This window comes from Paenibacillus xinjiangensis (assembly GCF_059686975.1).
Genome location: NZ_JCAALS010000017.1, coordinates 57,672 through 141,991, shown reverse-complemented (window position 1 = coordinate 141,991; position 84,320 = coordinate 57,672). Strand labels below are relative to the sequence as shown.

At 46.0% G+C, this 84,320-nt stretch carries 76 protein-coding genes (1 of these 76 only partly in view); 35 read left to right on the top strand and 41 right to left on the bottom strand.

Annotated features, from left to right (window positions below):
- Positions 1–141 precede the first annotated feature (141 nt).
- From AC6ESP_RS17940 to AC6ESP_RS17930, 3 genes are all read right to left on the bottom strand, one after another.
- On the bottom strand, positions 142–744 hold the full coding sequence (locus AC6ESP_RS17940; RefSeq protein ID WP_497098097.1) for a class I SAM-dependent methyltransferase: 603 nt from the start codon (positions 742–744) through the stop codon (positions 142–144).
- Positions 745–774: 30 nt separating this feature from the next.
- On the bottom strand, positions 775–1,227 hold the full coding sequence (locus tag AC6ESP_RS17935) for a helix-turn-helix domain-containing protein (protein ID WP_497098106.1): 453 nt from the start codon (positions 1,225–1,227) through the stop codon (positions 775–777).
- A 252-nt stretch (positions 1,228–1,479) separates the two neighbouring features.
- Positions 1,480–1,983, bottom strand: a complete 504-nt coding sequence (locus AC6ESP_RS17930; RefSeq protein ID WP_497098096.1) for a DinB family protein — start codon at positions 1,981–1,983, stop codon at positions 1,480–1,482.
- A gap of 207 nt (positions 1,984–2,190) precedes the next feature.
- Between AC6ESP_RS17930 and AC6ESP_RS17925 the strand changes: the two genes are divergently transcribed.
- The 3 genes from AC6ESP_RS17925 to AC6ESP_RS17915 all read left to right on the top strand — a co-directional run bounded on the left by AC6ESP_RS17925 (position 2,191) and on the right by AC6ESP_RS17915 (position 5,115).
- A complete protein-coding gene (locus tag AC6ESP_RS17925) occupies positions 2,191–3,360 on the top strand; it encodes a hypothetical protein (protein ID WP_497098095.1) in 1,170 nt (389 codons plus the stop codon).
- Positions 3,361–3,374: 14 nt separating this feature from the next.
- Complete coding sequence (locus AC6ESP_RS17920) at positions 3,375–4,325, top strand: peptidoglycan DD-metalloendopeptidase family protein (RefSeq protein WP_497098094.1); 951 nt, start codon at positions 3,375–3,377, stop codon at positions 4,323–4,325.
- A gap of 175 nt (positions 4,326–4,500) precedes the next feature.
- Positions 4,501–5,115 carry a hypothetical protein gene (locus AC6ESP_RS17915; protein WP_497098093.1) on the top strand — a complete coding sequence of 205 codons (615 nt, stop codon included), beginning with the start codon at positions 4,501–4,503 and terminating at the stop codon, positions 5,113–5,115.
- Positions 5,116–5,243: 128 nt separating this feature from the next.
- Here the strand turns inward: AC6ESP_RS17915 and araA are convergent, their stop codons facing one another.
- Genes araA through AC6ESP_RS17900 form a run of 3 tightly spaced genes read right to left on the bottom strand, consistent with a single transcriptional unit; the run spans position 5,244 to position 9,027 of the window.
- Positions 5,244–6,668, bottom strand: coding sequence for an L-arabinose isomerase (gene araA, locus AC6ESP_RS17910; protein ID WP_497098092.1), 1,425 nt, complete (start codon positions 6,666–6,668; stop codon positions 5,244–5,246).
- Positions 6,669–6,712: 44 nt separating this feature from the next.
- The gene (locus AC6ESP_RS17905; RefSeq protein ID WP_114378231.1) at positions 6,713–7,408 is read right to left on the bottom strand and encodes an L-ribulose-5-phosphate 4-epimerase; all 696 of its coding nucleotides are present in this window, start codon (positions 7,406–7,408) and stop codon (positions 6,713–6,715) included.
- Between the two features lie 2 nt (positions 7,409–7,410).
- On the bottom strand, positions 7,411–9,027 hold the full coding sequence (locus AC6ESP_RS17900) for a xylulokinase (RefSeq protein ID WP_497098105.1): 1,617 nt from the start codon (positions 9,025–9,027) through the stop codon (positions 7,411–7,413).
- Positions 9,028–9,447: 420 nt separating this feature from the next.
- Here AC6ESP_RS17900 and AC6ESP_RS17895 point away from each other — a divergent pair, with 420 nt between their 5' ends.
- Positions 9,448–10,539: a GntR family transcriptional regulator gene (locus tag AC6ESP_RS17895; protein ID WP_497098091.1), complete on the top strand. Its 1,092-nt coding sequence runs from the start codon at positions 9,448–9,450 to the stop codon at positions 10,537–10,539.
- 172 nt (positions 10,540–10,711) lie between these two features.
- Here AC6ESP_RS17895 and AC6ESP_RS17890 read toward each other — a convergent pair whose 3' ends face one another.
- Positions 10,712–11,152 carry a GNAT family N-acetyltransferase gene (locus AC6ESP_RS17890; protein WP_497098090.1) on the bottom strand — a complete coding sequence of 147 codons (441 nt, stop codon included), beginning with the start codon at positions 11,150–11,152 and terminating at the stop codon, positions 10,712–10,714.
- A 557-nt stretch (positions 11,153–11,709) separates the two neighbouring features.
- On the opposite strand from AC6ESP_RS17890, the gene AC6ESP_RS17885 reads away from it, so the two are divergent.
- Positions 11,710–12,579, top strand: coding sequence for a helix-turn-helix transcriptional regulator (locus AC6ESP_RS17885; RefSeq protein WP_497098089.1), 870 nt, complete (start codon positions 11,710–11,712; stop codon positions 12,577–12,579).
- A 3-nt stretch (positions 12,580–12,582) separates the two neighbouring features.
- On the opposite strand, the gene AC6ESP_RS17880 is transcribed toward AC6ESP_RS17885, so the two are convergent.
- Entirely contained in the window at positions 12,583–13,257 is a 675-nt protein-coding gene (locus tag AC6ESP_RS17880) for a hypothetical protein (RefSeq protein WP_497098088.1), read from the bottom strand.
- Between the two features lie 349 nt (positions 13,258–13,606).
- On the opposite strand from AC6ESP_RS17880, the gene AC6ESP_RS17875 reads away from it, so the two are divergent.
- From AC6ESP_RS17875 to AC6ESP_RS17820, 12 genes are all read left to right on the top strand, one after another.
- Positions 13,607–14,524, top strand: a complete 918-nt coding sequence (locus AC6ESP_RS17875) for an ATP-binding cassette domain-containing protein (protein ID WP_497098087.1) — start codon at positions 13,607–13,609, stop codon at positions 14,522–14,524.
- Complete coding sequence (locus tag AC6ESP_RS17870) at positions 14,517–15,296, top strand: DUF2705 family protein (RefSeq protein ID WP_497098086.1); 780 nt, start codon at positions 14,517–14,519, stop codon at positions 15,294–15,296. The genes AC6ESP_RS17875 and AC6ESP_RS17870 overlap by 8 nt, the downstream gene beginning before the upstream one ends.
- Positions 15,297–15,387: 91 nt before the next feature.
- Positions 15,388–15,978 carry a response regulator transcription factor gene (locus tag AC6ESP_RS17865; RefSeq protein ID WP_497098104.1) on the top strand — a complete coding sequence of 197 codons (591 nt, stop codon included), beginning with the start codon at positions 15,388–15,390 and terminating at the stop codon, positions 15,976–15,978.
- An 18-nt stretch (positions 15,979–15,996) separates the two neighbouring features.
- Complete coding sequence (locus AC6ESP_RS17860) at positions 15,997–16,920, top strand: sensor histidine kinase (protein ID WP_497098085.1); 924 nt, start codon at positions 15,997–15,999, stop codon at positions 16,918–16,920.
- Between the two features lie 250 nt (positions 16,921–17,170).
- Positions 17,171–18,037 (top strand): LysR family transcriptional regulator, encoded by an 867-nt coding sequence (locus AC6ESP_RS17855; protein WP_497098084.1) that lies wholly within the window; start codon positions 17,171–17,173, stop codon positions 18,035–18,037.
- 149 nt (positions 18,038–18,186) lie between these two features.
- Positions 18,187–18,846: a type 1 glutamine amidotransferase domain-containing protein gene (locus AC6ESP_RS17850; protein ID WP_497098083.1), complete on the top strand. Its 660-nt coding sequence runs from the start codon at positions 18,187–18,189 to the stop codon at positions 18,844–18,846.
- A 352-nt stretch (positions 18,847–19,198) separates the two neighbouring features.
- Complete coding sequence (gene vanR, locus AC6ESP_RS17845; RefSeq protein ID WP_497098082.1) at positions 19,199–19,903, top strand: VanR-ABDEGLN family response regulator transcription factor; 705 nt, start codon at positions 19,199–19,201, stop codon at positions 19,901–19,903.
- On the top strand, positions 19,896–20,960 hold the full coding sequence (locus tag AC6ESP_RS17840) for a sensor histidine kinase (protein ID WP_497098081.1): 1,065 nt from the start codon (positions 19,896–19,898) through the stop codon (positions 20,958–20,960). The genes vanR and AC6ESP_RS17840 overlap by 8 nt, the downstream gene beginning before the upstream one ends.
- Positions 20,961–21,173: 213 nt before the next feature.
- Complete coding sequence (locus AC6ESP_RS17835; protein WP_497098080.1) at positions 21,174–22,250, top strand: D-alanine--D-alanine ligase family protein; 1,077 nt, start codon at positions 21,174–21,176, stop codon at positions 22,248–22,250.
- Positions 22,247–23,437, top strand: a complete 1,191-nt coding sequence (gene alr / locus AC6ESP_RS17830) for an alanine racemase (RefSeq protein ID WP_497098079.1) — start codon at positions 22,247–22,249, stop codon at positions 23,435–23,437. The genes AC6ESP_RS17835 and alr overlap by 4 nt, the downstream gene beginning before the upstream one ends.
- The gene (locus tag AC6ESP_RS17825; RefSeq protein WP_497098078.1) at positions 23,389–24,237 is read left to right on the top strand and encodes a D-alanyl-D-alanine carboxypeptidase family protein; all 849 of its coding nucleotides are present in this window, start codon (positions 23,389–23,391) and stop codon (positions 24,235–24,237) included. The genes alr and AC6ESP_RS17825 overlap by 49 nt, the downstream gene beginning before the upstream one ends.
- Positions 24,230–25,273 (top strand): acyltransferase, encoded by a 1,044-nt coding sequence (locus AC6ESP_RS17820; RefSeq protein WP_497098077.1) that lies wholly within the window; start codon positions 24,230–24,232, stop codon positions 25,271–25,273. The genes AC6ESP_RS17825 and AC6ESP_RS17820 overlap by 8 nt, the downstream gene beginning before the upstream one ends.
- A gap of 367 nt (positions 25,274–25,640) precedes the next feature.
- Here the strand turns inward: AC6ESP_RS17820 and AC6ESP_RS17815 are convergent, their stop codons facing one another.
- Positions 25,641–26,189, bottom strand: coding sequence for a pyridoxamine 5'-phosphate oxidase family protein (locus AC6ESP_RS17815; protein WP_497098076.1), 549 nt, complete (start codon positions 26,187–26,189; stop codon positions 25,641–25,643).
- A gap of 218 nt (positions 26,190–26,407) precedes the next feature.
- Here AC6ESP_RS17815 and pdxR point away from each other — a divergent pair, with 218 nt between their 5' ends.
- Complete coding sequence (gene pdxR, locus AC6ESP_RS17810) at positions 26,408–27,838, top strand: MocR-like pyridoxine biosynthesis transcription factor PdxR (RefSeq protein WP_497098075.1); 1,431 nt, start codon at positions 26,408–26,410, stop codon at positions 27,836–27,838.
- Between the two features lie 76 nt (positions 27,839–27,914).
- On the opposite strand, the gene AC6ESP_RS17805 is transcribed toward pdxR, so the two are convergent.
- Positions 27,915–28,142 (bottom strand): winged helix-turn-helix transcriptional regulator, encoded by a 228-nt coding sequence (locus AC6ESP_RS17805; RefSeq protein WP_497098103.1) that lies wholly within the window; start codon positions 28,140–28,142, stop codon positions 27,915–27,917.
- Between AC6ESP_RS17805 and AC6ESP_RS17800 the strand changes: the two genes are divergently transcribed.
- Positions 28,048–28,389 carry a YybH family protein gene (locus AC6ESP_RS17800; protein ID WP_497098102.1) on the top strand — a complete coding sequence of 114 codons (342 nt, stop codon included), beginning with the start codon at positions 28,048–28,050 and terminating at the stop codon, positions 28,387–28,389. The genes AC6ESP_RS17805 and AC6ESP_RS17800 overlap by 95 nt on opposite strands.
- Before the next feature lie 138 nt (positions 28,390–28,527).
- Here the strand turns inward: AC6ESP_RS17800 and AC6ESP_RS17795 are convergent, their stop codons facing one another.
- The 3 genes from AC6ESP_RS17795 to AC6ESP_RS17785 form a co-directional block, all read right to left on the bottom strand.
- Positions 28,528–28,836 (bottom strand): nitroreductase family protein, encoded by a 309-nt coding sequence (locus AC6ESP_RS17795; protein WP_497098074.1) that lies wholly within the window; start codon positions 28,834–28,836, stop codon positions 28,528–28,530.
- A gap of 61 nt (positions 28,837–28,897) precedes the next feature.
- Positions 28,898–32,950, bottom strand: a complete 4,053-nt coding sequence (locus AC6ESP_RS17790) for a LamG-like jellyroll fold domain-containing protein (RefSeq protein ID WP_497098073.1) — start codon at positions 32,948–32,950, stop codon at positions 28,898–28,900.
- Between the two features lie 23 nt (positions 32,951–32,973).
- A complete protein-coding gene (locus AC6ESP_RS17785) occupies positions 32,974–33,861 on the bottom strand; it encodes an N-acetylmuramoyl-L-alanine amidase (RefSeq protein WP_497098072.1) in 888 nt (295 codons plus the stop codon).
- Positions 33,862–34,049: 188 nt separating this feature from the next.
- Here AC6ESP_RS17785 and AC6ESP_RS17780 point away from each other — a divergent pair, with 188 nt between their 5' ends.
- From AC6ESP_RS17780 to AC6ESP_RS17770, 3 genes are read left to right on the top strand one after another with little or no spacing between them, the layout of a single operon-like run.
- On the top strand, positions 34,050–34,733 hold the full coding sequence (locus AC6ESP_RS17780) for a response regulator transcription factor (protein WP_497098071.1): 684 nt from the start codon (positions 34,050–34,052) through the stop codon (positions 34,731–34,733).
- Positions 34,733–35,107, top strand: coding sequence for a HAMP domain-containing protein (locus AC6ESP_RS17775; protein ID WP_497098070.1), 375 nt, complete (start codon positions 34,733–34,735; stop codon positions 35,105–35,107). Before AC6ESP_RS17780 ends, AC6ESP_RS17775 begins: the two co-directional genes overlap by 1 nt.
- Positions 35,108–35,134: 27 nt before the next feature.
- Positions 35,135–35,854, top strand: a complete 720-nt coding sequence (locus tag AC6ESP_RS17770) for a sensor histidine kinase (protein ID WP_497098069.1) — start codon at positions 35,135–35,137, stop codon at positions 35,852–35,854.
- Between the two features lie 89 nt (positions 35,855–35,943).
- Here AC6ESP_RS17770 and AC6ESP_RS17765 read toward each other — a convergent pair whose 3' ends face one another.
- From AC6ESP_RS17765 to AC6ESP_RS17740, 6 genes are all read right to left on the bottom strand, one after another.
- Positions 35,944–36,192 carry a GyrI-like domain-containing protein gene (locus AC6ESP_RS17765; RefSeq protein WP_497098101.1) on the bottom strand — a complete coding sequence of 83 codons (249 nt, stop codon included), beginning with the start codon at positions 36,190–36,192 and terminating at the stop codon, positions 35,944–35,946.
- A 65-nt stretch (positions 36,193–36,257) separates the two neighbouring features.
- Positions 36,258–36,419 (bottom strand): response regulator transcription factor, encoded by a 162-nt coding sequence (locus AC6ESP_RS17760; RefSeq protein ID WP_497098068.1) that lies wholly within the window; start codon positions 36,417–36,419, stop codon positions 36,258–36,260.
- A 168-nt stretch (positions 36,420–36,587) separates the two neighbouring features.
- Positions 36,588–38,327 carry an ABC-F family ATP-binding cassette domain-containing protein gene (locus AC6ESP_RS17755; protein WP_497098067.1) on the bottom strand — a complete coding sequence of 580 codons (1,740 nt, stop codon included), beginning with the start codon at positions 38,325–38,327 and terminating at the stop codon, positions 36,588–36,590.
- Between the two features lie 362 nt (positions 38,328–38,689).
- Positions 38,690–39,055, bottom strand: a complete 366-nt coding sequence (locus AC6ESP_RS17750; protein ID WP_497098066.1) for a LytR/AlgR family response regulator transcription factor — start codon at positions 39,053–39,055, stop codon at positions 38,690–38,692.
- 75 nt (positions 39,056–39,130) lie between these two features.
- Positions 39,131–40,282: a response regulator gene (locus AC6ESP_RS17745; RefSeq protein WP_497098065.1), complete on the bottom strand. Its 1,152-nt coding sequence runs from the start codon at positions 40,280–40,282 to the stop codon at positions 39,131–39,133.
- Between the two features lie 41 nt (positions 40,283–40,323).
- Positions 40,324–42,084, bottom strand: a complete 1,761-nt coding sequence (locus AC6ESP_RS17740) for a sensor histidine kinase (protein ID WP_497098064.1) — start codon at positions 42,082–42,084, stop codon at positions 40,324–40,326.
- 144 nt (positions 42,085–42,228) lie between these two features.
- On the opposite strand from AC6ESP_RS17740, the gene AC6ESP_RS17735 reads away from it, so the two are divergent.
- Positions 42,229–42,570, top strand: coding sequence for a recombinase family protein (locus AC6ESP_RS17735; RefSeq protein ID WP_497098100.1), 342 nt, complete (start codon positions 42,229–42,231; stop codon positions 42,568–42,570).
- 457 nt (positions 42,571–43,027) lie between these two features.
- Here AC6ESP_RS17735 and AC6ESP_RS17730 read toward each other — a convergent pair whose 3' ends face one another.
- The 7 genes from AC6ESP_RS17730 to AC6ESP_RS17700 all read right to left on the bottom strand — a co-directional run bounded on the left by AC6ESP_RS17730 (position 43,028) and on the right by AC6ESP_RS17700 (position 55,258).
- Positions 43,028–47,569: an SGBP N-terminal domain-containing protein gene (locus AC6ESP_RS17730; protein WP_497098063.1), complete on the bottom strand. Its 4,542-nt coding sequence runs from the start codon at positions 47,567–47,569 to the stop codon at positions 43,028–43,030.
- Positions 47,570–47,895: 326 nt separating this feature from the next.
- Positions 47,896–48,600 (bottom strand): response regulator transcription factor, encoded by a 705-nt coding sequence (locus AC6ESP_RS17725; RefSeq protein WP_497098062.1) that lies wholly within the window; start codon positions 48,598–48,600, stop codon positions 47,896–47,898.
- 76 nt (positions 48,601–48,676) lie between these two features.
- Positions 48,677–48,808, bottom strand: a complete 132-nt coding sequence (locus AC6ESP_RS17720) for a hypothetical protein (RefSeq protein ID WP_497098061.1) — start codon at positions 48,806–48,808, stop codon at positions 48,677–48,679.
- A 276-nt stretch (positions 48,809–49,084) separates the two neighbouring features.
- Positions 49,085–49,216, bottom strand: a complete 132-nt coding sequence (locus AC6ESP_RS17715; protein ID WP_497098060.1) for a hypothetical protein — start codon at positions 49,214–49,216, stop codon at positions 49,085–49,087.
- 91 nt (positions 49,217–49,307) lie between these two features.
- On the bottom strand, positions 49,308–49,559 hold the full coding sequence (locus AC6ESP_RS17710) for a hypothetical protein (RefSeq protein WP_497098059.1): 252 nt from the start codon (positions 49,557–49,559) through the stop codon (positions 49,308–49,310).
- An 8-nt stretch (positions 49,560–49,567) separates the two neighbouring features.
- Complete coding sequence (locus AC6ESP_RS17705; RefSeq protein WP_497098058.1) at positions 49,568–52,255, bottom strand: S-layer homology domain-containing protein; 2,688 nt, start codon at positions 52,253–52,255, stop codon at positions 49,568–49,570.
- An 837-nt stretch (positions 52,256–53,092) separates the two neighbouring features.
- The gene (locus AC6ESP_RS17700) at positions 53,093–55,258 is read right to left on the bottom strand and encodes a sensor histidine kinase (protein ID WP_497098057.1); all 2,166 of its coding nucleotides are present in this window, start codon (positions 55,256–55,258) and stop codon (positions 53,093–53,095) included.
- Positions 55,259–55,561: 303 nt separating this feature from the next.
- Between AC6ESP_RS17700 and AC6ESP_RS17695 the strand changes: the two genes are divergently transcribed.
- From AC6ESP_RS17695 to gnd, 4 genes are all read left to right on the top strand, one after another.
- Positions 55,562–56,293, top strand: a complete 732-nt coding sequence (locus AC6ESP_RS17695) for a GntR family transcriptional regulator (RefSeq protein ID WP_497098056.1) — start codon at positions 55,562–55,564, stop codon at positions 56,291–56,293.
- Positions 56,286–57,824, top strand: coding sequence for a gluconokinase (gene gntK / locus AC6ESP_RS17690; protein ID WP_497098055.1), 1,539 nt, complete (start codon positions 56,286–56,288; stop codon positions 57,822–57,824). Before AC6ESP_RS17695 ends, gntK begins: the two co-directional genes overlap by 8 nt.
- A gap of 27 nt (positions 57,825–57,851) precedes the next feature.
- Complete coding sequence (locus tag AC6ESP_RS17685) at positions 57,852–59,198, top strand: GntP family permease (protein WP_497098054.1); 1,347 nt, start codon at positions 57,852–57,854, stop codon at positions 59,196–59,198.
- Positions 59,199–59,301: 103 nt separating this feature from the next.
- Positions 59,302–60,705, top strand: coding sequence for a decarboxylating NADP(+)-dependent phosphogluconate dehydrogenase (gene gnd, locus AC6ESP_RS17680; RefSeq protein ID WP_497098053.1), 1,404 nt, complete (start codon positions 59,302–59,304; stop codon positions 60,703–60,705).
- A 541-nt stretch (positions 60,706–61,246) separates the two neighbouring features.
- Here the strand turns inward: gnd and rlmH are convergent.
- The 4 genes from rlmH to AC6ESP_RS17660 all read right to left on the bottom strand — a co-directional run bounded on the left by rlmH (position 61,247) and on the right by AC6ESP_RS17660 (position 63,896).
- Complete coding sequence (gene rlmH / locus AC6ESP_RS17675; RefSeq protein ID WP_497098052.1) at positions 61,247–61,726, bottom strand: 23S rRNA (pseudouridine(1915)-N(3))-methyltransferase RlmH; 480 nt, start codon at positions 61,724–61,726, stop codon at positions 61,247–61,249.
- 2 nt (positions 61,727–61,728) lie between these two features.
- Positions 61,729–61,896, bottom strand: a complete 168-nt coding sequence (locus AC6ESP_RS17670) for a CxxH/CxxC protein (RefSeq protein ID WP_497098051.1) — start codon at positions 61,894–61,896, stop codon at positions 61,729–61,731.
- Positions 61,897–62,416: 520 nt separating this feature from the next.
- Positions 62,417–62,542, bottom strand: coding sequence for a hypothetical protein (locus tag AC6ESP_RS17665; RefSeq protein ID WP_497098050.1), 126 nt, complete (start codon positions 62,540–62,542; stop codon positions 62,417–62,419).
- A gap of 4 nt (positions 62,543–62,546) precedes the next feature.
- Positions 62,547–63,896, bottom strand: coding sequence for a S1C family serine protease (locus AC6ESP_RS17660; protein ID WP_497098049.1), 1,350 nt, complete (start codon positions 63,894–63,896; stop codon positions 62,547–62,549).
- A gap of 175 nt (positions 63,897–64,071) precedes the next feature.
- Between AC6ESP_RS17660 and AC6ESP_RS17655 the strand changes: the two genes are divergently transcribed.
- On the top strand, positions 64,072–64,293 hold the full coding sequence (locus AC6ESP_RS17655; protein ID WP_497098048.1) for a hypothetical protein: 222 nt from the start codon (positions 64,072–64,074) through the stop codon (positions 64,291–64,293).
- Here AC6ESP_RS17655 and AC6ESP_RS17650 read toward each other — a convergent pair.
- The 7 genes from AC6ESP_RS17650 to AC6ESP_RS17620 all read right to left on the bottom strand — a co-directional run bounded on the left by AC6ESP_RS17650 (position 64,262) and on the right by AC6ESP_RS17620 (position 72,972).
- On the bottom strand, positions 64,262–65,068 hold the full coding sequence (locus tag AC6ESP_RS17650; RefSeq protein WP_497098047.1) for an MBL fold metallo-hydrolase: 807 nt from the start codon (positions 65,066–65,068) through the stop codon (positions 64,262–64,264). The genes AC6ESP_RS17655 and AC6ESP_RS17650 overlap by 32 nt on opposite strands.
- 213 nt (positions 65,069–65,281) lie before the next feature.
- Positions 65,282–66,040, bottom strand: coding sequence for a two-component system regulatory protein YycI (gene yycI, locus AC6ESP_RS17645; RefSeq protein WP_497098046.1), 759 nt, complete (start codon positions 66,038–66,040; stop codon positions 65,282–65,284).
- Positions 66,041–66,168: 128 nt separating this feature from the next.
- A complete protein-coding gene (locus AC6ESP_RS17640; protein WP_497098045.1) occupies positions 66,169–67,689 on the bottom strand; it encodes a YycH family regulatory protein in 1,521 nt (506 codons plus the stop codon).
- Positions 67,686–69,530: a cell wall metabolism sensor histidine kinase WalK gene (gene walK, locus AC6ESP_RS17635; RefSeq protein WP_497098044.1), complete on the bottom strand. Its 1,845-nt coding sequence runs from the start codon at positions 69,528–69,530 to the stop codon at positions 67,686–67,688. The genes AC6ESP_RS17640 and walK overlap by 4 nt, the downstream gene beginning before the upstream one ends.
- 1 nt (position 69,531) lies before the next feature.
- Positions 69,532–70,284, bottom strand: coding sequence for a response regulator YycF (gene yycF, locus AC6ESP_RS17630; RefSeq protein ID WP_497098043.1), 753 nt, complete (start codon positions 70,282–70,284; stop codon positions 69,532–69,534).
- Between the two features lie 252 nt (positions 70,285–70,536).
- Positions 70,537–72,102, bottom strand: coding sequence for a peptidoglycan DD-metalloendopeptidase family protein (locus AC6ESP_RS17625; protein ID WP_497098042.1), 1,566 nt, complete (start codon positions 72,100–72,102; stop codon positions 70,537–70,539).
- Between the two features lie 141 nt (positions 72,103–72,243).
- Positions 72,244–72,972: a hypothetical protein gene (locus tag AC6ESP_RS17620; RefSeq protein ID WP_497098041.1), complete on the bottom strand. Its 729-nt coding sequence runs from the start codon at positions 72,970–72,972 to the stop codon at positions 72,244–72,246.
- A 117-nt stretch (positions 72,973–73,089) separates the two neighbouring features.
- Here AC6ESP_RS17620 and AC6ESP_RS17615 point away from each other — a divergent pair, with 117 nt between their 5' ends.
- From AC6ESP_RS17615 to AC6ESP_RS17585, 7 genes are read left to right on the top strand one after another with little or no spacing between them, the layout of a single operon-like run.
- Entirely contained in the window at positions 73,090–74,628 is a 1,539-nt protein-coding gene (locus AC6ESP_RS17615) for a spore germination protein (protein WP_497098040.1), read from the top strand.
- Between the two features lie 17 nt (positions 74,629–74,645).
- A complete protein-coding gene (locus AC6ESP_RS17610; protein ID WP_497098039.1) occupies positions 74,646–75,815 on the top strand; it encodes a Ger(x)C family spore germination protein in 1,170 nt (389 codons plus the stop codon).
- An 11-nt stretch (positions 75,816–75,826) separates the two neighbouring features.
- The gene (locus tag AC6ESP_RS17605) at positions 75,827–76,024 is read left to right on the top strand and encodes a hypothetical protein (RefSeq protein WP_497098038.1); all 198 of its coding nucleotides are present in this window, start codon (positions 75,827–75,829) and stop codon (positions 76,022–76,024) included.
- Positions 76,025–76,056: 32 nt separating this feature from the next.
- Positions 76,057–77,187, top strand: coding sequence for a GerAB/ArcD/ProY family transporter (locus tag AC6ESP_RS17600; protein ID WP_497098037.1), 1,131 nt, complete (start codon positions 76,057–76,059; stop codon positions 77,185–77,187).
- Positions 77,184–77,417: a hypothetical protein gene (locus AC6ESP_RS17595; protein ID WP_497098036.1), complete on the top strand. Its 234-nt coding sequence runs from the start codon at positions 77,184–77,186 to the stop codon at positions 77,415–77,417. Before AC6ESP_RS17600 ends, AC6ESP_RS17595 begins: the two co-directional genes overlap by 4 nt.
- Positions 77,418–77,451: 34 nt before the next feature.
- On the top strand, positions 77,452–78,567 hold the full coding sequence (locus AC6ESP_RS17590; protein WP_497098035.1) for a GerAB/ArcD/ProY family transporter: 1,116 nt from the start codon (positions 77,452–77,454) through the stop codon (positions 78,565–78,567).
- Positions 78,568–78,593: 26 nt separating this feature from the next.
- Positions 78,594–79,703, top strand: coding sequence for a GerAB/ArcD/ProY family transporter (locus AC6ESP_RS17585; RefSeq protein WP_497098034.1), 1,110 nt, complete (start codon positions 78,594–78,596; stop codon positions 79,701–79,703).
- Positions 79,704–79,771: 68 nt separating this feature from the next.
- On the opposite strand, the gene AC6ESP_RS17580 is transcribed toward AC6ESP_RS17585, so the two are convergent.
- The 4 genes from AC6ESP_RS17580 to AC6ESP_RS17565 all read right to left on the bottom strand — a co-directional run.
- Positions 79,772–81,055 (bottom strand): adenylosuccinate synthase, encoded by a 1,284-nt coding sequence (locus AC6ESP_RS17580; protein WP_497098033.1) that lies wholly within the window; start codon positions 81,053–81,055, stop codon positions 79,772–79,774.
- A gap of 206 nt (positions 81,056–81,261) precedes the next feature.
- Positions 81,262–82,623: a replicative DNA helicase gene (gene dnaB / locus AC6ESP_RS17575; RefSeq protein ID WP_497098032.1), complete on the bottom strand. Its 1,362-nt coding sequence runs from the start codon at positions 82,621–82,623 to the stop codon at positions 81,262–81,264.
- A gap of 236 nt (positions 82,624–82,859) precedes the next feature.
- Positions 82,860–83,303, bottom strand: coding sequence for a 50S ribosomal protein L9 (rplI, locus tag AC6ESP_RS17570; RefSeq protein ID WP_497098031.1), 444 nt, complete (start codon positions 83,301–83,303; stop codon positions 82,860–82,862).
- Positions 83,300–84,320 carry the 3' portion of a DHH family phosphoesterase gene (locus AC6ESP_RS17565; protein WP_497098030.1) on the bottom strand. Its footprint extends 941 nt past the window's final position, so 1,021 of the gene's 1,962 nt are visible here — the last part of the coding sequence; its start codon lies off the right edge, out of view; it ends in the stop codon at positions 83,300–83,302. Before AC6ESP_RS17565 ends, rplI begins: the two co-directional genes overlap by 4 nt.

Genomic DNA, 84,320 nt, shown 5'->3' with positions numbered 1-84,320 from the left:
TGCTTGTCAAGTTCTTTTAATCTTTTTCACGCAAAAAAAGAGCAGGCTATCTTTCGATAACCTGCTCTTTTACATAGTTATTTGGTTCAGCACCTTAACTTAATGACATTGTCCTTTACGGGTGGCCTTTTAGTAAATGTTTTATTTTTGAGAATCAAGAATAAACATAGATGCATCTTGTCCCATGAATATTTTACTTCCATTGTAAACCGTTTTGGATTGGACATCCCTGTACCCTATTCTAGTCATAATGTCAGCCAGCTCCGCTTGATTAAATCCGTTATGAACGATATCGGATACTACTTTTTCATTTTTATCAAAATCCATGATTAGCAAATGTCCTCCTTCATTTAGAACATCGAATAATCTGGATAAAACTAATTCAGCATCATGAATATGGAGGAGAACCTGAGCCATAAAAATATAATCAGCGTGCAAATCCTGTAGACCTTCCTTTTCAAAATCAAAGCATAATGTATCGACATTCTGAATGTTAGAGTCAGAAATTTTTTGCTGGATTTGATTAATCATGTTCGGTGAGGTATCCATAAAAAGCATAGAATCAAACTCGTTCAGCAAGTTCATTCCGACAAGACCCGTTCCACACCCGAAATCAATAGCTTTCTTACTCTTAGCGTCAACTAAATATTCACGGATGGCATCAGATGATACCTTTGCGATTTGAATTCTTTCAGAGGTGTCATATACATTAGCTATCATTTCAAACTTATCCGTATTTCCCATTATTACCTCTCCTATCTACTTTAAAATCCTTCAGTCTTGTTTGTATTTTTCCTTAAGGATGCCGGATCCGATTCCCGCAACGACCATTAGAATCAACGGCCCAAAATTCCAAAGAAATGTCCCACCAAGCCATGTAACGTCCATTGGGGTAACTTTATTGAGAAGGAGGACGCCTAGCTTGGTCACCAGTAGAAGAACACCTGCTAAAAATAAGACATCAAATAGGAACTTTAATTTCGGATGAGCCAGCTGCTTGCTTTCTTTGATCACCTGCTTCGTTAACTCTTCGTCGCTTCTTAATAGCTCATCGATGGTTACACCAAACAGATCACTTATTTTAATAATAATTTCAATGCTCGGGTAGTTCTGACCATTCTCCCATTTCGACACCGATTGTCGGCTTACATACAGCTTCTCAACCAGCTCTTCCTGTGTCCAGCCCTTTTTGCTTCTCTCCGTTTTTAACTTCTCACCAAAGATCATAACAGCACAGCCTTCCTGCAATATATAAGACAATAGTAGTTCTCCTGCATGCAAATGAAAAGAACGCATTGGTTACATCCCTCCGCAACCCCAGGTTGCGGCCCTTAAACAGCTCCCGTTCAAGAGAGATGCCCGTCCATTATCCATTATGTAGTATCCCCAGAATAAGAATGGCCCCCCACTCAGTCTTATTTGATCGAGCGAGGAGCTAGCTTGTTTTAGATCATCTGCCCATTAAAAACAATCCCTCGTTTATCGCTGATTCTCCTGCAATTTCAACAAATAAAACATGTAATCGGTCGGGACCGCGGTATACCCTTGCTGCCGCAGCATCACAGTCACATTGCCCCGATGATAGGTCCCATGGTTGACCACATGCCGAAGGGTCTCGGAGAAATGCGTATCGAGACGACCGTGTTTGGGATGCACGATCGTCATCGCCTTGTCCGGGTCAGGCGTACGCCGCAGAAGCTCGAGGATCTGTTCGGCGACATCGGCGAACAGCCGCCGCATTTCATCCACTGATTTGCCCTTCGCTTCCTCTGTCCAGCCCGGAATCTTCGAAAAAATATTCTCATTCGGAGCTTCCGAGAGCACGGACATATAGAGCTGATCGAATAAGTAAATGTGCGCTAACGTTTGCGACACGGACGGAAATATGCTCGTCAATTCCGTATGGTACGCATCCTTCGGAAGCTGCTCCAGATGGGCGAAAAGCTGCTCGTTGGCCCAAATATGATATTCGTACAATTTCAATGCTGTATAACACGCAAACTCTTTGCCACGATCCGTTGTTGCGGTTCGGAAGCTTCCTAATATCGAAAACTCCCTTATTCTGTCGATGTACAAGGGAATTTAGCGTAAAATATTTGTTTCAAAATGGTGAAATAAATTATAAAATAGAACTGTAAATAATATACACAAATAGTATATTATCTAAAAAAATAAAGGAGAGGGTATAAATTGAAAAAAAAGGTTATCCTTGTGTCAGGAGCGATATTGGTGCTCGCTGTGGGAGTAGCAGGAGCTGCTTTCGGGGCAAATCCAAGTAAGTTTTCAGGATCTTTAAAGGTATGGGATGGGGTTGTTTATTCAGAACGGGATCAGATTACAAAAAAGGAAATATCAGATTCGATCGATCCCGTTTCAGGTGAATCTACAAAAGAATTCAAAACTAAATCAGGTCAATTTAAAAGTGGTAACTTAGAATTAGATGATAAGAAAAATGAAAAAGCTATCGAGTTTAATCTGGATGGTAAACAGGCAAATTTAAAATTTCAATACGTTACTAAGTCAAACAAAAATATAATAATACCTGATAACGATGAGGGCTATCAATTGAGCCCCATACCAAATAGCGATCAATATCTGATTAGTTATAATGACTCTCTTTATCAAATAGATATAAAGAATTCTAAGATAACAAAAGTCTTATCAGATCAAGTCGAAGGTTTTGAATACACAGCTTTAAAAGAGAAAAGAATCGAAGATCTATCTTTGATTTGGGGTGAAAGACCCTACTTTAGTCCAAATGGTGATTATTTGATTTATTTTAGTAACCGTAATGCAGTCAAGAATGGTTCAGGCAATGGTCAATTATGGGTTAAAGATTCAAAAAACAATACTGAAAAAGCTGTATATGATGGTGGATATGAATTCGTTGGTTGGGGTGAAAATAATCAAGTATTCATTCGAGACAATACAAAGTTAATAGAGATAAACCTTGACGGAAGCTCGAACAAGCTCATCGAGGATAATGTTGCTCTTGAGACACTTGTAGTCTATCCATTTATTGTTGCTCCAGAGATAGGTAATATTAATATTACTGATTTGAAAACAAATAAAACACATTCAATAAGTGATGGGATTGGAAGAGCAGATATGTTGCTAGCTGATCCAACTAGTACTCATATCGCAATAAAGAACTATCCTGATCCCAAATCGTTAGATACAAATATTTTAGTATTGGATGATTTAAATAATAGTACATCATTTAAGAAGATTTCCCCTGAGAATGGATATATTGTTGATCGATTCTCATGGTTAGATTCGGATAATCTTCTTGTTGTAGTTATAAAAAAGGGAACAATCGAGCAAAGTTCTTATGTAGTTAATATCAGTGAACTGGAATAAGGAGGAGACATATTATGAAATCTAAATTATCAAGTGTATTATTAATTATAATAGGTACCCTGCTTTTTCAGTCATCAGCATTTGCTGCATTTGATTTTACTCAATCATTTTCTGAAGTTGACGGAGTAAGTGCTATTGTTAATTCTTATTCTCCCGCACGTGATGCCAGTGGTAATGAAGCGTTTGTTAACGTAAACAGTAAGACAAATCAGCCAAGAACATCAGGTACCAGTCCACATGTTGGAACTGATATTAGCATGGCATCTGGTAGAAATGTATATGCTATCTATAGTGGAAAAGTGGTTTCTAAGCAAACTGTCATTACTGGCCAATTAGGTGATATCATTATTAATTTGGATACAAACAATGACGGTACGCCGGATGGAATTTACATTAGATTCTTACACATTGTTCCTAGTAGTTCTTTGAGTGTTGGTAGCTCAGTATCGAGTTCAACAATAGTTGGTACAATAGACGCTCATAAAGCGTATCCCCCTCATCTTCACTTTGGTAGAACAAATTCATCTGGTACCATTACCTATAAATTGTACAACTTATACAGACATACATCTCTCGCTACTTGGAATGGTGGACAGTCACTAGATTATTTGGCAGGGGACTCAGTTGTAGGGAGTTCAATATATATTACTGGATATACAATGGATGATGGAGCATGGGAAAACTTATCATCAATTAATGTTTACTATAAGATTGGTAGTACCGGTACATGGTCATCAACACCAAAACAAATGACCGTGTATAATTCGAATGGTAGATGGACGTATAATTTTAGTGGTATAGCTACTTCTGGACAAACTGTATATTATTATTTGGCAGGGATAAGGGCTGATATGTCAGCAACATCGGACAACTGGGGTTTATGGCCTCAATATTACAATCATCCTCCAAAAGCACCTGCTAGTTTCACCTCATCTATTAAATATAAAACTTTTGTAATGCCTTAATTTTTTTTTAATAGAAGAATTGTGTGAGTCACCTAGGGATCAAGACTTAAGCTATAATGAAAATAGGCCAGCCAAATGTAATATGGCTAGCCTATTTTTAATTGAGGCTTCAAAGTGTGAATGTTAAAAAGGAAAAAGGAATAAAATAATATATCAGAAGAAAAGGATGTGAATAATGAAGAGTTTTGTTGGAATAATAATTATGGCGATCATACTTTCTCTAATGACTAGTTGTTCTAGTAACGAAGAAAATATTAATTCTGCTGTTACTGAATCTCCTCCAAGTATTTCGACAGAATCACCGGAGACAACTGAGAATAATAACGGTCAGTCTGAAATCGATGAGTTCTCATTAGTGATAAATAACACCACAATTTCACTCCACGACTGGGATAATCAAATTGACTTAGAAAAAATTCTGGGAAAGCCTCTTTCCGAAAATATTGAGGAACTTAAAGGTGACGGATTTACAGGTTCGCTTTTAAAAAAAATAAAGTACGCAGGACTTGAAATGGAATTGTTCTCACCTAAAAATAATGGTAAGAATTTTTGGATTATGACTATTATATCTACGAAAAAAGGATACCTAACTTCAAAAGGGATTGAAGTGGGGAGTTCGGTCAAGGAGTTAAAAGATGAATATCCAGGTATAAATATAGCGAAGGACGGGAGAACAGACCCTGATAACTGCGCCTATGAAATTAGAAGTGAACAAGAATATAACTATTTGAGGATTGAGGTGATAGAAGGAGTAGTAGATCAAATTAAAATATTCCATATAATTCCTTAGTTTCGTAATGTCTTCTTTAGTTTGTACAAAAAAGCGACCATACAATGACAAGGAGTGGTTTGTATATTTGGCACAAGAAGGCGGCCCCGCGATTGCCCGATTCCGCCTTCTTGTGCCTTCATTATAGCTTACTTAATGACGACGTATTCCAAGTTAACCAGCTTAGCATAGGTTACGATCTGGTCTGTCGTCAGGTTCAAGGAAACGACCGTATGGTGGCCGCCGCCATTCTCGATCCAAGCTTTCACGCCATCCTGGAAGTTCGGCTTCACGCTCCATAGGACGCGAGCGACAGGAAGATTAGGAGCCGGAACCGTAGGCTCGAATGCGGAAACCTCGTTGATGAGCAATTTATAATGAGTGCCGAAGTCCGCCATGGATACGACTACGCCTTCGCCGGCTTTGCCATCGAATACCAGACGTGCTGGATCTTCGCGATCGCCGATTCCTAGAGGAGAAACAACAACTTTCGGCTTGCTGCTTGCCAAGGATGGATCTACCTCGAGCATATGGGATTGCAGGATGGCTTCCTGACCGGCTGCCATTTCGTAAGTGTAATCCTCCATAAAGCCCGTGTTTTGATTACGGCTCATTACCTTCAGCAAGCGATCCAGCGCGGCTGTCTTCCAGTCGCCCTCGCCGGCGAAGCCGTAGCCCTGCGCCATCAGACGTTGGACAGCAAGACCAGGAAGCTGTTTCATACCATGCAGATCCTCGAAGTTCGTCGTGAAGGCGTTATAGCCTTTCTCGTCGAAGAAACGTTTAAGGGCGATTTCATAGCTTGCTTGGACTCTGACACTCGCTTCCCAGGCTTCTTTGCTGTTCGTGCCGTAATCGAATTCGTAGAGCTCCGCATACTGGCCCATCAGGTCATCGATTTCCTGCTCCGTAACGGCATTCACGTATTGCACGAGGTCGCCGATGCCGTAGTAGTCCACGGTCCATCCGAATTGAATTTGGGCTTCGACCTTGTCGCCTTCCGTTACGCCAACGTTGCGCATGTTGTCGCCGAAACGGGCCACTTTGATGTTGAAGCTTTCGTTATAAGCAACCGCTACGTCCATCCAATCCGCAATTTGCTGCTGCACTTCCGAACGTTCCCAGTAGCCTACAACGATTTTGTTTTGTTTCTTCAGACGGGCATTGATGAAGCCGTATTCGCGGTCGCCGTGAGCGGCCTGGTTCAGGTTCATGAAGTCCATGTCGATCGTTGCCCAAGGAATGCTCTCATTGAACTGGGTTGCCAAGTGAAGCAGAGGCTTCTGCAGCAATTTCGTACCGCGAATCCACATTTTCGCAGGCGAGAACGTATGCATCCAGGTAATGACACCCGCCACTTCGTCGCGATAGTTGACCTCTTTCATAATGCTTGTAATTTTATCCGCGGTTACTGCCAGGTCCTGCAAGACAAGCGGGTAAGGGAGCACACCGCTATTATTCAAGGCATCAGTCATCGTCTGCGCATGAGCTTTTACCTCAGCGAGCGCTTCTTCCCCATACAGATGCTGCGAACCTACGACGAACCAGAACTGTTTAGCTGCTGTTGTTGTCATCTTAATCATCCTCTTTTCACTATTTTATAATGGCGTAATGGCTATTATTTCTGCCCGTAGTAGGCATCTTTCCCGTGCTTCCGAAGGTAGTGCTTATCCAGAATGCCTTGAGGCAGCTCTTTGGCAAAATGGTTCAATTGCCGTGCGTACAGATTCATCTTGCACACTTCCTCCAGCACGACGCTGTTCACGACAGCCGACTTCACGTCTTTCCCCCAAGTGAAAGGTGCATGTCCTTGGAGCAGGACGGCCGGGATCGCCATGACATCCAATCCGCGCTTCTCGAACGTCTCGATAATCACGTGGCCCGTCTCCGCTTCGTATCCCCGGTCAACTTCTTCTTGGTTCAAGAAGCGTGCGCAAGGCACGGCGCCATAGAAGGTGTCCGCATGCGTCGTTCCCATGACGGGTACATCGAGTCCCGCTTGCGCCCAGATGGTTGCCCATGTCGAGTGGGTATGCACGATGCCGCCGATTTGCGGATAATGTTTGTACAACACAGCGTGAGTCGCAGTATCGGAAGAAGGTCTCATCTCTCCCTCTACCACCTTACCGTCGAGATCCACAACGACCATGTCACTGGGTTTCATCTTCTCATAGCTGACTCCGCTCGGTTTAATGACGAACAGGCCGCTTTCCCGATCGACTGCGCTCGCATTGCCCCAAGTGAATTTCACAAGTCCGTGCTTCGGCAAATCCAGATTCGCTTGATATACCTCTTCTTTCAATTGCTCTAACAACGTTAGTCCCTCCCGTTCTCTAGCAGATGATCTACTGCAGCTTGTTCGATGGCGAGCCCTGCTTGGTATCGTTTGATGAATACTTGGAACCCTGCGACATCCGCACTCTCTGGAGCAATCTCCTGTCCTTCGGCATCTTTGAACACCTTCTGCTCGAGGAAGTCCTCCAGGCTCTGTCCTTGATCCTTGCCCGTCATATAAGAAGCCAGAAGCGCCATGCCCCATGCCCCGCCTTCGCCAGCCGTCGACATAACCGAGATCGGTACGTTCAGCGCAGCGGCTAGAGCTTTTTGCCCAACGACAGGAGTCTTGAAGAGACCGCCGTGAGCCAAGATACTGTCGATGGCCACCTGCTCGTTCTCAGTCAAAATGTCCATGCCGAGCTTCAATGCTCCAAAAGCAGTGAATAAGTGCGTTCGCATGAAATTAGCCAGATTGAAGTTGCTTTCAGGCGAGCGGACAAACAACGGCCGGCCTTTGTCGATTCCCGTAATATTCTCACCCGAGAGATAACCGTAGCTAAGCAAACCGCCGCCATCTGGGTCAGCTTCCAATGCCTTATTCAACAGCACGCTGAATAGTTTGCCGGAATCCACATTGAAGCCCATCGCTTCGGAGAATTCGCGGAACAATCCCATCCAGGCGTTGAGATCACTGGAGCAGTTGTTGGCATGCACCATGCCGACCGGACTGCCGTTCGGCGTTGTGACCATATCAATCTCCGGATAAACCTTAGATAATTCTTTCTCCAATACAATCATTGCAAATACGGATGTGCCCACGGAGATGTTCCCCGTACGCTTCCTGACACTATTCGTCGCAACCATGCCTGTGCCGGCATCGCCTTCCGGTGGACATAGCGGAATGCCGGACTGCAGATCCCCAGCCGGGTCCAGAATGGCCGCTCCCGCCGCCGTTAGCTCGCCAGCTTGCTCGCCGGAGAGATATACTTTAGGAAGAAGATCCTCAAGCTTCCACGGATAGCCTTGGGCTGCGATTAATTCATCGAATTGCTTAACCATCGTTGGATGGTAATTATGTGTTGACTCATCTATAGGGAAGATGCCGGAAGCATCTCCGATCCCAATCACTTTATTGCCGGTCAATAGCCAGTGGATATATCCGGCCAATGTCGTTACATAATCAATGCGAGGCACATGCTCCTCTTGGTTTACTATTGCTTGGTACAAATGGGCGATACTCCAGCGCTCAGGGATATTGAATTGGAGCAAGTCCGTTAGTTCCCTTGCTGCGGCGCCGGTCGTTGCATTGCGCCAAGTCCGAAATGGAACTAGCAGCTCACCCTTACTGTCGAATGCCATATAGCCGTGCATCATAGCGGAGAATCCGATCGAACCGACGGCCTTGAGGGTGACTCCATAATTCTGTTCTACTTCCTGCTTCATTTCACGGTAAGCGGTCTGGAGGCCTGTTATAATATCCTCCTGATTGTATGTCCAATATCCGTCTTTCAACAGATTCTCCCACTCAAAGCTTCCTGATGCGATGGTCTCGAAACGACGGTCGATCAGCACCGCTTTGATCCGCGTAGATCCAAATTCGATACCCAGCGAAGTTTCTCCCTTGATTATCGCTTCTTTCAAGTCTACATGATTCATGATCACATATATCCCCTCTCTGCTGCTTCCGTTCGAATCGGTCACTTGATGAGACAACCGGAAGATTTCGACCGAAAGAAGGCGCTTACTGACAGCCTTAGTATATTTTCTGTACGTACATTTGTCAATATAGTCTAATAGTTATACTAACATAAGTAATGTGCCAATCTTATTACGTCTAATTGTGGTATTTTCCTAAGGATTAGCATGGAACTTGTATTGTTGTAAGCGTAAATGATGGCAATAGATTTGCATTTCAACCAATTCATGCTAGAATGTGTACGTACAACTTTTTCGAACATATAAGAAAGTATAAGTTTACTCTAGACAATGCTTATATTTCACCCGCGAAACGTATGTTGCTCCTCCTAAGGACGGTGCAACCGTTTACGCTTGACAACAGTGAAAGAAGTGGATTGTATGAAGCCAAAGTACCAGCTCATTATTGAAGATATCAAAAGCTATATCCTCTCTGGAACGTACAAAGCAGGCGAGAAAATCCCTTCGGAGCTCGCTATGCAGGAGAGCTACAACGTTAGCAGGCAGACGGTTCGAAAAGCCATTCTGGAATTATCAAACGAGGGGTTCCTGCGAAGCGAGAGGGGTTCCGGTACGTACGTCAGCAGCCAATACCGGTCCAGAACGGGTGCGAAGGCCACGAATAAAACGATCGGTGTCATTACGACTTATATATCCGATTACATCTTTCCCTCCATTATCCGCGGCATTGAAAGCCGATTAAATGAAGATAACTATTCCTTGCTGTTAGCCAGTACAAATAATAATATCTCCCAGGAAAAAAAGGCACTGGAAATGATGCTGTCCTACGGCGTGGATGGACTGATTATAGAGCCTACCAGAAGCAATGTATACAACCCCAATATCGCCTACTACCTGTCTTTTAAGGAGCAGGAGATTCCTTTCACAATGATTAATGCCTATTATGAAGAGTTGGAGGTTCCATTCTTCTGTCTGGATGACGTGCAGTCCAGCTATCTCGCAACCCGGGAGCTAATTGCCAATGGACATACCCAGATCGGCATCATCGCGAAAATGGATGATTTACAAGGGAAGTTTAGAATGAAGGGATTTATCAAGGCTCTTGGGGAAGCCAAATTGCGGTTCCAGCATGAGCATGTGCTTTCTTTTGATACAGAGACGAAGCCGGACCTGTCCGCTAACTTGGAAGTGTATCTGAACGACAATCGGGATGAACTGACAGCGCTTGTGTGCTACAACGACGAGGTAGGCCTAGAAGTCGTACATGTCTGCAGAAAGCTGGGGATTTCCATTCCGGACGAGCTATCCATTATTGGCCAGGATAATTCCTATATTGCCAAGAACGCGAATATCCAGCTAACGACGCTGACGCACCCCCAAGAGCAAATGGGACGCGACGCAGCGGACTGGGTCATTAAGAATCTACAAGGCAAAAAAGACTTGCCCACCAACACCTACTACCAGCCCGTATTAATTGAGGGCGAAACAGTAAAGGCGATTGAAGTGGAGTAGTTAGGGCGAAACTGTTTATTTTTGTTATATATTGTAGTTACTACTGGTATGCTGCCGGACTATCGATCATGAAGGAGTAAGGCTTCGGTCAAATCCCCGACCGTGGCGGTCTATTGACGGCAAGTTTTTTAAGGCCATTCTTTGCTGGATGGCCCTTTGCTATGGCAGTATGTTACGTCAGATGCATAAAAATAGTCTCCATTGCTCCCCAAGGTGCTTCTTTCTCATCTATCTTTACGAAACCATATTTTTCGTACAAATTAACATGGTCGCTGACAAGGTATACTGTATCAAAACCCAGTTCCTTCGCGTATGCCAAGGCAGATAATATCAATTTTTCGCTTATTCGGTTGCCTCTGTACTGCTCTCCCACAAACACGAACCCAATATAAGGTGTATAGGAAATATCAGGTATGCAGTCGGTTTTTGCTAAAGTGCAAAAACCAGCAATGTGATCACCATCAAGTGCTGCAAATACTCTTTCCCAATCTGAAAATTGGCATTCTTTCATTTGTTTCGCTAAAGTGGCTCCTGCTTTCCATGAACAATTCTGCGCATACTCAGCAACGGCTTGCCACAACCTATCGCTATAAATAAGCGATTCTATTTGCATAGATACTCCCCTTCTTATAATCAGCCATCCGCTGGATAGCCCTTGTTTTTTATTTTAACTATTTTCTCTCCGTTAACTCCTCCCTTTCATAACCTAACAGTACAACATTTGATATGAACGAGCATGGTAAAAAATGATTATAATTACACAACTTCCTGTCAGCCTAAAGTCGGCTCAAATTCAATCTCAGACATATCGATTACTGGACTGGCGGAAAGAACAAAAAAAGTGCCCTTCCACCAAAATAGCGGAGGGGCATTTGCTTTTCTGCCAGCAAGAATCCCAATAGGTAACTCAATCGTTCCGTGACCCAAAACACGCAGCAGCCTATTTGCACCGACTTTCCCGCCGAGCAGCGCGGTCCTCCCCAAGTCCATGCCAGCAAAGGCGCCTTGGCAAGCCTCCTATAAGTATTTCCTAGAAAACTTGTCCTTACTTGTGATAAGACTCGCATATCATTGTAAAAGCGAAATTTAAATGCCATTGCACTTAATAGGAACAATCTCTAATGCTATACTGATTACAATGTTTATACTTGATGAAAGGAGATACTAACTATGGAACAACATGAAGTCATTGAAAATGCTCTGCAATACATAGAAAAAAATCTACACCAATCTTTATCCGTGGAATCTGTTGCCAAAGCCTTCAATCTGTCCAAATTTTATTTTCATCGACTTTTCACTGCCATAATGGGATCTTCATTAAACCATTACATCTTATCCAGAAGATTGAACGCATCGCTTCAATTCATCCAATCCGGCGACTTCTCACTAACAGATATCGCCTATCAGCTAAACTTTGGGGCGCCCTCATCATTCACACGAGCTTTCAAACGTCAATTCGGTATCGCTCCAAGCACATTAAGAGCAAAAAATATGAGCATACCTCAAACACCAATACCGTCCGTGGTAAGACGGCCCATTAAAAACATCAATGGCGATATTGTCGCCGATTTCACCATATCAGAGTTCGAGCCCACCAGATTGAGTGGCATCGCTTTGGAAGTCGATCTGGCAACGGATGATTACAAGAAAAAGATCCGATCTCTTTCCCAAATGTTGCTGGACAACATCGATCACAAGGTAACTGGCTCATGTTATGTCATTTTTTCAAATTGTGAAGTAAATTCAACCCGCTTCAAAGTACTATTCGGCATTCCGCATGATATTCAGATCGAAAAACCTTTTTATTTCAATGTTGACATACCCCAGCTTTTTTGTGCCAAATTCAAGTATTACGGTGACCTTCTGGATATAGGAGATGTTCTAATTACGGATTATGCAAGATTCTTGAAAATATCCAAGCAAGAAGCTGAAGACTCACATATCGAGTTTATTCAAGCTTTTGATGATATTCACAATCTTGAATCCGCCTATCACATCTATGCACCCATCAAGAAGCTACCTGTCGATTCAGAAGGCTAATCATTACTTAACAATGCTTCTCTCGCGTTCCGACCATAGTGCATGCCCCAACCAAATGAAAGCTAATCCCATCGGTACGGCCAATATCCGATCGTACGGGTGGGGGATTATTGAACCAGCGACAGTCATTACAGCAGCTGCGGCAAGCAAAATAGCCCCCGGGCGCGACAGGACTCTCGCACGAAATGTCGCGATGCCAAGCAAGAGGCCGCCAAGAATGTACGCCCCCCCCGCTAACGGTGCTAATGCCGGAAATATCCCAAGATCAGCTTCACTTTCAGTCCCGCCGAAAATCCCTGCGAGACCCTCAACAAACCTTGGAGCATCGTTAGTGAGTAATGGCAATACAAAAGCTTCGATGAAGCTAAAGGTCATAGAAATTAACCAGAACAGACCAAACAATAGAAATCCGACCAAACCAAGATATCCAACCTCCTCCACTTGCCTAGCGTAAATCCCTGCAACTCCAATTAAACTAGCAAGGGACATTGTGATGGTTAAGCATGCAACAATTAGCCATATGTCTAAATTGACAGAAGATCGTTCATCCGGGGGGTGAATCAACTGAATGACAATATATAGAATCCCCGCCATAACTGCAAGCAAGCCAGCGCACCGAATGAGACCTGCCGCCGTTATTTTCCATTTACCTTTCGTATTATTGTGCTTGTTGTTCATGTGAATTCCTCCATTCCTAGACCTTATTGGATGATAACCAAGTTCTTATAACAACGTAACAAATTAAAGTCACTTTTACTTTTCAATTCTTGCTGTAATAACTTCCATGATGAAAAAATGAAAGGGCACCCAAGTGGGTGCCCTTCGCAATGAGATATTATGTTTGCTGGGTTTTCTTATCCATTCCCTCCCTAATCATGATCAAGCCTTCTCTGTGATTCGCCTTGGCGCTATGGCACATTAGATCAGTCCCTATCTTTATGCTTTTTTTATACTTTTCTAGTCTGATTATTTATAACGGCCGGTTACCCTATATTCATACACAAACACAATGAAAGGATGATTGGCAATGTCGGAAACGATTCTGAAAGCAACCAGCATTTCAAAAATATACGGCAAACACAAAGCGCACCATAAAGTGTCCATCGAAATTAAACGAGGCATGATTTACGGCTTGATCGGGGAAAATGGTGCCGGTAAATCGACCTTTATGCGAACTGTCATGGGTTTAATTACGATTGACGAAGGCAACATCGAGCTGTTCGGGGAAACAGGCCTGAAGGGCTTACAGCGTGCACGGAGAAAAATGGGACAATCCATTGAAACGCCGGCCCTATATCCGGAGTTGACGGCTCGCGAGAATTTGCGAGTACAAGCGGCGAACGGCGGCGTCGGAGATCGAGAGATTGACGATTTGCTTCGCTTAATGAATCTCGAGCATACTGGCAAGAAGAAAGCGAAGAATTTCTCCTTAGGCATGCGCCAACGCTTGGCGATTGCCTCCGCCCTTATTACAAATCCGGAGTTCTTAATCCTGGACGAACCCACTAACGGCCTTGATCCTTCAGGCATTGTTGAAATGCGTGAGATCATTCAACGATTGGTGATGGAACGCGGAATCACCGTCTTGCTTTCAAGCCATTTGCTTGATGAGCTTTCACAGGTCGCTACGCATTACGGTATTTTGCATGACGGGAAATTGATCAGCGAGTTTTCTCGGGAGAAGTTGGCAAGCGAATCCCGCCAATATATTGAATTAGAAACAACCGAGGTTCAGGCAGCAGTCGTCATCCTCCATGAGTTAGGGATACGGAATTATGAAGTCATCACCAGTACCGAGATTAACATCTACGAGCGCTTAAACGACGTTGCGGCAATCAACCGTTCATTGGTCTTAGCTAACGTGAACGTTCTGCGGATTGGAACATCCAGACAAAAACTCGAAGATTATTTCTTGCAGTTAACAGGAGGAGCCAGTCATGCTTAATCTTCTAACAGCCGAAAAAATTAAGTTACTTCGCAGCAAAAAACTTTGGATTGTCCTGGCCGTTTATTTCTTGCTCCCGATTTTCCAAGCGGCAAATAGTCAAATGGCCGTGCATTATGGAGACGAGCTCGCCCAGCCCATTGATACCGTCATTAATGGAGCGACGGGCATTCTCATGATGGAGAAAAACGGGCTGACTATTTTACTCGTGATTAGCGCTTTTATCAGCTTCTTTATCGGGGAAGAATTTCATAATGGAACGATTCGTAATGCGTTGTCATTAGGCCGCAGCCGAACGCATTATTATTTGTCCAAGCTTGTAGTTGCTGCGCTGCTGTCGCTTGTTGGCGTCATAGTCCTGACCGCGCTCGGGATAATAAGCTTTTCATTGGCGTTTGGCTTTGGCGAATTTGCCGAGATTCCCAATTACTTCAGCTATGCGATTAAAGCGTTTATCACTCTGTACGTTCTTATCTTGGCTAACGTATCGATTTATGTGATGCTGAGTTTTCTAACCAAAAACAGCGGCGTCTCACTGATCTGGAGTTTTCTTTATACCATTGGAACAGGCTTCGGCGCTCCCGTTTTTCTACAAACCGAACATTTTAAACAAGTCACTTACTGGATGTCGGAAGTCTTCCTGTTCTATTCGGACTTCGCGAATCCGACGGATATCGCCAGATATCCCGAGATGCTGTTAGTCAGTTGCATCACCATCGTGTTATCATCTATTATAGGAATCCTTCTGTTTACGCGAACAGACATAAAGTAGGTCGATCGATATGGCAGCGATAATGATCATTGAAGACGATAGTTCCATTCATTCGCTCATGAAGGAAGCATTGGAGTTGTAGGGCTATCAAATTTTAAGCGCATACTCCGGGACCGAAGGGAAGTTGTTATTCGAACAAAATAAGGTTGATCTCGTTCTCTTGGATTTGATGTTGCCGGGGATGGGTGGGGAACAATTCCTTCGGGACATTCGGCCTCACTCCTCTATTCCTGTCATTGTGATCTCGGCCAGAAACGATCAACCTTCGAAATTAGAGCTGTTGACAAACGGAGCCAATGATTACATGACTAAGCCGTTCGATGTGAAGGAGCTGCTCGCGCGAATTCGCATTCAATTGCGTCATGCAACAAACGCTTCGGTCAGCAAGCAGAAAGAAATTCATTACAAGAATATTCGCGTGAATACCGACACGCGCGAAGTGATCGTCAATGACCACCCTGTCCATCTGACTGGACGCGAATACGCAATCTTGCTACTGTTTCTAGACCATCCGCGGAAGGTGTTCAGCCGCGCCAATATTTATGAAAGCGTCTGGAACGATCCTTTTGGGGACGGCGACAAAACCATCAACATGCATATCAGCAATTTACGAAATAAGCTGAACACCGACGAAGAAAACTATATTAAAACGGTATGGGGCATAGGCTTTAAATTTGATTAACGAAGGGGCGTGAATGCGATGTGGGGATGGGTTTTCGTTTTCCTGGCATTCACGCTTTTTCTTTATCTATTCTTCTTGAAGCGAGAGCTGCGCAAACTAAAGCATAGGGCCAAAGAGATTCCGACTAGCGCCGGTTATGGCAGTAAGTTGTTTGTCGATTTCCGCGAGAAGACATTAATGGATCTAGTCGATGAATGGAACCAAATAATCGAAGCATTCGAACAAAAAAACCGTCAGGCCAAACAAATGGAGGAAAACGTGAAGTTAACCATCGCCGGTCTATCCCACGATTTGCGGACACCGCTCACGTCCATCCACGGCTATGTTCAACTTCTCCATGCGGTCACAGATGAAACGAAGAAGTCGCAGTATCTTACCATTATTGAACACTCTGTCCAGCGTCTAATGGAAATGACCGACCGCTTCTACGACCTGGCCCGCATTGAAACGAATCAAAAAGAGATCGTATTGTCCTCAATCACTCTCTCCAAATTGGTTGAGGAAACCTTTTTGTCCTCTTATGAGCAATTCGAGGAAAAGAAGATCGAACTCCAGTTCCCCAAGCGATCCATGGACACTCCGATCATTGCCGACCCCTTATTGCTGGTCCGCGTCATTCAAAACATAGTTCAAAATATGCTTCGTTATGCCAAAAGCAAAGCGGTCATCCATTACGAGATGAGAGAAAACGATCTGCTATTCAGCGTCAAAAATGATATCAAGCCGGATAGTAAAGTGGCCATCGAAAAAGTATTCGAGCGTTTCTATACAGAGGTTACAAGCAGAACGAATACCGAATCCAGCGGGTTAGGCCTTTATCTATCCAAGAAGCTGATCGAAAAGATGAATGGGAAGATGGATGCGAGGCTGAAGGACGGTTGGTTCATCCTAGAAATCCATTTCCCTGTCCATAGAATTCCAAATCATTTCCCATACAAATAAAATGGGGCCCTACTGGATGCCCTAGTTCTGCGAGGCTGAAGCCGAAATCCAAGTCATCTTCAACTTCCAATTACTATCACAAATATCATTTATGATACGGTTCACCGGGCTGCTTCTTGCTTAAGATACAGTCATTAAGAAACAATAAGGATTGTAATGTTGGTTTCACTCTATCTGCGAATTTTAAAGGCCCGAAAGAGGAGACTGGCGTTAAGATACAGAGATTAGGAAAAGGAGTGAATGCTCAACTATGGTCGACTTTGAATGGTATCGGAGTTTTATTGCCATCTATAAGCATAATTCTTTATCGGAAGCAGCCAAAACGAGGATAATGACGCAGCCGGCCATGAGTCAGCACTTGTCAGCCTTGGAAGCCGAGGTTGGAGAGTCGTTGTTTGCAAGGACGTCAAGGAAATTATCCCCGACCGAAAGAGGCAAAGAGCTATACTCACAGATTGCTCCTCTTATTGAGCATCTGGAGGAGACAACCATGAATTTGAAAGCAGCGTCTCTCCCTACTTTTAACGTCATTCGAATGGGAACCGCGCATGAATTTTTTAGCGAGAAAATCCTTCAGAACTTAAATAAGTACAGTATGCATACCATTCATTATTTTGGAACGGCGAGCCAACTCATAGAGATGCTTAAGGAAGAACAAACCGATCTCATCGTGACATCGAAGAAGTTTGTATCTCCAGGAATTGAGTATATCAAATTATATGACGAGGAATTCGTGATTGTTGCCCCTGAACATCTGGAAACTCCCGATACGGATCACCTTCCGTCCATCGAGGATTGGCTTTCTTCGCAGAACTGGATCAGTTACGGGCTGGAATTGCCGATTATCAGACGCTTGTGGAGAGAACATTTCCGGAATCGTCCCTTGATTAAACCGGTTCATGTCATCCCTAATCTACATATGATTCTCAAAGCGATCGAGAACGGATCAGGCATTAGCTTAGTGCCTACCTACCTCTTGGGCCAAGGGAATGGACGCTCGAAAATCATATACGAGCACCTGAGAATCACCAATGAATTATTTATTGCCTATCAAATGAAGCACAAGCATCTGCCTGAGATCAATGAAATCATTAAGATCATTCGCGAAGAAAGATAGAGATCAACGGATCACGTTCCGGTTGATCATTTTTTGAATCACTTATAAATTTATTTATGAATCAGTTATTATTTCATAATTTGTTTTATAGATACACTGGACTTATACTGACCTTATAACGAATTTACTTGATACAGGAGCTGAAAATAATGGCAAAGAAAGTGTTGATCGTTGTCACTAATCACGCTGAGATTTATGAAGGCAGACGGACAGGGATATGGTTGACGGAATTTGCGGAGGCGTATCTGGAGTTTGTCGAGAATGGATACGATGTGACGGTGGCAAGCCCTCTCGGGGGCAGCGGACCCATCGACCCCGGAAGCGTAGATTCGACCACTCCGCAGCGCCTATTGGACACTCAGAAGCATTTGGAGATTACCTTGAAATTGGATGAAGTAGGCGCGGATGAGTTTGCTGCGATTTTCTTGCCGGGCGGCCATGGAACGATGTATGATCTTCCGGACAATCGCAAGCTTCAGGCATTGCTGCGGGAATTCTATGAGGCCGGCAAGATCGTTGCCGCGGTATGCCATGGACCTGCGGGACTCGTAGGCGCTAGATTATCAAACGGGAATCCACTAGTTGCAGGCAAACGGATCAGCGCTTTTACGGACAGGGAAGAAGCAGAGACAACGCTAGATCGACATCTCCCATTTTTATTGGAAAGCAAGCTTCGTGATCTGGGCGCCATCTCTGTGGCAGCACCGAATTGGACGATTCATTATGAGGTGGACGGCAACTTGATTACCGGCCAGAATCCTCAGTCTACGTTGGTTGTAACCCAAGCCGTTATTGCACAATTAGGATAAATCCCTGGAAGGCCGGTAGCGAGAAGCTACTGGTCTTTTTGCATTTTGGAGCATTAGATTAACGACTCCACAGCGTGTTGCGCTTGCTTAGAACAGGAGATCGTTACAAATACAAGCTGGCGCCAGTTTCCACCAAAAAATAATAATGAAAAAGGATTTTTTTTAAAAATGTAGAACTGTTGAGTTGTTGTTGTCAGCCTTAATCAACTTACCAACCATAATAGGCTCCTCGCGGCTTGACATTATCGTAATGTGCAATCAAGCTTAAAAATGAATGGCTCGTTATTCATTACTAACCCATGGGGGGAATTCCCTAATTTCGACTTTCCAAGAAAGGATATCGTGAATTATTGTGAGCGCAAAAATTCTAATTGTAGATGATGAAAAAGATATTGCCGATCTGTTGGAAGTTTATTTAAAAAATGACGGATATACCGTCTATAAGTTTTATAACGGAACCGAGGCATTACAATGTATTGAACGGACGGAACTGGATTTGGCGATATTAGATGTTATGTTGCCTGATATAGAAGGGTTTAAGCTTTGCAGTAAAATCCGGGAAAAGTATTTCTATCCCATCATCATGCTTACGGCCAAGATTGAAGATATCGATAAAATAACAGGTCTCACCATCGGTGCTGACGACTATATCACCAAACCCTTCAATCCAATAGAGGTTATGGCAAGAGTCAAAACGCAGCTTCGCAGATATTTGAGCTATAACGGACAGAATCAAATCAACACAGAGAAAAAAGAAACCGTAGAATATGATGTCAGAGGACTTGTCATCAATAAAGCAACGCATAAATGCACCTTATACGGCGAAGAGCTGACCCTGACCCCGATCGAGTTTTCAATTCTTTGGTATTTGTGTGAGCGCCAAGGGGATGTGGTTTCATCGGAAGAACTATTCGAAGCGGTATGGAGAGATAAGTTCTTAAATAACAACAACACGATTATGGCGCATATTGGAAGACTCCGCGAAAAGCTGTATGAACCGGCGCGAAAGCCGAAATTCATAAAAACAGTCTGGGGAGTTGGATATAAAATTGAATGAAAAAAAATTTAAAATACGTCTGCTGGAGCAGATGCTATCACGCTTTTTTATTTTATCTGTAGTAAGTTTTGCTATTATTGGCGCTGCTGTTATGGTCTTCATATGGGGTGACAATCCTACCGGAGGCGTATACCATTGGATTGAAGCCCGCTTCATCTACCTTGCAGCCGCTTGCTTTGCCCTAAGCATACTTATCATTCTTTGCGTGCAATGCATTCAGCTCATATCCTACTTGGCATTAGTGGCTGGAGCAATTGAAATCATCGGTGAAGAAGAACAGAGACCAGTGGAACTCCCTTCAATCCTGCGAGAAACGCAGGATCGATTCAATCAAGTCAGAACTAAAATAAAAGACAAAGAATTCGCTGCCCGTGAAGCAGAACAGCGAAAAAATGATTTAGTCGTTTATCTTGCGCATGATTTAAAGACACCGATTTCCTCTATTATTGGATACTTGACGCTGCTTAGGGACGAAAAACAGATTTCGCAGGAGATGCATGACCGATATATTGGTGTAGCGCTAAAAAATTCGGAAAGGCTAGATGATTTAATTAATGAGTTTTTTGAAATCACCCGGTTCAATTTATCTACTATTACTCTGGAGTACAGCAGAGCTAATCTGGCACGTATGATGGAACAACTGGTGTTTGAATTTCAGCCGATGCTCGTAGAGAAAACTCTTACATGCCGTTTAGACATGCCCGCGGATCTCGAGCTCCGATGCGATGCGGATCAAATCCATAGGGTGTTTGATAATTTGATTTGTAACGCCATTCATTACAGCTTTGAAAACAGTGAGATACAAATTACGGCCTCTGTTTCGGGTACTGCGGTTACCTTAAATTTTATGAACCGCAGTCATACGATTTCGGACGAAAAACTCAATCGTATTTTTGAGCAATTTTATCGACTGGATGCTTCCCGCTCCTCACGCACAGGCGGGTCGGGACTCGGACTTGCCATTGCGAAAGAAATCGTAGATCGGCACCAAGGCCGCATTTTTGCATCAAGCCATGACGACACCATATCCTTTGCTGTGGAACTCCCCCTTTCGTGAGAAAATCGTAAGAAATTCCGTATAAAAAAATCACAAGTCCGTGAACTGCCGCGGATAAATTACACCCTTGTTTTAAGTACGATATTGGTACTGGAGCAAGGGTGTTTTTGTTTGTGAAGTTTTATAAGGGGGAGCATGCATGACTATTCTAGAGGTAGAAAATCTAACAAAAATACCGCTCGAAGATTTACTCAATCCTGGAGGTATTACTATATGAAAACAAAGCTATACGTTCTATACGGCGGCAAATCCGCCGAACACGAGGTGTCTTTGAAAACGGCGGTTACGGTCCTTCTATCCATCAACGAAAGCCGCTACGAGGTTTATCCCGTTTACATTACGCGTGACGGCTTATGGTGCACGACCGGCATTCTTTCCAAGGAGGGCTTGACGGTCGAACGGCTGATCGCTCGTCCCGCGTACCGCGACCCGGCACAATCGCTCGGAGAAATCCTGACGGGCGTGATGGCCTTGCCCGGTCCAAAAGTCGTTTTGCCGCTATTGCACGGCTCTAATGGGGAGGACGGCACGGTGCAAGGCCTGCTGGAACTGCTGAACGTTCCGTACGTCGGGAACGGCGTGCTGTCGTCCGCGCTTACCTTGGACAAGGCGATGTCGAAGCAGGTCTTAGCCCAAGCCGGCATTCACCAGACGGAATATCGGGTGTGCCGATTCGAGGAGTGGAGAACGGATGGACTGGCGATCCTGCGCGACGTCGAGGAGAGCATCGGCTATCCATGCTACGTGAAGCCAGCCTCTCTCGGTTCAAGCATCGGCATCAGCAGATGCACAAACCGCGGAGAGCTGCGGGCCGGAGTCCAAGAGGCGTTCTCCTACGATAAGAAGCTCGTGTTCGAACGCGAGGTGGACGGCAGGGAAATTCAAGTGGCCGTCCTCGGCAACGAAAGGCCTCTAGCTTCGTTGCCCGGCGAATTTATCCATGACCATGCGTTCTTCAATTACGAATCCAAGTACATGGACAAGCGGCTTACGATGTCGATTCCCGCCAAGCTGGCGGACGGCTTGACTCAGCGAATCCGCGAGCTGGCGATCCGGGCCTATCAAGTCCACGGCTGCGAGGGCCTCGCCCGCGTCGACTTCTTCCTCGACGGAGAAGGCGATTTGTTCCTGAACGAAATCAACGCGCTTCCCGGATTTACGAATTTCAGCATGTATCCGGTCATGTGGGAGCGTACCGACGGAACGTCCTATTCCGAGCTAATCGAAAAATTAATCGGGCACGCAATTGCCCGTCACACAGACAAGCAAACGATTCAATACACAAGATGAGCGAGGTGAACGGCATGTTAAGTGACACGTGGGCCGAAATTAGTTTGAGCCGCATTTGCGAGAATATGCTGAACATCCGCAAGTCGCTGCCGAATTCGGTTAAGCTGATGGCCGTTGTGAAGGCGAACGGCTATGGGCACGGGGATATCGAGTCAGCCACGGCGGCAGAACAGGCGGGGGCGGATTATTTGGCGGTCGCCTATCTGGAGGAAGCGCTCCGGCTGCGTGATGCCGGCATGAAACTGCCCATTCTTTTATTGACACCTATTCGGCCGGAGCTGGTGCAATTGGCGCTGAAGCTCGACTTGACCTTAACCGTCACAAGCGCCAAATGGTTTTCCGAGATTCGTGTCTTTAAGCCTTACGCCTCGGCGGGAAAGCTTCGGGTTCACGTGAAAATGGATACGGGACTCGGACGGATCGGCATCCGGGCGAAAAATGAATGGGACGCGCTCGTTCCGTGGCTGAGCGCGGAGGATGTCGAGGTGGACGGCTTCTACACGCATTTCGCGACAGCAGGGCAAGCAGACACCGCCTTTCTGGAGCGGCAGACCGCGCGTTTCATCGAGATGAAGGAATGGGGACGCTCGTCCGGCTTGACGATCCGGCATTATCATTGCGCGGGCAGCGCCGCAGCGCTGAGGTTTCCTCATCTGGCGATGGATATGGTTCGGATCGGAGCGGCGATGTATGGCTTCTATCCTTCGATGCTTGCTTGTTCGGTAAAGCTAGAGCCGGCATTAAGTCTCCATAGTCGTCTCATTCAGGTGAAGAAGCTTGCTAAAGGAGAATATCTCGGCTACAACAATTCCTACCGGGCCGAGGAGGACGAATGGATCGGAACGGTGCCGATTGGCTATGCAGATGGCTGGTCGCAACGAATGCAAGGCACTGATGTGCTGATCGAAGGTCAGCGCACCCCTATTGTCGGCAAAATCTGCATGGACCAGCTGATGATCAAGCTTCCGGGACCGTGTGCGGAGGGCACTCTGGTCACCTTGATCGGCTTTCAGGGCGAGCAGCGCATTACGTTTGCGGAGCTTGCCACCCATATCGGAAACGTGGCGCAGGAAATATCCACCTCGCTTGGCGTCAGAGTTACAAGAACATATACCAATACCGAGGAGGTTCACGCGAGATGGGACAACCAAATCAGACTGAACGAAATCAAACAGGCCGTCATTTGACGTATACCACCGTTCAATTGGCTAATTCCGAGATCCACCAAGGACATCTGGTTTTGATTAATTTTGATAATCCCATTCAACAGACAATTGCTTCAGGCAGTTTAATACCGCTTAGCTTGATTCCGGCTATCCATACCCTGAGGGTTGGTATGCTGTTGGAACGGACCTGTTTACGGCATTTGGCGGATTTGCTTGAGGCTTGTCACGGGATAAACGATATTATCGCCGTCAGCGGTTATCGGACCAAATTAGAGCAGGAGGAGATTTATGAATCCTCATTAGCCGATAATGGCGCCGAATACACCGCACGCTATGTCGCATTGCCCGATCGGAGCGAGCATCAGACAGGGCTGGCCATCGACGTTGGCAAGCTGAACAAGGACGTGGATTTCATTGCACCGGCATTCCCCGACAGCGGCGTCTATAAGACATTTAAGCAGCTTGCCGCCCGGTATGGGTTCATTCAACGCTATAAGGAAGGAAAGGAATCCTTCACTCAAATTTCTTGCGAGCCGTGGCATTTCCGTTATCTCGGCTATCCACACGCTGAGATCTTGGAGCAGAACGATTGGTGCCTGGAAGAATATATCGATCGGCTTAAAAGCTACCCCTACGAATATGATCATCTTGTATTCGAGGATAAGCGGTCATTCGTAGAAATTTACTATGTAGAAGCGAATGCGGGGACTTCTACGACCATTCCCCTTGTAGAATGCGATCGATTCCACTTATCTGGAAATAACAGGGATGGGTTCATTGTTACCGCATTTCTGGATAAAGATAGTCGAGCTCATGTCTAAACCGAATTACGGCGGACTCGATTGGCTCAAATTCGTTGCCGCCCTCCTGGTCGTTGCCAATCATACCGGCCCGCTTCTATCTTACAGCGCCACTGCAGATTTTCTTCTAAGCAATCTGCTTACCCGCATTGCCGTTCCGGTCTTTTTCATGACGACCGGATTTTTATTATTCCGTAAGCTGACAGGGGACCCGTTGACGGATCGACAAGTGCTGCGCGGCTACATGCTGAAAACCTGGAAGTTATATGCGACTGCCATTTTGCTGTACGTTCCGCTGAATCTGTATACGGGTTATTTAACCGATTCCTTCACGACTTATTCCATGATCAAGGACATCGTGTTTGACGGCACTTTTTATCATCTGTGGTATTTGCCGGCGTTAATTGTGGGCCTAAGTATAACGGTCATTATGTATCGGAGAATGTCTATGAAAGCCATGCTGGCTACGGCGGGTTTCTTGTACATCGCAGGGCTGCTTGGGGATAGCTACTATGGAATCGTCCAGGACTCCAAATGGATCGTCTGCGTGTATGAGGGCATGTTCACTGTGTTCGATTACACGCGTAACGGGCTGTTCTATGCCCCTATATTTTTGGTGATCGGGGCTTGGGTAGCCAAGCAGCGGCCTCCGGTGAGAACGCCGTTTGCCAATGCGGCCTTGTTTGCGGGTTCGCTCGGAATGATGTTCGCGGAAGGAACGCTCCTGCACGCGGAAGGAATTCCGAGGCATGACAGCATGTATGTTTTCGCGCTTCCCGCCACTTATTTTTTGTTCCATTGGGCGCTGCAGTGGAAGGTCCGGTCTAGCAAAACGTTCCGAGAGTGGCGAGTATGGGTCTATATTTTGCACCCGCTCGCAATCGTGCTCGTTCGCGGAGCGGCAGAGGCGACGAAGCTGGAACGGCTATTTATCGCGAACAGCCTGCTCCATTTTGCCGCCGTTTGCCTAGTGTCGATCGGCATGGCCTCAATAACGGTATGGCTATTGGCGATCAACCGAAATTCCGATCGGCCCGCTCTCTTTCACCGCGCTTGACTAGGATATTTTAGTGGTTAATGCCAAAAATCCGCCTTTTTTGTGATACGGTTCACCGTATCATCTGTAGAGCGAAATTGGATATTTCTTGAATCGCCAGTTGTCGAAGTCAATCAAAATAATTAAAATTAACATCGAAAAAATGCCCGAAAACTATATTACATAGTCATTAGGGCATTCTTTCTAAATTTTGAAGAGATAAGAAAACATAAATACTTCCCACCTATACTCCTAACCGCCATCTTATCTGATTGGAGCTATCCCTCCACATTTCGGATGATCTTTCGACATGACTAGATAATTAGAATTTGCGTGTGATGCACGAGAGTGGAATCGGCGTAGTGCGAGTCTTAATGGTCTCTTATTATCAATTCCCTCGTCCTACCTTCATGTCCGTTCTATACATTTTTTCTGCTTCAATAGGACTTTCTTTTGCTGTCATATGGTGCGGAATTACCCTGCAAACTTGAACCGGTCCGCCGAATACAGCCGATCTATACTTGTCCACATGCTGCTTGGACAAAGGGCGGTTATAATAGCCGGGTACATATTTATTCATCATTTCCTGAAGTACGTGAGTGGCTTCGTCCAAATCCGTAATCGGCTCTGCTTGTCCAAAGATCATTACGCTCATATAAGCCGTATCCGTTTTGGCAGGTACAGGATCCGTGATGGTTCCGTATTCCTCACATACCGTAAAACACACCTCTGGATTTTCCTTCATGATCTGATTACGTCTTCCATCTCCAGCCCCGTGAAAATAGAGTTTCCCCTGCGTCCAAACATAATTAAGCGGTACGACATAGGGGAAATTCCCATCAACCAACCCAAGATACCCCGTTTTCGCTCGGTGAAGGAAACTTTCAATTTTCTCTTGATCCACACATTCTCTGATCTTGTAACGAACCGTATTCATTTCAAAATTTCCCCTTTCATTTATAAGATATTCATCCCACTCCAGTAGCCATAAATAAGATACTCTTCAAGAGTGCGGCAACGACCAGATTGTAAATACCAGTGTTATTACGGTAGTATATCAATGAATGGACTGCTTTAAAATGTCCAAACATCAAGATTATGAACAATCCATAACTAATGTTTTAGGGTAAGATCTTCTATTTGGAGGTATGTACGATGATGAAAGTAATACGTAATGATAAGAGACCCATTTGGCAGCAATTGCTTGATCAAGCCATTCATAATATCACAAACGGAATCTGGGCCCCAGGAGAATTGCTGATTCCTTCCCGCGAACTCGCTCACATGGTAGGTGTCTCTCGCTCAACTATACAGATCGTCTATGAGGAATTGCTAAGTCGAGGCTATACGGTTACATCTCGCCGAGGAGGAACGCGAGTTAGTAAATGGAATCAAGTCACGGAGTCAACGAAAGAAATAATAACAGATGGCCCCATTCCCCCCTCACTTCCCTTGTTGAACTCGGTGGTCGATCAACTACATGGCTGGTTCAGAGGCAAAGAACAGCGAGAAGTGGATATTGATTTTAGTCCCCACGAACCCTATCTGGATGGGCAATTTCAAAAGAACTGGCGACAATCGCTTCTCCATGCATCCGCTGAAATGGATTTATCAAGTTGGGCTTACGGTAATCCCTATGGTTTCACACCATTACGTGAGCAAATTCAGCGTTATTTATCACTTGAACGAGGCATCCATATCCAAACAAATCAGATTCTGTTAACCTCAGGAGCTCAGCATAGTATTGACTTAATCGCACAATCGCTTTTAGCTGATGGAGATACTGTCTCTGTAGAAGATCCTGGTTTTCCAGCTGCCTGGATGGCGATGCAATATCGGCACATGAATGTAGTCCCTGTACCTGTTGATGAGTATGGTCTTGTGGTTGAGCGTATTCACCCACAATCCAAACTGATCTTTGTGACACCTTCGCACCAGTGCGCGGTCGGGGTCGTTATGTCGGAGCCGCGCAGGCAACAATTGCTACATAAGGCCACTAAAGATCAGTTGTGGATCATTGAAGACGATTATGATAGTGAATTTCGATATCGTGGGGAGCCGCTTCCAACGTTGTTGAGCCAAGCATCTCAGAATACCTTGTACCTCATGAGTTTTTCTAAAATGATTGCTCCAGGCATTCGTATTTCAGCTATCGTTGGATCTGTCAAGGCGATTGCTCAGCTAGCTAAGGTACAGGAGCTGACTTACCGTCATCTGCCGATTATGGATCAGCTAACACTAACCCACTTCATCAAGAATGGGCATTTTATGCGCCATATGAGAAGAGTCAGAAATGTGTACCGACGAAGACACGAAGCGATGACAAAGGCTATTATGGCTAGCGGTTTAGGAGAGCGTTTCACACTAAGTGGAGTAGAAACGGGATTGCATATGTTACTTGAAGCTGAAGAATCATACGACGAAGAAACCGTGACAAAGTTAGCCCTTCAACAGGGCATACGTGTATACCCTCTTGGACCCTATTGTTTGGAAAGCAAACGAAAGGGATGGGTGTTGGGGTTTGCACAAGTAGATGAAGCATCGATTGAGAAGGGAATTCATTGTCTTGCGAAGTTGATCTTGTAGGGTCAGAATTAAGCTTTCCAAAAAAAATCGCCCTACTTGTGATACGGTTCAGCGCTCTGTCTGTAACGGCAAGTGTTCAAATTTCCGACTCCTTGCTCTCCTTACTTTTTTGCAAAGAGATATAATGCTCCCCCATTTTTATCATTTGCTTCAAAATGGGCTCCAAACTTTTCCCGAATTCAGTTAATGCATACTCAACCTTCGGCGGTATCGAATTAAATACGGTTCGTTCAATGATTCCGTTTTTTTCGAGTTCACGCAGCTGTATCGTAAGTACATGCCTCGATACGCCGGGAATTCGCAAAACTCTCGAAGATCTACTAAGCCTGCAGGGCAGCATGGTATCCATAAACATTTACTGTATCCCTTTTGAAAATATTGCTTTGCTGCGTGCCCATTTCATCCTCCATGCGCAAGATACCGACGGAAATCCGATTCAACTGCATGGTCACACTTCAGAGATTGTTAGAAGACAGTCCAATGGAAGTTGGCTTTACATCGTGGATCACCCATTTGGTGCCGATTTGCTAGAACGAGCAAACGTTTTTTAAAGTATTGCCGTTATTGGTGGTGCGCTTCCCCGTAACACTCTAACGGCGAATTTTATGATAATTTCAACCTCTAGTTCTCAGCAAAAAACCAAGTGCTAACAGGCACTTGGTTTTGACTGAACTTGTATAGGAAGCTCATCACAAAGCAGCGTCAGGCTCGAACCCGTTCCAAGCGATAGTATGCTCCGTAGAAAAGCGAGTGGTTACTCGGGCAGGCTTGGTTACCTTGCCGATGGCGACAAGCAGGACGGGAATATACCGTGGCGGAACGTTAAACGACTTGACGAAGGCATCGGCGTCGAAGCCGACCATCGGGCCCGAGTCGAGACCTTTCGCACTCGCCGCCAGTATTAGCTGCATGGCAGCGAGAGAGACGTTGCGAATCGCCTCGTCCCGCCGGTAAGTCGGCGTTGCATTCGATATAGCGCCTTCGATTTGACCGATCATGGTCGATATGCGCCTTGCGCAGGTTGTTGTTAAGTCTGCGATCTCACTCTTACAGAACGTCCTACAAATCTTTCAGATCGTTAGCGAGAAGCTTCCCCCCAATTCCCGTATTGACGACGGTTGCTACAAAGTCAACTCCGGCAAGAACAATAGCGCCTTTATTGTCAAAACGCAGAGGACACAACAAATTAGGCAGCCAGGACACTGTTTCATTCGCAATTTCCAAGCCAGGCTTATCCTTGTTGGGAAGAGCCACCAGATAACGGATAGCCATCCCCGCATCAACGATTGAGAGCACCCAGAAAAACAAGGTGATCTCCTCGTCTCTGCGCTTCATACGCTGCATGTTTTTTTGTTCCAGAGTTGAGCCAATAGACACAAACAGTGAATCTAACATCAACACAGCCCCCCGATAGTAGTGCAAGATACGCTCGGAGCGCGCTAGCTCACTATTTTCTTTCTCATCGCCCTTACGCACTGGGATATCGGCAATTACAAAGTTGGCCTGCCAGCTAAAGATGCTGAGCAGCAAGCTTATGACTTCCAGCCCGAAACTGCCGCTTTTTTCAAGTGGATCATCTTTCTTTTCCGAGACTGCATCTAATCCAGTAGTGAGGAAGCCGTTAATAGCATCTGTTACCAGCACAACAATCCCCCATGAGCGAATCAAGCTTTCGTCAGACGGCTCGGGATCAGGAGTGTTCTCGGGATTCGGAGCGTTCTCGTCATTCTCCAACAATTGTAAGGCAGATGACTTATCTATTACCGTCACTTCCGATCCCGCTGCTACTTGAGCCGAAAACTCAGGAGCTGATACACCCTTAAACGGTTGTTGGTTAAAGGCAAGCTTTGATACGATGGTGACCGGGATCGCAAGCAGCACGCCTGATAGATTGAGCAGCGTTAGCTTCCCTGCACCGATCCGCTCGAACAGCTTCGAAATAAAAGGTATCTTAATCTCGCGGGTAAGCAAATCTTGAAAGAGGGTAACCATTTCCTTAACAAGATCCAGAAACCCATGTGCCATATCCTCGACCAGCTCCATAGCCTGGATGACGACATCTCTGATGGCTTGAATCATAACGACCAGCGCCTGCTGCGGCTTAAGAGGATTCGCAATAATTCCCTCAATTGAGCCCTTCACTCCTTCAAATGCTCGCAGCAGAATATCTGCTCTGTCTCCAGCCCCTTGAGTGAAGGTCGAGAAGTATTGATCTAACGGCGAATCTCCACCCATATTCATCCCAAGAGCGGGTACTGGGCTGGCACCAGGCTGCCTGGAGCCTCCCAATAGCTTGGAGAGAAACCACTCGGCAGCTTCAGGAAGCTCGAACCGGGAGGATCGTGCCTCCGAAGGCTCACCGCCCAGTGTCCGTACCAGGATGTTCATATTTTCCTCCACGGTCTCTTGCAGGTTGTCTACGAAGTCGGAGACGGGCTGTTTAGCATCCTCTGCCAGTTGGACAGCGAAATCGAAGGCTGCGTTCACGGAGCCCACCAGATACTTTTGCGTCTTTAGAATATCATCCCATTGGAATAGGAACTGCAAGAACTGGATAAATTGCTTGATGCCCTTAACAACCTTTTCGACAATTGCTTCAATAAACTCCCCTACCATTTCAGCCGTGTCAACTACAAATTCAATCAGACCTTCAGCGGTCCTGACAATGAGGTGAAAGCCTTTTTTGGCAGTACCGATTACGACTGAGACGGCTTTCTTGACCGCATCTTTTATCCGTGAAAACAAGCCTCGGCCGGCACGCAATAAAACTTGATTTTGAGTCGCTGCTCCACTGTCAGCAGCCTGATTAAGCAGCTTCTTAAAGTCATCCTCGCTGATCTTCTCTTCACGAATGCGAACCGCCGCCGCGGACGACCCGGACGTTAATGATTTCGCAGTGGTCGGCTTAGCACCGTTAACGGCAGGCTCGAACTTGAGCATCCAGGGGTTATGGATGGCATCGCTGGAAACAACCCGGTCGGCTGACTGAATACCGCTGCTCTTGCTTCCCTTCCTAACAGGGGCCTCAGCATAGGTTATATTAGCCATCACCCTCTTGATGGTGCTTTGTACGCTAGCGACATCTGCCTTGCTATGCGCCTTCTGATCGACAATGAGGCTGCCATTGGCATCTTTCGCATTCCACAGCGCATCGTCTTCCAGCTCGGCAAGCTGTCGATGAACTTCTCGATTCGGGAAAATAACAACTCGCTCATTTGCTGCCATTTCGCTGGTGCGGATCTTTAGCCCCGGGGTGTTGATGCCATCGGCTTCAGAGGTAATCATCATGCTGTTCAATAGATTTGGCATTAGCGTTACAGATCGTTCCTCGTCTATCTCATAAGTGGTTCCCTCTACTTCAATCTCGATCAGATCGGTCGCTGAGATCTCTACCTCGCCGGCGCCAGGTGAGAACTTAAGCATCGTTCGATACGATGAAAACTCTTCAAGTTCGTCGCCCGCCATTCTAAAGTCCTGACTAAGCGTGGCTGTATAAGAGGTCAGAACCTCCTCAGGTGCGACGGTTCGAAAGATTTTGACAGCGGAGATCGCATCATTACCTATTTGTGACTCCTTTAGGTCCTGCACATTGTCGACGATATCCGCCATTTCCTTCTCCCGATTAGCTTCCTTTACATTGAAGTTTTCATTGACAAACAAGGTCACGCCCGTATCTGGTCCCAATCGAATGGACGACGCTTTATTATCCAGACCCGGGAAGTCTTGAAAGCTCGTAAAGTTACCTGGAAGATTAACAGCACTATCAGACAGAATCCAGGTTTTCCCGTTATAGGCTCGGTGCTCATAAAAGGCAGCTTCCCCTGCCGACAGGGTGCCGACTTGTCCTTCATGATCAGCCATTTTGACGACACTGGCGAACAATGAGCGCTCTTCTTGCTGCTCGGTCCAGCTGAACGTGTTGTCAACACTCAGTCTCAGCCACTTACTATGCGCCTCATTGACGATAGAGAACTGTGCATGGTTACTGTCTGAATAATCAACAAATAGCAAAGCCGGTTCCGCCCCTTGTGTTATTACAAAATCTGCGCTTTCCTCGTCGGAGCCCGGAATAAGTTGAGGCTTATCGTACAATGGATTGAATTGGAAGCGTAACAGCTCGCTCTCTGATTGACGGGGCGCTGTCGTGAGGGAGGATTGCCCCAGACTCAAGTACTGGTCATTTGGCGCTTTGATGATCCACTTCCCCGTAAAAGGCTGTAGGGCTGCCGACCAAATACGGATCGATCTTGGGAAGTCAGCCAGCTTCGAGAATCTGATTTCCGAGAGGTCAGCGTATAGCTTTTGAGCCACTCCGTCAAAATTGGCTTGTTTATATAGTGTAGCACCTGTATTTGGACCAAGCCTTAGCCTTTGAAAATTTGGCGACAATCGAGTCAAGTCTTCTGCATCCTGCGTGAGAATAACGGCTGCATCATCAACAGCGACCAGCTCGATTTCACCTGCACGCAAGTGCCGGTTCACCGGCGTCACCAGGCTTTGGACCTGTGCGGCATTAAGAGCAGTGTGGTAGATGCGAAGATCTTCGTATTGCGCGACCGCAGCGCCTCTCTTCCAATCACCCAGCCTCAGATTCTTACCGTTGTTAATATTGGCGACGCCTGTTGGTGATGACCCTTCTGCCGCCAGCTCCCCATTGATGTATATCTTGATCGTTCGCCCTTCTCTAACAACAGCTATATGATGCCATTTTTTATGCTGGAGAAGGTCTTTAGTCTGGGCAGATGCGTAATTTTTTGCTTTGTTATCTTCATCCACTTCAAAAAGTATTTTTGTTTTTAGCTGCCTCACGGAGAACCAATTACCATGCCCGCTCACCGATCGATTGCCGATGATGTCGAGATCATCCTCGCCATGTCTGTCATTGAATTTCATGCCAAAAGCAACTGTAAAATCGTCAGTTCCGAACTGACCAGCCACGTTGCCAAAATTAATAAGAGACTCATTGCCACGTATGGTGATGGCCTTCCCAATGCGGCCATGTCCCTCTCGCGAGACGCGCTGAAAATTTCCTTTGATCCCATTTATCCTGTCTATTGCCACAGACCCATCTCTTTCATCGAACTGCCAGTGATAAGTAGGCTGAACTGTCATGAGTTCCCTCCTTAGATTTTCAATTATTTAACCGGAGCTGGAAGCTTCACCGTGAAGGTTTGAGCATCCCACTCGACCTGATACCCGATCGCTTTAGCTGCTTCTACAGAATGAACAAATCCTTTGTTCACAATAACGACTGTCGTTTCCATCGTTTGTCCGTTTATCGTTGCCTTTTTACTATTGTTGTCCCAACCTATTGTGGTATTAGGCAAGTCATCCAGAATTCGAACCGGTATGAACGACTTCCCGTCCCGAATTACCCCTTTGACATTCAACGGCTTATTGTTTATTTCAATACGGCATTCGTTGACGGAAAGCGATTCAATTTTCTGTTTTTCGATTAAGTAAGGGACCGCGAGATATTCGCAAATTCCTTGTGCCAATTCTTCGGCACATTCGGATCGGTATTGGTCGCTCATCAGCAGCCTGGCTTCGTCTGAGTTATCCATAAACCCGCACTCCACTAGAGCAGATGGCATACTCGTCTCCCGCAGCACATGAAAGTTTGCCTCCTTCACGCCGCGATTGACAAGCGGAGTGCCTTTTAACAAATGCTTTTGCAAAATTTCGGCCAATCTTCGGCTATTCACAGAGCCAGGATAATGGAACGTTTCAATCCCTCTAGGTGTCCCCCATGTGTCACTTAAAGCATTAGCGTGTACACTGACGAAGATGGTTGCTTTTTGCTCGTTTGCTAATCTCGTTCTTACTTGCAGCGGGATATCCTCATCGGTTGGTGCGGTCAGCAGCACGTTGATCCCGCATCGCTCCAAATGGGCTTTGCATTTTGCCACCACCGCCCGGTTAAACTCGTTCTCATGCATGAACGAGCCGTCAGGAAATTTCGGCGTTCTTTTGCCAGGTGTACTCATTCCGTGTCCGTCATCTAATGCAACTAAATAGGCCACATTTCACTCACCCTTCTCTTTATCTTGTAATAGGCTAAGGCTGTTGCGGTTCATTAGAATCCATTTTAATCCATAAATGTCGAGATCTTATGCAGATCTTCCTCTTTTTCCGAGGACTGCTTCTTCTCCATACTGGTAAATAACGGTATAATTTGAGGTGTAGACTAACTTGAAAAGATGTGATTGGAATGGAAGCGAAATTGCTGCTAGTGGAGGACGAACCGTTCATGCTGGAGGAGATGCAAACCTATCTGCAACGGGAAGGGTTTCGAGTAGTGACTGCCTGTACAGGCAAAGAAGCGCTCACTCTTGCCAGGTGTGAACGGCCTGATGTCGTCGTGCTTGATTGGATGCTCCCGGAGTTAAACGGCATCGACGTATGCCGCGAGCTCAGACAATTCTCGAATTGCGGCATTATTATGGTCACAGCCCGATCGGATGAATCAGATAAAATTGTCGGTCTGGAAATCGGCGCGGACGATTATTTGACGAAGCCGTTCAGCTTACGCGAGCTCGCTACGCGCATCCGAGCTTTACTTCGCCGCCTGCGCGGTCCTGAAGACAAATCGATGTTCTTGGAACGAGACAACCTGATCATTTCCGAGGCCAAATGTCAGGTGTTCAAGGACGGCCAGGAGATCCAACTGACACCGACAGAATTCAAAATTTTATATACGCTGGCTGCGCATCCAGGAATGGTATTCAGCCGCTTGCAATTATTAAAAACCGCACTCCAGGACGAATATATGGGCTACGAAAGAACGATGGACTCCCATATTCGGAATCTTCGCCGCAAGCTGAGAGACGATCCGGCCAATCCTCGTTACGTGCAAACGGTATACGGCTTTGGTTACCGATTCGGTGAACAATAATGACATTGACGGTACGCCAAAAAATATTTGTCTATATGGGGCTACTCGTATTGATTATCGGCAGCGCTTATTCCATAAATAATCGAGTTAACTTGGAATCCTTGTTCGATCAATTTCGCGAGGAAGAAATCAGTGCAGCTTATGTGGAGGCCTCACCCGGAGAGCAAATCGAGAGCTTGAAAGCTTACGTTATTGGCAAGATGAAGTTGTTATGGCTTGGAAAATGGATCATTTTCGTAGCAATCGGTCTACTCTTCAGTTTATGGATTTCAGGGATTCTGACGCGTCCGCTTCGAAAGCTCATTGCCGCTATCGAACGCGTTGCGCATGGGGATCTGGAGGTGAGCGTTCCTGTCCAATCCGCAGACGAATAGGGGAGAGTCATCCAGACATTCAACGATATGACGCTTCGCCTGCGGGAAGCCGAAGATGCCCGAAGAAGATTGGTGGCCGATTTCGCTCACGAGTTCCGCACGCCGCTATCCATTATGCAGCTTAAGCTAGAAAATTATCAGCAGGCCGGTCATCATGTCCCGCCAGAAATGCTTCGGATTCACGATGAAGTGATTCGATTGAGCCTGCTTGTAGATGATCTTCATGTCCTGTCGCTTGCAGAAGCCGGCCGATTATCGCTCGATCGCAAACCGCTCGATCTGAATGCACATCTTGAACGTATCGTGGACGACGTGAAATACGAAGCGGAAGAAAACGGGTTGGACATTCGTCTCTATACGATTTCAAGGCTGGTGACCGTGATGGCCGATGCCAGACGGATTACGCAGGTGTTCATTAATTTGTTGACTAATGCAATCCGCTACACGCCGGAAGGCGGCAAAGTATCAGTCGTCATTGAAGACAAGGTCGTAGATCGGAATACAGTCTATATACGTGTCTCAGTGATAGACACCGGCATCGGTATCCCGGCCGAAGAACTGGCACACTTATTCGATCGTTTTTATCGCGTGGAGAAATCCCGTTCGCGGCATACAAGCGGCTCGGGGCTCGGATTATCGATTGCTCATCAATTTGTAAAAGCACACGGCGGGTTCATCCGTGTCGACAGCGAGCCTGGTCAAGGTACGACATTTACCGTTTATTTGCCTGTTGATAATGATGTGTAATACATTGGAAGACCTCATTAATCGTTCACTCACATAGGAGCCAGCCCACTGGAAACAATCGATGGCCCCCCTTATCAACGGATTAATGATCAACTTTCCCTGATTACTCGGTTTAAGAAGCGAAGGGGCTGATTCCCTTTTCTGATCAAAGGAATCCACTCGGAATAGATTCGTTCCCATAGTTTTTGCAAATCACATTGCGGCTCCGGGAAAATAGCCCATGTTAAAGCCGGGACAGAAAGCTTTGTAAATCTCTCCGGAATTTCAAGTCCCTTCGGTAAATGATAGCACACCATATACTTGAATGATTCTCCCAACATGCGAGCATCGAAATAAATGATAGCTTATCCTCAAGTAATGAGAGACGCTGTGCTCGGGTAACTGCACTCACATGATTACGTACCTAGAGCTTGTCGAATACATGTCGGGTATGAGCCTTGACTGTGCTCAGGCTGATCTGAAGCTGTTCGGCTATTTCTTCGTTGGACCATCCGGCTGCTATGCCCCGTAGCACTTCTTTCTCTCGCGATGTCAGCGGATGGCGGTATTGCTCAAGTCTGACCATGAATCATAAGGGATGAGACACCTTGTAGAACAAATAACTTTAGAGGGATTGAAAGTGCACGTTAATTTGGAGCTATCAAGAAATTAATGCAGTAAAAAGACACTGAGATTCTATTCCTCAGTGTCTTTTTTATTGATGCGTTTCCACCATCGTCACGAGAATTATAATTTAAAGCAGCTTAATCAGATCTTCCAGCTCGTTGACCCACACTTTTGCAAGTTCAAAATCAGTATCTTTTAGAGCCATTTCTATTTTCATTTCAACCGACTTTTTCTTTTGTTCATTTTCTAAATAGTCTCTATTAAAATGATTCGCATAAATCATCTGTCTAAATTTTCGCATACTCATTTTTCTGATCGTCTTATCGTCAATGATTAAAACATAATCCATCCCATTTACGACAGAATAGAAATCGTGAGAAATCATGAGAATCGCACCTTTGTAGTCTTCAATGGCTTTCTCCAGTGCGATCTGCGTATAGATGTCTAAATGGCTCGTCGGTTCATCAAGAAGCAGTAGGTTGGCTTGACTGGCAGAAACTTTGGCCAATTGAAGCATGTTTTTTTCTCCGCCGGATAAAGATTCGATCTTTTGATTAAGGATTTCTCCTTCAAAGCCATAGTTGGAAAGATACGCTCTAATCTCATCATAAGTTTTAAATCCGGTATCGATGAATTCCTCCATTAGGGTATTGGAATCCTTTAGCGTTTCGCCTTGAAGCTGAGATAAATAAGCCACTTTGATATCAGCATTTATTTCAATGGAGTCATGATTATTTTTAAAGATTTCTCGGAGTAAAGTCGTTTTACCGGTACCGTTTGGACCAATCAGGGCTACTTTATCCGTAGCTTTGATCTCAAAGTTCACATTTTTCAAAAGCAGCTCATCAAAGGCAACGCTATAATCATTGACACTTGCCACAATGACGTCTTCAAGTTCATTATCGATGCCAAAGCTAATATTCGGCTGCTTAATATCGACAAACGGCGCTTTGATTCTACGCGCTTCCAATCTTTCTTGAAACCTGACCCTAGCTTTTAACGCTCTGCCTCTGGATGCTTCCGAATTATACGTGGCGATTACTCGAAGATTATCGATGATATTCTCGTTTCTCTCGATTTCTTCCTCTTCGGCGATCGTGAGTTCTTGCAGCTCGATTTTAGTCTGAAGCAAGGAGAAGTTATAATCGATATATCGCCCATCAAACTCTTGGATCTCCGTATTTTCAAGGTGTATAATTTTGTTGAAACAATGATTCAATAGATAGCGGTTGTGCGTAACCACCAGCAGCATGCCCTTGTGGGAATTAATAAGTTTTTTAAGCGCATTTAGGTTTTCAAAGTCTAAAAATACATCGGGTTCGTCCATAATCATTAAGTCTGGACGACTAAGCATTCCCTTCATCACTTGAATGAGTTTGAATTCCCCGCCACTCAGGTCGGATACGTTAAGATCTTTTAGCTTCATGAGGTTTGCTAGATTTAGCTGCTTATTAATGGTATTTTCAAAATTATCCCCATCCATCGAATCGAATGCGTCTAAAGCTGATTGATATTTCTCCAGCAACGAATCCATATCCGATGTGGTTTCCATTTCAGCATAAATCGATGTGATTTCATCTTGTATCTTGATAAATTCTTCTCCGATATATTCAAAAACGGTCATTTCTTTGGTTTTGTCTACTTGCGAGAACTGACTTACATACCCGATTGTGCAAGTTGGGTCTTTCTCTAGCTTGCCCTCGAACAAATATCTTTCCGGATCCATCAGGATATCGATCAGCGTACTTTTCCCACTGCCGCTTGTTCCGATAAAGGCGCAATGTTGTGCCTCTTCAAGCGTAAACGAAATGTTGTTATATAGCTCTTTTTGCGGAAACGAGAAGGATAAGTTATCAACTTGTATCATAGTGTTACCTTTCTTTACAGCTAAAATGGCGACTATTGTTAGATGTGTTGCAGAACATGGATTTGAAGTTTGCCATCCTCCAGAGTAACACTGTTTACCGACAAGTACAATTCATTTGTAGCCCTTACCCTCGCTTCGAAACACTTCTTGCATTAGCTAAACAAAAAAACGCTCTATTCATGATAAGGTTCGTCTTATCAGGATAAAAGCGGAAAGAGCCCCACTCTAAAATGGCGCTCAATCCAATTTTGGATATCAAATATTACTTTTTCAATTACATGGTCTGTTGAGTTCTCTAAGAAATTCTTCACATGAGGTTTTATACTTGCCTTAGCCCCTGCTAATACTATTTTATAAATCAGTTACGGTAGGCTCTCGAAAAATGCCTTTCGTACGGTTCTCTGAAGTCTATCCTGATTGACCGGCTTCATGATGTAATCATATGCTTGTACTTCGAACGCATTCGGTGCATATTCCTTATATGAAGTAACAAATACGAGCTTCGTCAGGTTACCGATCTCTCTTAACCGGACGGCAAACTCAAGGCCATTCCCTCCCGGCATACTGATATCCACAAATATCATATCCACATCATGATTCGCCAAATAAGAGAAAGCCGATGTAGTCTCTTGGAAGCAACCCATAATTTCAATCTGATCCAACTTTGCAAGCATACGTCTCATGATGAAGAGCATGGCTTTCTCGTCATCGATAATTACGACCTTCAACTTATTCGCCTCCTCACTCCATGAATTACAGTATAGTTCACCCCAATGATGTCATAATGACAACATGCAGTGCCCTCATGTGTTTGGCTCTTCGACTTCATCCAGCCCCAATTTCAGGTCGACATATAGATCATTAACGGCAGGGGATGGGATAATACCCAGATCTCTTTCGAGCGCCTCCGTGAATTGAGAATATTGCCTGTTCAATGCTTCTTTATTTTTCGTCAAGGCTAAAGCCCTCATATGCAGCTTAACGATCTCTTCATCCAGTTCATTCCGAACGGTTAACTTCTTTAGGAGCTGAATGGCCGTTTGCACTTCGCCCCTATTTAGTAAAACATCGCACAACCGAAGGGTTAAGGTTGTATACATCACCGATAGTCGTTCGACCTCGCTCCACGCCCAAGAGAATGCACGGTCCCCGAATAAATCGCCAATATAGAGCTTTTCAAGCTCCAAAGCCTGCTCGATATTCGTATCATTAACAACAGCCAATTGTTTATAACCTTCCTCAAAACTCAGGACGTCTACATCTAAATGAGTATGATCTAACGCGTAATGATTGCTGTCGGACTGAAGACAACCCTTGTATCCGTAACTACTCAACAATTTGCGCAGTTGATAGACAGTCGTGTTTAAATAAGTCTCGGCATTCTTCTGTGGCAGATCGCCAAACAGGTCCTCAACGATTCTAGCTCTCGATACAAGTCTACCCTTCTGGGTTAGCAAATAGCCGAACAACTCCGCGCTCTTGCTAGTCTTCCATTTAACCAACACGTTCCGGTCATTTCGAATCTCCATGCCGCCTAGGCAATAGAACATGATGCTAGCAGAAGAGGATTCCTGACCACCAGAGACAGGTTCAGATAAATGTGCAGACATCGCCCTATGAACGGTTCTCTGAAGCCTCTCTTGGTTCAAGGGCTTCACCATGTAATCAAAGGCATAAACCTCGAACGCCGGCAGTGCATATTCTTTATGGGAGGTAACGAACACGAGCTTTATTTGTCTGCTGTCTTCGAGTAACCTTACAGCAAACTCAAGACCGCTTTCTTTGGGCATATTCACATCGATGAAGACCAAATCCACATCGTGGTTCAACAAATACGAATATGCTGTCGACGTATCCTGGAACATTCCCGTAATTTCCACTTTATCTATTTTCTCTAGCATCCGCTTCATGATTAGAAGCATGGCCTTTTCGTCATCGATAATAATAACCTTCATACTGATTTCATCCCTTATATCCCGATTTATGAATGGAGCAGCTAAGAAGTAGCCGGAAGCGAGAAATAAAAGGTGGTTCCATGTGTAGACGTACTTTCAAACCAAATTTCCCCTCCATTTAAGCGGACAAATTCTTTGCAGAGAGTAAGCCCCAACCCGACACCGCGCTCTCCAGCTGTGCCGAGTGATGAGACCGGGTAGGCTTCCTTTAATAAAGAATCCGCTTTGTCAGATGGGATGCCATCTCCTGAGTCGCTTACAGAAACTATAATTTTACCATTGGCACAGTCTGCCTTTAATTGAATGCTTCCGCCAAACGGTGTGAATTTTATCGCATTCGAAATTAAATTACGGACAATTAAATCCAACATCTCTTTATCTGCATATACATATAGGTCATCCGATATCTCGGATAAGATTAAAATATTTTTACTATTACTCCATACTTGCATTAATCGAATATTGCTCTGAACCGTGTGGGCTAACCCCCTTATAACGGGGTTAAACAGCATGCCCCCTTTCTGACTATGAAACCAATCCAGCAAGCTTTCTACTAATGTAAACGTATTGTTGATTTGTTGTCCCATTTCCTGAGCAATTTCGCTATGAGCTTCACCACAAGCCTGCATGTCCTCTTCCATCAATTCCATTAGATTAATGAGTATAGCAAGAGGATCGCGGATATCATGAGCGACCACCTTAAACATTTTATCCTTAAAAATATTTAATTCTGCCAACTGACTTGCATTATCGCGTAATTTTTCCTCGTAAAGAACCGTTTCCGTTATATCGCTTAACAGAAGCATCTTGCCGACCTGCTTGTGTTTTCGGTCATGGATCATCGTTAGGTGAACGTGGTAAGATCTATCTTGAAATTCCCCAGGAATTTGTATCTTATTGTTTGAAGGAGCGTCTTGCATAAATGCTTCTATTACATTTGGATAATGAGTTAAAATGTCAGCCACAGGTTGACCGATTTTTTTTTTGCTGTGTAAACTTTCAAAAAGCTGACTGGCTGATTGATTAAAGCTTGTAACACGCTTATCGACATCGATTACAATGACGGCATCCTGCATCGATTCGAACACCTTCTCCAGCGCCATGGGAGCTAGTCTAAGCATATTAAATTGATAAATTCCCCACAGATAAAAAATACCCGAGTAAACGAATCCGAACGGTGAAATGTCAATCGGCAGTCTTAAAATATCCCATAAATAGATCAGCGGAAATCCAAATGGTCCGAGAGAACCAATGATCATGAAGCCAATTTGTTTTTTCATATGAGGGGTTTCTCTTCGATACATCTGGATCATTAAACCCATACCAATGATAAAAAAGACATAGGAATAGACAATGTGAACCATATACAATGGCCCCTTCACCAGATGAACCAGAGGGAAATTTCTTGAAAAATCGATAGTCATGCTCCTATAGAACAAATGGTGCCAATCGTTCGTATAATGAGCAATAAATGTAATCACAGGAACAATCATCAGGAGAGCAACGATCGATGTTCGAATAAGTGCTTGTCTTCCCGTATACTGTAGGACCATAATGATCCATATTGTCGCGCCGAATGGAATACCGATGTACTCCAATCGAAGCCAGAAACGTATCTGCTCCAGAGTCGTGCTGTTGATTTCAAAAGCATACCCAAAAGTGTAGAAGGCACCAGCTAACATACCTAGTCCATACGTAATCGCAATAGGTAACTCTCTTCTTTTCCAAGAGAGATAGCACATCATTAGCGAACAGCAGGTGGCCGCCACCAGCAGGATGGTTAAATATATCGAGAAATTCACAGAAGGCAGCCCTCGCATTGTTTATTTGTTGTCGAAGCATATATTCAATACTATCAGATATGAGCTTAAATAGCTTAAATTAAAAGGAAGATGGTCGACAAATAAGCCTTCTGCGAATGGCCATGTTTCTTCCGTGTTCTAGCAATAGAAAAAAATGCCCTCCAGACGGAAGCTCTTCGAGAGCACTGTAAGGTAAATCACTGGCACATTTCTGAGGTCTACGCCGACGAAGGCATCTCCGGGAAGCGGGCGGACAACCGCCCTGCTCTCCAGCGACTTTTGGCGGACGCTGAGCAAGGGAAGTTCCAGCTGATTCTGGTGCAAGAGTTTCGACAAAGGAGAAAGCTAAGTTCGGCTATTCCATCGACGCTCAGCTTGATACATTTTAAATGCAAGATTGGAGAAACGATTATGAGTGAGTTTATAAGAGATGTAATTCTGATTCTTTTCTATCCAATCAGGAACAATTCCCGCTTTCAAAGCTGAAGGAATTACAATCTGAAACAGAAGATGAATTACGAAACTTCTGGAGGAATGAGTAAGTAAGCTAACTGGGGACGATAATTTAACAAAAAGTCAGAGAGTCACTCAAGAAATAAAATGGATGGCTCTCTCTCACCGGAAAGATGGCTCAATATGCTCCGGAGTATTCAAAAGTCGGTGAGAACCATTACGTTCCAAGGGGCCTCACCGATTTTATCCGAAAAAATTTGCGTCATTTGTGATACGGTTCAACGTGACGGGCCAACGGCGAAAAGAAAACATTAGGGGGTGTGTCATCTCGACTCCTTGTGCTGTAATTACTTCGTTAAAGTTAAATTCTTTCTTTCTAATGTTTAAGCCCCTGATAAAACTATTACTGCAAGTTTGTTCAATATTAACTGATGCAAGCTAAAATAGCTAAGAAAGAGCCCTGCGATCCAGGACTCTTTCCGTTAATTCTCTATTCTCTCATATGAGCCAGCAACTTCAATAGTACGGTTACTGCTTCAGCTCTAGTTGCGTTATCTTGCGGCGCGAATTTATTCTCGCCTTTGCCTTGAACAATGTCCGCCTGCTTCACATAAGCAACACTGCCTCTTGCCCAAGTCGGAATATCATCTTCATCCGCAAATCCCGTTACAGCACTCGATTGGCTCAATGGATTCGAAGCAACTGCAATCATAGTTGCCATCTCCGCACGGGTAATCTCCGCATTCGGGCGGAAGGTATTGTCTGAATACCCCTTTATTATACCCGCTTGTACAGCCTGAGCAACGGCCTGCCGCGCCCAAGTCCCAATCGTTGCAGTATCCTTGAAGCTTAACTCAGCACCTTCACCTTGCGGCTCCAATGCATTCATCAGCATCACCGCAAATTCAGCTCTCGTCACGGTTTTGCCCGGCTTAAACGTACCATCCGAATAACCCCTCACGATTCCAATGCTCACTGCTTGCTTAATACTAGTCTCTGCCCAGTGTCCAGTGACATCACTAAAGGAGACAGCGGAATCTGTTGTCTTATCGTCTTCCTTTACGTCAATCGCCATTACCGCAAACTTTGTGAAGTGATCGACTTCTACAGAGATGTGATTCCCTTTCACTTTGCCGCCAACTTCGACCCAAGCCTTGTTCACTTCATCATAGTAGAATACGACAGCCCTTTGATTACTCTTCACAATTGCTGGGTCGAACACAAAGGTTAGCATCACTTGATTCCTGAAATTTCCGGTGAAACTCTTGAGAATCTCAAAGACCGAGCTGGCAAGAACTTCTTGTTGTGTAAGTAGATTCTGAATGTTGGACAGCTTTTCAATTGTGATCGTCATCTCTTGTTCATATGTGTCCGCAGGAACAGATACGGCGACTTCCTCTAACAAGCTAACCTCTCCAGATTTACCTTTAGGTAACGTTAATCGACCATTCGTTGAAATTACGTGAGTGTTCGTTATTGGTGTTACGGGTGTTACGGTTCCACCGCCGCCCGAGTACGCTGCTACCGTAACGGTTACCGTATACTCTTGCTCACTGCCGTCTGCCGCTACTACCTTGTACGTGACTGCAGATGTGAAATTCTGCGCTGTCGTCCCGCTCCCTTGGTCCGTACTGGCTACCTTCACACTAGCACCCGTAGTTGTGAATGTTGGGACTAGTGCGGTTACATCCGTTCCGTATGGCACGGTCAGGGCAATCGTCTTGTTCTCTTCGTCCACTGTACCCGTCACAGCTGGGGTTAATCCCATAAGGTTGAATACGGACAGGGCCTTCGCCGTATTTGCTGCTACCGTAACGGTTACCGTATACTCCTGCTCACTGCCGTCTGCCGCCACTACCGTGTACGTGACAGCAGAAGTGAAATCCTGTGCTGTCGTTCCGCTTACTTGGTCCGTGTCACTCACCTTCACACTAATACCCGTAGTTGTAAATGTAGGGACTAGTGCGGTTACATCCGTTCCGTAGGGTACGGTCAGGGCAATCGTCTTGTTCTCTTCGTCCACTGTACCCGTCACCGCTGGGATTAACCCCGTAAGGCTGAATACGGACAGGGCCTTCGCCGTATTTGCTGCTACCGTAACAGTTACCGTATACTCCTGCTCACTGCCGTCTGCCGCCACTACCGTGTACGTGACAGCAGAAGTGAAATCCTGTGCTGTCGTTCCGCTTACTTGGTCCGTGTCGCTCACCTTCACAGAAGCACCCGCAGTTGTGAAAGTAGGGATTAGCGCGGTTACATCCGTTCCGTAGGGGACGGTCAGGGTAATCGTCTTGTTCTCTTCGTCCACTGTACCCGTCACCGCTGGGATTAACCCCTTAAGGCTGAATGTGGAGATGGCTTTCGCCGTACTAATCCATTGCGCATATAGCGTCGTATTCTCTGTCATTACGAATCTGTCGTTTTCCACATAGCTGGTACCACTACCATCTTCCAATGTATTCCATCCGGTAAAGTTATGGTCCGTCTTGACTAGACTTCCATTCGAACCTACAACAGCATCTGCGTCACGCGTATAGATATTGCTATCCGTTGGAGCATTTCCTCCCGTGCTTCCGTTACCGTCATAAGATACAAAGAGATAAAAAGCTTTTAAATAAGGATAACCCGCATTGATTGATGAATCGATCCCCCATGCATTCGTAGATAGCCATCCTGGATACGTACTTGCAGATTTCATTTGTTCCGTTGTCTTACCCTCGCCTTTTCCAAAATCCGAAGCTGTTGTTGTGTTGCTATCGTAGAAACTGTTGTGGACAGATCCAAGATAATTGTCGCCTACTAACCCGCCTACATTAGTAAGTGTCGCTGACACACTTCCTGTGGCATAGCTGTTGCTGATTGAGCCTTGATTGTATCCGACCAAGGCACCTATACCATCTCTTCCATTTACACTTACCATACTGCTATAACTATTGCTGATTGGCCCTTGGTTGTATCCGACTAATCCTCCTAGATAATATCGATTACTCCCACTTACGGAACCTGTGCTGCTGTAGCTATTACTGATTGCACCTTGATTGTGCCCAACCAAGCCGCCCATTTGATCGTTCCCGCTCAAATTAATATTTTCTAGCCGCATATTATTTAGACTGCTCGTGGACGCTGTTCTACCGAATAGCCCTACATCCATGGTTGATCTAGCTATCGTCAATCCCGTAATGATGTAACCTTTGCCATCCATCTTGCCTTGGAATTCTGCTTGATACTGGCCGATTGGCAACCAGCCTTCACCTGCTGCATACGTGCTGACCCCGAGATCAATATTATCCACCAGCTCGAAGTATTTATCCGCTTCTAGATGATACCTAACCTCATGAAGTTGATCCGCATTTGCGATCTGATAAGGACTAGACGATGTACCTTTTCCTGCACCTGAGAACTGGCGGTCTACAAATTGTAAGACTGCGGTATCATTATAATGGGTTGCCGTTACGGTTATCGTATGAGTACCTTTTGATAGCACATCAGCAAGTATCGTGATCTTCCCTGCTTCTATTGTGTAATGCGTATCTTTAACAAGTGTCGTACCTCCTACTTTTACAGCCGTTATCGCTCCACGCCATGTCGAATCGTCCGTGTACGTAATTTCGATGTCATTCGTGTAATATGGATTTGTATCATCCGCTGTTAGAGTAGGAGATTGTCTCCCCGTCACCACCTGCAAAATCTCTGCATCATCATAATGGAGTGCAAGGATCCTAATCGAATGACTCCCCCTCGCCAGTACACCCGCAAATAGGTTGATCTTTCCCGCCTCAATTGTGTATTGTGTATCTTTGACGAGAGTCATATCCCCAGCTATCACCGCCGTAATCTCTGAGAGCCATGCTGCATCATTGGCGAACTCTATTTCTATGTCAGTATCAGGATAGTTGTCTGTTGTGTCTGCTATTAGATTAGGCGGTGTGAGGCCTCTAATATCAGACGGATGGACGGTAAAACTTCTGCTGCTTAAGGGATTTGCTGTTACACGGACATTGATAACATCTCCAGCAACTGCGGTAAATTCAACAGAATTCCCTGTAATAGGAACATAAGTATTACCGTTAAGCGAGTACTCCATACCTGCGGCAACATGTTTCAATTTCGTTGTTTCGTTAGTTGTTCCTTTCACTAGTTTTGTAAATTCCCATAATTGTGGATACTCTCCCTCGAGGACATACCATTGCGATGTAAAATCCCACCCCGTATAGGTCTCCGCTGTCTGCATCTCTTCTGTTGTCTTGCCTTCGCCTTTCCCTGTATCTACTTGTCCTGAAGTGGTTTTGTCGTAGAAGCTGTTCGTTACCATCCCATCTTCAACAGAACCGATCAATCCCCCATTATGATTACCCGTCACACTTCCTGCCGCATAACTGTTAACAACCTGACCGGCATGGTACCCCACCAACCCGCCTGAATAAGATCCAGTCACACTTCCTATAAAGTAGCTGTTGTTGATCGTCCCACCCTCATAATCATAAAATACACCTGCCAAGCCGCCGACACTTGAAGCTCCACTCACCTTTCCTGTGACGTAGGTATTGCTAATATTAGAGACACTCTCGCCACTTCCAACTAACCCGCCAACATTATATCTCCCTTGAACATTAACATCCTCAAGAATAATATTAGTAAATGAACCATAATAAGCAGAACCGAAAAGTCCTACATAATCCTCACTACTTGCTGCAATCATTAAATTTCTTATTGTAAAACCGTTCCCGTTTAAATTTCCCGAAAACCCATTGTCTCTCTCGCCAATTGGAGTCCATCCGGAGCCTTCTGAGTAGGAGCTCAAATCAATATCTGACGTCAGAATAAAATAAATTCCTGCTCCTAAATGATTCCTGACTTCATTGAGCTGATTGGCGTTCGCAATTTGATACGGATCGCTTGACGTCCCCGTTCCTCCAGCAAAGGCTGCTGCCGCTTGTGCTTTGCCTGCACCAACAACCAGACCATTTAATCCACCTAACACCAATGTCATCACTAAGATGACTGAAATCACTTTTTGAACTAAAACTCGCATGCCATTTCCTCCTTGAGATGTTCTATCTTATACTTCTAAGAAATAAGTATATAGACTCCCAATGACAGCAGAATGACAAAATCCATCTACATAATGGATTATTCATTACAATAAGTCGAATGCAAAGCTAGTGAAAAAAACAAAAAAGGGTCACCAGCGTCAAGTAATACACTGACGCCATGATCCCTTTTTTCACCTAGTAAGAACGATCCCAAACCTGAGCCGGCAAAGTAAACTCCCCATATTCTACGAATATTTCGCCCTACTTTAGCCCTACTAGCTGTAGTGTGCTAGCTGCAGTCGTGGTCACACTACTAACCTTAACGCTATGTTTGCGCTTGCATTGTATTTCTGGCAACCAGCATATATCCAGCCCCTCGAATCGTAACAATTCTTTCAGGATGGGCAGGGTCAGCCTCGATTTTTTTGCGTAAATTACTGATGTGTACAGCAACCGTTCTCGTATCCTCCAGACTCTCCATTCCCCAGATGAGCTGAAACAACGCATCGACACTGACGGCACGATTCACGTTTTGCGCCATATAGGACAGTAGACTGAATTCTTTTTTCGACAGAAAGACGTTTACACTCCCCATGTTGACGGACTGTGCGTAATAATCCAGTGTCAAACCGGGCAACTCCAACAGTTGTTCCCTTCTGCCCGTCGACACCCTGCGAAGATGAGCCTTTATCTTGGCCATAAGGACTCCTGGACTGAATGGCTTCGTCACGTAATCGTCGCCACCATAGGATAATGCTTTGATTTTTACCTCGTCTTCCTCACGGCTGCTCAGAAACACGATCGGCGCATTCGTGTAGCTGCGGGCGTTCATGCACCAATCAATGCCGTTTTCATTCGCCAGCAGTACATCCAGTACAATCAAATCCGGCTCGAAAGACATAAGCAGCTTCATGGCTGCTGTCCCGTTATGACTGTAAGAGGATAAGAAACCCTCCCTCTCGCAATAGGCCTGTACAATCTCGCAAATATGGGGGTCATCATCGACGATCATGATTTTGTGAATGTCCATTCCTCCGTTCCCCTTCTTTCTTGGTTAGGACATGCGAGCTTCTGCTGTCCTCTAGTCGTTCATAGCCTGTATCGAGTTAATAAAACGAACTCACGAGCCAACCGCTTGACTGAGTCAGCATAGCCATTTGCATGGATGATTGGTACAACGCGAATTGCTGTACGTCGAAAGCCTGATCCTCACCTGTCTTGTCGCTGCTTAACTTCAAGCTTCTTATAGTCGCGATGAACTTCCTGAATCGCGTTCGCCCGCATCAGCAGTTCTTCGGAACCTCATACGCTTGACGCTCCACCGAGAAGTTCATTGCTTGATCATATAGATGTGGATCACTCGCCATTCCCCCGATTATAAATATCTGTCACAGACAACGACGCGTGGGTCCAAGTCATTACTTATAATTTTATCATGGTAGATTGCTCTATATCCGAAACTTAAAGATAAATTTAAGTTCGTGCTTGTAACTCACTTTTGACAACCCGCATCGTCACCCATTCTCGCCCGGTTGATCATACCTGTAATTGCGAACGAAGATTTGCTCGAGCTGCTCTAGCGGAATACCCATGCCCGAGTCTTGCACGCTAATGATCGCATAGCGGGTAAGATTCACCTCATCCACAGCTAGCGCAATACGCACCATCCCGCCCCATGGTGTAAACTTCCAAGCAGATTAGCTCCTTGATCTTCGGAGAATACCCCTGATGATGATATTAACCCCAATCTACAAGAAAAGCGGTAAGTACGTTGATTCCCTTCATGATAACATCTTTTGCGGAAAATGTGCCCTGCAAGTAGAACAGCCTGCTCCAATGGGAGCAGGCTGTTCTACCGTTCTGTGCCGGCGAAGAGACTGAAGATAATGGAGTGACTGGCTGCCCTCCGGATCGTACTTCATCACGGTCACCCTGTTGCGGCGCGCCGCGTCTCGATAAGCAATATAAGGACCCGACCAAGCTCTTCATTTTAGATATTACTTTAGGTCAATCAGCCTCTTCACAATTACAGCTGCTTCCGCACGTGTTGTCTTGGCCGTTGGCTCAAAGCCCGTATCTTTACCAATCATGATCCCCTTCAGCACGGCGAAAGCCAGATCATCCTTCCTATTGGAGGAGATACTCGCAGCATCAGGGAAATCCTTCAATATTTCATCCGCATTCGCAATCTCGAAGGCTCCAGGCTGCTTCCTCAATACGCTGCCGATCATTTGGGCCATATCTTCACGCGTAATCGCGGTGTTCGGATTGAATGCTATGCTGCTATCAATGATTCCGCTATTCAATCCAGCCTTCACATAAGGTGAGAACCAGTCCGAATCCTTCACGTCGATGAACGGCTCCGTCGCATTAGGAGCTCTCAGATGGAATGTAGTGACGAGCATCTTCAAAAATTCAGCACGAGTCACATCGCCTGCAGGGTTATAGTTCCCATTGCCGTCGCCGACGACGATCCCCTTGGCAGCAGCAACCTGAATCGAACGTTCTGCCCATTGCACCGAGCCAATATCGTTGAAATTCACTTTATTCTCGATAACAGCATAGGAGGAGAAGCCATGAAGCACCGTATCAACTGTACCCGTCTCAGAGTTAAAAGTGCCTCCAAAATTACCGATAATCGTTGTTGGTCCGCCCCCTATTAGAGTAGCAGTTGTGTCCCCTATCACAGTTGCGCCCCCTGATGAAGTTTCGCCAACCTTCACTACCGTTAATAGTGCAGTATCCACATTCTGCAAACCTTGACCGTGCACGGATAATGAAACCCCTACTGGATTGGTGAAAGTAGGGTGCGCTCCGTTGTTGTCTGTGAATTGGAAGCTGTGCACATCCGATACAAAGTTTTCAGCACCATTAGACGCATTCGTCGACGCACTCTGCTGCCCGCGATTCAACTCAAATCCGTTTGGAAACCCCTTAGGGTTGATGGAAACCTGTGTGCCATTCAACTTGATTGTTACACTCTCAACTCCAGCATCCAGCAGCGTCTTCATTGCCGAAGCATCCAGCTTAATCTCAGCAGATTGAAGCGTAACGTCTTCAAAGTCCAGGACTACCGCAGGTTTGACGGGATTGGCACCGAGCTTATTTAAGTGTTTGTTCACCTGATCCACATAATCCTTACTTTCTGCTGCAGCCACAGCAACGTCAGCAGCACTTACTGTAGCTTTTGCAATATTCCCTTCTACTTGAGAAGTAAAGATAACTTTGCCCACTTCATTAAATCCATTATTAACGATACTCATAAGTGAATTCATGATATCTAGCTTCATACCTTCAGGGAGACCGCTACTCAATGTGTTGTTAAGGTTGTTCATAACATTATCCAAACGGTTTAACGTTTGTTCCACTTTTGACACTGGCACCACACTCTGAGTTGGATTGGCTTCACGAGCGGCTACAGTGAACGTAAGTTCATAGGCCTTAGATTCACCCGTCATATTCACACCGCGCAGGATTGCCGTATGAGTTCCATTTTGTCGAAAGGTTAAGCTCTTGGTGAAACGTCTATGGAAAGCATACCAATGCATATCTTCACTCGCAAAATATTCCGGTTCGCCTCCATCGATTATCAACTCATAACGGGAAGCATCCGGGATCCATGCAGTCCATCCCAGCGTGACGTTTAAGCCCTCCTGATACTCTACTCTAAAATCCAGAGATGATAAGTTAGCATCACCTGGCAAAGGTGGAACCAGTGTTGTAAAAGTAAATAGGGTTGGAGCAGATTTTATACCGCCTGGATGAACGGCATAGAGCTTTAGCGTATATGAAGTGTGATGAGCCAAACGATCAATGGTTAAACTGGTCCCCTTGTTCCAATTATAATATTTAGCACCATCAACAGCATAATATTCAGCGCCATCAACAGCATCAAAGGTTAGCTTTATACTCTCGTGTGTTAGCGTGTCTACCGTTATCGTTTCATGGTCCACTGCTGCTATTGCTGTAGTAAACATAATGGTATACTCCGGCGAGGAGCTCATTCCATTGCTTGCAGTTAGCTTATAGGTATAGCTTGTACTCGGTGTTAGCCCTGTAAGCGCATAGGTAGTATCAGTTAGCGTTACCTCCCAACCCTTCCCATCCGATAAGTGATATTCCGTTGCATCCGGAACTGCATCCCATAGTAAGGTTGCTGTCCGATGAGTGATATCCTCTGCCTCAAAGTTCACTTCAGCAGGCCATACGATTGCCGCTTCCGTTGTGGTGAACGGGATTTCAACAGGCTCAGAAGTTAGTGTCGTACCCACTAGTGCATATATAGACACTGTATAAGCAGTATTACTCGTTAAGTTCTCAATCGTGTATGAACCAGAACCGTCTCGCACATAAGCCGAGAGCTCCGGACCCCAGCTAATGTAATATTCAGTGTGACCCGGATAATTCGTCCATTTTACTGTAGCACTAGTCCCGGTTACATCTATGACTTCTACATTAGCAGGCGGTTCTACAATCGTAAGGGTGTTAAAGTAGAGAGGAGACCAATCAAAATCCCCCTCACCATATTTCAACATTGCATAATGTAGTGTTCCAGACTTCAGACCTGTCAGATCATAAATGTATCTGTTCTTATCGGAGTCAAAGAACAGCTCATCACTATCTAGCACCTCATCTAAGACTACTTCATCAGTATCATCATAGTTAACTGGTTTTGTAATTCTCAACGAATAACTTTGAACTCCCTCGATTGGTTCCCATTCTAGAGTAGCTGTAGTACCTGCTACATTAGTTGCTATAAAACAGTGATCTAGCCCATAACAAGGATCATCCCCAGGGTATGCATGAGACACCACAGCTCCCGGTGAAACAATGAAACTAACTATCATTGTAATGATTAAAAGCCTTGAAAACACTATTCTCATAATTGCTCCTCCATTAGATGATATACACTATTATGGTTACAATACTATCATGGCGAATAAGCCCCTAAGTGAAAGTTAAAGAAAACTTTGAGTTCGTACTTGCAACCCACTTCGATTACGAAGCTGGCGAAGAAACAGAAAATGGGTCAACAGCGTCAAGTAATACCTAACGCCATGACCCATTTTTTACACACAGCAAGAACTATCCCAAACCCGGGCCGGCAAAATAAGCCTCCATACTTTTTACTAATTGTTCACCTCATTTTTGATACGGTTCACCGCAACAATTATACAGAATGCGCTGGTTACAATTCGCGATCCAAGATAGAACCGGAAACTGGAGCCAGCTATGGACTTTCAGCCTCAAGTTATTGCCTATGCTACCTATGCCGGGCGCACCATAACAAGCAGACCAGCCTACTCCGCTGGGAGTAGGCTGGTCTATGTGTTAGTCTGTGCTGCCCAATCTAGAATCATACTTCATTACGGTCATTTTCCAGTCATTCTCGCCAAAACCTAGATAGATTACATAAATGTTTCCGTCCTTATCGATAACGTGATTTATCGAATAAGAAACCTCAGGAGAAAGGCCGGGGTTGCTTACTGAGCTCCATATACTACCATCATACTTCATCACAGTTACCTTGTAGCCATGATCAGCATCCCGAAAAGAAATCCGTTAATGGAAACGATACATAGAATATCGCCCCCGTCTTGCCATCGCTCTCCGCTCGTATCGTCCCTCCATGCGCTTGGACGATTTCCCTGCAAATGGCCAGTCCGAGCCCGCTTCCCTCTACTCCATTTTCCATGCCCGGTCGATCGTACCTGTAATTGCGAACGAAGATTTGCTCGAGCTGCTCTGGCGGAATTACCCCTTCCAGTGTCTTGTACACTAATGATTGCATAACGGATAGCATCCACTTCTTTCACAGCTAGCGCAATACGCACCATTCCACCTCTGGGAGTGAACTTCATTGCATTCGACACCAGATTGAACAATGCTTGCTCTAATCTTTGCGTATCCATCTTAACAACAGGCAAGACAGGTTGTTTATCTTCCGCATCTCCGATATCCAGCGTGAAATCTAGCCCTGCGTCACGCACAACCAGCTCATATTGTTCAAAAAAGCTGCGCAAAAAGTGAGTCACATCAACCGCCTTCATTCGGTACGAAACTTGTCCCGTCTCCAAATGTGACAAGAAAGACAACTCCTCAATCATGCGGTTAATTCTTATCGTGTTATCCCGAATATACTTCAAGTACTGTTCGTTGCGTTCCGGCTTGACCCTGTCCTGCACAGCTTCTACATAGCCGAGCATGCTGGACAGCGGCATACGTAGATCATGCGTAATATACGCAAGGAGCTTCTTCCTCCCTTGCTCGGAATGAAGCACTCTGTCATACGAAGCGCGGAGATCATCATGAGCTGCGGATAAGGCCTGTGTGCGTTCGTGCACGGTCCGTTCCAAATTCATATTCATCTCGGCCAGCTTGTTGTTAGCGTCCTGCAGTTCGCGTACCATCCTCTCCTCGTTCGCTGCAGACCTCGTAAATCTGGAAGAAAGCAACATCATCTGTGCGATCGCAAACACCAACAGACCAATCGGAGAAGTATTCCCGATGGGTGACCATTCATTAAAATATAGAAAATCATTGATGACCGTAATCAAAGCAACCATCGACACCAATAGGAAAAACAGCGCTCCCTCCATATGCCGTACCACCGATTGGACCAGCCCAACCATCAGATACAACATGTGTAGAACAACGACCACACCGATCACCGTTAATAATTTGGTATAAAAAAGTGCAGGGGATGCCACAACAACTAGACAGAGTGCACCAGTTACGATTTGCGAACCAAGACGAAACCATCGCGACACGGAATTCGGAAAAATGCAATGCGAGTACATAGTAATAATAAACCCACCGCTGCAAAGGGTCAGGTACTCCATTTTGAATTGGATTTCCCATGGAAACGCCGGCCACAGTTGGGTAAGCAAATGCTCGCCGACCAGCAAGGATCGGATGCCGAACAGTAAGGTAAACAACCCAAAATACAAGGGAGACCTGTCTTTGCGTCGTAGTACGAACAGCAGCAGGTGATAGATGCCAATCACCAGCAGGCTTGCGGTCACGAACATTTCACCAGCGATGTTCAGATGGGTCCTGACCGTTAACACGTCACTGCCGCCCAACTCGATAACCTTGGTGATGCCGCCTCGCTTATGATGGAAGTTCGCTACTTGCATTACCAGTTCTACAGTGTCATTCACGGGCTGGAAGAACACCAGCCTCGTTGCCAGTTGCGGTGTCACGCTGCGCTTGTCCTGACCAACGACACCGACTTCTGCCAGAAGCTCGCCATTCACCCATAATTTATATGCATGAAAAATGGTCGGCAGCCGGAGAGCAAGACGCTCATTTCGATCCTGCTCACTAAGCTCAATGACCAATCGAAATGTTGAAAAGCCTGTACCGTTCAGCTTCTGACCATCTAACTTATAGCCTAACCAGGAGCCTGGGATGCTGATCCAGCGATCATTATTCCTATCCCTTGCTAAACGATTCTGAATGTCCTCAGGTGACAGCAGCTCTTGCCAGTAGAACTCCCACTCCCCATCTAATTTTACCGGACTCTTACTGACATGAACCTGTGTTAAATCCAGAATGCCCTCTTCACTTTGTTGCTTTGAGGAATCCGGCGTAGAGAAGACAGCAAAGCTTGCAAGCAGACCAACAACGGCAGCAGCAATAGAATAAATAATTGTACGAGAACCGAACCGGAGAGCTCCCCTCATGATGTCCCAAACCCCCATCTACAAGCGCACAAAAAGTAAGTTAATTATCTAGATAATACCATCATTCATGGAGAATGTACCTACAAAAATCCAATGTGTCGCCCTGATCGATCTGTGCCCAGGTAGATTTCCCACCCTATCTTTGTTAAATATACTGACGATTGGTTTAACTAAATCGTTAAGATCAAATTTTTTGACAAATATTGTGGCAAGAATTCTCTTATAAAAGCGGTTGCAAAATTAAAAACACTTACTTATAATACTTGTATACAGGTATACAAATTGAATTGAGAAGGTGATCTGTTGACCCAATCACGGGAATTTCTATATCCCTCCAAATGGCTTACAAAAGCTTCTGCTGGTGATCGTGTATCCTGCGAGCTTAGAATGCGTATTATTTCCGGCGATATTGAAAGCGGAACCATACTGTCGGAAAATAAATTAGCTGCAGATTTTGCTGTAAGTCGCTCACCGATCCGTGAAGCGTTAAAGATACTGGCATCCGAAAACATCATCCGTTTAGAAAAAATGGGCGCAGTTGTTGTTGGCTTATCAGAAAAAGAAATAGAAGAAATTTATGATGTCCGTCTACTCATAGAATCATTTGTATTTGAACGAATTATAAAAATGGACATTGATGAATTAGTAAACGAACTTAGTAAAATACTAGAGATGATGAAAGTCTCAATCAAATATAGTGACGCTGATGAGTTTTCATATCAAGATGTCATGTTCCATGAAACTATTATTCGTTCAGTCAATCATTCTCACATCCTTATGATCTGGAGTAATTTAAAACCCGTAATGGAAAGCTTCGTTCTTTTGTCGATGCGTATGCGTGTAAAAGAAAAGTATGATGACATTGCACGAATTATACAAAATCATGAGCTTTATATAGAAGCTATCCGAACAAAAGATAGAAACCTCATGGTTAAGTCTTTACATGAAAACTTTGATGATGTTCAAGGTAAGGTAGAAGATCTATGGATTTCACAGCAAATGCTTTCAAAAGGAGTCGGGAAACATATTGACTAACTATATGTTAGCTGTAGATATCGGCACAACAAGTACAAAAGCCGTTTTATTTAGTGAAAAAGGTGATGTCATCCAAAATGAAAATATTGGATACCCTCTTTATACGCCGGATATGTCGACAGCTGAACAAGACCCAGAAGAGATTTTCCAAGCAATGCTGCAAGCCGTTTCAAATATTATGAAAAATCATTCGCAAAAAAAGCTATTGTTTGTTTCATTTAGCAGTGCTATGCATAGTGTCATTGCAATGGATGAAAATGACCAACCGTTGACGCCATGTATCACTTGGGCAGATAACCGAAGTGAAGCATGGGCACATAAAATAAAAAATGAGTTAAATGGCCATGAGGTCTATAAACGCACGGGAACACCGATTCACCCCATGTCGCCATTAAGTAAAATAACTTGGATTGTGAATGATCTGCCAGATATCGCTGCCAAAGTTAAAAAATATATTGGAATTAAAGAATATATTTTCAAAAAGTTCTTTAATCAATATGTTGTCGATCATTCCCTTGCTTCAGCCATGGGCATGATGAATCTCAACACACTGAATTGGGATGAAGAAGCTTTAACTATTGCTGGCGTAACACCCGCACAATTATCTGAGCTTGTACCAACAACCAAAATATTTACAAACTGCGATTCAAGCTTAGCAAAACAGATTGGTATCGATCCGCAAACACCGTTTGTTATTGGTGCAAGCGACGGAGTCCTTTCTAATTTGGGTGTAAATGCGATACGCAAAGGCGAGATTGCCGTCACAATTGGAACAAGTGGTGCTATTCGAACCATTATTGACAAGCCGAAAACAAATGACAAGGGTAGAACCTTTTGTTATGCCTTAACAGAAAATCACTGGGTAATTGGCGGTCCGGTAAACAACGGCGGGATGGTCCTACGGTGGATTCGTGATGAACTTGCTTCATCAGAAGTAGAAACAGCGAAAAGACTGGGAATTGATCCCTATGAGGTATTAACTAAGATTGCTGAGCGTGTAAGACCAGGATCTGATGGATTGATATTCCATCCATACCTCGCTGGTGAACGTGCGCCATTATGGAATCCAGACGTACGTGGCTCATTCTTCGGTTTGACGTTGTCTCATAAGAAAGAACATATGATTCGTGCAGCCCTAGAAGGTGTCATTTACAATTTATACACCGTATTTTTAGCATTAATCGAATGTATGGACTCTCCTGTGACCCGAATGCAAGCTACTGGAGGCTTCGCAAGATCCGATGTTTGGCGGCAAATGATGTCCGATATTTTCGCATCTGAAGTAGTCGTTCCAGAAAGCTACGAAAGCTCTTGTCTGGGTGCTTGTATTTTAGGCTTATATGCCACAGGAAAAATCCAATCATTCGAAGTCGTTTCTGAAATGGTGGGCACTACCATCAAACACACACCAAATGAAGAAGCAACAAAAGAATATAGGCAATTGCTTGCGATTTTCATTAGTCTATCCAGAGTATTGGAAGATGATTATACTCGGATTGCCAATTATCAAAGAAGCTTAATAAAAAACTAACAAGATAAACATCAGGGGGAAATGACAATGCCGTTAGTAATTGTAGCAATTGGGATTTTAGCCTTATTAGTTTTAATAATGGGCTTTAAGCTAAATACCTTTATCTCATTAATCATTGTATCGTTCGGTGTCGCTTTAGCACTTGGAATGCCACTCGAGGACATTGTCAAAACGATTGAAGCTGGACTCGGCGGAACACTGGGTCACTTAGCGTTAATCTTTGGTCTTGGAGCAATGTTAGGTAAGTTGATCGCTGACTCCGGCGGCGCGCAAAGAATTGCAATGACCCTCGTTCATAAATTTGGTGAAAAAAATATTCAATGGGCGGTCGTAGCTGCTTCATTCATAATCGGTGTGGCGTTATTTTTCGAAGTAGGCTTAGTATTATTGATTCCAATTGTATTCGCTATTTCAAGAGAACTAAAGGTATCTATCTTATATCTCGGTATTCCGATGGCTGCAGCTTTATCTGTAACACACGGCTTCTTACCTCCACATCCAGGTCCTACAGTTATTTCAGGTGAATATGGTGCTGACATTGGAGAGGTTTTACTTTACGGATTCATTATTTCGATCCCAACAGTCCTTTTAGCTGGACCTCTATTTACTAAGCTTGCCAAAAAACTCGTGCCTGCATCATTTACAAAAACGGGCAACATTGCATCTTTAGGTGAACAAAAAGAGTTTAAATTAGAAGAAACACCTGGGTTTGGTATCAGTGTATTTACTGCAATGCTTCCTGTTATTCTAATGTCCATTGCTACAATTATTACTTTGCTTCAAAAAACATTGGGATTTGAAGATAATGGTTTCCTTGCAGCTACCCGTTTTATCGGTGATGCATCAACTTCCATGTTGATCTCCTTACTAGTTGCTATCTACACCATGGGATTAGCAAGAAAAATTCCAATTAAAACGATAATGGAATCTTGTACAACTGCTATTACTCATATTGGGATGATGCTCTTAATAATTGGGGGCGGCGGAGCCTTCAAACAAGTATTGATTAATGGCGGCGTAGGTGACTATGTAGCCGAATTATTTAATGGAACTTCATTATCACCAATTTTGCTTGCTTGGATCATCGCTGCAATCTTACGTATTTCCTTAGGTTCTGCTACTGTTGCAGCTTTAACGACTGCTGGTTTAGTTATTCCGCTGTTAGGACAATCTGACGTTAATCTCGCTTTGGTCGTGCTTGCAACGGGAGCGGGTAGCTTAATAGCTTCCCATGTTAACGATGCTGGTTTCTGGATGTTCAAAGAGTATTTTGGCCTAAGCATGAAAGAAACATTTGCAACATGGACATTGCTTGAAACAATCGTTTCTGTATCTGGATTAGTATTTGTTCTATTACTAAGTTTAGTCGTATAAACCATCATTTCAAGACAGTGGCCCTACTTATAGACTTAGTATCTTCTAGGTCTATAAGTGAGGGTTTACTGTCTATTAATCTTATAAAGAGGAGCAGGAAGAAATGTTCAACACGATTGGTGTCATTGGACTCGGGGTAATGGGCAGTAATATCGCTTTAAACATGGCTAATAAAGGTGAGCAAGTGGCTGTATATAATTATACAAGGGATTTAACAGATAAACTTGTTGAGAAAATTGAAGGTCAACCCATCCATCCCTATTACGAAATTCAACAATTTGTTCAGTCCTTAGAAACACCAAGAAAAATTTTTCTTATGGTCACAGCAGGCAAGCCGATAGATTCGGTGATAAGTGCATTAGTGCCTTTTCTTGAAGCTGGTGATGTAATTATGGACGGTGGAAACTCCCATTACGAAGATACTGAACGTAGATATGATGAATTGAAATCACAAGGAATCGGTTATTTAGGAATTGGTATTTCCGGAGGCGAAGTTGGCGCTTTAGAAGGACCTTCGATTATGCCTGGTGGAGATAAAGACGTTTACGAAAAAGTAGCTCCTATTCTAACAAAGATTGCAGCCCAAGTGGACAGAGAACCTTGCTGTGCTTATCTTGGTCCAAAAGGTTCAGGTCACTTTGTAAAGATGGTCCATAATGGAATCGAGTATGCAGATATGCAATTAATCGCAGAAGCCTATACTTTTTTGAGAAAAAGGTTGGGCATGCCTGTTAATGAAATTGCCGATATATTTGAAACATGGAATCAAGGTGAGCTAAAAAGTTATTTAATCCAAATCACAGCAGAGATTTTACGAAAAAAGGATGAAATTACAGACCTACCGCTGATAGATGTGATTCTTGATAAAACAGGGCAAAAAGGCACAGGTAAATGGACGAGCATGCAAGCAATAGATAATGGCATTCCATCATCTATTATTACCGAGTCTTTGTTTGCCCGTTATATCTCCTCTTTAAAAGAAGAACGGCTTGTTGCAGAAACTATTCTATCCTTCCCAGAGATGGAACAGTCCAGTTTAGATAAAGATTTGTGGATAGAGTACATTAGACAAGCATTATACATGGGCAAAATTTGTGCCTACACTCAGGGATTTACACAATATAAAGTAAGTTCTGAACTTTACGAATGGGATCTACCTTTAAAGGATATTGCACTTATTTTCCGTGGTGGATGCATCATACGTGCAGAATTCTTAAACGTAATAAGCGATACCTATCAAGCACAGCCGAATCTCACTAATCTATTAATCGACCCATACTTTGCTGAAAAGGTTAAAGAATATCAAATCGGATTGCGAAAAGTTGTCTGTGACGGCATCAACACTGGCATCGCGTTCCCATGTTTAAGTTCTTCCCTCACTTATTACGATTCTTATCGGACAGGCATGTCAAATGCTAACCTTTTGCAAGCACAACGGGATTATTTTGGTGCCCATACTTATGAACGAACTGATTTAACAGGATTCTTTCACACAAACTGGCAGTGATAGTTTAACACATAATATATAAACAAAATCAGGGGGTACCTAAATGGTGCCCCTCCGTCCGTTGACTTGAAAATATGACTGCATAATAGGCGACTTTGAAAGTCGGCAATATATCTAAATTACCATTGCAAAGGGGGGCTCGTCGTTTATATGAGACAAATGTCTTACAATATCACGTAAAATGGCTAACTCCGCCACTTAGACTCCCGTGCTTCATGGAGTATCTTAATGACTTCCGCTTTCAATCGAGGGTTAGTTGTATCTTTGTTCATTATCTCTTTAGCATATGGAACACTTGCTCGACATCCTTGTCTCCACGACCGGACAGGTTGACGATGATAATTTGTTCCTTACTCTATATTATTTTGTTGTAACGCATCAAGCGCATCAAAGTCATTTAATATGTATTTATCCATAACTACTGCTTTTGTTATAGTTATTTCCCTATATTATGAATTTTTGAAAACAAAAAAGATCCCTTTCTATTTATAGAAAAGAGATCCAACTATACTGCCTAAAATAAAGATTTTTATGTTTCGCCCTATTTATGATACGGTTCACCCCGATTAATCTTTACCGCACGGTACACCTGCTCCAGCAGCACCAGCCGCATCAGCTGATGCGGCAAAGTCATGCGCCCGAAGCTGAGCTTCTGCTGGGCGCGCCTCAGCACAGCGGGAGCGAGGCCCGTGCTCCCGCCAATAACAAAAGCCACGTGGCTGCGCCCATACGTGGCTAACTTATCGAGCTGGCCCGCGAGATCCTCGCTGGACCAGAGCTCGCCTTCAAGCGCAAGCGCGACTACGTGCGCATCCGGCTTCAGCTGCGCTAGAAGCCGTTCGCCCTCTCGCTCGCGCACCTGCGTCTCTTCCGCCGGACTCATCGTCTCCGGCGCTTTCTCATCGGGCACTTCCGTGAGCGTAAGCTTCACGTAAGGCCCGAGACGCTTGGCATATTCCGCTATGCCAAGCACAAGGTACTTCTCCTTCAGCTTCCCGACAGCGGCAATCTGAATATGCATTGCTATACCACCAGGACGATAGCGCCCTGCTCACACATATCGCACTTGCGCGGTGGATCCCAATCCGCGAATTGCGTTTCCTTCAGATCCACCACATCTGGTGCATCCTCATACTCGTCCACAAATTTATCAATCGCAAGCTCTACATGCTCTTTGCATACACAATACATATTTTATTCGCTTCCTATTCTATGTTGTATTTATTATCCGTTGTAACGTCTACTGTAAGCATAGCAAACCAGCCTGCCAATGTGAAGCTTTTGCTATCGCCAACCATTCATTTCCCACCAATCATTATTCCTATCACCACGCTACTTAACGCCCTCTGATTCCACTATCCTCTCCACTTCCCCTCGAAATCCACACATTCCCTCAACTTCCATACTACTTAACGCCCTCCCAGTCCCTTATCTCCCCTCATTCATCGCTCCTCCCAACACTTAACGCCCTCTGAGTCCTCTATCCCATTCACTTTCCCTCTATATCCGCACATTTCTTCAACTTCCAAGCTACTTAACGCCCTCCCAGTACCTTATCTCCCCTCATTCACCGCTCATCCCAACACTTAACGAACTCCGAGTCCGCTATCCTCTCCACTTTCCCTCGAAATCCACACATTCCCTCAACTTCCATGCTACTTAACACCCTCTCAGTCCTCTATCCCCCCTCATTCTTTACTCCTCCCATCACTTAACGCCCTCCGAGTCCTTTATCGCCCCGCCCCCACATTGCTATCGCCAGCACACCCTTCCCCTCACGAACAAAAAAAAGCAGCAAAGCAACGGAATCCCCGTTAACTTTGCCGCTCTCTTCCAAACCGTTATTCTTCCTCTTCCGTCTTCTCCGCCAGCTTGAAGCTGGTCGTCTTGAGCTTGCCGTCACGGTAGAACGTCACTTCAATCTCGTCGCCGATCTCCTTCTTGCTGTACAGATACTTGCGCAGCTCCATCGTGCTGCCGATCAGCTGCTTGTCGAGCATCACGATAACATCATTGAATACGAGACCTGCATCCTTCGCTGGGCCAACGGCCTCAAGCACGATGACACCATCGAATACTTCATCGGGCAGCGTAAGCGCTGGAGCTTCATTGATCTCATCGCCATCAGCAGGAGCTTCTTCCTCCTCCTCTGCTGGCTGATCATCGTCCATTCCCACCTGGGCAAAATACTGCTCCAAGTCCATCGTATACACGCCGAGGTACGGACGTGACACATAGCCCTTCTCAAGCAGGCTCTCTACAATCGGCATCGCGTTGTTAATCGGAATCGCGAAGCCCAGCCCTTCAACGCCGATATCGGCAATCTTCATACTGTTAATGCCTACGACATGGCCATTCAGATCAATCAGCGGACCGCCGCTGTTGCCTTGGTTAATGGAAGCATCCACTTGAATCACTTCCTGCTCCCAGTCATACACGCCATCCTGATTCAGAGATACCGGAACGATCTGACGCGTCTTACTGACGATCCCAATCGACAAGGAATCACCCAAACCAAGTGGGTTCCCAATTGCGATTACGAATTCCGCCGGACGGAGCGCAGAGGAGTCGCCCATTTCTGCAATCGTGTCGATCCCTGTACCGTCCATCTCTAGAACCGCAAGATCTGTAATCTGATCCTTGCCGACAATCTTCGCTTCACGCTTCTCACCGCTGACAAGCACGGCCTTCACCGCATCAGCGTTAGTTATCACATGATAATTCGTAATGATATACACCTTGTCGCCTTGCTTTTTGAAAATAACACCAGAGCCGACTCCCGCCTCCTGCAGCGTGCCTGTTCCATCGAGCGCAGAATCCTCCTCTTCTTCTCCCGAGGCCGATTCGCCGAAGCCGAAAGGCATAGTCTGCTCATTAATAATGCTCACCACTGCCGGCCTTACCATAGCCGAGGCTTGAATCGTCCGCTGCTCCAGCGAATCGCTGGATGCGGCCGAAGCCGTTACTGCTGCGCCCGCCTGCCCGCCATTACCACCGCCACTCCCGAAGAAGGCGGCGAATAGCAGCATCGCTGCAATCGCGCTTGTGAAGGATGAGACGAATGCGATACGCACATTCGACCAATTTCGTCTGCTGCTGCGTCTATTAGAAAAGGCCGCACGATCCTCTTTTGGAAACCGAGCCCGCCTTGATACTTTCGTGGAATAGAAATCGTCATCGAATAAGCCCATCTATATCTCTCCTCTCGATGTCCGCCCCGGACATCAAGACTATTTTTGTTTCTAGGAATGTTTTCGGAAGATTTGACTAAAATAATAATAGATTCGACTACGATGCTATAACTAATTTTTCACCGTTAGATCAGCTAATGAAACATACCATAACCAAAGGGAGAGATACCTGTCTATGAAAACCAAACCATCGTCCGCATGGGAGCAAGTTCAGCTTGTTGCGAAGCTCGCCGATCTGAAAGACGAGCACTACCGTACCGTCCTTACACTAAGTGCCATGCTTGAGATTCTTGTTGATAAAGGACTCCTCACCAGAGAAGAGCTTAAGACCAAAGCCGATCAGCTTGATGCCCAGATTGAATCGCTTATTTCCGCTTCAGCTCATCCCATTCTGTAGGCTTATTATGATAAGTTTCCCGTAGTGGGAATTCCTCTTTTTTATAAAACATTCCGTGGTCTTCTAATATATTATTAACCGTAAGCATCGCTAAGTCCATTAAATTATGATCAAGACTCAAATGAGCCAAATATACCCTTTTGGTGCGGTCTGTAATGAGCTCGCAGAGCGCTTCGCCGGCCGCCACATTCGATAAATGTCCGATGTCGCTCAAGATTCGCCGCTTGATATTCCATGGGTATCGACCCATGCGCAGCATCTCCGTATCATGGTTCGATTCCAATACAAGTACATCCGAATCAATAATCTGCCGCTTGACCTTATCGCTCATATAACCGAGATCCGTTGCCAGACTCAGCTTCTGTCCGTTGTCCTCGAAGGTGTAGCCGACAGGCTCGGCTGCATCATGCGAGATAGGATAGGACTGTACCTTCAGCGTACCGAAGGTCGCGCTATCGCCGGTCTCCATAATGATGCGCTTCTCCGGAGCAATCGTGCCAACATGCCTCTCCATGGCACCCCAAGTCGCTTCATTCGCATAGATCGGAAGCTCATACTTCCTAGCGAAGGCACCAAGTCCCTTAATGTGATCCGAATGCTCATGCGTGACGAACAGAGCATCCAGCTGATGACCAGCCACTCCCCGTTCGCGCATGAGCTCGTCCATTTTTTTCGCGCTAAGTCCGGCATCCACGAGCACCGTTTTGTCCCCATTGTTCACTATTGTCGCATTCCCTGTAGAGCCGCTTGCCAGCACCGTAAATCGAATTCCCATCTCTGCCTCGTCCTATCCTCTCTCCCGCTCCCTTAGCACCCTGTCCCATCTATGAACAGCTTTCCGAGAGAACTCTATCTTATCTTCTTTTCATAGTTTCATCCGCATACACCACACAGCGATATACCCCACCTGAGGTAGGGAAGCGCCTTTTATCTATGTCCATTATTCTCTTTGCAACTTACCGACTAATGCCGTTGTCGCTTCAGCCCATTATGATTCACTAGGCTGTTCTTCCTTCTCCTGCGCAACTTCTCCGCTGATCGCATGAATGTAATACACATTGCCTTCCTTGCCATCCTCCAGCAGAACCCGCCAATAAGGTGCGGACACCTGCGTCTCCGTATCGAACATCTGACCATGATAGCCGAGCTGAATATCGGTAATAACCGAGCCATCCGGCAGATTCCTCTCAATGAAGGGCGCAACCGCTTTGGATGCCGGCAGCACGGTCTGTTCCTTGACCTCACTTGGCCCGAGCACGTCGATTCGCACCTGCTTGAAGCCTGTAATCTTCTGGTTGCTGTAGTACAGCTCCAGCTTCACCTCGAACATAGGCCGGTTATCCGCCATCCGATAGAGCACGAATACGCCGTCACGGCTGGTCGCCAGATCATACGAATATTGTTCAATGTCCGGTATTTGACTACCGAGCGCCCGCACGAGATCCGTCTGAAAATAAATGATTTTACTGTCGACAGGCTTCTCCAGCTCTACGACGTCCTGTTGATCCAGACTGCTATTCTTAATCAGGTAAGTCAGATCTCGCAGCTTCGGCGTATCGACCGGCAGATTAGCGTTCAGTACGATTCGTTTCTGCTTCATAACGGCGACCGTCTCGGCCGGAAGCTCTGCCGAATTCTCATTGACGTCCAGCTGCTCCTGAATATCCGACCATAATTGATAGCCAAGCAATATATTAAGCAGCAGGAACGCAATAATAAGCACACTCTTCGCCCTACCCCAATCCACCGGACTTCACCTCCACTCCTATACAGCCTCGCCATGCTTCATTCCAATCCCATTCGTTCAAGCCCGCTCTGGCACCTGTTCTCCTGCTAACTCTGTTAACAGAACCGCCAGCATCCTAACTCTCCAGCTTATTGGCTAGAGCGTCCGATATTCGGCATAACCAGTGCATCAAGCGCATCGAGAGCTGTACCTGTACCGGCAATCGTCCTTGCAGCCGAATCAGCTCCCGCTGCTGCCAGCTTATCATTCACAGCTCCATCAGCCGTTTCCTGTTCATCTCCCTGACCACCAGCCGCTTCCTGCGAATTATCATCATCTAGCTGCGTCTCCGCAGGCGCATAACCAACCGGATAGGACTGAAGCAGTACATCCTGTGTTCCATCCTCGAGTAGTACAGCCCATACGGGAACGAACTTCAACTCCATATCCTCCAGCGGCTGAACTTGCATGGCTGGGAACAAACTGACAATCTCAGAGCGCTCATCATATTGCTCCAACGCGAACTGCACTTCATCCTTGCCTGGCAGCCATCTCGCCTGACGTGACTTAGCCTTCTCCGCCAGTGTAATAAGCGAGCGGCTGTACTCCGTGACGAAGCCTTGCTGGAGCGTAAGCTTCATGCTCCCATATTGAAAGCCCGATGTCTCGATGATCGGATAATGATCGACATACTGCTGGAACATCACTACTTTGTCCGCCTTGCCGTCTTTATCCAAGCCCGGATTAATGAATTGATGTACGCCATCCCAGCCGCCATGCTGATTAATGAACTCTACCGCGGCATATACATTCTCGCTTAGCAAGCTCTCCTCACCTTGCGATGCGGCCGGATCGGTATAGATAATCCACTTGCCATTCTCCTCGACCTGCAAGCCCCGCTTGCCATCCGTATAGATCTGGGAGCCGTTACGGTCCTTCAACGCTTTCGTTGTGCCAGGATCGAAGAACAAGTTCCGCTGCATCAGATCAGGCGAGTAAGTCTCATAGGGATAGATCATCTCTACCGATTGAATGGGCTTGGTTGGAATATATAAGCCATCCGAGGTCACTTGATATTGGGTCTGGAACTCGCCGAAGCCGACATAATCCTGAACATCCCGAACCGTAAGGTCAGCCTGCGTCGATTCGTATACGACCTGTCCGTCCGCACTGAAGAAGAACGTCCGTACATCCTCTGTGCCTGAGGTTTTGAATATCCATATCCGGTCAATCGTTTCACTCTGGAACTGGAAGTCCCCCTGCACCTTCAGCAGCTTTTTGAGCAGTTCGATAGGTATCCCATTGTGGAAGCGCAGTTCGACGCCAATATCGTTCTTCCGCACATCATCCCAATTGAGCACATTCGAGGGATTCCGCTGGAAGCCCTTGAACTCCCTGCCCTGAATGCGATCCTTCAGAATCATGTCATAGAACGTCGTACCTGGATACAGAACGGTATGCTTATTGCTGCCGAAGTGAATGACTATCTCCTCGGGAAACACGACGCTCTCCACATCCGACTCTTTACCTAGAGGCTCTGCATTAATATAGTCCTGCTCGGTCTTGACCGTAGCCCCAATTCCCGGCATGTTGTAGACCAGGAAATAGGTCTGAACTAGGCTGAGTGCTACTAATAGAACCAGCACTGTCGTCTTCGCCTTGTCGATCACGCCGGTTCACCTTCCTCTTGCAGCGCCGGCAGCGTGAAGGTGACTGTCGTGCCTTCGTTTAACTCCGATTGCAATGATATCGTGCCTCCATGAGCCTTTACAATTTCCCGGGCAATGGACAAGCCTAGACCCGTGCCTCCCATATTGCGGGAACGAGCCTTGTCTACCCGATAGAACCGATCGAATATACGCATAAGATCCTTCTTCGGAATGCCGATTCCGGTGTCCTTCACGCTAATTGCAATGGTTGCTGCATCCTGCTTCCGAGCACTAAGCTCTATCTTCCCGCCATCCAGCGTATACTTGATGGCGTTCGACGTTAAATTATCCAGCACCTGATCAATCTGATCGCGATCAAGCCACGCTGTGTCCAATTCCTCTACGCGTATGGAAGCCCTGATCGATTTCTGGCGCAGCTGGAAGGAGAACCGGTCGGCCACTTCATCCAGCATATCATGAATATTCGTCTGTCTCCGGCGCAGCGGGGCTTGATTCGAATCAAGCCTAGACAGATGCAATAGATCAGTAACGAGCCTAATCATCCGTTCTGTCTCATTGCGGATAACCCCAACGAACCTCTCCGACAGCTCCCGCTCATCGAGCGCACCATCATTAAGCGCTTCGGCGTAGCTCTTGATCGTCGTCAGAGGCGTGCGCAGCTCATGGGATACGTTCGCAACGAATTGCCGGCGTGACTGCTCCAGCTTCTCCTGCTCCGTTACATCCTGCAGTACAGCAATCGTTCCGGTAATGCCTTTGTCACGACGATGAATGGAGGTGAACGTCACTCGCAGAATGCCTTCAGCATCATCCGCTTCCTCGTCATCCATCTCGCGCGATAAGATGACCGTCTGCTCACGTCCCTGCAGAAGCTCCTCCAGCTTCTGCTCCGGCATGCCGAGAAGCTCAGACAAGCTGCAGCCTTCGCAGGTTGTGACATCGAGCATCTCTAGTGAGCGCCGATTCCAGACGATGACTCTGCCATTCTCATCTGCCGCAATGACTCCATCACTCATGTTGGAGAGAATCGAGCCCAGCTTCTCATTCTCCTCCTCATTCACCGAGAGTGCTTCCTTAAGCCGAATGGTCATATCATTGAAGGCCAGGCTGAGCCTGCCGATCTCATCATCTCCAAGCACCGGCACCTGGAAGTCGAAATTTCCATCCGCCACTGCGGCCGCTTGACGCGTCAGTCCCTTAATCGGGCTAGTAATCGTATGTGCCAGCAGAATACCAAGCACCCCTGTCAGACCTATCGCAATTAACGTCCCCGAGAAAAAAATCTGATTCACGCGGTTCGCCGTATCATACAGGCTGTCCATGGAAGCGACCATATAGACAGCTCCGACAACCCGATCATTCTCGTTATAGGTGACAGGAAGCGCAATAATCTTCTTGCGGACGCCATTCTCGTCAATAATCTCTTCTTCATTATCCGTTATGCCCTGCAGAGCCCGGCTAACCGCAAGTGAGGTGTTCTTCTTGCCTACATAAGACTCTGATACTTGCAGCGAGGTCGCCATGACCTTGCCGTTCGCATCCAGCACCTGCACTTCCGTACCGCTAATACTGAACAGATTGCGCACAACAAGGCTCAGATCCTCGGTGTTCTGAGCATTCGTCTCACTATCGCTATTCGGCTTCATTGCCAGATTGCGTGCGGCAAGCTTGGAGAGAATATCCGCCTGCTCCTTGAGATTGTTCGTGAAGCTCTCGGTCAGAGAAGCCTTCACTGTGCTTATAAAATAAACACCAATCAGCTGCATCGCCACCAGAATCAGCAGCAGATAGATAATAACAAGCTTGACCTGAATGGTCCGAAAGAACCGCCTGCCCTTCATGCTAAGCCAGGCCTCCTGACTTTGAATTGCGCATCATATAGCCGAGTCCGCGTCTGGTCATAATATATTCCGGACGGCTCGGATCATCCTCAATCTTCTCACGAAGTCTGCGAATCGTTACATCAACGGTGCGAACATCTCCGAAATATTCGAACCCCCATACCGCTTGAAGCAGATGCTCCCGGGTCATGACCTTGCCGCTGTTGCGAGCCATGTAATAGACAAGCTCATACTCCCTATGGGTGAGATCGAGCGGCTCATTATCCTTATATACCACATACATATCCGTATCAATAAACAGATTGAACAGCCGCAGCCCCTGCTTCTCTTCCTCAAGCGCAGCTCCGTCTGCATGGTCGCTGGAAGCTGCTGCTGTCGCTTCATTCGCCTTCTGCTGCCGTCTTAAATGCGCTTTCACTCTAGCAAGCAGCTCGCGCGTGCTGAATGGCTTCGTTACATAATCATCTGCCCCAAGCTCCAGACCCAGCACCTTATCAATCTCGGTGTCCTTGGCTGTGAGCATAATGATCGGCATTTGCAGCTTTGTCCTCACCTCGCGGCACACATCCATGCCATCCTTTACCGGAAGCATGAGATCAAGCAGAATGAGATCAGGCTTTTCTTCGAAGGCTAGGCGAACCGCCTCTCCGCCGTCGAAAGCACAGATGACCTGATGCCCTTCCTTCTCCAAATTAAACTTCAATATATCTGCAATTGGCTGTTCGTCATCGACCACTAATATTTTTCCGTGCATCGTCACACCGCCTGTCGCTCGTCCTATTTATCCTTCTATATTACCATACGTATCTACCTAATACCCATTAAAGTTCCTTCATGCTGCGGTAATATCCGCATCTTCAACCAATTATGCTCTCTACTGATCACACCTATAGTCAGCAGCTCTTTCTCTTTCCCCTTCGAGGAACAAAAAGAGGCATCGCCGTCAGCAGAAGCTGCAGCGATACCCCTCTTATGTGTTCTCTATCTATAGTAGGAATAAGGACGATTATAAGTATTCTAAAGGATTCTTTACCGTTCCATTCTCATGAATTTCGAAGTGTAGATGTACACCTGTTGACCGGCCTGTACTTCCCATAATACCGATTGCGTCACCTTTCTCGACAATAGTGCCTTTCTTGATCGAGATAGATTTCAGATGTCCATATAACGTTTTGTATCCGTTCTTGTGATTAATAATAATGGTGTTGCCATAACCGCTCTTCGTCCCGACGAATTCAATGACTCCATCGTCTGCTGCCATAATGGTCTTACTGCCGGTAATATCGATACCTTTATGCGTCCGGCCCCAACGCTGTCCATACTTACTGGAGAGCGACCAGTCAGCAACTGGCATAGCGAATGTTCCCGTTCCTTCGCCAAGTACAACCTTCGTTCCCTTCATAACGACAGACGGCACAGCTTCTTTAATAATCTCAGTGCTGACCAGCTGTTCGCTGATCAGATAACCGTTCTTCTTCACGATACTGTATGTAACGCGCTTGGAACCGCTCTGCCCTTCACTAATTACCTTGGATTCGCCGACACGCATGGAATCATTCTGCTGCACTTCGACTGGTGGCACGATTGTAACGGTTTCTACTAGCTTCTCAACGGTCTGAACGGTAACCTCCGGCTGAATCACCGTCAGGTCAAGAACGTCCCCGGCCTTGATCTTGTCTTCTTCAATCCAGCGGTTATTGTCATAGATGACATCTGCCGAAATATTGAACTTATCTGCTATACAGCCTACGCAATCGCCTTCTTGTACGGTGTACTTCGTCGGCTCGATGCTTCCTTGCACCAGCTTCTTATATACATCCTCAGCACTCATGATCTCTTCTGGCTGTGTAGGAGCATTCTCGGTCTTCACTTCTTCGACGAATTGAACCTTCGTCAGCTCGCGTCCATCCTTCACTTCCGCCGTTTCCTTAGAAGCCTCCGCCTCATCCGATGCATTGTAGGATAGCGCCTGTACTTCCTTCGTGCTCTTCTTCGATGCCAGCTCCGGTGCGTATTTGCTCTGCACTCGGGTTAAGATAGCCTCTGCAGTCGCTTGATCCTTCACGATACCGATCGTTTCACCATCAACCTTCAGTTCCACCCCTACTGCATGTGTGGTAACTAGGTTATCCAGCTTGTCCAATGTTGCTTCTGTTGCGGGCACTGCCTTGAACGCACTCTCGTTCGTATAGGTAATTGTACCTGGATCAAGAACCATTGTAATATCCGGATTCTCTTCTTGCATTTCTTCGGATTTCTCTTTCAGAAACTGCTCAACTTCCATCTTGCTGCTTACCGAGCCTATCGTTGTTCCATTTCTATATACATTGTAGTAGTCAACTGTGTTTGCTTGTACGTATTGGATACTCCCTATACCAGCTGTCGCTAGAATAGCCAGTGTTGCTCCGGTAATGATGACAGCCTTCTTGCGCCACCAGGGTGAATCAGCATTGCCGCTTGCAGGTTGTTGCTGTTTCTTGCCTTTCGAGTCTTGCGGACGGACTTGCCGAAAGAATTGAACAGATTGGTCCCATGCCTTTCGGATCCGATCCTTTGGCCTAAGTACGGTCATGATCGTCTCCTTTTTGCGTTATTGCTGCATTATAATCTGGTTTCCGACATAGAAATAGGCGAAATGCCCTGTCGGAGCACTCGCCTACTACTTTAACATATGCTTAATATACTGGGCAACCTTCCCTAATAGTGGTAATGATTAATATTTCTTCAGAATTCCCATCATTTGTTCATATTGCTCCTTATCCAGATGCTGGGCCATAATCTGCTGAACCTGTGTTAACTCCTCATCTGTAAGGCCATTCTCCATGAAGGAGGATATCGTCTGCCAAGCCTCCTGAGGAAGCTTGCTCATGAGTAGGCCGAACAGCTCGTCCTTATCCGCATCGCTCATCTGCTCTTTCACTTCATTCAGATCTTCAGTCGTTATCGCTGTCTCTGTACCATCAATTGAAGGGGCCTCTCCGGTACTCTCGCCAGACTCCAGCTCCCCTTCACCCGCTTCAGCTGCTGTACCTCCATCCGCCTTGGTCCCGCTCCCTATTCCCATATCGGTTAACGGCGCCTCGGATTGATCACCGAAAGCATCGACTGCTACAGGCGCTTCTTCGTCTTGCTCTTGCACTGTATCGCTAGTCCCTTCCGGCTTCTCTACATTCTCAACCTTCACAGGATCGGCTCCCCACAGGTTGCCCCACACCCCGGACAGGGCCATCGGCTGCACCTCTATAGGCAGATTGAACTGCTTCAGCAGTGTCTCCACATAGCTGTTCACGATATAGCCCGTTGTCCAGATCGATAGAAAGCTTATAATAAGCCCAGCTGCCACCAGCTTGGCGAGCCACCGAGTCGTTCTCCACATCATCATCATCCCTCTCATCCCTGCCGCATTCTGTGCAGCATCATTCTCCATTCTGTTATCTATCATTATGGTCAATAAAGAGAGTAGACAACCCTCGCAATCGACATAAATGGAATTGTCTGTATGAATTGGATAGTTGATGCACAATCTATAGGGGACGATTGGTGAGGGGGATTTCAGCTCGTGAATAAACAACAGGCATCCATTAAGGATACATTGCATACACAGCGTTTACTTCTCTCGAAGAGGCTCACCGGCAGCCTGACTGCGGATACTGCCGCTATGCGCGAGCTGTTTCAGGATAGCTCAGATTTCATATGCAATGAGTTCACCATACGTGGTGGTCCCAGAGCCGCTATTCTCTACATTGATGGACTATCCGATGTGAAAGAATTGGACAAGCACATTCTGGCCCCGCTCAAAAACAAAGGCGTTAACGGCAATACAGGCTGGGATTCTGTACTCCCGCTTATTACGATTGCTATTGTGCAGACTGTCGATCACATGCAGCAGATTGCGGATCATATTTCCGCTGGCAATCCCGTTATGCTGCTCGATGGAGACGAGCCTCTCGCCAGTGTATTCGCCTTGCCGCTGTGGGAAATGCGTGCAATTGAGGAGCCAGCAGCTGAGACCGTGGTGCGCGGTCCGCGAGAAGGCTTCGTAGAGACACTCCGTGTGAATACCTCCATGCTCCGCAGGAGGCTGCAGACACCAGCATTCAAGCTTAAGCCTGTCACTATCGGACGATATACGAAGACGACATGTATCATTGCTTATATTGAAGGCATTGTTGACCCCGGTCTTGTCCAAGAGATGGAGGATCGATTATCCCGAATTGATGCCGACGGGTTCATGGACAGCAACTTTATTGAAGAGTGGATTGAGGATGATCCCTTCTCGCCTTTCCCACAGCTTCAGGCAACAGAGCGTCCTGATGTGGTAGCCTCCAACCTGCTGGAAGGACGAATTGCGCTGTTGATTAACGGCACACCCTTCTCACTCGTTGCACCTGCAACCCTATTTACCTTGATGCAATCACCTGAGGATTACTACCAGCGCTCATTCGTATCTACTGGCATTCGTTGGCTCCGAATTGTGCTGGGATTCTTAGCTATATTCCTGCCTTCGCTATATGTCGCAGTGCTGTCCTACCACCAAGAGATGGTGCCGACTACGCTTCTGCTAACCATTGCCCAGACTCGTGAGCAGATCCCGTTCCCTGCTCTTGTGGAAGCACTTCTAATGGAGGTTACCTTCGAGGCTTTGAGGGAAGCTGGCATTCGGCTGCCGAAGCAGGTCGGCTCTGCTGTCAGTATCGTCGGTGCTCTCGTCATAGGACAAGCTGCGATCTCGGCAGGAATTGTCTCATCACCAATGGTCATGGTTGTCGCTGTTACAGGAGTAGCCTCCTTTCTCATTCCCAACTATTCGCTCGGCCTCGCACTTCGGTTGATTCGATTTCCCATCATGCTGTGTGCAGGTATTCTCGGCTTATATGGCATCGTTCTTGCGGGGCTGCTCGTTCTCATTCATTTATTATCGCTCCGTTCCTTCGGTGTGCCCTATCTGTCTCCACTGGCCCCTCTTCAAACGGGAGAGATGAAGGATACTCTGATACGAGCCCCTCGATGGGCTATGAATACGAGGCCGCATCTTACAGGCGGTTTATGGAATAAATTCAGGGTGCGACCTACAAATTCTAGATTAAAAAAGGAATGATTCGCTTGAGAGCTCCATTGCGCCGTCTCTTGGTTATCCTTGTTCTTGTACTGTCTCTGCCGCTTCTTACCTCCTGCTGGGATCGAACGGAGATTAATGACATAGCTATCGTTACAGCCGCTGGCTTCGATCTTACAGACGACAACAAGATCAAAGTAACGGCACAGCTATTCGTCCCCAGCGGCTCAGGGGAGTCACAGAGCATGGGAAGCGGCCCCTCTGGTGGAACCAATCAATCGCTCGTAGAGAGCGCAAGCGGCTCTAATACTGCTGATGCCGCGGCCAAGCTTCAGGAGCTGCTGTCGCGCAGATTTTTTTGGGGACAGTCAGACGTCTTTGTATTCGGGGAAAAGCTGGTCAAGCATGGCATTGAAGATCCTATGGATTTTTTGACCAGGCACCCCCATCCACGTGAACGGGCGAATGTGTATATGGTCAAGGGAACAGCCGACCAAGTTCTGCAGTGGAAACCAAGTATCGAACGCAACAGCGCGGAGGTGCTCCGTGAAATGTCGGTCATTCAGACCGGTCTAAGTGTCACCTTACTTGAGCTTATCATTCAGCTGTCTGATGAAGCCCATACCGGAGTTATTCCTTGGATAAGCATGAAGGAGAGCGGCAATAGGAAGAGCCCCTTCATGGGCGGTGCGATTTCCATTAAGTCGCTGAAGATGAACCAGCTGTACAATGTCAACAAAACACGCGGACTGCTCTGGCTTCGGAATCAGGTGAAGTCCGCGACTCTTACTAGCAGGATGGAAGGCGATGAAGGACATACCTCGATAACGCTTATTAAGAGCAAATGTAGTCTACGCCCTAGTATTGTCAATGGCAAATGGATCATTACCGCAAAGGTTAGAGGAACCGGTAATATGACTGAGAATACAACAAAGATCGACGTCACAAGCCCTGACAGCATTAAGATGATGGAGAAGCAGTTCAGCACAGTCGTCATCCAGCGCATTACAAGTGCAGTAGAGACGGCTCAGAAATCCAATACCGATATTTTAGGCTTCGCCGATCAATTCCATCGTCATTACCCTAAGCAATGGAAGCAAAACAAAAAGAACTGGGATCAGCTCTTTCCACAGGTCGAAGTGAAATATGATGTTAAGATTTCCATTCTCCGTACAGGTCTGATTGGCCAGAACAAGTATTTAATGGAAGAGCAGGACGAGGAATCTTGAACCTGATAATGATGATTATTGTAACTGGTGTAGTAGCGGCCTTATTTCGATTGGAGTGGACTCGCTTGACAGATCCCCGAACGAAGAAGGCCTATGCCTTCATGCTTCTGGCACAGTGGGCACTATCAATCGTTCTGCTGTTTGACCTGAACCTGCCTGGGCCTCCACAGTTTATCCGGTTCGTAGTCGGCTTATTTCTACCGCATTAACATGACCATAACGAAGGGATTAGAGGGATACGATGGATAAAGTAAAAATCTCAGCAGCTCAGCTCAGCATGCTTATGTACATCGCCATTATGGGGACAGCGCTGCTGTCCTCCCCTACCGTATCAGCGGGTGTTGCTGAGCTGGATATGTGGATTGCCCCTATCTGGGGCACCCTTGGAGGGATAATGCTCATCTCCATTCTAATCGTCCTTCATCAGATCTATCCTGGCAAAACTCTTGTTCAATATGCCGATCTCATCTTGGGACGAATACTCGGGAAGATCATATCCTTCTTATTTCTCTTCTTTGTCTTGTTCTCAACAAGCTTCGTGCTTCGTCAATTCGCAGACTTTATAGGCGAATCATTCTTGCTGCATACACCAGCAGTCGTTATAGTAGGCTGCCTTATCGTCGTATCCGGCGCAGCTGTTCGGGGCGGTGTTGAAGTCATCTGTCGTCTTCCATTTCTGTACGCACCTTTAGTTATTTTGGTGATCGCGATTGTATTCATCCCGCTGTCTTGGACAATAACACCTATTAAGCCCATAATGGAGAACGGCCTATTCCCTTCTCTGATGGGAGGCTTTGTCCTGCAGATGTGGTTTTCCATTTTCTGCTTTTCCACCTTTTATCTGCCCAGCATACGCTCTTCTCAGCCGATATGGAGATGGGGCTTGCTCTCACCCATTATTCTCGGCTTCATGATGATGATAACGAACTGGAATGTGGCCTCCTTTCTCGGACATGCTGCCTCTATGTATTACTATCCGTTCGTGACCATTGCGAGATTCACCAGCTTTAGTGAATTCTTCGAGCATCTAGAAGCAATTGTTATGATGGTATGGGTCGTAGCATTCGCCATTCGTATCATGTACGGGTATTACGGATTTGCTGCTGGACTCGCACAATGGCTGGGGATGCCTGACTATAGGCCGCTCGTATTCCCTGTGGGTATGCTGCTCATCCTATTCTGCTTCTGGGGGGATCCCACTTCCATTATTAACACATCCAAAGACTTAACGATGCCCTTGTACTATATTCTGTCCGGGATAGGCATACCTATCGTCCTGCTGCTAGCTGCCTGGGTCAGACAAGGCGTTTCTTCCAAAGGCAAGAATGAGACTATGCCTGCTCAGAGTGAAGAAGAGGGTACACGCCTATGAATAATTCCGTGATGTCCTATGTAGAACTTGCTATTGGAGCTGCAGTCCTCTTTATGGTGGATCGCAAAAAACTCCAATCCCCGAGAATGCTTGCTGCCTATCTCATCCTATTCGTGTCCGCTCTCGTTATTATCGCCATGGTGATGGCCAACCCGAACCTGCCAGGTCCTTCACAGTGGCTGAATGCCTTGTTTGACCCCCTTAATAAGCTCATTTTCCCGAAGAAATAGATCATCTACAACCACTAGAAGGAGGCTGCATCCCATGTTAGAAAGTGGCAAAATGTCTGCTGCACAGCTTGCATGCTTAATATATTTGTCTGTATTCGCTACAGGAGTGCTAACAGCCGCGTCCCGAGCTTATGACTTAGCCAATACTGATTTTTGGATGACGCCTATCCTTGCCTCAATAACCGGATTCGTCATTGTCGCCATCATGCACCGGATGCATCAGCTGTATCCAGGACAATCCTTCGTCCAATACAGTGAGAAAATAATGGGCAAAATGGTTGGCAAGCTAGCTGGCCTCATTCTCCTTATTGCCATTTTGTTTCAGAGTGGACAGCAATCCAGACAATTCGCTGATATCATGGTCCTGAACTTTTTCCAACAGACTCCATCTATATTTATCTTTACATCTCTACTCACAATAAGCGTAATAACTGTTCGTCTAGGCGTGGAGGTGATTGGGCGCGCGGCACTGCTGATAACACCGTTCATCATTCTAATCACCCTTCTGCTTATTTTCCCACTCATCTCAGAGATTGAGCCTGATCGTATACTCCCTCTATTCGATCGTGGGGTGCTCCCGCTGCTACGTGGAGCAGTATTCCTGCAAATTTGGTTTCCGATGTATGCCCTTACGACCTTTTTCATTCCATTCGTCTATGACAATGGTAAATCTGCCAAGTGGAGCTTCCTGTCCGTATGCTGGACAGTTCTCACCTATACAGGCTCCTTTCTTGCCAGCTTGCTTATCCTAAGCTCTGCCGTTTCTCTATTCAACTTCCCGATTATGACGCTTACCCGTTATGTCGTGCTGTTCAGCTTCTTCTCCCGCTTCGATTCACTCATCATGGTGCTCTGGGTACTCGATGTATTCGTCCGTTCGATTATGATGCATTATGCCTGCTCAATCGGTTTTGCCCAGTGGTTCGGATTGAAGGATTATAAGCCGCTCGTTATTCCTCTTGCCCTTTTCATGATCGTGTTCGGCTATTGGTCCTTCCCAACGATGATTGATTTCTACAATACCAGCAAGAGTGTCACCTTCTTATATTTGTGCTGTTATTTCTTCCTTCCTGTCCTAGTGTTTGTGGTTGCCCTGCTCCGTAGAATCAAGCCCCCTAAGCAGGATGAGCTCATGAACCCCCTTCATTGAAATAACTTAACAAGGAGGTTTCCTTCATGCTCGAAAGTGGCAAAATATCATCTGTACAGCTGGCTTGCATGATCTTAATGACACTGCTGGCAACCTCTATATTGAATTCAGCCACGTTCGCATATGCGGAGGCTAAGCAAGACATGTGGATCACCCCACTACTAGGCTCCGTTACCGGATTTATTATCGTTGCCATCGTGATTCATTTACACAAGATCTATCCCGGTCAATCTCTAATTGAATATAGCGAGCATATTGTAGGCACATTGCTTGGCAAGATCATCAGCCTTGTCTTCCTGCTCATCTCCCTGCAGGTGAACGCCAATCAAGCACGTCAATTCAGTGAGTTTATGAATACTAGCTTCTACAAGGAGACACCAGCTCTCGTCTTAGTTGTCACACTAGTAGGCATAAGCGCTATAACGGTTCGCTGCGGCGTTGAATTGATTGGAAGAAGCGCACTGCTGCTCACTCCCGTCATTATCATCATCGTGCTTCTCCTGATCTTCCCCCTCATCGCGAATCTAGAGGCTGATCACATTCTGCCCTTTATGTCTAATGGGATAGCACCTATTCTACGAGGGGCAGCCGTTCTGCAATTATGGTTCCCGACCTATGTGTATATGAGCTTTTTCTTGCCCTTTGTCAGTGATATCCATAAGGCTAGGCGTTGGGGATTCATATCTGTTCTATGGATATTGTCGATCTTAACTGGAACAATGCTGCTTGTTGCCTTGGCACTGGGTCCAGCAACAGAGTTATTTCCTTTTCCCTTTATGATCATCACTAGGTATGTATCGATATTCGAATTTATTGAGCATCTCGACGCGCTCATCATGCTGCTCTGGGTGCTAGATGTATTCGTCCGGTCAATCGTAACCTATTATGCGAGTGTCATTGGATTTGCTCAGTGGTTCGGCGTCAAAGATTATAAGCCGCTTGTCATCCCCATCGGCATGCTGATTATCGCCTTATCCTTCTGGTCAATCCCCAACATTATTCAGCTGAACGCCAATGGGGTATCCATCATCGTATTTTATTACTTCATCGGTCATTTCATCATTCCGGTCACCCTGTTCCTCATCGCGAAGCTTCGCCGCCTTAAGCCGGCACCTTCAACCCCCTCAGCTAAATAAGAATTCATTGGCCCAATAAAAAAAAGGCGCTGCAGGAATCCTGCAACGCCTTTCTATATTGTGAAATCTTAATAGATCTTAACAACCGGATTCGTCTGCTCACGGTTACGTCCAACGGAGAAGATCGCAATCGGAATACCTGTCAGCTCAGATACACGGTTCAAGTAGTTACGTGTATTTTCTGGCAGATCATCAAGCGTCTTCGCGCTAGTAATGTCTTCAGACCAGCCTGGCAGCTCTTCATATACCGCTTCGCATTCAGCCAGCATTTTCAAGCTTGCTGGATAATGCTCAATAATCTCACCACGGTATTTGTAGCCTGTGCAGATTTTGACCGTTTCAAGTCCGCTCATAACGTCAAGCGAGTTCAAGGACAGACCTGTAATACCGCTGACACGGCGAGCATGACGGACAACGACGCTGTCGAACCAGCCTACACGGCGTGGACGCCCTGTTACTGTACCATACTCATGGCCTTTATCACGAATCAGATCGCCAATCGCATTGATTTGCTCAGTCGGGAATGGACCGTCGCCAACACGAGTCGTATAAGCCTTCGCTACGCCAATAACCTGTTGGATTTTGGAAGGACCAACGCCAGATCCGATACATACGCCGCCTGCAGATGGATTGGATGAAGTAACGAACGGATAAGTCCCTTGGTCGATATCAAGCATAACGCCTTGTGCGCCTTCGAACAGAACTTTTTTGCCTCCATCAATAGCATCGTTCAATACAACTGAAGTATCTGTCACGTAAGGACGAAGAACCTCTGCATAACCAAGGTATTCGGCAATAATCGAATCCGCATCAAGCGCTTCTCCGCCGTATACCTGTTGAATCATTTGGTTCTTCTCTACGATCAGACGGCGAACTCTGAGGTCGAACTCTTCAGCATCCATCAGATCAGCAATCCGGACACCGTTGCGGGCAGCTTTGTCCATGTAGCAAGGACCGATGCCTTTGCGAGTTGTACCAATTTTGTTGTCGCCTTTACGTTCTTCTTCCAGACCGTCCAAGATCAGGTGATAAGGCATAATTACATGCGCGCGATCACTGATTTTGAGGTTTTTAGTGGAGAAGTTATTGTCATGAATATAGTTAATTTCGTCAATCAGCGCTTCCGGGTTAATAACCATCCCGTTGCCGATTACGCATAGTTTATCATGATTAAAAATACCCGATGGAATCATCGTCAATTTATACTTTTTATCGTCAATGAGAATAGTGTGTCCGGCATTGTTACCACCTTGGTAACGAGCTACGACGTCGGCCCCGTCCGCCAAATAGTCGGTAATTTTGCCTTTCCCTTCGTCTCCCCACTGCGTTCCAACAACAACAACCGTAGACATAAACATACCCCCGTCCGGCGTTTAAGCACACCGAAATTTACCGTCTTTAAGATTATCGGATAAATGACCCCTGCATTATGCATCGCGTCAGTCCATTATCACTCTAAAGACAGCATTACTAGTGTAGCAGTCCAACAATCAGAAGTCAAACCAAAAACGAACAATTGTATGGTTGCCCATGCAATTGTTCGGATATACCGGGAAGTCTAGGAGGCTTGAGATGGATCCTCGTGAGATCGGTCTAGACTTACGAATTTATTGAAATTTTTCAAGAAGACGAGCTCGACGGTTCCTACCGGTCCATTACGCTGTTTTGCGATAATAATCTCGATAATATTCTTCTTCTCGGATTCTTTGTCATAATAGTCATCCCGGTACAAGAATGAGACGATATCGGCATCTTGCTCGATCGATCCTGATTCCCGAAGATCAGACATCATCGGGCGTTTGTCCTGCCGCTGCTCAACACCCCGGCTTAGCTGGGACAGGGCAATAACGGGCACTTCAAGCTCACGAGCAATCTGCTTCAGTGTACGTGAAATTTCGGATACCTCTTGCTGACGGTTCTCGCCGGCTTTGCCGCGACCTGAGATCAGCTGCAGGTAGTCGATGAGAATCATGCCGAGCCCGCGCTCTTTTTTCAATCGACGGCATTTGGCACGAATATCTGCAACTGTAATACCTGGCGTGTCATCAATGAAGATCTGCGCCTCAGACAAGGCTCCAATCGCCATCGTCAGCTTCTCCCAATCATCGCCCTCCAGATAGCCTGTCCGCATCCGTGTCGCATCAACGTTCGCCTCGGCACAGATCATACGCTGTACGAGCTGCGCCGCCGACATCTCCAAGCTGAAGATAGCGACTGTCTCACGGGCCCGCACGCCGACATTCTGAGCAATGTTCAGTGCGAATGCCGTCTTACCAACAGAGGGACGAGCAGCGACAATAATAAGGTCACTGCGCTGGAAGCCCGCGGTCATTTTATCAAGATCGGTGAAGCCGGAAGGAATGCCTGTCGTGCCGCCCTTCTGCATATAGAGCGATTCAACCTTCTCGAATACTTCCATTAGAACATCCCGTATCGAGATAAAGCCGCTGCTGGAACGACGGTTCGAGATTTCGAGAATACGCTTCTCCGCATCGCCCAGCAGCACACTGACCTCATCGGTATTGGCATATCCATCGGATACGATGTTCGTAGCTGTACGAATAAGGCGACGAAGCATCGACTTCTCTTCCACGATCTGAGCGTAATAATCTACGTTCGCTGCTGTCGGTACTGCATTAGCCAGCTTGGCCAAATACGAGACGCCGCCTATTTCCTCCAGCAGCTGCTGATCCTGAAGATGTGCGGTCAGCGTTACAAGGTCGACCGGCTGGTTGCTCTCAGCCAGCTCCACCATCGCCTCGTATATCCGCTGATGGGGAACGCTGTAGAAGTCTTCGCTGCGCACCCGCTCCATAGCAGTAATTAGCGCCTCATCCTGCAGCAGAACTGCCCCGATAACAGCCTGCTCCGCCTCTAGATTCTGTGGCGGAACACGGTCAAACATCAGCTCTGTACTCATCATTGTTCCCTCCTTGGGAGAGAGTGATTCAACTGTCTTTCACTCTTATATGTTCAACTTAGCCTTCATCAATGGCCGATCTAGTTCCGTGTTATCTACAACGAACAGTGTAGCAGTTTCCCTCACCATAAATCTATGGTAACTTACGACACTCTACCCTACCTATAGCTAGGGTGCTGTATCCAGAGACAACAATAGCGATGCCCTGCATCGCCATTGTTGTCTGCTGCTATTCTCTACTCTTCAACCGTTTGAACGCTGAGCTTCGCCTTCACATCTACATGAAGCTTAACCAGCACTTGTGTTACGCCAAGCGTACGGATCGGATCCTCAAGCTCAATCTTGCGTTTGTCGACCTTGATTCCTTGAGCAGCAAGCGCCTCTGCAATCTGCTTGCTTGTGATGGCTCCGAACAAGCGGCCGCCTTCTCCAGCCTTCGTCTTCAGGATGATCGTCATTTCCTCCATCCGTTTGCCGAGCGCTTGAGCATCTGCTTTCTCTTGCGCTTTGCGTTTCTCTTCCGATGCATTCTGCACTTCAAGAGTTTTCAGGTTGCCGTCTGAAGCCAGCTTGGCAAGTCCTTGAGGTAATAGAAAATTGCGTACATATCCTTCAGATAAATCCTTCACATCGCCTTTTTTGCCTTGTCCCTTAACGTCCTTCAAAAAGATCACTTTCATTCGAATAACCCCTCTTCCGCTTCTATTTCTTCCAATATTCGTTTGAGCTTAGCTGCTGCTTCTCCAACGGTGCATTCCAGCTGAGCTGCTGCATTCGTCAGATGTCCGCCGCCGCCCATTCTTTCCATAACGACCTGAACGTTCATATGTCCGAGAGACCTGGCACTTATGCCGATCAAGCCATCCGGCCTTTCCCCAATGACGAACGATGCGAGAATGTCTGTCATATTAAGCAGCGTATCTGCCGATTGGGCAATCAGCAGCTGTGCGACCTTGCGCCCTGGCTCTGTGACTGCAATCGCGATATGCTCGTAATAAACACTCGCATGCTTAATAATTTCGGCTTTTCGCACGTATTCCTCGAGATCTTCCTTCAGCATGCGCTGAATCATCATCGAGTCAGCTCCGTTGCGGCGAAGGAATGATGCTGCCTCGAAGGTACGGGCACCCGTACGAAGCGAGAAGCTCTTCGTATCTACTGTAATGCCTGCCAGCAGCGCCGTTGATTCACGCACATCAAGTACAACGCGATCATGAATATACTGCAGCAGCTCGGTCACAAGCTCACAGGTTGATGAAGCGTAAGGCTCCATATAGACCAAAATCGCATTCGCGATAAATTCCTCACCCCGCCTGTGATGGTCGACGACAACGATTCGGCTTGTCTGATTAAGCAGCCTTGGCTCCTTCACCATGGAGGCCTTATGCGTGTCGACAACAACAGCGAGCGTGTGGCTGTCTACTAAGCCAAGTGCCTGCTCGGGCGTAATGAATCGCTTCGAGAAGCGCTCATCCTCACGCAGCAGCTCCATCATTTTCTCAATGGCTGGATTGATGCCTTCCAGTACGATATACGCTTCCTTGCCGAAGAGCTGAGCTGCCTTCAGTACACCGATGGAGGCGCCTATCGCATCCATATCCGGCATCTTGTGACCCATGATGATCACATTGCCGCTCTCACGGATCAAGTCCCGCAAGGCATGGGCAACGACGCGTGCGCGGACTCTGGTACGCTTC

Excerpts from the sequence above, each read along its gene's own strand:
- AC6ESP_RS17780 (WP_497098071.1), top strand. The coding sequence starts at position 34,050 with ATGGAAGCGAAATTGCTGCTAGTGGAGGACGAACCGTTCATGCTGGAG.
- AC6ESP_RS17725 (WP_497098062.1), bottom strand. The coding sequence starts at position 48,600 with ATGGACATTCACAAAATCATGATCGTCGATGATGACCCCCATATTTGC.
- AC6ESP_RS17595 (WP_497098036.1), top strand. The coding sequence starts at position 77,184 with ATGAATAATTCCGTGATGTCCTATGTAGAACTTGCTATTGGAGCTGCA.
- AC6ESP_RS17755 (WP_497098067.1), bottom strand. The coding sequence starts at position 38,327 with ATGATACAAGTTGATAACTTATCCTTCTCGTTTCCGCAAAAAGAGCTA.
- AC6ESP_RS17875 (WP_497098087.1), top strand. The coding sequence starts at position 13,607 with ATGTCGGAAACGATTCTGAAAGCAACCAGCATTTCAAAAATATACGGC.
- AC6ESP_RS17825 (WP_497098078.1), top strand. The coding sequence starts at position 23,389 with ATGGGACAACCAAATCAGACTGAACGAAATCAAACAGGCCGTCATTTG.
- AC6ESP_RS17815 (WP_497098076.1), bottom strand. The coding sequence starts at position 26,189 with ATGAATACGGTTCGTTACAAGATCAGAGAATGTGTGGATCAAGAGAAA.
- AC6ESP_RS17580 (WP_497098033.1), bottom strand. The coding sequence starts at position 81,055 with ATGTCTACGGTTGTTGTTGTTGGAACGCAGTGGGGAGACGAAGGGAAA.
- yycF (WP_497098043.1), bottom strand. The coding sequence starts at position 70,284 with ATGCACGGAAAAATATTAGTGGTCGATGACGAACAGCCAATTGCAGAT.
- AC6ESP_RS17620 (WP_497098041.1), bottom strand. The coding sequence starts at position 72,972 with ATGATAGATAACAGAATGGAGAATGATGCTGCACAGAATGCGGCAGGG.
- AC6ESP_RS17850 (WP_497098083.1), top strand. The coding sequence starts at position 18,187 with ATGGCAAAGAAAGTGTTGATCGTTGTCACTAATCACGCTGAGATTTAT.
- AC6ESP_RS17935 (WP_497098106.1), bottom strand. The coding sequence starts at position 1,227 with ATGATCTTTGGTGAGAAGTTAAAAACGGAGAGAAGCAAAAAGGGCTGG.
- dnaB (WP_497098032.1), bottom strand. The coding sequence starts at position 82,623 with ATGAGTACAGAGCTGATGTTTGACCGTGTTCCGCCACAGAATCTAGAG.
- araA (WP_497098092.1), bottom strand. The coding sequence starts at position 6,668 with ATGACAACAACAGCAGCTAAACAGTTCTGGTTCGTCGTAGGTTCGCAG.
- AC6ESP_RS17835 (WP_497098080.1), top strand. The coding sequence starts at position 21,174 with ATGAAAACAAAGCTATACGTTCTATACGGCGGCAAATCCGCCGAACAC.
- AC6ESP_RS17655 (WP_497098048.1), top strand. The coding sequence starts at position 64,072 with ATGAAAACCAAACCATCGTCCGCATGGGAGCAAGTTCAGCTTGTTGCG.
- AC6ESP_RS17650 (WP_497098047.1), bottom strand. The coding sequence starts at position 65,068 with ATGGGAATTCGATTTACGGTGCTGGCAAGCGGCTCTACAGGGAATGCG.
- AC6ESP_RS17790 (WP_497098073.1), bottom strand. The coding sequence starts at position 32,950 with ATGACAGTTCAGCCTACTTATCACTGGCAGTTCGATGAAAGAGATGGG.
- AC6ESP_RS17605 (WP_497098038.1), top strand. The coding sequence starts at position 75,827 with ATGATTATTGTAACTGGTGTAGTAGCGGCCTTATTTCGATTGGAGTGG.
- walK (WP_497098044.1), bottom strand. The coding sequence starts at position 69,530 with ATGAAGGGCAGGCGGTTCTTTCGGACCATTCAGGTCAAGCTTGTTATT.
- AC6ESP_RS17660 (WP_497098049.1), bottom strand. The coding sequence starts at position 63,896 with ATGGGCTTATTCGATGACGATTTCTATTCCACGAAAGTATCAAGGCGG.
- rlmH (WP_497098052.1), bottom strand. The coding sequence starts at position 61,726 with ATGCATATTCAGATTGCCGCTGTCGGGAAGCTGAAGGAGAAGTACCTT.
- alr (WP_497098079.1), top strand. The coding sequence starts at position 22,247 with ATGAGCGAGGTGAACGGCATGTTAAGTGACACGTGGGCCGAAATTAGT.
- AC6ESP_RS17915 (WP_497098093.1), top strand. The coding sequence starts at position 4,501 with ATGAAGAGTTTTGTTGGAATAATAATTATGGCGATCATACTTTCTCTA.
- AC6ESP_RS17860 (WP_497098085.1), top strand. The coding sequence starts at position 15,997 with ATGTGGGGATGGGTTTTCGTTTTCCTGGCATTCACGCTTTTTCTTTAT.
- AC6ESP_RS17880 (WP_497098088.1), bottom strand. The coding sequence starts at position 13,257 with ATGAACAACAAGCACAATAATACGAAAGGTAAATGGAAAATAACGGCG.
- AC6ESP_RS17940 (WP_497098097.1), bottom strand. The coding sequence starts at position 744 with ATGGGAAATACGGATAAGTTTGAAATGATAGCTAATGTATATGACACC.
- AC6ESP_RS17855 (WP_497098084.1), top strand. The coding sequence starts at position 17,171 with ATGGTCGACTTTGAATGGTATCGGAGTTTTATTGCCATCTATAAGCAT.
- AC6ESP_RS17775 (WP_497098070.1), top strand. The coding sequence starts at position 34,733 with ATGACATTGACGGTACGCCAAAAAATATTTGTCTATATGGGGCTACTC.
- AC6ESP_RS17760 (WP_497098068.1), bottom strand. The coding sequence starts at position 36,419 with ATGGTCAGACTTGAGCAATACCGCCATCCGCTGACATCGCGAGAGAAA.
- AC6ESP_RS17625 (WP_497098042.1), bottom strand. The coding sequence starts at position 72,102 with ATGACCGTACTTAGGCCAAAGGATCGGATCCGAAAGGCATGGGACCAA.
- AC6ESP_RS17900 (WP_497098105.1), bottom strand. The coding sequence starts at position 9,027 with ATGAATCATGTAGACTTGAAAGAAGCGATAATCAAGGGAGAAACTTCG.
- AC6ESP_RS17890 (WP_497098090.1), bottom strand. The coding sequence starts at position 11,152 with ATGCAAATAGAATCGCTTATTTATAGCGATAGGTTGTGGCAAGCCGTT.
- AC6ESP_RS17670 (WP_497098051.1), bottom strand. The coding sequence starts at position 61,896 with ATGTATTGTGTATGCAAAGAGCATGTAGAGCTTGCGATTGATAAATTT.
- AC6ESP_RS17685 (WP_497098054.1), top strand. The coding sequence starts at position 57,852 with ATGCCGTTAGTAATTGTAGCAATTGGGATTTTAGCCTTATTAGTTTTA.
- AC6ESP_RS17770 (WP_497098069.1), top strand. The coding sequence starts at position 35,135 with ATGACGCTTCGCCTGCGGGAAGCCGAAGATGCCCGAAGAAGATTGGTG.
- rplI (WP_497098031.1), bottom strand. The coding sequence starts at position 83,303 with ATGAAAGTGATCTTTTTGAAGGACGTTAAGGGACAAGGCAAAAAAGGC.
- AC6ESP_RS17920 (WP_497098094.1), top strand. The coding sequence starts at position 3,375 with ATGAAATCTAAATTATCAAGTGTATTATTAATTATAATAGGTACCCTG.
- AC6ESP_RS17590 (WP_497098035.1), top strand. The coding sequence starts at position 77,452 with ATGTTAGAAAGTGGCAAAATGTCTGCTGCACAGCTTGCATGCTTAATA.
- AC6ESP_RS17745 (WP_497098065.1), bottom strand. The coding sequence starts at position 40,282 with ATGAAGGTTATTATTATCGATGACGAAAAGGCCATGCTTCTAATCATG.
- AC6ESP_RS17600 (WP_497098037.1), top strand. The coding sequence starts at position 76,057 with ATGGATAAAGTAAAAATCTCAGCAGCTCAGCTCAGCATGCTTATGTAC.
- AC6ESP_RS17895 (WP_497098091.1), top strand. The coding sequence starts at position 9,448 with ATGAAGCCAAAGTACCAGCTCATTATTGAAGATATCAAAAGCTATATC.
- AC6ESP_RS17820 (WP_497098077.1), top strand. The coding sequence starts at position 24,230 with ATGTCTAAACCGAATTACGGCGGACTCGATTGGCTCAAATTCGTTGCC.
- AC6ESP_RS17585 (WP_497098034.1), top strand. The coding sequence starts at position 78,594 with ATGCTCGAAAGTGGCAAAATATCATCTGTACAGCTGGCTTGCATGATC.
- pdxR (WP_497098075.1), top strand. The coding sequence starts at position 26,408 with ATGATGAAAGTAATACGTAATGATAAGAGACCCATTTGGCAGCAATTG.
- AC6ESP_RS17710 (WP_497098059.1), bottom strand. The coding sequence starts at position 49,559 with ATGAAGAGCTTGGTCGGGTCCTTATATTGCTTATCGAGACGCGGCGCG.
- AC6ESP_RS17870 (WP_497098086.1), top strand. The coding sequence starts at position 14,517 with ATGCTTAATCTTCTAACAGCCGAAAAAATTAAGTTACTTCGCAGCAAA.
- AC6ESP_RS17885 (WP_497098089.1), top strand. The coding sequence starts at position 11,710 with ATGGAACAACATGAAGTCATTGAAAATGCTCTGCAATACATAGAAAAA.
- AC6ESP_RS17730 (WP_497098063.1), bottom strand. The coding sequence starts at position 47,569 with ATGCGAGTTTTAGTTCAAAAAGTGATTTCAGTCATCTTAGTGATGACA.
- AC6ESP_RS17795 (WP_497098074.1), bottom strand. The coding sequence starts at position 28,836 with ATGATCGGTCAAATCGAAGGCGCTATATCGAATGCAACGCCGACTTAC.
- AC6ESP_RS17700 (WP_497098057.1), bottom strand. The coding sequence starts at position 55,258 with ATGAGGGGAGCTCTCCGGTTCGGTTCTCGTACAATTATTTATTCTATT.
- gnd (WP_497098053.1), top strand. The coding sequence starts at position 59,302 with ATGTTCAACACGATTGGTGTCATTGGACTCGGGGTAATGGGCAGTAAT.